This window comes from Myxococcus sp. MxC21-1 (genome assembly GCF_032612255.1).
Lineage (GTDB): Bacteria > Myxococcota > Myxococcia > Myxococcales > Myxococcaceae > Myxococcus > Myxococcus virescens.
The window spans coordinates 1,078,948-1,194,290 of the sequence record NZ_CP123278.1 but is presented as its reverse complement, the minus strand read 5'-3'; the positions used below and the strand labels follow the sequence as shown (position 1 = coordinate 1,194,290).

Here is a 115,343-nt window from a genome sequence, read left to right as displayed (position 1 = left end):
GCTTGATGCCGGCCCCCATCAGCAGCGCGGAGTTGCTCAGGTGGTGGTCACGGCCACCGGAGCTGTTGATGAGCGGCGTGCGGGAGAATTCGGAGAACACCATGATGGTGGTGTGGTCCATGAACTTGCCACCCGCGGGATGGTCGCTCTCACGCAAGTCCTTCACCAGCATGGCCAGGGCGTCGAAGCCGCGCCGCTGGTTGTTGGCCTGCGTGAGCTGGCTTCCGAAGTGGGTGTCCAGGCCGCCCGTGAGGTTGATGGTGACGCACTGGGCGATGCCCTTCTTCAGCGCGGTCGCCACCGTGGCGGCGCGGCCGCGCTCGCCATTCACGTCGGTGGCGCTGGTCAGGTTGTACTTCGTGCGGATGGCCGCCATCTCCGCGCTGTGCGGCTGGTTGGGCCCAACGAGGAAGTCGAACGACTTGTCCAGTCCCTGGGACTGGATGAGCCGCATCTGCTCCTGGCTGTTGGAGTAGGTGGTGCCCACCCCACGCGCGCCATAGGCCGCCTGCTCGCAGTTGACGGGCTGGCCGCGGAAGTCGAGCAACTGCTTCTCGAGTTCGCTGTCCAGCGCGTCGGCGCTGCCCTTCAGCGTCAGAATCAGGTCGTCCCGGCGGCTGACGCGCAGCGCGTTGGCATAGCCACCGTACCGGTCGTTGTACGACTCCACGTTGTAGGAGATGGACGCAATGGGCACGCGCGGCTTCATCTGCCCCACGATTTCAGTCGCCGTGGAGGAGCCACGCGCCGCGCTGCCGATGGGCATCTTCCCGGTGAGGAAGTAGCGGTAGCCCACCTCGTGGCCCAGCGTGTTCATGTTGATGCCGCGCACCACGGTCATCAAATCGTAGTGCCTGGCCAGTTCGGTGCCCACCGCGGGCCCGAAGTCGATGTTCGACCGGCCCACGCCCGGAAGCTCGGCGGGGATGAGCGGCCGGGCCTCGAAGCGGGTGTCGTTGATCTGGTCGTAGCCCGGGAGGATTTTCGTCTCCGAGGCACGGTCCGCGGTGAACTCGGTCGGGTCTCTCGGGTCGAAGGCCAGCAGCTGGTCCCATCCACCGTTGAAGTAGACGAACACGAAGCAGCGGTCCGCCGGCGCCATCTCCGCCGCCTGGGCGAAGGCGCGGAAGGGCAGTCCACCCAGCAGGGCGGAGCCCATGAAGCCAGCGGTGGCCTTGAGGAAGGTACGGCGCCCGTGGGCACAGCCCTGGGAGCAATTCTCGTCGTGGCGGTTCTTCTTCATCGCGGTCACTCCGAGCTTCAGTAGGTGATGAAGCGCGGGTCCGTCAGCATGGCGATACACACCACGGCCAACGTCTCATGGCGCTTGGAAGAGGAGAGGGTCTGCACCCGGCTCGCGGCCTGGGTGAAGAAGGACGCCCACTTCGTGAGCTCTTCGCCCGACAGCGGCGAACCCCAGAAGCGGGTGGACATGTAGACGAGCTGCGCGCGCACCTCCGCGTCGGTCAGCTTCGTCAGGTCATCCCACTTCTCTGGCAGCAGGCGGCCCATGGTGCGGGCCGACGCGTCCGTCATGCGCATCTCCGCGGACGCCTGGCTGATGCACACCTTGCGCGCGCCGTCCTCCAGGAACTTGGCGAACACCAGGTTGGGCTCGATGTTCTCGCTCACCACCAGGGCATAGTCCGCGCGCCCCATGGACGTGGCGCGCGAGTCCAGCTCGCTCCAGCGCTGCCCCACCGCCCCGACGATGGCGGCATCCAGCTGGGCCACGGTGAGCCGGCGCGGGGCGCGGCCCACGCTGCCGTCCTGGTCCTCGGGGTCCGGCAGGGGCGTGAAGTCCCCGGGCTGATGCGGGTTGGCGATGGGCTCGATGACGCCGTCCGCGGACTGCGTGTCATCCTTCGTGCAACCGGAGGCCAGCGCGAGCAGCGCGGCGGTCAAGACGAGGCGGCGCATCAGTCAATCCTCCGGTAGGCGTCGGACGTCACCACGCGCTCGATGAGCGCCTTGAGGCGGTGGCCGTTGCGCGCGAAGTCCTGTGCGAAGGGCACCAGGTACATGCGCTGCTCCTCCGCCGTCATCGGGCGGCCGAGGAACTCGGTCCAGATGCGCCGCACCGTGCAGCGCTCCAGGTCACCCGACTGGAGCATCTTCTGCACCAGCAGCGCGGGACCGGCCTCGATGTTCTGCTCTTCGTCCGCCGTGCGGTACAGGTACGTCTTGAGCATGCCCAGGCTGCTGGCACCATCACCGTCGTAGGCCTGCATGATGTACTGGCTGCACTCGCCACCGCAGTTGGTGTCGTTGTTGAGGGCGCAGTCGCGGCACTTCGGGTCGTAGCGAGGGAACTGGTCGGGCGCGAGGAACTGCGCGGAGCGCTCCGCATAGCGGCCCCAGTGCGCGCCGGTGGGCTCCATGGTGGCGTGGCAGTAGTTGCAGCCGCAGCGCACCGCCAGGTTGTTTTCGCGGTTGCACGCGTCCTCCGGCGCGGGCGACGAAGCCCCCGGCGGCGGCGCGAACGTCTTGCAGAGGAAGGCCTCGTAGAAGTGGTTCACCCGCGCGCGGTGCGTGGGGAAGCGGTAGAGGAAGGACGGCGTGGTGAGCACGCCCGCGTGCCCCTCGTCACGCGTGTACTCCGCCCAAGCCTCCGTGTCGTTGTAGGCCACCACCGGCACGGCGCCCTGCGCGGTGGGCGTCGTCACGTTGAAGACGCCCACGCCCTGCTGGTTGCGGAAGTACTCGGACAAGGTGCCGTTCACGAACGAGCGGCGCGTGGTGAGGATGTTGAAGTAGGGCTCGTCGCGCTGCACCACCGACTCGGCGATGCGCAGCGGCTCCTCGTTGAAGGCGGCCACGCGCAGGCTGTGCACGTCCCGGATGTCCTGCGCGGTGACGGCGGGCGTCTCGCAGCGGCGCATGCCCACGCCGCAGCCGCAGCTGCGGTCGGTGGAGAAGCGGGACGTCTCACAGGACGCCATGTTCCAGGGGTTGTGCGTGCGCTCCTGCGCGTCGATGGCGCACACCTTGACGCTCTCCGGCGTCTTGTCGGTGGCCCAGTAGGGCGCGGCCTTGTTCACGAAGCCCTCGCGCAGGACGCAGCCGCGCTGAACCCCGTAGTTGCCCTTGAGTCCGCTGCGCAGCTCCAGGTCCAGCGTGCAGCGCTTCAGCTCGGTGAGCGCTGGCTTGGAGTCCGGGTTCGGGTGCTTGAACGCCTTGATTTTGGCGCCATCCATCTCCTTCACCGTCAGCGCCCGGGTCGTGGTCTTCGTCGGGTCCGGCTCGCAGATGAAGGCCCCCGCGCTGCTGCCCGAGCCGCGCTGGTCGCAGAAGTAGAGGTACTCGTGCTTCGGGTGGCTGGTGCTCAGGAGGTCCGAGCACTTCGCCGTGCCATCCGGCGTGGTCGGCGCGAGCGGCGTACACGCGTAGTAGTTCGTGTCGTAGTCGTAGCTGACGGCCAGCGGCACGCCCTCGTCGTCGTGGCACTTCGTCCGGGGACGCTCGGTGAGCGGCGCCGCGTGCGCGTCTGGCTGCTCCGCCGTGAGGCACTGGTCCTGCGCGATGTCTGAGTTACAGGTCGCGCCATTCGCGCCGCGCAGCGTCGTGGCGGGATTGCCGGCCACGCCATAAGCGGTGGCAATGCCGTTGCCCGTCACCCGCGAGTTCTGGTTGTTGTTGAGGCTTCCGGAGAGGTTCGAGCGCAGCAACGCGCGGTGGTAGTTGCGGATGCGCGCGTTGAACTCGTCCTTCGTCATCATCGCGCGGATGTCTTCCACGCCGATGGAGCCCTTGGCCTGGGCGGCCTGGTACTCCTCGTAGGTGGGGGGACGGCCGAGCAAGTCCAGCGACAGTTGCCGGAGATGCCGTTCCAGGGGCACCTTCGCGACAACTGGTGAACAGACAGCCTCCTCTTGAGCGGAGGCTGGCAGGGCCAGAAGCAAGGCGGCACCAGCCAGGCAGGCAAGGTAGCGCACACGGAGCACGGGGGACCTCCGGAAGAGGGGGTCGGGGGGACCGTTCTCAGTATGCAGGAATTACAGTTTCAGTATCCAGTAGTACCCAGTGGAATATTTCATCCCACATGCATTCCCTAGTAGTGTCAGCCAGTTAGCAAGGGTTGCAACGAAGCCCGCCGCGCGAGACATAGGGCCCATGTCGAACGCCGCCCCTGCCGCGCTGCCGCCCCGGGTGAGTGACCGGGCCTTCTTCATCTTCACCGCCGTGGTGTCCGCGCTGGCATTGGCGTTCATCGGGTGGATTCTGCTGGTGCGCGGCGGCGGCCCGGTGGAAGGGGTGAACCTGCGCTTCCTCCCGGCGGTGAACGCGGGGCTCAACGCCACGGCCGCGGCGCTGCTCATCGGCGGGTGGGTGGCGATCAAACGAGGCGCGCGGCAGGTCCACCAGTACCTGATGGTCTCCGCCTTCACCGCATCCGCGCTCTTCCTGGTCTGCTACCTGTCCTACCACTTCGTGCATGGCGACACGCGTTACGTGGGGGACTGGCGAGGGCTGTACCTGTGCATCCTGGCCAGCCACGTGCTGCTGTCCATGCCCGTGGTTCCCATGGCGCTGGTGGCCTTCTACTTCACGTGGCGCAAGGACTTCGTGCGGCACCGCAAGGTGACGCGGTGGCTGGCGCCCATCTGGGTCTACGTGTCGGCGACGGGCGTCGTCGTGTACTTCATGCTGCGTGGCAGCGCGCCCGCCGTCCTGTGACGCACTGAAGCAGGGCGACGACGACGCAGTCAGGTGGAGGGGCGGGCTCCCGAACGTACTGCCTCAGGTCGATGTCAGGCGGAGACGGGGGCAGGTGCCTGTTCCTGTCGCAGCCAGTCGGCGAAGGCGTCGAAGGTGACCTGCGCGCCCGTCACCACGCGAGCATCGAAGGTGGCTTCCGTCGCGGCGATGGAGGCGTGGTTGACGGCGTCACCGAAGGCACGCCACCGGGGCCCGACCTCATCTCCGTACGCGCGGAAGAAGGAGAAGTCGCCCAGGGCCACGCCGTCGAAGTGGCGGCGCAGGTGCCGGAGGATGAGCTGGCCGCCCAGCGTGGAGCCTTCCAGCACGTAGAGGCAGCCCAGGGCCTCGGGCACGCCCGCCAGCGAGGGCAGCTCCGCGCAGTGTGGCAACCGTTCGAGCGAGGCATCGTCATGGCCAAGCGCGCGAAGGTCCTCCTTCAGGAGAGGCACCTTCCAACGCGCGTGGACGGACAAGCCAGGAACCGCTTCAAGGCCCAGCCTGGCGAGCCGGGCCTCCAGCGGAACGTAGAAGCCGTGAAGCGCTTCCAGGTGACGTCGGTACGCAGTGGGCGTCAGGTCCGCATCCATCAAACGCACCTGGGCCTCGGTGCGCTCGTGGTGCGGGCGCGTCTCACTCTTCAGTCGCTGCATCAAGGACAAGGTGCTTGCACGATGCCGCTGTCACTGCCCGGTGGGAATTGAGAACTGTGGCCAAGTGTCCACCGCTCTACCCCTCGGTCGCTCTGGACACGGGCTCTCAAGCCTTCGTCAGTGACAGAAGCCGCTGGCCGTGCACGTCCGTCCCAGCCCACACGTCAGGCCAGAGGTGCGGCAGTTGGGCTGGCACGCCCCCGAACCCGTGCCGTCGCTGTAGCAGACGTACCCGGGGCGGCAGTCCCCCTGCCCTGTTCCCACCTGCCGCGTGCAGGTCGCCAGACATGCCTTGAGGCCCGAGGAGGAATCCACGATGTAGCACCGCGAACCCGCCGGACACGCGGAGCTGGTGCAATCCATGGAGCAGTACCCGCCCGGATAGTCCGTCACGCACACGCCCCCAGGACAGTCCACGCTGGAGCCGCACGCACTGCCCACCACCAGCGCCGGGTCATCATCGATGGGCGCCAGGGGAATCAGGTCGAAGCTCACATTCTCGATGCGGTCGCCCGCCCCCAGCTCCAGCGGCTCGAAGGAGTCCACGTTGCGCCAGTAGCCGGTGCGCTCGCCGTCCTCGAAGAAGTTGCCATCCTGGTCGTCGTCGATGGTGGCCAACGCGTAGTACGTTCGCGGCGCCAGGGAGATGCTGTACGCATAGTCCGCCGAGGCGCGCGCGACAGCGATGGCCTCCTTTGCGGCCTGCCACTCCCCTTGCGCGTCCTGCCACACGAACGCAATGAGGGCGTCCAGGTCATGGGCGGCGCCCGCCACGCCAATCTTCACCGCCACCGTCGCCGAGCCCGCCGTCCCCGAGCCCACCAGGTTCAGCGTCACCACGGTGTCCCCTCCGGCCAGCCCGGATGCATCCACCGCCACACTCAACGGGGCCGAGCCGAAGGCGGGCACCCGCACCGTGTTGCCCTGCGGGAATGACACCGCCGAGGCATTGGGCCCACTGACGCTGGCCGACACCGTCAAATCGCCGCCCCGGTTGCCGCCCACGTTGCTGAGAATGAGCTGCTGCGTCCCGCTGCCCCGGAAGAACAGTGTGGACGTCGTCACGTTGAGCTGAGGGTCCAACGTGCCGGGGTCCACGTTGGCGACACGGGCCAGCGCCGCGCGCGCGTTGACGAGCCCCGCGCCGCAGCCTTCCGGGCACTGCGCGTTGGTGAGCGGCGTGGCGGTCTCCTTCAAGATGCGCTCCGCTACCTCGGCCTTCAGGCCCGGCTGCGCCGCCAACATCAGCGCAACCACGCCCGCGACGTGAGGCGCCGCCATGCTGGTGCCCTGCGAGAAGGCATAGGCAGGCTGCCCGTTCTCATCCAGCACCGTGGACAGCACGCCGTCCGGATAGCCGTCACCGTTCAGGTCCTCGCGCATCTCTCCGCCAGACGCCACCACGTCCACGTCCACGCCGAAGTTGGAGAAGCTGCTGCGTTGGCCCGCCAGACTGGTGGAGCCCACACAGATGACGCTCTGCTGGTTGCACGGCGTGCTGTTGCGCGCATCCACATCTTCGTTGCCCGCGGCGACGACGATGATGGCCCCGCGTCCCAAGGCCGCGTCGATGGCGTTCTGGTACAGCTCCTGCGGCGGCGAGCTGCCCCCCAGGCTCAAGTTCACCACCTTCGCGGGATTCGGATTGGGCGGCACGCCCGGCACAGTGCCGCCCGTGGCCCAGGTAATGGCCGCGGCGATGTCGAAGCTGCTCCCGCCCTTCTTCCCCAGCACCCGCACGGGAAGCAACCTGGCGTTCCAGGCCACGCCCGCGACCCCCACCTGGTTGTTCGTGTCCGCGGAGATGGTGCCCGCCACATGCGAGCCGTGCCACGACGAGCCGCCGCTGGGCGTGTCCCCGCCTTCGTCCCGCGGATTGCTGTCCCGGCCGTCTCCGTCACCCGCGTTCTGCGGGTCCGAAATCATGTCGTAACCCGGCAACACATTCGTCAGGTCCGGGTGCGGAACGATGCCGCTGTCGATGACGGCCACAACTACGTCCGTTGCGTCCGGCACCAGGTCCCACGCGGCCGGCAGGTTGAGCGTGGGGTAGTGCCACTGAAGGCTGTAGCCCCGGTCATTCGGCGCCGCCGTCGCCCGCATCCGCTCGTTGCGCACCGCGTACGTCACGCCCGGCACCTGGGCGAGCTGCGCCGCCCATTCCTGCGTCTTCGCGGCCGTCACCGCCTTGCCGTCCAGCGGCTCGTAGCCCACCAGGTGCACGTACTCACTCGCGTAACCCTTGTGCACCGCGCGGAAGCCCGGGCGCCGCACCGCCGCCAGCACGCGCTCCGGTGTCAGGCCCGCTTCCTCGAAGCGGAGGATGACGTCCCCGGGAATCGTGGGGTCCTCGCGGGAGGCCCGCTCGAGCGGCGCCGCGCCCGGCTGCGACGGGATGATGCGAAGCCCCGGCACCGCCTTCGGCGCCACCCGCGGCTCGCGCGAGCGCACCGCGTGCATCTCCCGAAGCGTCTCCTTCAGCTTCTCCAGCTCACCCGCGCGAAACGGCGAGCGCACCGTCTGGGAGGCACCGTCGCCAGCGGACCGTTCACTGCTCCGAAAAGGCGTCAGCGTCCCCTGGATGCGCCCGGTCCTGGAGGACGGCTCCCCCGGGTCTTCGTCGTCGCCTGAACAGGAGGTGGCGGAGAGCAGCAACAGTCCCAGCAACAGCAGGCGACGCATTCAGGCGACCCCTCGGAAGAAACGGAAGGGGCGGCACCCTAGCATCCGCTGCCCGACGGGGCCTCACCACTCAGCTCGCCATTGCCTCGCCGCCGTCTTCCGTGTCCTCTCCAACGTTGCCGTCGGCCGCATCGTCCAGTGCGCCGACATCTCGCGGCACGCCGTCCACGTACGTCACCACGTTGCCCGGCATCGCCGGCACCCGCGGCCCGGGCGTCACCACGCCCGTGAGGTTGAGCGGGTCCACACCCGACAACTGCACCCGCACACCGGACGGAGGCTGACGGCGCACCGAGCGCGCCATGTCCACCGCCTCCGGCAGGGCGAACTGTTCGCCCACGAAGCCCGACACGAAGCGGCCACCGCGCACCTCACCGCGCGCTTCCATGCGGCGGTACACGAAGAGCAGCTCGCGCCACGTGGGCGCCAGTGCCTCGCGCATCACCAGGTCGCGCCAGACGATGCCGTAGCGCTGGAGGAAGAGGCGTGCCAGCGAGTCCAGCACATCGTCTTGCGACTTCGGCTCCGCGGGTGTCAGCAGGCTCCAGCGGCCAGGGCCACCGCGTTGGAGCAGCTTCTGCCGCTTGCGGTGCGCCGGGCTCTGGAGCACGCGCAGGTTCTGCACCGCGTCCGCCGTCACCAGCCCGCGCGCCACCAACTCCCACAGCGCGTCCTCGATTTCGGCGGGCAGGCGCCGCGCGCGCGACACCGGTCCTGGAAGAAGCAGGCGCCGCGCCGCTCCAGCACCGCCACCACGTCCTTGGCGGCCGCGCTCAGGTCCGGCGGCGTCCACACGTCCCCGTCCGCCAGCACCGCGTGAGGCCGCGCCGCGGTGAGCATCCACTCCAGGTCCTCGCGAAGGGTGAAGGTCAACGACGCATTGCGCGTGGGCGACGCTCGCGAGCGCGAGGGCGCGGGCTCCGGCGGCGTCACCGGCGCGCCCCGGCGAGGCCCCGGCGCGGGCTTCGCCTCCTTCGTCGTCAGGCGGCCCCAGGCCACCTCACCGGCGTAGCAGGCCCGCTCCAGCAAGTCTGGCGTGTAGCCGCGCATGCGCGCGGGCAGCAGAAAGCGCTCCCAAGCGGAGGCCGGCGCCTCGTACCCCTGCAGCAGCCGCACCGCCTTGAGCAGGCCGGTGGAGCCGCGCAGCGCGTCCAGTTCCTCCAGGTGGTGCCAGCGGAAGAGGAAGCGCATGAAATCCTGCGCGCTCAGCGGCTCGATTTCCTTGCGCAGCCGCCCCACTGTCAGCCGGTGGATGCGCTGGAGCAGGCGCCGGTCGCACCACTCCAGCGGCGGGCTGACCCCATCCGCCAGTGGGACCTCCAGCGGACTGAAACGGCCGCGCAGCACGTTGCCCTGGGCCTCCAGTTGGTGCATGGCCGCGTTGACGGAGTCCTCGTCCAACACGACGAGCCGGGCCAGCTCCGCCACCGTGGTGGGCCCCAGCATCTCCATGCGTCCGCGCACCACCTGGAGCACGGCGGCGTCCCGCTCCACGGGCCGGTCATGCGCCAGCACCGGCAGCGGCGGCTGCATGGGCGCGTCCGGGAAGAGCACCCGCAGCGCGCTGCCCCGCTCCGCCGACACCAGGAAGCGGCCCGCGGGCAGGTCCATCCACGCCACCCGGCCCTGCTCGAACAGGGGCGTCGCCATGCCGCGCGGCACCTCCGCGGCGGGCAGCAGAATCAGCTGCAACAGCGCATCGTGCAGCTCGTCCTCGTCGCGCATGGGCGGGGCGGCGTCCGCCACCACCGTGGCAATCGCCGTCGCGTCCAGCGCGCCGAAGGCCGTCACGTCCTCGGCGGGCATGGCGCGGCGCAGGGCCACGTTGCGCACGCGGCGCTCCTCGGCGGGCGCATCATCCAGGAAGGTGTAGGGCTGGCTGTGAATCATCGCGTGCGCGAAGAGACTGGGCTCCGGCACGTCGCGCGCCAGCAGGCGGATGCGGCCATCACGCATGCCGCGCAGCACCTCGCGCAGGCCGTCCACGTCCATGGCCTCGCGCAGACAGTCATCCATGGTCTGCTTCACCAGCGGATGGTCCGGCAACTCCAGGTCGCCACCACCGTGGTTGTCCTGGCAGCCCACCTGCTCCGGGAACACCGACGCCAGCAGGTCCTCGCTGCGGGCGCGCTGAAGGTTGGGCGCCACGCGCTTGCCCCCCATCATCCGGTGCAGCGCGAGCGACCGCGTGGCCACCCACCGGAAGCGCGTGCCGAAAATCGGCGCCTGGAGCACCGCCTGCACCAGCACCTCCTCCACGTGGTCCGGGTGGAGGAAGTCGAAAATCTCCGCCAGCGGGAAGGAGTGCTGCTCGCCGAGCGACAGGAGGATGCCGTCCTCCGTCGCCGCCGCCTGGAGCTCGAAGTCGAACGAGCGGCAGAAGCGCTTGCGCAGCGCCAGGCCCCACGCGCGGTTGATGCGGCTGCCGAAGGGCGCGTGGATGATGAGCTGCATGCCGCCCGCCTCGTCGAAGAAGCGCTCGGCCACCACGGTGGTGTGGCTGGGCACCGCGTCGAGCATCTTCTGCCCCGTGCGCAGATAGCCCATCAGCGCGTCCACCGCGGGCGGCGGCATGCGCAGCTCCTTCTGGAGGAACGCCGGCGCATCCTCGCGCTGCGTGAGTTCCTCGCGCAGGCGGCCCACCTGGAGCGACAGCTCGTCCGTGCGGCCCGGCGCCTCGCCGCGCCAGAAGGGCACGTTGGGCGGCGCGCCGCGCGCGTCCTCCACCTGCACCGTGCTGCCCGACACGCGCTGGATGCGCCACGCGGTGCTGCCCAGCAGGAAGATGTCCCCGGGCGAGGACTCCACCGCGAAGTCCTCGTCCAGTGTGCCCACCACCTTGCCCTCGGGCTCGGCGGTGACGTTGAAGGTGAAGGTGTCCGGGATGGCGCCGCCATTGGTGAGCGCGGTGATGCGCACGCCGCGCCGGCCCTTGAGGCGCTGATTCACCCGGTCTCTGTGGAGGTGGATGCCCGCGCGGCCCCGGCGCGCCGCCACGCCTTCGGACAGCAGCTCCAGCACGCCCTGGTACTCCTCCCAGGTGAGGTTCCGGTACGAGTACGCGCGTTGGAAGAGGGTGAAGAGCGCGCGCTCGTCCCACTCCTCGCAGGCGCACGCGGCGACAATCTGCTGCGCCAGCACATCCAGCGGCTTCTCCGGAATCCGCACCGCGTCCAGGTCTCCCTCGCGCACGGCGTTGAGGAGCGCGGTGCACTCCATCAACTCGTCCCGCGTCATCGCGAAGAGGATGCCCTTGGAGATGCCGGCCTTGTGGTGGCCCGCGCGGCCCACGCGCTGGAGCAACACGGAGATGGCGCGCGTGCTGCCCAACTGCACCACCAGGTCCACGTTGCCCACGTCGATGCCCAGCTCCAGCGACGCGGTGGCCACCATGGCCCGCAGCTGCCCGGACTTCAGCTTCTCCTCCGCGGCCAGACGGATTTCGCGCGACATGCTGCCGTGGTGCGCCGCCACGGTGCCTTCGCCCAGGCGCTCACCCAGGTCGTGCGCCACGCGCTCCGCCATCTTCCGCGTATTGACGAAGACGAGCGTCGTGCGGTGCGTCCCCGTCAGCTCCACCAGCCGGTCGTAGACCTGCCCCCACATCTCGTGGCTGGCCAGCGACGACAGCTCCGCGTCTGGAATCTCCAGCGTCAAATCCCACGGGCGCAGGTGACCCACCTCCACCCGCTTGCACTCCCGGTGGGAGGCGCCGGCGAGGAACCCGGCGATGGCATCCAGCGGCTTCTGCGTCGCCGACAGGCCGATGAGCTGGGGCCGCGCGTCCGTGAGCGCCTTGAGCCGCTCCAGCGACAGCGCGAAGTGGCTGCCCCGCTTGTCGCGCGCCAGGGCGTGGATTTCGTCCACGATGACGGTGCGCACCGCGCGCAGCGTGGCGCGCGCCTTCTCCGCCGTGAGGTAGAGGTAGAAGGACTCTGGCGTGGTGATGAGGATGTGCGGCGGACGGCGCACCATCTGGGCGCGCTCGGAGGCCGGGGTGTCTCCGCTGCGCACCTGGACGCGCAGCTCCTGCGGACGGAAGCCCTCCGCGCGGGCCCGGGCGAGCAGCTCCTCCAGCGGCTGGAGCAGGTTCTTCTGCACGTCGTTGCCCAGCGCCTTGAGCGGCGACACGTAGAGCACCTGCGTGCAGTCCGGCAGCGTGCCTTCCAGCGCCAGCCGGAAGAGCGCGTCCAGCGCGGCGAGGAACGCCGTCAGTGTCTTGCCACTGCCCGTGGGCGCGGCGATGAGCACGTCCTGGCCCGCCTGGATGAGCGGCCAGCCCTCGACCTGGGGACGGCTGGGCTCCCCCAACCGCTCCGCGAACCAGCGGCGCACCACCGGATGGAACGGTGCCAGCGCCGGATGCGCCGCGTACTCCGTGGCGAAGTCGAGGCTGATTTGCGGGGCCATGGGCACCTCCGCAGCTAGCCTGAACACAGGTACAGCCCGGCGTCAACGCGACAGAACGTCGTGAGTAGGCCTCCACTGCGGGTGCTCCCCTCACCAGGCGGGGGCCCGGCGGGACGCCAGCCTTGCGTGCGGGCATGACGCTGACGCGTCACGGGAGCAGCGTGACGCGTCATCCACCACCCGGCACAAGCCACCGCACACAGCGGAAGTCCGTGACACGGAGCACGCGCACAGATGCACCGCGCCTCGCCGCCAGGAGGAATGTGCCTTGCACATCGCCCCTCGGAACATGAGGAGCGAAAGCTTGAGCCCCACCCACGAGATTCTCCGGGCCCCCATCGAAACCAGGCGCCCTGAGCCCTGCCGCAACGGGACGCGCGCCGCCGCGCGGAGGGGCGCGCCATGAGCGAAGCCTCCTACGACGTCGCCATCATCGGAGGCGGCCCAGCGGGCGCGGCCATGGCCGTGGCCTTGCGAGACCGGCGCCCTTCTTGTCCGTCGTCATGCTCGAGCGCACGGATTACGACACGCACCGCCCGGGCGAGACCTTGTCACCCGACCTCCGCATTCCCCTGTCCCGGCTCGGTGTCTGGAGCAGCTTCCTGCGCGATGGACACCGGCTTCGCGCGGGACGTCCTCGTGCTGGGGCCGCGCGGAGCCCCGCGTCCAGGACACGCGGATGTCGCCCTGGGGCTCCGCCTGGCACCTGGACCGGGCGCGCTTCGACGAACGGCTCAGCCTGGAGGCAGCCCGGCAAGGCGTCCGCGTCCTTCGCCTGACGACCCTGCTGGACGTCGAGTCCATCGCGAAGGAGGGCTATCGGCTGCACCTCTCCCAACGCAAGACAGGCGCGCTCACGCTGCGGGCGCGCTTCGTCGTGGATGCGACCGGATGGAAAGCCACCTTCGCCATGACCCAGGGCGCGCGGCGCCGCATCCGCGACCGCTGCTTCACCGTTCATGGCGCGTTCCAGCTCCGGCCAGGGGAATCGTTCCCCACGGATGCCCTGGTGGAATCATGTCCGGAAGGCTGGTGGCACTCCGCGCGACTGCCCTCGGACTGTGTCGCCGTCACCCTGGTGGGTGATGGAGATTCCTTGCACGGACTGCGATGGGCGACACCGGAACCGTGGGCGGCCCTGCTCGAACAGGCCCCCGTCACCCGGGCCAGACTGGCGGTCTGCGACTTCACCGGAGAGCCTCTCGTCGCGGCGCCCGTGCTCGTCGGCGAACTCGACCGGATGCACGGTGAGCGCTGGCTCGCCGTGGGCGATGCGGCCTGCACACATGACCCACTGTCCGCCCAGGGTATCTTCAGCGCGCTGGACTCCTCGCTCCTCGCCGCCCAAGCCCTGGAGCAATACCTGCGCGGTGAAGTGGATGCGCTCCGCACCTACGAGGAGACACTTCATCTGCGCTTCGACGAGCACCTGCGCAGGCGAAGCCACACCTACTGCGAGGAGCAACGGTGGCCCGACGCGCCCTTCTGGAAGAACCGGCACGCGGCCTTCCCCGCCATGACACCCGCTGCGGAGCAGCGCTCCGCGCCAGCGGCCACCGGGCTCGCCCCATGAGGCACCGCGCCGTCCCAGCGCCTCTCAGAAAATCCAGAGGCGCTCCTTGGGGAACGCGAGCGTGTAGGCCCCCGGGGCCAACGACTGGCGTGTCGAGGCGCGCAGTGTCTGTCCTTCGACCTGGAACTGGTGCTCCCAGCGTCCTCCCACGTAGATGGAGCTCGCCAGCGCAGCCGGGAGCCGGTTCTCCCCGGGCCCAGACGCCAACTGGAGCTCCTCCACGCGAATGACGCCCGTGGCCGCCTCACTCGAGGCGCCCTCGCCTCGCAGCAGGCCCCACAATGACTGGCTTCCCACCTGGAGCCGCGCCTCGCCGTCGCGCCGCTCCACCACGCGGCCGGACAAGGTGTTGTTCACCCCCATGAAGTCGGCGGCGAACAGGCTCCGGGGCTCCGTGTAGAGCTGCTCCGGCGTCCCGTCCTGCACCATCCGCCCACCGTCCAGCAGCATGATGCGGTCGGCGATGGCCATGGCCTCCACCTGGTCATGGGTAACGAAGAGCGCGGTGAGCCCCAGCCGCTTGATGAGCGCGCGAATCCACACGCGCGCCTCCTCCCGCAGCTTCGCGTCCAGGTTGGACAAGGGCTCATCCAGGAGCACCAGCGGCGGCCCGTAGACGAGCGCCCGCGCCAGCGCCACGCGCTGCTGCTGCCCACCGGAGAGCTGGCTGGGGAACCGGTCGCCATACCCCTCCAGGCCCACACCCTGGAGCACCTCGCGCACGGCCCGCTCCACCTGCTCGCGGGGCTGCTTGCGCAGCCGCAGGCCGTAGGCCACGTTGTCGAACACCGTCTTGTGTGGCCACAGCGCGTAGGACTGGAACACCAGCCCCAGGTCACGCCGCTCTGGCGGCAGGTTCACCTTCGCCGCCGCGTCGAACACCGTGCGCTCACCGATGTGGATGCGCCCTCGCACCGGCGTCTCCAGTCCGGCGACGGAGCGCAGCAGCGTGGACTTGCCGCTGCCGGAGCGGCCCAGCAGCGCCACCACCTCGCCATCTCGGAAGTCGGCGGTGATGCCCTTCAGGATGTCATTCGCGCCGAGCCGGACGTGGAGGTCCTCGACGAACAACCGGGCCATGCGGTGACTTCCTTCCGGACAGGGAGCGCGTCCGGCCGGCATCGTGCGCCAGCTCGCGGAAGGGAGCCAGCGCCAGCGCACCCTCAACGGGTGCTCCAGCGCCTCCACCGGCAACCGAGACACTTGGAGACGGAGCGAGTCCAGCGGGAAGGGCGCGTCGCGGCGACGCTCCCGCCTCAGTGGACGCGACGGGGACCGGTACCGGCAACGGGCGCCCGGCTGGCGGCCTTCGACCAGGTGACTCGGAAGGTGGCCGCCGTACCGTCGAAGGCGATGGGCTTCACCTCCACATGCCCCGCGCCCGCCGACCGCAGCGTCTCCGCCAGGAAGCCCGCCGCGAAGTCCGGCGTGTCCGCCGTGACGTCCTTCATCCACAGCGTGGCGCTGTCCTGCGTGGACTCCTCTACGCGGACCTCATTGAAGTTGTTGCCGGCCCGGACGTTGTACGGCACCCGCTCCAGCGTGCGCCGCGGCCCCAGCTGGGTGACGAGCGACAGGCTGGCCCGGCCCACCGACGTCTGCCGGAAGCCCTGGAGGAAGCGCGCGCCCAGCGCGAAGCTGGCCTCGTGCGGAGGCAGGGCCGGGAAGACATCCTGCGCCGCCACGCGAAGGAAGGCGCGCCACTGCTCCAATGTGTACTGGGGGCGCAGCGGCTCCGACAGGTCGAGCCCCACCGCCTTCAAGCGCTGGCGTCCATCCCGGGTGAGATACGGCCCGAGCGCCCGCACGAAGAGCGCTTCCACGGACTGAGCGAAAATGAGCTTCTCTGACGCCATGCACGGAAGGTGGTAGCGGCAACCCCAAACGGGGAGTCGCGAGGCGCCCCAACCGTCAGCTATTCATCATCGTGGCAGGCGAATGAGGAAGGTCGTGCCCTCCGTCGCACTGGAGGCCACCTGCGCGTCCCCGTCATGCGCCCGGACAATCTGCCGGGTGATGTAGAGGCCCAGCCCCAGGCCGCTGGGCGCGCCCGCGTCACTGGCGGTGCGCCGGCCCCGGCGCCGGCGCCGAAGACATGGGGCAGGTCCTCCGCGGGGATGGGCGTGCCACGGTTGTGGATGCGCAGCACCACCTCGCGCTCGGAGCCCTCGGCGCCCACCCACACGGTGCTCTCCGCCGGGCTGTACTTCAGCGCGTTGGCCACCAGGTTGCCCACGGCCTGCTCCAGGCGGTCGGAGTCCCACTTCCCCAGGCCATCGCCCTTGGACTCCAGTTCCACCACCCGGCCAGGATGGCTGGCGCGCAGCTCGTCCACGGTGCGGCGCACCACCTCGAACACGTCGCACGGCGAGCGCACCACCGGAATGCCGCCGCCCAGCCGCGAGCGCGCGAAGTCCAGCAGCTGGCGAATCATCCGGTCCATGCGCTCGGCGCTGGTGAGGATGCGCTCGGTGAGCATGCCCTGGCGCTCGTCCAGCCCCCCCTTGCGCCGCAGCTGCTGCGCGGACATGGACAGCGCGTTGAGCGGGTTGCGCAGGTCATGCCCCAACATGCCGATGAACTGCTCGCGGAACTCCTCCGCGCTGCGCGACTCCGTGACGTCCCGCAGGGAGGACATCACCGCCAGCACCTCGCCGCCGGCCCCCAGCGCGGGCGACAGGACGTAGTCGAAGTACCGCGGGCCCCGGTCCGAACCCAAGACCATGGTGCCTCGCTGCACCTGCCCCGTGCGAAGGGCCACCCGCACCTGTTCGAGGTACGGCGTCAGCGCCCCATCCGCGGCCTGCATCTCATCCAGTGTCCTGCCCGGGGCATGCACGGCGTGGCTGCCGCGTGAGGCATACAGGGACTGATTGGCCGACAGGACGCGCCCGGTCTCGTCGTAGAGCGCGATGGGGTCCGCCGCGCAGGAGATGGCCAACTCCAGGAGCTGGCGCTGGTGCACCACCTCGCGGGACAGCTCCTTCACCTCGCGCTCGGCCTGACGCAGCCGGAGCAGCGCGTGGACCTGGGCCACCAGCTCCTCCGGGTCCACCGGCGCCACCAGGTAGCCGTCCGCGCCGTGCTCCAGGCCCTGCGCCCGATCGCCCGGCCCCACGGCCTGTGCGGACAGGTGGAGCACCAGGGCACCCTGTGTGCGAGGCGTCTCCTTCAACCTCCGGCACACCTCCAGGCCGCTGATGTCCGGCAGCCGCACGTCCAGGATGACGAGGTCCGTGTCCTCGGTCACCAGGGCAAGCGCATCCATCCCGGAGGCGGCGTCCACGACGCGGAAGCCCGCGAGCCCCAGCACGCGGGAGGTGACATAGCGGCTGGCCGCGTCGTCGTTGACGTTGAGGATGAGCGCGGAAGTGGGAGGCATACGGAGGTGTGCGGACCAGGCTCTTTCGTAGCCGTGCCTCCGCCTGAACGCCAGATGTTACGGGCACCAACAAGAGCGCTGTCGGGGCAGGCAGACAAGCGACTGTCCAGGAACCCAGCAAAAAGCTCATGACGGGTGCCCGACGCGCGGTTTCGCGATAGGGAAGGCCACATGCGCCCTCCCTGTCGCCCTCTTCCCGCGGACGGCCGCTTCCTCCAGGCCGTGGGTCCCACTCCGCTCGTCCCCGTACGTCTCCACGAGGAGGGCCCCACCATCTGGTGCAAGCTGGAGTTCCTCAACCCCAGCGGCTCCACCAAGGACCGCATCGCGCGCTACATGCTGGAGAAGGCGTGGCGCCAGGGGGAGCTGGTCCCCGGCGGCGAGGTCATCGAGGCGTCCAGCGGCTCCACGAGCATCGCCCTGGCGCTGGCTTGCGCCCAGATGGGCCTGCGCTTCACGGCGGTGATGCCGGAGGGCGTCACCGGGGAGCGCATCCTCACCATCCGTGCCTATGGTGGTGACGTGGTGCTGGTGCCGCGCGAAGCCGGTGTACACGGCGCCATCGTGAAGGCGGAGGAGCTGGCGCGTGAGCGCAAGGCCTTCGCGCCGCGTCAGTTCGAGAACCTGGACAACGCCGAGGCCCACCGGGTGTGGACGGGCCAGGAGATTCTGTCGCAAATCCCGGGCGGGCTGGTGCACGGCGTGGTCAGCGGCGTAGGCACGGGCGGCACCGTGGTGGGCCTGTACCAGGCCTTCGCGGAAGCAGGCTGTCCGGTGACGGCCTTCGTGGCGCGCCCCATCGCCGGCCTGGGCTGCGACATCGAATGTTGCAGCTTCAGCCCCCGCGTACCGGGCGTGGTGGATGGCATGTCCCGGCTGTACCGCGAGGCGGACATGCCGGGCCGCGTTGAAATCGACGTGTCGGACGACGTGGCCATGAGCACCGCCAGGGCGCTCATCCGCCGCGGCTTCCCGGTGGGACCGTCGTCCGGCCTCAACTACGTCGCCGCGGTGGAAGCCGCGAAGCGACTGGGCCCGGAGGCGCAGGTGGTGACGGTGTTCCCCGACCGCATGGAGCGCTACTTCTCCACCGAGCTCATCCAGCCCAAGCCCGTGCCAGCACGCGGCGCGGCATGAGTTGAATGGGAATGGCGCGGCGCGTGCGGAGTTGCACGCGCCGTCACGCCGCGCTATCTGCTGGGCAAGCCCACGCTCATGCTCGTCCGAGTCCTGACATTGCTGGTGGTCCTGGGGCTGCCTCCCATCGCGGGGGCGGCCGAGGGGCTGTTCCATCTCTGCCAGGGCACGGTGAAGCTGGACCTGACGTGTGTCTGCTCCCAGGCGAAGCGGACGAAGGCCGCGCCCGACGCTCAGGAAGCGGGCATCCGTGGCAACCACCACGACTGCTGCGGCGAGCTCGCCGTGCAGCTCCCGGCGCCGGAGCCCGTCACCGCGAGCTCACGCCATGCGTGGGCGCTGACACCCCTGGCGGTGCTTCCCCAGGCTGTCCTAGAGGTGCCGCCAGCGCCCGAGTCCCTGCCCACGTCGTGGGTGCGCATCCGGGGCGTGCATCACGCCACCGCGCCACCGCTGTACCTGCAGCACTGCTCCTACCTCATTTGAGACGTCCGGCCCGCATGCGCTGAGGCCTGGCGGGTGGACGTGTGTCCACCGGCCGGATTCCGCCCGCCGCCGGTGACGTCCTTCTCCCGGCGACAGGCTCGTATCCCGTCATCTGGAGCAGGAAGTCATGTCACCCCATGGAACCTGGAGGCGGTCCGCTACGCGGGCCGTGCTCGCCACCGGCGTCGCCGTGTGGCTGGGCCCCGGCGCGGCCGGAGCCAATGAGCAGCGGTATCAATCCCAACTCGAAGCCGTTGCCCGGCAGGCACCGGAGGCACAGGCACCAGAGCCCTTCACGAGCGCCACCGTGCTGGAGCGCGCGGAGCTGGTGCGGCAGGTGCTCGCGCGCAACCCCTCGCTGGAAGCAGCGCGTGAGGCGTGGCGCGCCAGTCTCGAACGCTACCCGCGTGAGACGGCGCTCGAAGACCCGATGCTGACCTATGAAGTCGCGCCGCTGAGCATCACGGGCAGCGTGCCCTTCGGACAGGTCGTGGGGCTGAGCCAACAGCTCCCCTTCCCCGGCAAGCGCGGCCTGCGGGGGGAGATGGCGCTGGCGGAAGCGCAAGCGATGCGCGAGGACCGCGAGGCCCTGCGTCTGCGCCTGGCCCTCATGGCCTCCACGCTCTTCGATGACTTGTTCGTCGTGGAGCGCTCGCTCGACGTCACGGCGGAGCACCTGCGGCTGCTCGGGCAGCTCAAGAAGAGCGCGGAGGCCCAATACGTCACCGGGCGCGCCTCGCAGCAGGATCCGCTCCAGGCGGAGGTGGAGCTGAGCGAGGTGCTGCGCGAACAGGTGATGTTCGAAGCCGAGCGCGAGCGGCTTCGCGCCCAGCTCAACGGCCTGCTGCACCGCGCCCCCAGGCACCGCTGCCGCCACTGCCGGAAGCCATGCCCGCGCATGCCGCGGAGTCCGTGCCCGCCGAACGGCTGCAAGACGAAGCGCTGCGCCTGCGCCCGGAGCTGGAGGGCCTGCGGGCCCGGCTCGGTGGTGGCGAGGCCGCCGTCCGGCTCGCGAAGCGCGACTACTACCCGGATGTCATGGTGATGGGTGAGTACAACTCCATGTGGATGGACACGCCCCACCAGTTCATGGCGGGCGTCACCCTCAACATCCCGCTCGACTTCGGCAAGCGGAAGGCCGCTGTGCGGGAGGCCGAATCCGGCCTGAAGCGCCTGCGCCGGGAGGAAGAGCAGCTCATCTCCGACATCCGCGTCGAGGTGGAACAGGCGCGCTCGCGTGCCGAGGAGGCGCGGCGCGTGGTGGCGCTCTTCCAGGAGCGGCTCATCCCCGCGGCGAAGGACCAGGTGTCCGCCGCCCGCGCGGGCTTCGAGAGCGGCAAGAACAGCTTCCAGGTCCTCATCGAGGCGGAGCGCGGCCTGCGCCGCGTGGAGCTGCGTGAACAGACAGCCCTGGCGGACGTGCAGCGCCGCCGGGCGGAGTTGGACAAGGCCATGGGCCACACCCCGGGACTGCCCCGGAACGGAGAGACGCGATGAGCCCCCGAACCGCCGCCGCATCGCCCCTGGCTGGGAGTGGTCGCCCTCGCCGTACTCGTCGCCGTGGCCTGGAAGCCCCTCGCGGGCTGGTTCTTCGGCTCCACCTCCCACACCGGCACCGCGCCCGCGACGCATGAGGCGCACAGCGGCGCGGGCACGCCGCTGCCCGACGCCGCTTTGGAGTACACGCGCGCGGCCTTCGAGTCCTACGAAGCCACACGGGCCTTGCTCGCGCAGGACACCCTGGAAGGACTCGAGGCCAGGGCGGGAGCGCTGAAGGCCGCGCTCCAGCAGGCCGCCGAGGCCACCCAGGGTCATGGCACGCCGCTGACGGCCTGGCTCCAGCAGGGCGCGGACGGCGCCGCGCAACTCGCCTCGGCGAAGGACGCCGAGGCAGCGCGCCAGCACTTCGCGCGCGTGAGTGAAGCGCTCATCGCCCTGGCGTCCGCCGACCCGCGGCTCCAGGAAGGCTGGCACGTCTTCGAATGCCCCATGGTGGAGGGGGTGAATCAGTGGCTCCAGCGCGAGCCCAAGCTGGAGAACCCGTACATGGGCCGGCGCATGCTGGCGTGTGGCACCGCCAGCGAGTGGCGCTCGGCCGCTCCCGCGGGTGCTCACGGCGAGAGTGAAATCGCGCACTACACCTGCCCCATGCACCCGTCCGTGAAGCAGCACGGCCCGGGCGCGTGCCCCATCTGCGGCATGGACCTGACCCCCGTCAGCCGCGCCGAGCTGGCGAGCGGCATCATCCGGGTGGACGACCTGCGGCGGCAGCGTATCGGCGTGAAGACGGCGAAGGTGGAGCAGGCCTCCATGGACCTGTCCCTGCGCGCGCTCGGCCGCGTCACCTTCGACGAGAAGTCGCTGGTGGACGTCACCCTCAAGCTGGACGGCTACATCCACGAACTGCGCGTCAATGCCACGGGCGAGCCGGTGAAGAAGGGTGACGTCCTCTTCACCCTCTACAGCCCGGAGCTCTACGCCGCGCAGCAGGAGTACCTGCTGGCGCGTCAGAGCCAGAGCGCGGCCAACGCGTCGCTCGTGGGCGCGGCGCGCAAGCGGCTGGAGCTGTGGGGCCTGTCCGCGGCGCAAATCGAGCGCGTCGCCCAGCGAGGCCAGCCGGTGGAGAACATGCCCTTCCTGGCGCCCGCCAGCGGCTACGTGCTGGAGAAGAACGTGGTGGAGGGCGCGGCGGTGAAGGCCGGTGAGCGCCTGTTCCGCATCGCCCCGCTGGCGAAGGTGTGGGTGGAAGCGGACGTGTACGAGCAGGACCTGGCGCGCGTGAAGCCGGGCCATCCGGTGGAAGTCACCCTGCCCTACCTGCCTGGGAAGAAATACGCGGGCAGCGTCGGCTACGTGTACCCGTCCCTGCAAGGCGCCACGCGCACCGGGCGCATCCGCATCGAGCTGCCCAACCCGGAGCTGGAGCTGAAGCCGGACATGTACGCGGACGTCCGCTTCATCCTGCAGGGCGGCGCGCCGCGACTCCAGATTCCCGACTCGGCCGTCATCTACACCGGCCCTCGGCGGCTGGTGTTCGTGGACCTGGGCGAGGGCCGGCTGCGCCCCCAGGAAGTGAAGCTCGGCATCAAGGGCAACGGCACCTACGAGGTGCTGGAGGGGCTGTCGCCCGGCGACGTCGTCGTCACCAGCGGCAACTTCCTCATCGCGGCGGAGAGCCGCATCCGCTCCGCCACGGACGACTTCGGAGGCAGCCATGCAGCCCACTGAGAACGGCGAACAGGGCTTCATCGGCCGCATCATCGGTGCGTGCGCGCGCAACCCGTTCCTCACCATCCTGCTGGTGGGCGGCCTGGCGGCGTGGGCCGTCCACGCGGTTCGCAACACCAAGCTGGACGCCATCCCCGACCTGTCCGACACGCAGGTCATCGTCTTCACCGAATGGATGGGACGTGGGCCGGATCTGGTCGAGGACCAGATCACCTACCCCATCTCCTCCTCCCTGCTGTCGGCGCCGAAGGTGAAGGCCGTCCGTGGCCAGTCCATGTTCGGCATGTCCTTCATCTACGTCATCTTCGAGGACGGCACGGACATGTACTGGGCGCGCAGCCGCGTGCTCGAATACATGGAGACGGCGCGCGGACGCCTGCCCGCGGGTGTGACGCCCATGCTGGGTCCGGACGCCACCGGCGTGGGCTGGGTGTTCCAGTACGCGCTCGTGGACGAGAGCGGCAAGCACTCCCTGGCGGACCTGCGCAGCCTCCAGGACTGGAACGTGCGCTACGCGCTGTCCAGCGTGCCCGGCGTGGCGGAAGTCGCCAGCGTGGGCGGCATCGTCAAGCAGTACCAGGTGCAGGTGGACCCCAACCAACTGCGCGCCTACGGCGTGACGCTGGGCGAGGTGACACGCGCGGTCCGCGAGTCCAACGAGGACGTGGGCGGCCGGGTGATGGAAATCGCGGGCCACGAGCACATCATCCGAGGGCGTGGCTACATCCGCTCCACGCAGGACATCGAGAACATCCCGCTGAAGGTGAGCGGGGACGGAACGCCCGTGCTGGTGCGCAACGTGGGCACGGTGAGCCTGGGGCCGGACATCCGCCGGGGTGTCGCGGAGCTGGACGGCAAGGGCGAGGTGGCCGGCGGCATCGTCGTCATGCGCTACGGGGAGAACGCGCTCACCGTCATCGACGCGGTGAAGGAGCGCCTGGAGGAGGTGCGCGCGGGCCTGCCGGAGGGCGTGGAGCTGGTCGTCACCTATGACCGCTCGGGGCTCATCGAGGAGTCCATCAGCACGCTCAGCCGGGCGCTGGTGGAGGAGATGCTGGTGGTCAGCCTCATCATCTTCCTCTTCCTGATGCACGCGCGCAGCGCGCTGGTCACCATCTTCACGCTGCCCCTGGCGGTGCTGCTCGCCTTCATCCCCATGTACTACCAGGGGCTCACCGCCAACATCATGAGCCTGGGCGGCATCATCGTCGCCATTGGCGCCATGGTGGATGCCTCCATCATCATCGTGGAGAACATCCACAAGAAGCTGGAGGCGTGGGAGGCGGAAGGCCGCCCCGGCGAGCGGCGCGAGGTCATCATCTCCGCGATGCAGGAGGTGGGGCCCTCCATCTTCGGCACGCTGCTGGTGCTCACCGTCGCCTTCCTCCCCGTCTTCACGCTGGAGGCCACCGAAGGCCGGCTCTTCAAGCCGCTGGCGTACACGAAGACGTACTCCATGGGCTTCGCCGCGGTGCTGGCGGTGACGCTCACGCCCGCGCTGGCGGTGCTCTTCATCCGCGGACGCATCCGCCGGGAGGACGAGAACCCCCTCAACCGCTGGCTGGTGGCCCTCTACATGCCGGTGGTGCGCTTCGTGGTGCGGCACGCCAAGGTGGTGGTGGCGCTGTCCGTGGTGGCCATGGCGCTGACGGTGCCAGCCTTCATGCGGCTGGGCCATGAGTTCATGCCGCCGCTCAACGAAGGCGCCATCCTCTACATGCCCACCTCGCCGCCGGGCATGTCCATCACCGAGGCGACGCGCATCCTCCAGTCCATGGACGCGGAGCTGAAGCGCATTCCAGAGGTGGTCAGCGTCTTCGGCAAGGCGGGCCGCGCGGAGACGGCCACGGACCCGGCGCCCCTGTCCATGTTCGAGACGACGGTGGTGCTCAAGCCGAAGTCCGAGTGGCGCAAGGGCCTCACCTGGGAAGCCCTGCTGACGGAGATGGACGAGACGCTCCAGTACCCGGGCATGCCCAACATCTTCTGGATGCCCATCCAGACGCGCACGGAGATGCTGGCCACCGGCATCCGAAGTCCGCTGGGCATCCAGGTGTTTGGCGACGACCTGGACACGCTGGAGCAGGCAGCGGTGGCCATTGAAAAGGCCGTGGCCCAGGTGCCCGGCACGCGCAGCGCGTTCGCGGACCGCTCCACCGGTGGCTTCTACGTGGACATCGAGGTGAAGCGGGAAGAGGCCGCGCGCCTGGGCCTGGGCGTGAAGGACATCAACGAGGTGGTGATGGGCGCCATCGGCGGAGAGAACGTCTCCCAGACGGTGGAGGGCCGCGAGCGCTACCCCATCAACGTGCGCTACGCGCGTGAGTACCGCGACAGCCCCGAGCTGTTGAAGGAAGTGCTGGTCCCCACCCCGGCCGGCGCGCAGGTGCCGCTGGCCCAGGTGGCGGACGTGCGCTTCGTGCAGGGCCCGCCGATGATTCGCAGCGAGGGCGGCAAGCTCGTCACCTACGTCTTCGTCGACACCGCGCGGCCCATCGCGGACTACGTGAAGGACGCGAAGGCGGCGGTGGCGCGCGAGGTGAAGACGCCCACCGGCGTGCGCGTGGAGTGGAGCGGCCAGTTCAAGTACTTCGAGCGCGCCACGGAGAAGCTCAAGGTGGTGATTCCCGTCACCCTGCTGCTGGTGTGCCTGCTGCTGTACTTCAGCACGAAGTCCGTGGTGGAGATGGGCATCGTCCTGCTGGCGGTACCCTTCAGCCTGATTGGCGCGGTGTGGCTGCTGTACCTGCTCGACTACAACATGAGCATCGCCGTGTGGGTGGGGCTCATCGCGCTGGCCGGGCTGGACGCGGAGACGGGCGTGGTGATGCTGCTCTACCTCACCCTGGCCCATCAGAAGGCGGGCCAGGAGGGACGGCTGCGCTCCATGGCCGACCTGACGGAGACCATCGTTGATGGCGCGGCGCGTCGTATCCGTCCCAAGCTGATGACGGTGATGACGGACATGATTGGCCTGCTCCCCGTGCTGTGGAGCACCGGCACGGGCGCGGACGTGATGAAGCGCATCGCCGCGCCGCTGGTGGGCGGACTCGTGACGTCGTTTTTACTCGAGCTGACCGTGTATCCGGCCATCTTCGCCCTCTGGAAGCGGCGCCACCTTCCCCAGGAGCAGCCAGAGGAAGGCACAGGAGAGCCACCCCTGCCCGCTGAAACTCAGACAGCCTGAAAAAGTGCAATCTGGCTGAATCTGGACACTCGAGTTCGCCCCGGGAGTTACGCAACTCCCGGGGACTGGGCGCCGATAATCCGGGCAGATTCACGCAGCCTCTACCCCCTGGAAGCCCTCATGAGCCTTCGCCTGCCCTCGCTCTCCTCCGTGTTCCGCGCCACTCAGGCGCAGGCCCCCCGCACCGCCGCCGCCGCGGCCTCCACGGTCTCCGCGCCGCCCGCGGGCCTGCGCAAGGGCGACTCCGGGCCCAAGGTGAAGCAGTTGCAGGATGCGCTCGTGAAGGTGGGCTACATGACGAAGGCCCAGGTGACGACGGGCCCCGGCACCTTCGGTCCGCAGACGGAAACGGCGGTGAAGAAGTTCCAGGCGGACAACAAGCTGCCCACCACCGGCTTCTACGGTGACCTCACGCACGCGGCGCTGAAGAAGGCGCTGGGCACCAGCGGCCCCACCACGCCCACCACCCCGGGCGGCAAGTTCACCAAGCCCGCGGTCATCAACGCGCCCTCGCCGAACCAGAACTCGCGCGGCGGGACGAAGATCGACACCATCGTCATGCACCACACCGCGACCAACAACGGCGCGGGCGACCTGGCGTGGATGCGCAATCCGCAGAGCAAGGTGTCCGCGCACTACATGGTGGACCGCGACGGGAAGATCTATCAGCTGGTCGGTGACGACAAGCGCGCCTGGCACGCGGGCAAGGGCGAGCTGCACGGCGTGCCCTCGGACATCAACAACCGCTCCATTGGCATCGAAATCGTGAACGACGGCAGCGGAAAGACGCCCTTCACCGAGGCGCAGTACCAGTCGCTCACCCAGCTCACCGGCTACCTGAAGCAGCAGCACAACATTCCGATGAAGAACATCGTGGGCCACGCCGACGTGGCGGTGCCCAAGGGCCGCAAGAACGACCCGGCGCCCAACTTCGATTGGAACCGGCTGCGCAAGGGCATCTCCTGACAGTCGTCTTCCCCTGCGTGCGAGGAGGCTCCCCCAGTGTGAGTCCCTCGCACGCATTGCGTTTGGAAACGTGGTAGAAGGCCGCCAGCGTGCTCCGAATCTGGCTCATCGTCTGCCTGTTCCTGTTCGCCCCGGGCCTGGGGGGTTTGATGCCCACCCTCACTGGCGCGGTGGGCGAGGTCTGCACGCAGAGCTGCCCGGACGATGATGACCAGGGGCAGTGCGCCCCGGACTGCATCGACTGCACCTGCTGTGCCCACGTGCGCACCGTGGCCGCGCATGCCCCGCCGCCTTCCTTCGTGCTGCTCGTGTCGCGGCCCTTGCGCGTCGCCTACGAGAAGGCCGAACCGTTGTCGGCCGACGGGCGTGACATCCTCCACGTCCCCATAGCCCCCCTCGCGTAGGTCGCGTCCGCCGTCTCGTTCGCTCGCGTCCGCCAGGACAGGTGTGCCCGTGTGTCATCGCGGGGCACGCTCCACCTGACGCACGCCTCCCTTTCGCGAGGTCATCGCCGTGCCCCATCCACTCACGGTGGCAGCCTTCGGGCTCGCCGCCGCACTCCTGTTTCCACGTGTCGCCGCGGCCCAGCCGGGCTCCGCCGACGCCGCGCTGTCCCTTGAAGAAACCCTGGCCCTGGCCCGCCAGCGCGCACCCGCGCTGCTGGATGCCGCGGGCCGCGCCGCCGAGGCCCAGGGCCCCGTGGCGGCCGCCGCGTCGCTGCTGAACGACAACCCCACCTTCGAGCTCCAGGCGGGCCCCGCAGTGCCCCTGGCTCGCCGGGAACCCCGCCGAGCGCGGGCTGGACTTGAGCGTGGGCATCAGCCGGCCTTCGAGCTGGGCGGAAAGGGCGGCGCCCGCCGGGCATCCGCGCGCGCCGGTCTGGAGATGGAGACGGCCCTCCAGCGCGACGCCGAGCGCCGGGTGCTGGGCGACGTCGCCGCGCGCTTCCTCCAAGCGCTGCACGCGCGGGAGCGGCTGAGCCTCGCGCGGGAAGCCGAGGCCGCCGCCCGGGAGACCGCGAACTCCGCCCAGCGGCGCTTCGAGGCCGGTGATGTGCCCGTGGTGGACGTCAACGTGGCGCGCGTGTCCCTGGCCCGCCTGCGCGCGGAGGTGGCCACCGCGGAGGGGGACGAGGCCGTCCAACTCCACCAGTTGCGCGCGATGCTGGGCCTTCCGCTCACGCATCCGTTGGCCATCCGCGGTGAGCTGCGAGTGCTCGCGCTCCAGCCTGTCACGGAGGCGAAGACAGACACCGTGGCGGCGCGGCCCGATATCACCGCGCTGGAAGCGGAGCTTGCCCAGGCGGATGCCGACCGCCGCATGGGCCGGGCGAGCGTCTGGCCGGACATCACCGCGGGGTTTCTGTACCAGCGGGAGATTGATGAAACCGCCTACCTCGGCGCCCTGAGCGTGCCGCTGCCGATCTTCGACCGGGGAGACAACGCCCGGGTGACGGGCGATGCCCGCGTGCGCCGGCTCCAATCCCTGCTGGCCGCGGCCCGGGTGGAAGTGGACGTCCAGGTGGAGGCCGCGCGCGTGCAGCACCGCAAGCGACTGGAAGCCGTGACGCTGCTGGAAGCCGACGCCCTGCCGCTGCTCAATGACAACGAGCGTCTCGCTCGCCGCTCCTACGAAGCCGGAGAGATGGGCCTCGCCGAATTCCTCCTCGTTCGCCGCGACACGCTGGAAGCGCGTGCCGCCTACCTCGACAGCCTCCTCCAGGCAGCCCTCGCCCGCATCCAACTGGCCGTGGAAACTGGAGCCCTTCCATGAGGCCCCTCCACGTCGCGGTGGCCGCCCTCCTCCTGCTCACCGCCTGCAAGCGCGAGGCGCCACACGACGAGCAGGAACACGGACATGACGAGCCCTCCGCCCAGGAAGCTGCCCACCACGACGACCATGGCGAGCCCCACGTCCGCATCGCGTCGGAGATGTTGAGAGACTTGCGCATCACCACCGCGCCCGTGGGCGTGCGCCCGGGCGGTGAGAATGTCACCGTCCTGGGAGAGCTCACCTTCAGCGAGGACGCCTACGCGGAGGTGGCCTCCCCCATCGCCGCCCGTGTGAGCGCCGTCTTCGTCACCACCGGTCAGGCGGTGAAGCGAGGCGAAAAGCTCGCGGACCTGCGCAGCCCCGAGCTGGGCAAGGCGCGCGCGGCGCTGCAAGCGGCCCAGGCCCAGGCCCAGGCCGCGCGTCAGGCCGCCGAGCGCAAGCGCACGCTCGCTGACGAGCGCATCATCGCGAGCAAGGACGTGCAAGCCGCCGAAGCAGAGGCCGCCGCCGCCGAGGCCGCTGTCGCCGCCGCGCGCGCGGAGCTGGTGGCCCTGGGCGTGAGCGAAGAAGAGCTGCGCGGCGGCAACGTCCCCCGGGCTTCGTCCTGCGCGCCCCCCTGTCCGGCACCGTCGTCGAACGCACCGCGCGGATGGGGCAGATGGCGGACCCCAACCTGCCGCTGTTCTGCATTGGTGACGTGTCCTCGCTGTGGCTGGTGGTGCACGCCTTCGAGCGTGACGCCGTGCGCATCCAGCGTGGCACGCAGGCCCGCATCACCTTCGCGGCCTTTCCGGGCCAGGAGTTCATGGCGAAGGTGGGCCACGTGGGGCAGCGCGTGGATGCGACATCACGCACCATCCCCGTGAGGCTGGAGCTGGACAACGCCGACGGCCAACTTCGGCCCGGCATGTCCGCGTCGGCCTACATCCCGCTGGGGGACCCGGGAGCGCCCATCACCGCCGTGCCCGCGGCGGCGCTCCAGCGGCTGGAAGGTGGCTGGGTGGCCTTCCTGCCCACGGACGCGCGCGGCGTCTTCGAGCGGCGCGAGGTGGGCCGGGGCCGCACGCTGGGCGGCGACGTGGAGGTCCTCACCGGACTGAAGCCCGGCGAGCAGGTGGTGGTGGAAGGCGCGTTCCTGCTCAAGGCGGAGGCGGAGAAGTTGAGCGGCGGAGGGAGTGACGGCCATGCGCACTGAGGCCCCCGACTCCTGGATGAGCCGCATCCTGCGGGCCTCCTTCGCCCGGCCTGGTCTCACCGTGGTGCTGGCCCTGGCGCTCTCCGCCTTCGGCGCGGTGGCGCTCCAGGGGCTGACGCGCGACGTGTTCCCGGACCTGTCCGCGCCCATCTTCAACGTCATCGTGCAGAACCCGGCGATGGGCGCGCAGGAGCTGGAGACGGCCGTGGCCATCCCCATGGAGGTGGCGCTCGCGGGATTGCCCGAGGTGCGCCGCATCCGCTCCACCTCGCAGCTGGGCGTCACCCAGCTCACGGTGGAGTTCGAGCCAGACGCCGACTACTTCCGCAGCCGGCAGTATGTCGTCGAACGCGTGGCCCAGGCGCAGAGCGAGCTCCCCCCCGGCACGGACGCGCCGCTGGTCTCCAGCCTCACCGGGCGGCTCAACGAGGTGTTCGAGTTCACCCTGGAAGCGGAGCCCGGCGCGGCGGAGTTGATGACGCTGCGGGATCTGGCTGAGTTCGAGGTGAAGAACCGGCTGCTCGCCGTGCCCGGCGTCGCCGGTGTGGAGCGCCTGGGTGGCTACCTGCGCCAGTTCCAGGTGCAGCTCGACCCGGACCAGATGGTGGCGCGCGGCATCACCCTGAACCAGGTGGAGCACGCGCTGGAGGGCGCGAACCTGAACGCCTCGGGCGGCTTCGTGGTGCAGGGCCCCATGGAGTGGACGGTGCGCGCGGTGGGGCGCGCGGAGTCCGTGGAGGACCTGCGCGACACCGTGGTCGCCGTGCGCGACAGCACGCCCGTGCTGCTGGGTGACGTGGCCGACATCCGCGAGGCCCCCGCCGTGCGCCGGGGCATCGCCCACCGGCTGAAGGGCGAGGTGGTGAGCTGCCGGGTCATCAAGCAGTTCGGCGCGGACACACAGCAGGTGACGGCGGGCATCCGCGTCGCCATCCAGGAGTTGAAACAGGGCCTGCCGCCCGGTGTGCAGCTTCGCATCGTGTATGACCAGTCGGTGCTGGTGGACTCCGCGCTGGGCGGCGTCAGCCGGGCCATCCTGCTGGGCGCGGTGCTGGTGGTGCTCGTGCTCTTCCTGCTCCTGGGAGACTGGCGCGCGGCGCTCATCGTCACGCTCACCCTGCCCTTGTCCCTGGCGCTGGCGGGCGTGCTGCTGAAGTTCGCCGGCATCGGCATCAACACGATGACGCTGGGAGGGCTGGCCATCGCCGTGGGCCTGCTGGTGGACGCGGCCATCATCGTCACGGAGAACATCGTCCACCGCCTGCGTGAAGCGAAGGGCACGGCTTCGCGGCGCGACGTGGCGCTGGCGGCGTCCATGGAGATGGCCCGGCCCATCGCCTTCGCCACGCTCATCGTCGTCTCCGTGTTCATCCCCCTGTTCGCCATGACGGGCATCGAGGGGCGCATGTACCAACCGCTCGCCGCGGCCGTGGTGGCCTGCCTGACGGCGTCGCTGGGACTGGCGCTGACGCTGGTGCCAGTGGCGTCCGGGCTCTTCCTTCGCGCGCCCCGCGAAGGGCAGCCCGAGGACGTGTGGGTCATCCGCAAAATCAAGCACGTCTACGCGCCCATGCTGGAGGCGTGCATGCGCCACGCGGGCCTCGTGCGGCTGGTGGCCCTGGCCGTCACCGTGCCCGCGCTGTCACTGGCCTTCGTGGTGGGCAGCGACTTCATGCCGAAGCTGGATGAAGGCGCGCTGCTGCTCCAGACGGTGCTGCCGCCGGAGGCCTCGCTGGAGGAGGTGGACCGGCTCAACCACCTGGTGGAGGACGCGCTGTTGAAGTTCCCCGAGGTGGAGGACGTGGTGCGCCGCACGGGCCGTGCCGAACGCACGGAAGACCCGATGCCGCACACGCTGTCGGACGTGCTCGTCATCCTCAAGCCAGAGCGAGGACGCTCGATGGAGGACCTGGAAGCCGCGATGCGCGAGGCGGTGGGACAGGTCCCTGGCGTGTCGACGCTGTTCACCACGCCCTTGGGCATGCGCATCGATGAAGGGCTTGGCGGCAGCCCCGCGGACCTCTCCGTGCGCATCTTCGGGCCGGAGTTGGAGACGCTGGCCGGACTGGCCGAGCGGGCGCAGGCCATCATGGCGAAGGTGGAAGGCGTGGAGGACCTGCGGGCGGAGAAGCTGACCGGCCTTCCCCAACTCCGCATCACCGTGAACCGCGCCGCGGTGGCGCGCGTGGGCCTGACACCCGGAGACGTCATCCACGCCGTGAAGGTGGGAATGGTGGGCCAGGAGTTCGCCCAGGTGTGGAAGGGCCAGCGCCGCTATGACTTGCTGTTGCGGCTGGCGGACCACCGCCGGGGTGACGCCACCGCCATCCGGGGCCTGCTGGTGGACGGGCATGACGGCACGCGCATCCCGTTGAGCCAACTGGCCACCATCGAGGAGACGTTCGGCGCGGGCAGCATCCGCCGCGAGGCGGGCAGCCGGCGCATCGCCGTGGAGGCCAGCGTCGCGGGCAGGGACTTGGGCAGCACGGCGGCCGAGGTGCGCGAGCGACTGGCGGCGGAGCTGAAGCTGCCCACCGGCTACTTCCTGGACGTGGGCGGCCGGGTGGAGAGCCAGCAGCGCGCCGCGCAGGCGATGACGGTCGCCATCGCGGTGGCCCTGCTCGCGGTGTTCATCCTGCTGTACCTGGCGCTGGGCTCGCTGGCGGAGTCGCTGGTCATCATCGCCACCCTGCCGGACGCCTTCGTCGGCGGCATCCTCGCGCTGCTCATCGCCGGGGAGACGTGGAACGTGTCCAGCCTGGTGGGCCTCATCGGACTGTTTGGCATTGCCGTCCAGAATGGCCTGGTGCTGGTGGCGCAGACGAAGCTGCTCATGCAGCACGGCAAGCCCTTCGAGGAGGCGATTCGCGAGGCGAGCATCGGCCGCGTCCGCCCCAAGCTGATGACGGCTGGCACCGCCATCCTGGGCCTGCTGCCGCTGCTGGTGCTGCCACTGCACGGCACGGAAGTGGAGCGCCCCCTGGCCGTCGTCATGGTGGGCGGGCTCGTCACCTCCACGCTGTTCACCCTGCTGGTGCTGCCCACCTTCTATGCCTTCGTGCACGGGTGGCAGGAGCGGGTGACACAGCGGATGGCCGCCCGGAAGGCGGCTCGGGCACAGACGTCCGTGGCGCCCTGAGACGACGCACCGCCAGGGGAGCCGCCGCCCTGTCCTCGCAGGGCGGCGGCGAACCTGCGACTACTTCGCGTTGGTGACCATGTCGGCGCGCACCTTGCCGACGATGCCTTCCCACTTCCCGTTGGCGCCATGGCCGTGGGATTCGCCGTCGTCGCGGAACTTCACGAAGTGGTTGGTCCACTTGGCACGACCACCCTCACAGGCGGTGGTGCCCGTGGTCAGGTCGTTGCAGAACCAGTCGGACGGGTTGCAGTAGGCCCCGCCCGCGCTGCCCGACACGCCGCCCGTGGAGTGGTACGACACCGCGTCGTCGTCCTGCCCCGGGAGGAGCCCCGAGTACACCTTGCCCTTGGCGCCCGCGAACATATTGAAGCGGATGCCGCGCGTGGTGTTGTGGTTGTACATGGCGCGCGCGGTGGTCGTCACAAGGTCACTGACGATGGGGTCACTCACGGCCCACTCCCCCATGTCCGCCAGTTCGCTGCCTCCAGCAGCACCCGACGCCACGTTCACCCACTTGATGTTCCAGCCCGTCTGCGTCTTCCCATCGGTGTTGCCACACACACCGTTGGCATTCGGTGTCGCGTTCTTCTTGTAGCGCGCCGAGCCGCCATACAGCGCCAGCGCGTAACCAATCTGGAGGTTCCCCGCGCTGTGCACCGCGATGTAGCACCAGTTGTCTCCGGTGCAGTAACAGTCGAGCGCATCCCGGATGCGCTCATTCTGCCCACCAATGCGCTGCCGCCCGTCCCAGTTGACGGCCTTCTTGTTCACCCCGGCCGCCGTGGACGCGGGCCCCCAGGCGGAGAAGTCGGCGTAGTTGCCTGGCTTCGTGCCTCCGGAGTTCTTCCCGTGAATCCACAGGGTGTAGTTGGTGGCCAACGCCTGGGGCGCGAACAGCAGCGCCGCGACTGCCAGCGCCGCGCGAACGGGAAACCGCATGGGGACTCCGGGGGAATTGCGAGGGGGCGCCACGCTAACAGCAGGCAAGTGTTTCAGCCCAGGGCTCCATTCAGATACATGGAGCGGCCCCAGGTATCGTGAGACCCAGTGTCTCCACCGTGTCTCACGACACGCCGCGTCGCAATGGCTCTCAGGTCCGCATCTTCAGTCGTGTTTCATGCACCGCGTCCCCCACGGCGCCAGGCTTCTCGCGCTCGGCGGCGCGCAGCAGGCGGAGGATGCCGGGACCGAGCACGTCGATTTCCGTGGAGGCATAGGCCTCCGTGCCGAAGCGGCGGATGGTCTCCGTCTGCTGCCGGAGGATGCGCGCGTCCTGCCCGAAGATGTGGAGCGCCACGGGCATGAGGAGCGGGAGCGCCGCGCGCACCAACCAGCGGGGCAATGGCAGACGGAACGTCACCACCGCGTACACCAGCGTGTCCCAGTCCGACACGGGCGTCATCGCGGAGGTCACCATGATGTGGCTGGTATCACCGATGCGGTACTCCACCTGGGCGATGGAGGGCATCAGGAAGCGATCGAAGTGCTGCACCACCCCGCCCCCCGGCGCGAGCAGCCGGCCCACGAGCCCGCTGGGACGCGGCTCGCCGATGTACTCGGCCTCCACCTTGTCCGCGCTCCGGCGCACCACCACGTCGATTTCGTTCCGCTTCTCCTCGGTGCGGAACAGCCCACCATGGAGGTACGCGGTGTGGGGCACGTCCAGCGTGTTCTCCAGCGTGGAGTGCAGCGAACCGGGGGCCCGAAGCGTGCGGCGCACGGTGGTGTATTCGCGCGCCTCCAGAAGCGGGAAGCGGTAGGGCTCCGTGGTGGGCTCGACGCCCGGCGTGGAGTAGACCCAGACGAAGCCATCCTGCTCACGCGTGGCATGCGCCGTGGCACAGCGAGCACGCGCGCCGGGCTCGCCCAGGAAGCCAGGGATGGCGCGGCACTGGCCCGCGCCGTCGAAACGCCAGCCGTGGTAGCCGCACTGGAGCTGGCCTTCCTTCACCCGGCCCAGCGACAGCGGCACGTTGCGGTGCGGGCAGCGGTCCACCAGGGCCGCGGGCTTGCCGCCCTCACCTCGGAAGAGCACCAGGGGCGAGCCCTGGAGCGTGCGCGCCAGGGGCTTGTCTCCCAGCTCACTCGAAGCGCAGAGGATGAACCAGGCGTTGGGCAGGTGGACGACGGAGATATGTCCAGCGGGCGTACCGGAGGTGCGCCCCTCCTCGCGAGAGCTCATGGAGCGCACTCTAATCGGCCTCGACGGCGCGTGAAGGGCTCCGCGACAGGGCCGTTCCGGCTTGCCTGGACTCTTCCGGGCGACCCCTCACGCGGGAAGGTCGGCGGCGCGCTGGGCGGCCTCCGGGTTGGGCGTCTGCGACATGACACCGCCGCCCATCCTCCAGCACGAATCCGAGCACTGGGTGCACATGTCCGCGCAGGCCTTCATCACCACGTCCTCGCCCATCTGCGCGCAGGACTCCGCGCAGCGCCCGCAGACTTCCGAGCAGGCGAAGCAGGTGCGGCTATGCAGCTCCGAGCCCCGCAGCATGAAGTTCGCGCTCGTCTGGCAGATTTCCGCGCAGTCCATCAACAAGCGCAGGTGTCTGGCCTCCGCATACTTTCCGCCCATTCCCAGACAATACGTCAGCGTCTCCATGCAGATGCGATGACAGGCCAGGCAGTCCTCGATGCACTGGCGCATGTCGCTGTCGGCGTTCATCGCTTCGGCTACGGCCATGGTGTCCACCTCTCCCAGGGTGCGGTGCTTTCGAGCTCAAGGGTGGGCATCCCAGCGCCGCGCGGGTGGGCCTCGGCGGGCCGCCCGCCCCCAGCCCGAGGGAGAGGGCTCGAAGCGTCTCTGGCTCCAGTGCCATGCCGCACTTGGGACAGGCGCCGGGATGCAACTGACGGACCTCCGGGTCCATGGGGCAGACGTACAGTGTCCCCGGTTCCGGCGCGGTCTCCGCGGGCGAGAGGTAGCGCTCCGGGTCCGCGCGAAACCGCTCCCGGCACCGGGGATTGCAGAAGGCGTGGGTCAACCCGGCGTGCTCCGGGTGACCGCCCTTCGGGGCGTTCGGGTCCACCTTCATGCCGCAGACGGGGTCGATGGCGGGCGCCTCCCCGGCCGGAGAGGGAGGGGGCGTGCGGGAATGCGGCACGTGCGAAGGGTGTTGGGGCCTGGCGCTTCGAGGCTCCTTTCGCCCAGGCCAACGAATCGCCCAGGCCAACGAAGCACCCGGCCGACTCCAACTGGGTGTTTCTCTAGAGGTAATCGCTCCTCCGGCCACGGACATTCATCTTGACCTCCAAGCACATTCCCTCTCGCTCCATGGCTGGCCGTCGAGAGCCCCTGGACGAAGAGCAGAGTGCCCTTCACGACTCATGGGACACGGTGCTGCGCACGGTGGGCCGGGTCGTCCTGGGCACGGTGCTCATCTGGGGGGTGTGCTCGGCGTTGCGGTATGGCGTCCATGCCACCAGTGACACGCTGCTGGCGTTCGCGTCGGGGCGGAGCCTCTGGTGGGCGCCGCTGGTGCTCGCGGGCGTGCTGCTGCTGGGCGGACTGCTGCGAGGACTGCTCAACCGCCGGCCCGGCTGGAGCGACGTGGCCTCGGATGGGGTGAATGTCGCGCTCTTCAACTACCACATCACCTACGAGGACCCGGCGGACGACCCGCGCCCTCGCTACTCACGGCCCGCCATCCGGCTCGCCCTGCGCAAAGCGGTGGCCACGTTGCTCACGCTGGGCACCGGCGCGTCGGGCGGGCTGGAGGGGCCGGTGGTGCTGGTGGGCGAGTCCCTGGGCGCGGGCGTGGCCCGCTTCACCCGTGCCCGCTCCGAGCACACGCTGCGCACCTGCCAACTGGCGGGCATCGCCGCGGCGGTGGGAACGCTGCTCAACGCGCCGTTCGCCGCCGCGCTCTTCGCGCTCGAGGTCGTCTACGGCAACCGCATTGTCTACCGGAAGCTGGCGTACTGCCTGCTGGCGGGAATCATCGCGTACGCGCTCAACAACCGCTTCCTCGGCTTCAAGCCCATCTTCGTGGCGCCGCCGCACCCGCACACGTACACGCTGGGGGAGTACGGCCTCACCGCGCTGGTGGCCGTGGCAGTGTCCGCGCCCGTCGCGCTGCTGTTCGGCCTGACCATGAAGCACACGCGCCAGGTGGTAGAGCGCGTCAGCCCGGTACTGCGCGGTGCCATGGGGGCGCTGTGCACCGTCCTGGTGGCCGGAGGGCTCTACTACGGCGCGGGCATGGACTTCCGGCACGTGCTGGGCATGGGCGAGTACACCATCGCCCAGCTGTTGGCGGATGCCCCGGGGCCGCTGTCGCTGTGGTGGTACCTGCTGCTCATCGTGGGTGGGAAGCTGCTCACCACGGGCTTCACGGTGCAGTCAGGTGGCTCGGCGGGCATGCTCATCCCCAGCATGGTGCTGGGCGGCGTGTCGGGCGCGGCCACGGCGCAGATGCTCGCGTCGGTGACGGGCACGGGGCCGGCGGACGTGACGGTGTTCGTGGTCGTGGGCATCGCCTCCGCGCTGGTCGCGGTGGTCGGTGTGCCACTGGCGGCCATTGCCCTGGTGCTGGAGGTGTTCGGCTCCGCGTATGGCCCGCCCGCCGTCCTCGCCTGCTGCGTCACCTACGTGCTGACGCTGCGGCTGTCCGTCTACAACGAGCAGCGCCGCGAGGAGGCGGTGGCGGTGGAACCTGTCGCGAATGCGTGATCAACGCGTTCATGACGGACGGCTCGCGACCCTGGAAGACGTCCTGGAGCACTACCGCCGTGAGCCCAGCGGTCCTCACGGCACGGTGGACGGGTCCGAGAAGCGCGGGTCCGTCAGGAACTCCGTGTCGGTGAGCGACTCGAGGAACGCCAAGACGTCTTCCTTCTCCTCCGCGGTCAGCGTGAAGCCTCTCACGAAGCCACTCTGCAGCGGACTGGCCTCGCCGCCGCTCACCATCCGCGCGTGTCCTCCCGCGGCGTAGTGGTCCAGCACGTCCGACAGCGTGGCCAGACTGCCGTCATGCATGTACGGCCCGGTGACGGCCACGTTGCGCAGGGACGGCGCGCGGAAGCGGCCCATGTCCTCGGGACGGCCCGTCAGCTCGATGAGGCCCGGGTCCTTCGCCGGGTACGCGCCCTGGCCGTCCTCGTTGTAGAGGCCCGTGTTGTGGAAGGGCAGGATGGGCTCGACCGTCGTCTCGTGCACCGTGGCGTCCTGGAAGTTGAAGCCGGAGTGGCAGTGGTCACACTCCAGCCGCTCCGAGAAGAACAACTCCATGCCCCGCTTCTGCTGCCGCGTCATGGCCTCCACTTCATTGCCATACACATAGCGGTCATACGCGGAGTTGCCGGAGATGAGGGTGCGCTGGAACGACGCCAGCGCCCGCGTCAACGTGGCCACGGACACGGGCTCCGCGGCCTCCGGAAACGCGCGCTGGAACTCCGCCTCCAGCCCCGGGACCGCGCGCAGCCGGCCGAGCAACTCCTCTTCCCTGTCGCCGAAGCCCAATTCCACCGGCTCCTTGCCGAACAAGGGCGCCAACGCCTGCGCCTCCAGCGTCGTGAGCGAGGGATTCGCCCAGGTGAGACTCGTGGCATAGGCGACGTTGGCCAGCCCCTGGGAGTTGCGGCGGTGCGTCTCGCCCGTGCTGCCCTGCGACGTCACCAGGGGCTCGGTGAAGGCTCGCGCCGGGTCATGGCAGGACGCGCAGGACTGCGTCTCGTTCCGTGACAGGCGCACGTCGAAGAAGAGCCTCCGGCCCAGCTGCACCTTCTCCTCCGTCATCGGATTGTCCGCGGGCACTCGCGGCGTGGGAAACCCCGTGGGCAGCTTCCACACGTAGCGCTCCGCCTCGCTGTCCTTGCTGCCACAGCCAGCGCCCAGCCAGGCCAGCACCACCAGCACCCCTGCTCGTCTTCCCACGCGCCACACCATGACGTCCCCCTCCTACTCCGCCTTGATGAATGACTGAGGCCCCGGTGCCATCTCCTGGCTCCGGTGCGTCAGCCCCATCCGGCCGAACATGGGCGCGCAGTCCGGGTCCGCCTGCTGCGACATACACCCCACGGAGGTGTTGGGCACCTCCGCGTTCTCGTCCAGGTTCGAGCCTGAGAAGAGCGCCCCCAAATCCAGCACCACCTTGCCAGACGCCAGGTCGAACGAGTCCAGAGCCACCTCCGGACGGTTGCCGAACGTACATCCCGCGGTGCCGTTCGTCCGGCCCTCCGGCGGCGGTGCACAGTCCGTGCTCCCCAGGTGCATGACGTGCCCTTCGGGAAGTCCCGTCGTCCGGCCCTCGATGCGCGTGAAGAGATAGCCCGAGCGCCAGCTCCAGTAGAGGCTCGTGTCGTTCAGCGGCGAGGGCGCCGTGGACACGTCGAGGTGGTTCTGCGTCTCCGGCACGCCCAGCTTGAAGCACAGGCCGGTGTAGACACCCTCGGGCGCCGTGCCGGTGATGCGCAGGTTCGTCGCCTCCGTGCCGTTGGTGCACAGGCCCGTCTTGTCCGCGAAGTCGAGCAGCGCCGTGCCTTGTGTCTGCCACCGCCCGTCCTGCTCGAGCTTCAGTGGCACCTCAGCGCCCTCGGCCGTGACGAGCCGGACATCGTGAAGGTACACGCGCAGGTCCATGGGCTCGTACGTCGTCCCCGTTGTCCCCACCCCGGTGTAGCTGCGGCCACATGCGAAGGGCTCGCTGCCCACCCGGGCCTCGAAGGGGATGACGACTTCCATACCGTCGCCACAGCCCAGGACGCCCAGCAGCGCGAAGGGAAACAGACGGACGGCACGACGATGAGCGGACACCATGGCGGACTCCCTTGGAATGGAGTCTCCGCGTAACGCAATCCCGACGGGTGGAGAACGTGGCAAGTTGCCACAGGCCGCTGTACTTGCCCCATGGAAGGAAACAGGCGGCCCACCTCAGCCGCCTTGCACGTTGTAGCCCGCCTCGCCGTAAGGCTTGAGCCGGTCCAACCAGAGCGCCTCCAGCACCTTCAGCTCCTCCTCCGGCGCCACCACGGGCTCGTCGGAAGGCTTCAGCACGTCGAGCACCTCGAAGGTGAACTGCTCCGCCCCGTAGCGCTTCCAGTCCTCCAGCAGCGTGGGCAGGCGGTCCATGCCCGTGGACAGCTCGAAGCGGATGCGATTGAGCATGCCCTGGACGTTGGCGCTCGCGCCCACCAACACCTTGCCATTGGCGAGGCAGCGCACGGCGTACACGCCCATGGGAGGCGGTGCTTCCCGGTAGGAACGCTTCAGTTCGGAGCGGCGGGAGCCAGCGGACATGGGAGACCTCGTGTCTGGGGAAGTTGAAGCGTGGGAAGGCGAATGCAGGGCGAAGCGCTGAGCGAGCCGGGCCTGCGCGGCCCCATCCTTCGGCGCCATCCAGTCGCGGCCCATGAGCGACCAGTCCGCGTCCGCGGGGTCGACGCCGAGCGCCTCGACGAGGCTGGCCTCGCAGACGAAGAACTGCTCACGGAACGGAAAGAGGAAGCCGCCCTGCGTCCGCAGGGAGTCAGCGGCCTCCGCATAGGAAGAGAACCAGCGGTTGAGGTGGGAGCCGCCCACGGGGGCGAGCAGGTGCTCGAAGTCGAGCTCACGCACCTGCTTCAGCTCACCCCAGGTGGCGTGCCCCTGCTCACGCGCGATGACGGTCAGCGCATGCTTGCGCTGCACCGTCTCCTTGCGCGCGAGCACCTCGCCCAAGGGCAGTCCCGCGAAGCCGGGCAGGACGCGCAGCCGCTCCGCTGCCCGGGCCGCGCGCGACGCATCCGCCGAGGCCAGCTCCTTGAGCAGGAGCGACGCGCGGACCTTGCATTCGTGGAGGGTGACGACGGTTCGCATGAAAAGTCCCTTGGCGTCGGCCCTCACCCGTTCGTGGGCCGTGGAAGGAACTCATCTGGAACTGTCGAACGGCGGAGAGAAGCGAGGGTGACGTCGTCTTTTCGGGCAGGCGCCCCTCGGCACCTGGGTGGGAGTTAACGAAGCGGACCGTCCCGGTGCAAGCGCTTTCAGACGTCCGTCGAGCCAGGCGCCAAGGCCTCGCCTGCCCGGTGGGATGGCTTGCAAGAGCAGTCCAGGCATCCGTGCGCGGCGCAGCTGCCGCAGCTTCGCTCCAGTTGCTTCTTCAACGCCTGGCGGGCCCGGTGGAGCCGCACGCCCGCGTTGTTCGCGGTGATGCCCGCCTCGCGCGCCATGCCCCGGGCACCGGGCATTCCCGCCAAACCCTGACGTGAATGGAAGATGCCGTGACGGAAGTGAAACCACACGAGGCATTGACAGACACCCGGGTCCACGCTTATTTCGTGCGCAGCATCAAGAGCGGCCGCCGCCTCGCGCGGTGGCCCGACAACCTGGAGTCGGACCTCCAAGGTGTCCAAACGATGCGGTTCGAGGAGCAGGGGCTCCCCGAGCAATCCAAGCGTCCGAAGCCGGAGGGCTCCCTCCCGCTTCGGTGAGAGAGGACCTCCGTGGTTCCATCCACCTGCTCCGCACCCGCACCGTTGACCGCCGCGCCCGTATTGCCCGTGCTTCGCCGCGCGCGCGTCACGCATCGAATGCGCTGGCCCGGCGGCACGCACTAGTCCGCCAGGGCTCCAACTCCAACCCCTTCATTCTTCCCTCCGTGGGCGCTCGCGCGCCGCGTCTGGCTGGCGTGTGTCCGGCACAGGGCGCCGCGTCTGCCCTTCCCTTTCGAATCAGGGCCCGCCGGCCCCCTCGAGGTTCTTCGATGAGCAGCACGTCCCTGCAGGTGATGAAGTTCGGTGGCACGTCCGTGGGCTCGCCCACGCGGCTCCGCCAGGTGGTGGAGCTGATTGGCAAGCACGCGCGGCAAGGCCCGCTGGCAGTGGTCGTCTCCGCGATGGGCGACACCACGGACTGGCTGCTGGACGCGGCCCGCCTCGCCACCGAGGGTGACCTGGAAGGCGCGCTCGCGGTGGCCACGCGCATCGCCGACCTCGCGAAGGCCAACGCCGCGGCGCTGGCGCCCGGACAAGCCACCGCGCTGGCCGAGCGTGCCGACGGGCTCCTCGCGCCGCTGCGTCAGCTGCTCCATGGCGTCTCACTCACGCGAGAGTGCTCCGCCCCCACGAGAGACCGGGTGCTGTCGTTCGGTGAGCTGGTGTCCGCCACGCTGCTGGCGGAGCTGCTCACGGCCCATGGCACGTCCGCCACCTTCCGTGACGCGCGCCAGCTCCTGGTGACGGATGACCGCTTCGGCGCGGCGCGGGTGGACCTGGTTCGGACGCGGGAGCGACTCCAAGCTGCCCGGGAGACGTGGGGCGTCGAGGTGCCCGTGCTCCCTGGCTTCATCGCCGCCACGCCGGATGGACGCACCACCACGCTGGGCCGCAACGGCTCCGACTACACCGCAGCGCTGGTGGCCCAGGGCCTGGGCGCGTCGGAAGTCACGGTGTGGACGGACGTGCTCGGCCTGCACACCGCCGACCCGGAGCTGGTCACGGACGCCTACCCCGTGGCGCACCTCACCCACGGCGAGGGCCTGGAGCTGGCGGCGGTGGGCGCCCGCATGCTGCACCCGCGCACGATGATTCCGCTCATCGAGTCCGGAATCTCCCTGCGCATCCGCAACACCATGGAGCCGGAGCACCCGGGCACGCTCATCGACGCCATCGGTTCGCGCGACGGCCAGCGTCCCGCCTGCATCGCGACGCGCGAGGACCTGGCGCTGCTCGGCATCGAGGTGCGCAAGCTGTCCGACCAGTTCCAACTGGGGGCGCGTGCTGGCCGCGCTGCGAGAAGCGCGCGTCACGGTGTGGATGACCGCGCAGTCCGCCAATGGCCAGTCACTGGCCGTCGTCGTGCCTCGCCCCGACGCGGAGCACGCGCGGGCCGTGCTCGCCGCCGAGCTGGCGCAGGAGCTGTCACGCCGCGAAGTGGAACCGCTGGAGGTCCGCCAGCCGGTGACGCTGCTGACGCTGGTGGCGGAGACCATGGGCCACGGCGTCAACGTGGCCGGGCGCTTCTTCAGCGCGCTGGGCGCGGTGGGCGTCAACGTGCGCGCCAGCGCCCAGGGTGCCAGCTCCCGCTCCCTTTCGTGCGTCGTCGACGCGGCGGACACCGCCGTCGCCGCGCGCACCACGCACGCGGCCTTCAACCTGGCCCATCAGCAGGTGAGCCTCTTCGTCCTCGGCCGAGGCACGGTGGGCGGGCAACTGCTGGCCCAGCTGCGCGCCCAGCAGGCGCTGCTCCGGGACAGGCACGGCATCGCGCTGCGCGTCGTGGGGCTGGCGGACAGCAAGCGCGCGCTCTTCGACGCGGCGGGGCTCACGCTCGACGGCGTGGAGGCGCGGCTCGAAGGCGTGACGCCCGAAGCGCCCCAGGCGCGCACCCTGGTCCCCTTGTTGGACGCGCTCCGGCGGCTGCCCGTCCCCATCCTGGTCGACTGCACCGCCGCGGGCGGGCTGGAGGCGCTCTACACGGAGGCCTTCCAGCGCGGCATCCACGTGGTGGCGGCCAACAAGAAGCCGCTGGCGCTGCCGTGGGAGGCCCGCGAAGCGCTGGTGGACACGGCGCGCCGCAACCACGTCGCGTACCACTACGAGACGACGGTGGCGTCCAGCCTGCCCGTCATCGACACGCTGGCGAACCTGGTGCGCACCGGTGACACCGTTCGCCTCATCACCGCGTCCCTGTCCGGCAGCCTGGGCTTCATCTGCAACGAACTGACGGCCGGCGTGCCCCTGTCCCGGGCCGTCCGTACCGCCCGGGAGCGCGGCTTCACGGAGCCGGACCCTCGCGAGGACCTGAGCGGCACGGACGTCGCGCGCAAGGCGCTCATCCTCGCTCGGGAGCTGGGCCTGCCGCTCTCCCTGTCGGACGTGGCGCTGGAGCCCTTCGTCGCCACGGACGAGTGCGCCAGCGTGGACTCGTTCTTCCAGGTGCTCGCCACGCAGGACACCGCCTACGCGGAGCGTGTGGCCCGCTGCCGCCACGCCGGCACCGTGCTGCGCTACGGCACGCATCGACCCATCGAAGGCGGGCACGGGCAGTCCCGTCGTCCGCGTGGGCCCCGTCGGCGTCGAAGCGGGCCACCCCGCGGCGGACCTCCGCGGCTCCGAGTCCTTCGTCTCCTTCACCACCACCCGCCACAGCGACTTCCCGCTCACCGTCCGGGGCGCGGGCGCGGGCGGCGCCGTCACCGCGTCCGGCGTGCTGGCGGACATCCTCCGCATCTCCCAGACGCTGCGCGGTCGCTGAGCGCGCCACCGAAAGGGTCCTCTCATGAAACTCGCCACCGCTCTCGTCCACGCCGGCGTGCGCCGCGACCCCACCACCGGCGCGGTCGCCGTCCCCATCTACCAATCCGCCACCTTCCAGCACCCCGCGCTCGGGCAGTCCACCGGCTACGACTACTCGCGCACGCGAAACCCCACCCGCTCCGCGCTGGAGGATGCGCTGGCGCACCTGGAGGGGGCAGCCGGGGCCTGGCCTTCAGCTCCGGCATGGCGGCGCTGCACTGTGCCCTCCAGCTCTTCGGCCCGGAGGACCACGTCCTCCTCACCGAGGACCTCTACGGCGGCACCTACCGGCTGGTCGACCGCATCCTCCACGTCCCCTGCACCTTCGTGGACACCTCCCGGCCTGGCGCCGTGCGGGACGCGCTGCGCCCCAACACCCGCGCCATCGTCGTGGAGACGCCCACCAATCCAATGATGCGCACCGCCGACCTCTCCGAACTGGCGGCCATTGCCCGCAAGGCCGGGGTGCTGCTCATCGTCGACAACACCTTCCTCACGCCGTGGCTCCAGCGCCCGCTGGAGCTGGGCGCGGACATCGTCGTGCACAGCGCGACGAAGTACCTGGCCGGACACAACGACGTCGTCGCGGGCGCGCTGGTCGTCAAAGACGCCGCGCTGGGCGAGCGGCTCGCGTACCTCCAGAACGGCATCGGGGCGATTCTTGGTCCGCAGGACGCGTACCTGGTGATTCGCGGCCTGAAGACGCTGGCCCTGCGCATGGAGCGGCATCAGGCCAACGCGCGGGAAGTGGCGGCGTGGCTGCGCGCCCACCCGGGCGTGGAGCGCGTCTTCTATCCCGGCGTGGGCGGGATGCTGTCCTTCACCGTCGCCCACGCGGCCCTGGTGCCCCAGGTGCTCGCGTCCGTGCAGTTGTGTCTCTTCGCCGAATCGCTCGGCGGCGTGGAGACGCTCATCACCTACCCCACCACGCAGACCCACGCTGACATCCCCGCCGAGCGCCGGGAGGCGCTGGGCATCTCCGACCGGCTGCTCCGGCTCTCCGTAGGAATCGAGGACTCCCATGACATCATCGCCGACCTGGCCCACGCGCTTCGCGACCCGTCTGCTGCACACGGGGCATGAGCAGGACCCCGTCACGGGCGCCGCCGCTGTCCCCATCTACCAGGTGTCCATGTTCGACCAGCCGGGTCTGGAGACGCCCGGCGAGTTCGACTACGCGCGCTCCGGCAATCCCACGCGCAAGGCCCTGGAGGGCGTGCTCGCTGCACTGGACGAAGGCCACGCGGCCTTTGCCTTCGGCTCTGGCATGGCCGCCGTGTCCAGCGTGCTGATGCTCTTCAGCGCGGGAGACCACGTCGTGGTGACGGATGACTGTTACGGCGGCACCTACCGGGTGCTCACGCGCGTCTTCAGCCGCTTCGGCCTGCAGGCCACCTTCGTGGACACCAGCGACCCGGACGCCGTGCGCGCAGCCCTCCGTCCCAACACGCGGGCGCTGCTGGTGGAGAGCGTGAGCAATCCCTTCCTCAAGCGCACCGACATCCCCGCGATGGCGCGGGTGGCCCAGGCGCATGGGGCGCTGCTCATCGTGGACAACACGTTCCTGTCCCCGGCCCTCTCGCGTCCGCTGACCGAGGGCGCGGACATCGTCATCCACTCCGCCACCAAGTACCTCGGCGGCCACAGTGACGTCGTCGCCGGGGCGGTGGTGGTGAAGACGCCCGCGCTCGCGCAGGAGCTCGGCTTCCTCCAGAACGCGGTGGGTGCGGTGCTGGGCCCCCAGGACTGCTTCCTCCTCCAGCGGGGCATCAAGACGCTGCAGGTCCGCCTGGAGCGACAGGTGCGCACGGCGGGAGCCCTGGCGAAGTGGCTCACCGAGCGGCCGGAGGTGCGGCGGGTCTTCTATCCCGGCACGGGCGCGGTGGTGTCGTTCCGGCTGGCCCAGGACACGCTGGCGGCGCCCTTCGTGGAATCGCTCCAGCTCCCCCTGCTGGGCGTGTCGCTGGGCGCGGTGGAGAGCATCATCACCGTCCCTGCGCGGCACTCCCACGCCTCCGTCCCCGTCGCCGAGCGGGAGCGCCGAGGCATCACCGACGGACTCATCCGCTTCTCGGTGGGACTGGAGGACCTGGAGGACCTGCAAGAGGACTTCGTGCGGGCATTCACGCAGGCAGACCGCGCGGCGGCATAGGCCGTCAGGTTGACATGGCGCGGCGGCTCCATTACCTGTCTGTGCCGATGCTCGCTGGTTGCGCCATGTTCGGATTCTGTCGCGGAGGCATGTGTTGTCATGCCCCCACGGGTCCGTCCGTTCGCGCGCGCTGAGCCTCCCTCACGAAACGAACCGACGTTCCTCCCGGCCCGGCCCGTTGCCTGCTTCGTCCAGGCACGGGCTGTCCTTCGCGCACCTCGTGCGAGCCCCCGTCCCACCTTCGCAGTCCCCAGGAGCAGTCCATGCGCGGCACCCCGGACACGAATGAGCAGCGGCCCCCTGGGCCCGCGCGAGCCACGCCCAGCCGGAGCGCCACGCCGTGATTGCGTTTCGCGGAGTCAGCAAGGTCTACACGGCGGGCGGGCGGGAGGTCGCGGCGCTGAGGAACGTGTCGCTCCGGGTGGAGGCCGGTGAAATCCACGGCGTGCTGGGACAGAGCGGCGCCGGTAAATCCACGCTCATCCGCTGCGCCAACCTCCTGGAGCGCCCCACCGAGGGCTCCGTCTCCGTCGACGGACAGGACTTGCTGGCCCTCAGTCCGGAGGCACTGCGCAAGGCACGCCAGGGCATCGGGATGATCTTCCAGCACTTCAACCTCTTCGGCTCGAAGACGGTGGCGGCGAATGTCGCGTACCCGCTGGAAGTGGCGGGCGCCTCACGCCAGGCCATCCGCGAGCGCGTGGAGGAGCTGCTGTCGCTCGTGGGACTGTCCGACAAGGCGCAGGCCTACCCCTCGCAGCTCTCCGGCGGACAGAAGCAGCGGGTGGGCATCGCGCGGGCGCTGGCGCCCCGGCCTCGCGTCCTGCTTTCCGACGAGGCCACCTCCGCGCTGGACCCGGAGACGACGCGCTCGGTGCTGGGGCTGCTGCGTGACATCAACCAGAAGCTCGGCGTGACGCTGCTCCTCATCACCCACCAGATGGACGTGGTGAAGGCCATCTGCGACTCGGCGTCGGTGCTGGAGCGGGGGCGGCTCGTGGAGCAGGGCAAGGTGACGGAGCTGCTCGCCCATCCCAGCACCCGGCTGCATCAACTGTGCTTTCCGGCCTTCGCACCGCCGACGGACGCCCCCTCGGGCCTCCGCGTGGCGCTGACGCTCGCGGGCGAGCACGCCCGGCGGCCCCTCCTGGGCACCCTGGCGCGCCAGTTCGACGTGGACGCCCTGCTGGTGGAAGGCGCCATGGAGCGCGTGGGCAACACCCGCGTGGGGAGGCTCCTCGTCGACCTCCAGGGTTCCGCCGATGCCGTGAGCCAGGCACTCGCCTACCTGCGCGAGCAGGGACTGACGCTCGAGGAGGCCGCACATGGATAGCCAGCTTCCGCGCCTGCTGGGCGTGGCCACCGGTGAGACGCTCTACATGACGTCCGTGGCCGCGGCGCTCGTCCTCCTCGCGGGGCTGCCCTTGGGCGTGCTGCTGGTCGTCACGGACCGGGGTGGCCTGTGGGAACGTCCGGCGCTGAACCGGGTGCTGGGCACGCTCGTCAACGTGGGCCGCTCCGTGCCGTTCATCATCCTCATGGTGGCCATCGTCCCGCTCACCCGCCTGCTGGTGGGCACCACCATCGGCACCACCGCCGCCATCGTTCCCCTGGTCGTGGCGGCCATTCCCTTCATGGGCCGCGTCGTCGAGCAGAGCCTCCGCGAAGTGGACGCCGGGCTGGTGGAGGCCGCCATCGCCATGGGCTCCACCCACCGCCGCATCGTCTTCCACGTCCTCATTCCGGAGGCGCTGCCGTCGCTCGTGCGCGGCACCGCGCTCGTCATCATCAGCCTGCTGGGTTACAGCGCCATGGCGGGCGCGGTGGGCGGCGGCGGCCTGGGCGACCTCGCGGTGAAGTACGGCTACATGCGCTTCCGCACCGACGTCATGTTGGGCTGCCTGGTGGTGTTGCTGGTGCTGGTGCAGCTCGTCCAATGGCTGGGTGACGCGCTGGCCTCCCGCTTCGACCACACCGGCGCGCGCTCGTCGCGCTGACGCGCCCTCTCCTCCCCGTTGTCCCTGGAGTCTTCCGACATGAAGTCCCCCTCTCGTTCCCTGCTCACCCCGCTGCTGCTCTCCGTGACGCTGCTGCTCACGGCCTGCCAGAAGCAGGAGGCGTCCTCGGGCGAGTCTTCCGGCATCCGCACGTTGAAGGTCGGCGTCAACCCGGTGCCCCACGGAGACATTCTCCGCGCCGCCGCCGCAGTGGCCCTGCGCGAGGGCGTGCGCGTCGACGTGGTGGAGTTCACCGACTACGTCCAGCCGAACATCGCGCTCTCTGACAAACAGCTCGACGCCAACTACTTCCAGCACGTGCCCTACCTGGAGCGCTTCGCTGGAGACAGGAAGCTCGCGTTGACGAGCGCCGGCCCGGTGCACCTGGAGCCCCTGGCGCTCTACTCCACGAAGTTCCGTCAGCTCGCGGAGCTTCCGGAGGGCGCACAGGTGACGTTGCCCGCCGACCCCAGCAACCTGGCGCGGGCGCTGCGCCTGCTCGAAGCCCAGGGCCTGCTGCGCCTGCGCGAGGACGCGGGCGCCACGGCGACGGTGCGGGACGTGGTGGGCAACCCGCGCAAGCTCGACCTGCGGGAGATTGATGCGGAGCAGCAGCCCCGCACGCTGGAGGACGTGGCCGCCGCCGTCATCAACGGCAACTACTTCCTGGAGGCCCAGAAGCACCTCAAGCTGGACGCGAAGGTGCTGGCCCGCGAGGCCGCGCGGGAGAACCCCTACGCCAACGTGCTCGCCGTGCGACAGGGCGACGAGCAGCGCCCCGAGGTGCGCACGCTGGTGAAGGCGCTCCAGTCCGACGACGTGCGCCGCTACATCGAGTCCACCTACGGCGGCGCGGTGGTGCCCGCCTTCTGACGGATGACACGTCTTCCTTGCGCGCCGTGCCCGGTCCGAGCATGACAGGGGCACGCGCGCGGGGCCCTCCCAGCCTCGCCAGACGAGGGAGCGAGCACATGGCCTTGCGGTTCAAGAACCTCGATGGCAGCGGGCCGCAGCCGTTCAGCAGCATCTTCAAGTGGGCCGTGGCCGACAAGCTCGCCGGCCGCCGCCGCAAGGCCCCGGCCCGCGCCGAGGTCCCCCGCGTGGAGCCCGACCTCGCGCTGCTCGCCACGCCGCCCGCGACGGGAGAAGGCGCGCGGCTGACGTGGCTGGGCCATGCGAGCTGGCTCGTGCAGTTGGACGGACTGTCGCTGCTCATCGACCCGGTGCTGCGCGACGCCATCAGCGGCGTCATCCGGCGCAACGTCCCGCCCGGCGTCCCCCTGGAGAAGCTGCCGCCCATCACCGCCAGCCTCGTCTCCCACAACCACTACGACCACCTGGACCTGCCCACGCTGGAGAAGGTGGGCGCGCCCATCGTCACCGGCCTGGGCCATGCGCCGGTGTTCCGGGGCTCGGGCCTGGGCGTCACGGAGCTGGACTGGTGGCGCTCCACGCAGGTGGGCGCCGTCACGGTGCACTTCGTCCCCTCGCAGCACTGGAGCCGCCGCGGCCTCAACGACGTCAACGAGATGCTCTGGGGCGGCTTCGTCATCGAAGGCTCCAGCGCTCGCGTCTTCCACTCCGGCGACACCGCGTACTTCGAGGGCTTCAAGGAGATTGGCCTGCGCTACCCGAGCATCGACGCCGCGATGCTGCCCATTGGCGCGTATGACCCGGCCTGGTTCATGCGCCGTCAGCACATGAACCCCGAGGAAGCCGTGCAGGCCTTCGAGGACCTGGGCGCCGCGCGCTTCCTGGCCATGCACTGGGGCACCTTCAAGCTCACCGACGAGCCGCTCGACGAGCCGCCCCGCCGCCTGGACGCGGAGTGGACCCGGCGAGGACTGGCGCGTGAGCGCGTCGAAGTGCTGCCGGTAGGTGGAACACTCACCGTGCGCCACGGTTGAAACCCACCAGGGGCTATGTTGTGGGAAGGGCATGCTCCTGCCCACCCTCCTCGCCATGACGCTGCATCAGGCACCGTCGTCCCTCACCACCGTCTCCGAACAGAGCGGCTGGACGCGCACGGGCCGCTACCCGGAAGTGGAGTCCCTCTGCCGCGCCTTCCCCAAGGCGTTCCCCGGCAAGGTCCGCTGCGACACGATTGGCACCACGCCGGAAGGCCGGCCGCTGCTCGCGCTCGTCGCCAGCGCGGATGGCACCCTCACGCCCGCCGCCGCGGCGCGCAAGCAGCGCCCCGTCGTCTTCTTCCAGGGTGGCATCCACTCCGGTGAGATTGACGGCAAGGACGCTGGCTTCTGGCTGCTGCGCGACCTGCTCACCGGGAAGGAGCAGCCCGGCGTCCTCAAGCGCGTCACCGCCGTCTTCGTCCCCGTCTTCAACGTGGACGGCCATGAGCGCTTCGGCCCCAACCACCGTCCCAACCAGAATGGCCCCGAGGAGATGGGCTGGCGCGCCACCGCGCAGAACCTCAACCTCAACCGCGACTACGCCAAGGCGGAGGCCCCTGAGATGGTGGCCCTGCTGAAGTACCTCCACGCGTGGGACCCGCTCGTCTACGCCGACCTGCACGCCACCAACGGCGCCAAGTTCGAGCATGACGTGTCCGTGGGCATCGAGCCGCAGAAGTCCGGACCGGCCGCGCTGCGCGAGCTGGGCGTGAAGCTGCGCGAGGAGCTCTTCACCGAGCTGGAGTCCCAGCAGCACCTGCCCGTGCCCTTCTACCCGTCCTTCATCGAGGACGATGACCCCAGCTCCGGCTTCGCCTACGGCGTGCCGCCGCCGCGCTTCAGCCATGCCTACTGGGCCGCGCACCGCCGCTTCGGCGTGCTGGTGGAGACGCACTCGTGGAAGCCCTATGCGGAGCGCGTGAAGGCCACGCGGAATATCGTGGCCAGCCTGCTGCGGCTGGTGGCCCGTGACGGCGCCGCCCTGCGCGCGGCGGTGAAGACGGCGGACGCGGCGGACGCGGCCGGCAAGACGCGCGAGGTGGTGCTCGCGTGGAAGAACACGGAGCAGAAGCGGACCATCGACTTCCGGGGCTACGCCTATGAGCGGGGCGCCTCCGACGTGTCCGGCCAGACGTGGATTCGCTACGACGACACGAAGCCCCAGGTCTGGAAGGTGCCCTACTTCGAGGAGATTCAGCCCGCGCTCACCGCCTCGCTGCCCGCGGGTGGCTACCTGGTGCCGCCCGCGCACGCCGCCTGGGTGGAAGCGAAGCTGGCCGCGCACGGCCTGCGCTCGCAGCGCCTCTCCAAGCCCGTGGCCAGCGCGGCGGTGGAAAGCTTCCGCGCCACCGAGGCGAAGTGGAGCATCCAGTCCGTGGAGAACCGGCAGACGCTCAATGTGAAGGGCGCGTGGGAGCCGCAGTCACAGGCGCTCCCCGCGGGCACGCTGTACGTGCCGGTGGCGCAGGAGGGCGTGGAGCTGGTGGCGCACCTGTTTGAGCCCATGGGGCCGGACTCGCTGCTGTCCTGGGGCTTCTTCAACGCCCACTTCGAGCAGAAGGAGTACGTGGAGGACTACGTGCTGGAGCCCTTCGCGCGGGAGCTGCTCGCGAAGGACGCTTCGGTGAAGGCGGAGTGGGAAGCGAAGCTGAAGGACCCGGCCTTCGCCAAGGACGCGCGCGCCCGCCTGCGCTTCTTCTATGAGCGCCACCCGGCCCGCGACGTCCAGCTCCGCGTCTACCCCGTGCTGCGCATCCAGGCCGCGCCCCAGGGGCTGGCGGCGGTGAAGCCCGCGAAGCCGTAGACAGTCTGGCCATGAAATGAAGACGCCCCGGAGCCAGCAGGCCCCGGGGCGTTTTTCATTCAGCCCAGCTGGCTCCGGCCTCCTTCTTCAACGAAGGCCGGAGCGCTTCCGCATCATCAGCCGATGATGCCTTCGCAGGCGCAGTAGCTCTGGTTGCAGACCGCGTTCGGACCGCAGCCGCCGCAGTCCGACTTACAGGCACAGGCGCACGTGTTGGGGTCCGCCTGGTACCGGTCACCGCAGTTCAGCGCGGCCGTGTCACACACGCAGCCGCACGCGTTCGAGTCGAACTTGAAGCCCGGCGCGCAGGTGGCCGACTGGACGCACGAGCACGAGCAGGTGTCCGTGTTGCACGTCTCGTAGGTGCCGCACGTGCCGCCGCAGTCCGGCGCGCAGGTGAAGGCGCACACCGCGGGGTCCGTGTTGCACACCGGCCCGGGTCACCGCCGCCGCCGCAGTCCGCCGGGCACTCGCACTGGTCCGTGGTGCGGTTGCACGTCAGCTTGCCTTCGCAGAAGTCCGGGTCGTTCGGGTCGTGGTACGGGTCCGCCGCGCACGGCGCGGGGATGCCGTTCGGGTTCGTCGTGCGGTCCGTCCAGTAGCGGTAGGACAGCGCCGCCTGGGTGGTCCCCGCGTTCTGCGGGCGGCACCCGCCGTAGAAGGACACCGCGCGGCTGATGCCGTCCACGTCGAAGCCGTGAGTGCGGCTGCGTGGCAGGTCTCCCGGCGTGGGGCACTGCGACATGTTCGTCACCGCGTCCATGGCCACCTTCAGCGAGGCGCCGATGGGCGGCTTCTGCGTCCGGTAACCCACCGACGCGATGACGCTATCGATGATGGCGTTGATGGTGGTGGTGATGGCGTTCGAGTCCCGGATGCTGCCGTACACGCCGCCGGTGGCCTGGATGATGTCCAGGTGCCGCGGGTTCCGGGGGTCTTCCTGGGTCTGGCACCAGGTGCTGGTGTCGTTGGTGGCATTCTCGTGCGGGCAGAGGATGCCGTGCACGTCGATGGGCTGGTTCAGCGGGTTGCGGTTCGTCCCCGAGGTGTTGCCCGTGCCCAGGAAGTACTGGGCGTAGGTGTCGACGGAGTCGGCGGACTGGTCCCGCGTGTCCGTCAGGATGACGACCACGACCTTGGCGCCCGTGCGGAAGCGCGTCTCCGCCGTGCCACCGGATGAGCCCAACAGGTTGATGACGGCGCGAGCCGCATCCAGTGGACGCTCCGTGCCGTTTCCGCTCTGCCCCACCCAGCACTGCGAGTTGGACGAACAGGTGGTGGGCTGGGTCCCCGCGGGGATGGTGACGGTGGTGCACTGGCCGTTGCTGCCGCAGGTGCTGTTCTGCGTCAGCCACGCCCGGAACTGGTTGATGTTCTGCGTGAAGCCACGCAGCAGCCCCGAGTTCGAACCACTGCCATAGGTATAGGTGGTGCTCACCATCGCCAGGCGATAATCCAGCGTCGCGTTGGCCAGCTTGGCCGCCACGGCCGAGGCCGCGTTGGCCAGCGACTGCTGCGACGAGGCCATGGAGCCGCTGTCGTCCACCACGAAGAGGAAGTCCACCACCGCCTGCCGCACGGTGAACTTCTCGCACTGCACCGCGTCCGCGTCACCGAACTGCGCCAGCGCCGAGCCACCCGCCGTGTCCGCCGTCGTGAAGAGGCTGCCCGCCTCGTTGTAACGAGACGTCGGGGTGATGGCCATCACCACCACCACGCTCTGGTCGGAGCGGTGCACGTACTGCGCCTGCATGGTGAAGGGCCCGGTGATGCCGGCCGTGCCCGTCAGCTCTCCCGTGCTTCCGGGCACCAGTGAGCGGGTCAGGGTGTTGGTGAACGTCTTCAGGTCCGCGCCACCCGCCAGGGCGTAGCGCGCCGACAGCGCGGCGTAGCCGTCCCAGGTGGTGAAGGTCTGCTGGAAGTCACGCGTGGCGGTGTTGAACGACGCGGAGCGGATGCCCGCCTCGTCGTTCGTGGGGTTGGACGACGAGCCCACGCGGCCGCGCTTGTACGCAATCAGCGTCACCTGCTTGGTGGCATCCCAGCCGATGATGCCCACCGCGTTGTTGCCATCGCGGATGGTGCGCAGGTTGGCGTCCGTGAAGGTGGAGGGCAGCGCCAGCCGCAGGTCCGCGCCGTTCTCTTCCTTGAAGGTGACGGTGCGCAGGTTGGACGTGCGGCAGGCCTGGCCCGCCGGCGTGGTGGCCGCGCCGTCGGAGGAGTCGTTCGGGTTCAGCTCGCCCGCGTCCACGCGCCCGTTCTGGTTGGCGTCCTCCGCGCCGTCCTGGATGCCGTCACCGTCGCTGTCGGGGTTCGTCGGGGACGTGGTGGTGGTCGGGTCCGCGTCGCCCACGTAGCCACAGTTCTGACGCGGCGCCTGCGCCGTCGTCACACCCAGCTCCAGGCCGTCCAGCAGGCCGTCACCGTCCGTGTCGGGGTTGGTCGGGTCCGTCTCGCCCGGGTCCACGCGGCCGTTACCGTTGGTGTCCTCACCGCGGAAGCCATTGCGGCCCGGGCCGTCCTGGAGACCGTCGCAGTCGGTGTCCGCCTGGCGGGGGTCCGTCTCACCGGCGTCCACGCGGCCGTTGCGGTTCTTGTCCTCGACACCGTCCTGGATGCCGTCGCCATCCGTGTCGGCGTTGTTCGGGTCCGTGCCCGTCGCAACCTCCACCGAGTCCGGGATGCCGTCGAAGTCGGCGTCCGGAATCGACGCGGCACAGTCCGCCACGCGCGGGTCCGTCTCGTTGCCGTCCACGATGCCGTTGCGGTTGACGTCCTCGTCACCGTCGCTGCAGGTGTCGCCGTCCGAATCCGGGGCGAGCGGGTTGGTGCCGGTGCGCGACTCCAGGCCGTCATCCAGGCCGTCGCCATCCGTGTCGCGCTTGCGCGGGTCCGTCTCACCGGGGCTCACCACGCCGTTGCGGTTGGCGTCCTCCGCACCGTCCGACAGGCCGTCACCATCCGAGTCGATGGCGTTCGGGTCCGTCTCGCCCGGGTCCCTCCGGCCGTTGCGGTTGAGGTCCTCCAGGCCGTCCGGGATGCCGTCACCGTCCGTGTCCGCCAGCACCGGCGAGGTGCGCGTGGTCGTGTCCTGGTCACCGGGGAAGTTGCAGCGAGGGTCGGGGCTCGAGGTGCGGCCCACCTCCACGCCGTCGCGGATGCCGTCGCCATCCGTGTCACGCAGGCCGGGGTTCGTCTTCGCGCCGCCGGGATAGATGGTCGCGAACTCCTCCGCGTCCGTCAGGCCGTCACAGTCGGAGTCCTTCGTCGAGTTGTCAGGGTCATCGATATCCGTGGGCACCAAACCCGGGTCTGGGTCCGGATCCACTATCACGCCCGCGTCTTCTTCAAGCGGGCCGGCATCCGTACCGCCGTCCCCGTCGCCACCGGGGCCAGCATCGGTGTTCGGTTGTGGATTGGGGTCAGGGTCTTTCCCACCGCCGCAGCCAGTCAGCAACGACGCTGCCAGCAACGCGCAGGTGAAATACCGCATCAGGGAGTTGCGCATCGTCTTTGACTCCAATGACTCCGACTCCAAGTGGGGGGTGAGTCGAAGCAGACTTCCATAATAGAGAACAACGCGGGAGTTTCCGAGTACCTGTTCCCCTGGGGCAACTCGGAGTCGGGGTCTGGATGATCCCAGTCCAGTGACGTGGCTGGATTGTGCCCAGGCTGTTGGTAAACGGGGTTCGCGGGTTGAGAGGGCTCGGCTATCGTCGCACCCGTGCCCGTCTTCGGTCTTGCGGCATTGTGGAATGGCTCGGCTCCCCCGGAGCGCGTGGCGGCCTGGGTGGAAGGGATTGGCGAGGTGCTCACCTCCGCGCAGTCACTCCAGCTCGTGGTGGCCCTGCGCCCCGAGGAAGCAGGCATTGAATTGAAGGTGGAGGCTCCAGGCTATCCACGCTCCGCCGTGGAGCGGCTCGCGGAGGACGCGAAGCGCAGCGGCGGCACGTTCGTGGAGCTGTGGCGTCTGCCCAAGGCGGAGCGAGATGCCTTTCGCGCGGCGGTCTTCGGGGGCGGCACCCCCTTCCGGGGAGACGAATGCTCCGCCGCGGCGCGGGTGCTTCAGCAGCACCTGACCACGCTGCCCGTCAGCAGCGTGCGTCCCGCGGGGCCCACCGTGGGTGGCGCCGCGGCCTCCGTGCCTCAACCGAGCCCGAAGCCCGTGGAGGCGCCCGCTCCCTCCCCAGCAACCAGCCGCACCAGGTGCTCGTCCGCCCGCCGGAGGGGCCTCAGCGTCGCGGTCGCCGCTTCGCCGTGAAGCTGGAAATGGAGTTCCGGACCGAGTTGGACTTCGTGCGTGAGCACGCCCTCAACATCTCCAACGGCGGCCTCTTCGTGCGCACCGCGCACCGGCCCCTGCCCGACAGCGTCGTCACCGTGGACGTGAAGCTGCCCAACGGCGAACGCTTGCAGGGCGACGCGGTGGTGGTCCACGTGGTGGACGACCCGTACACGGGCGGCGTGGGACTGGCGTTCCTCAACGACGACGCCACCTTCTCCCAGACGCTGGACGACTACCTGGCGAGCCTCGCGGGTGGCGTGGGCTGAACGTGATGGAGAACGTGCGGGAAATCTGGCCTCGCGACCATGGCCGCTTCCAGTTGATGTCCCGGCTGGGACGCGGCGGCATGGCGGAGGTGTTTCTCGCGCGGATGCAGCAGGGCCCACATGCCGGAGCGCAGGTGGCCCTCAAGCGCGTGCGTCCCGAGCGACTGCGAGACGCGGAGGCCCACGAGCAGCTCCTGCACGAAGCCGAGCTCGCCCGCTGCCTGCGCCACCCGTACATCGTCGGCTTCGTGGAGTACGGCGAGCTGCCGGACGGTGGCTACCTGGCGCTGGAGCTGGTGGAGGGCCCCGACCTGGGCCGCGTGCTGGCGCGGTGCCGCCGCCGCCGCATCGAGCTGCCCATCGACATCTCCGTGCTCATCGTCCGGCAGGTGCTGGAGGCCCTGTCGCACGCGCACCATGCCGTCAGCACCACGGGCCGCCCCCTGGGCGTGGTGCACTGCGACGTGTCCCCGCACAACGTGCTGCTGTCCCGCACCGGTGAGGTGAAGCTGGCGGACTTCGGCGTGGCGCGCTCCCGCGCGGGCGCGGTGCAGGACACCCGGCGGCTGGGCAAGCAGCACTACCGCTCCCCGGAGCTGCTCGCGGGCGACGTGTCCGTGGCGGTGGACCTGTGGGCGACGGCGGTGCTGCTCTACGAGCTGCTGGCGCTGGAGTCGCCCTTCCCTTCCGGCCCGGAGGAGCAGGTGGAGTCCTCCATCCGCGGCGGCCGGGTGACGCCCGTGCGCATGCGTGTGCCCGGCGTCCCCGACGCGCTGGCGCTGGTGTTGGATCGCGCGCTGGCGCCCGTCCCTTCGCAGCGCTTCGGCTCCGCGGAGCAGTTCGCCCGGGCCCTGGCGCCGCTGAGCGATGACCGCGTGGCCACGCCCCTGGCCGTGGCCGCGGTGGTGCGCGGACTGATGGAGACCTGAGCCCGCCAGGGGTCGCTACGCCACCTCCTGCTGTCCCATGGAAGGAGGCACCATGCCCGGGTCGCCCTCCACCACCAGCCGGCTGCGCCCGCCGCCCTGCTTCACCACGCGCACCTGCACGCCGATGCGCTCCGCCATGCCGCTGACGTGCGAGATGATGCCCACCTGCCGGCCCGTGGCCTGGAGCGCGTCCAGCGTGGCCAGGGCCACCTCCAGCGTCTCCGGGTCCAGCGTGCCAAAGCCCTCGTCGATGAAGAGCGTCTCCACTTGCGTCGTCTCCGACGAAAGGGACGCCAACCCCAACGCGAGCGCCAGGGACACCAGGAAGCTCTCACCGCCGGACAGGCTGGCCACGCTGCGGACCTCGTCGCCCATGTCCCCGTCCACGATTTGGAGGTCCAGGTCGTGTCCGGGCACGCGCATCAGCCGGTAGCGCCGCGCGAGCTCCCGCAGGTGCGCGTTGGCGTGCAGCAGCAAGGCGTCCAGCGTGAGGCTCTGGGCGAAGACCTTGAAGCGCTTGCCATCGTGCGAGCCGATGAGGTCGCCCAACACCTTCCACACCTCCGCCGCGCGGCGGCCCTCCTCCAGGGCCGCGGCCTCGGTGCCGTGCCGCGCCCGCGCCGTGTCGTCCGCCTCCAGGCGCGCGTGCAGCGCGGCCTCGGCATGACGGCGGGCCTCGACCTCCGCGCGCAGCCGCTCGCATTCGGCGCCCGCGTCCTGCTCGGAGAGCGCCGGAGGTCCTGAGTCCTCGTGCCGCGCGCGACGCTCGCTTCGCTCCGCCAGCACGGCGGTCGCCTGGGCGAGCGCCTCGCGCAGGGCCGACAATGCGCGAGCCTCTGCTTCGCGCCAGGCCGCATCGAAGGCCAGCAGCGTCCGCACCGCCTCCAGCGTGGTCCCACGCTCGGCGAGCAGCGTTGTCAGCGCGGCGCCTTCCGACTCACGCAGGGCCAGCGCCTCCGTCCTGGCGCGCACGGCATCCTCGGCACGCGCGGTGGCGACCTGCGCCGCCTGACGCGCCGCCTCGGCGCGCTCACGTGCCTGCTCGAAGGCCGACTCCGTGGCCTCCAGCCGTGCCTGGAGCTCGGCGCGGACCTCCGCCGTGGGACGGCCGTGCAGCAGGGCCGCGCGTGCGCGGGTCAGCTCGCCGCGCTCCTGCTCCTTGCGCACGGCGAAGGCCTGATGTTCCTCGGCGTGGCGGGTGCTCACCTCCACCAATCCCTGCGCCCGGGCGCGATGACGCTGCTCCTCGGCCTCGCGCTCCTCCGCCTTCAGGCGGGCCTCCTCCTTCCCCTTCCACATCACCACCCGCTCTCCACACTTGCGGCGGAAGGTGGCCGGGTCCTCCTCCAGCTTCCGGTCCCAGCCCACGTCCGCGGTGAAGACGGGTGACACCTCCGCGAGCACCTGCCGCAACGTCTGCTCCGCGGTCTCGAGCCGGGCATGGACGTCCTTGAGCACCGACTCCGCGCGCGACAGCGCCTCCTCCGCCCGGCGCAGCGACTCCGCCGCCACCTCGCGCCGGGTGCGCTGCGTCTCCAGCGCCGCGCGGGCCTCTCGCGCGGTGCGGGCCAGTGACTCGTCGGCCTGCTCGTCGGCCTTCAGCGCCGCCAGCCGCTCCGCGACCTCGGCACGCGCCGCGTCGAGCCACGCTCCCGCCTCGGGCGAGCCCCTGCGGCCGGTGGCGACGCGTCAGCGCCTCCGGCTCGCGCCGACGACCGCGCAGCCTCGGCGCCCCCGTCCACACTGGACATTCGAGCGCTGCCATCAGACTCCGGCACGGAGGTGGTACGGGAGGACACTTCCGCGCCCTCTTCCCGAATGGACTCCAGCCACGAGGCACGCCCCTTCCGCCGGCCTCACCGTGCGCCTCCGCGCGGGCCTCCGCGGACTGCCTGCGCGCCTCCGCCTGTCCGGCGCGCGCATTCGCCGCCGCGCGCCGAGCGCTCGCCGCCACCTCCGCCTGGGTGGCCGCGGTCCGCTCCGTCTCCAACGTCTCCACACGCGAAGCGGCTTCCGCGACCAGCCCCTCGAGCGCGGACACCTCGCGCGCGTAGGGGTGCTCTTCCGCGCCACACAACGGGCACGCCTCACCGTCCTTCAGCAAGGCACGGTGGGACGCATAGCCCTGCGTCGCCTGCGCCAGCGACAGCGAGCGCTGCGCCTCCTTGAGCGCGGCTTCCCCTGCGTCCGCCGGGTCTCCGCCGCGCGCGCTTCCACCGTCGCGGCCTCGACCTCCGCCTTCGCCGCCTTCACCTCCGTGCCCGCCTCGCGAGCCTCGGCCTCATCCGCGACGAGCCCCTCGTGAGCCGTCTTCAAGACCCGCACGGCCTCCTGCCGCGCCAACAGGCGTTCACGCTGCGCCCGCCGCTGCGCGCCCGTCTCCGTCCCCACGGCCGCCTCGGCATGCGTCGCCGCGGCCAGGGCCATCTCCTCCGCGCGGACCGCGGCATCCCGCTCCCCCGCCGAAGGCCCACCGTCTCGCGCAGTCCCTCCACCTCACCGAGCAGCCGTCCGGACTCCTCACCCGCCTTGCGCCGCTCGCCCTGCGCCCCCTCGTAGCGTTCCAGCTCGCGATGCCAGCGCGGCCACTCGCTCGTGAGCGCGACCCAGTGCGCCTTCTCCGTCAGCCAGTGCCTCGCGGCCTCCCCTTGTCCCGTGCCTCGGCCTCGCGCACGAGCACGGCATCCAGCTCCGCCTTCGCCTCCGCCAGCGCCGCCTGGGACGTCTCCGCCCGCGCCCGCGCCTCACGCGCCTCCCGGGAGACACCCTCCAGCCGCGCATCCAGTCGCGCCGCCTCCTCCAGCGCGGGACGCGTCGCCACCTCCTGCTCCTGCGCCGCGGCGCGCGCGGTCTCCGCCTCCAGTTGCCCCACCCGCCGCGCCGAGACCTTCGACAGCGCCGCCTCCACCTCCGACGCCCGCGCCACCTGCGCCGCCTCCGCCTCCGCCCACCGGCGCTCCGCGGCCTCCGCCGCCGCCACCGGCCCCCGGAAGGCCTCCGCCTCGCGGACCGCCTCCAGCCGTGCCGCGCGCGGCGCCGCCTCCTCCAGGGCCGTCCTGGCCGCCTGCGCCTTCGCCTCCGCCGCGAGCTCCGCCTCCCGCAGCCCCGCCCGCGCGACATGCCACGCCGCCGCGGCTTGCGCGTCCTTGAGCAGCGCCTCCACCGCCTGACGCGCCCGGGACTCCTCACCGAGCGCCGCCGCCGCCGCCGCGCGCTCCGCCTCTGGCATCAGGGCAATCGCCGCCAATCCCTGCGCCCGCTTCGCCAGCGACTCCTGCTCCGCCTTGTTCTTCTCATGCGCGGCCATGGACAAGCGGCTGTACACCTCCGTGCCCGTCATCCGCTCCAGCAGCTCCGCGCGCTCGCTGGCATCCGCCTTGAGGAAGGCCGCGAACTCGCCCTGCGCCAGCAGCGCCGAGCGACGGAACTGGTCGAACGACAACCCCAGCCGCTCCTGGATGGCGGCCAGCACCTCGCCCTTGGTCCGGCCCGTGAGCTGCCCGGTGACCACGTCCATCAACTGCATTTCCTGGGGCCGGAAGCGCCCCTCGGCGCGGTTGCGCGCGCGCCACACGGACCAGCGCGCCCGGTAGCGCCGCCCGTCCTTGCCCAGGAAGTCCACCTCCGCGTAGCCCTCGCCCGCGCCCCGGCGCAGCATGCCGCGCACGTCGTAGGCGGACAGCCGCGCGTCCTCGTCCTCGTCCGCGCGGCCCACCGGCGCGCCGCCGCGTCCCCCAGCCGGGGCGTGCGGTCGAACAGCGCCAGACACAGGGCATCCAGCAACGTGCTCTTGCCCGCCCCCGTGGCGCCGGTAATCGCAAACAGGCCCAGCCGGTCCAACGGCGGCTGGTCCAGCTCCAGCGCGAAGTCCCCCGCGAAGCTCGTCAGGTTGGAACCGCGAATCGCGAGCACCTTCACGGCGACTCCTCCTGCACGTCGGTCAGCAACGTATGGAAGGCCTCCAGCAGCGCCAGTGCGGGTGGCTCCTCGAAGTCACGGGCGTAACGCGCGCGGAAGACATCCTCGGGCGTGCGTTCCTTCAGGGAGAGGCCCGGCTGCACCTCCGCCAGCGCGCCGCCCGTCCCGGTATAGGCGGGCGTCAGCTTCACCAGCCGCGCCGCCTTCCCCTCCAGCACCTTCTCCACCTTCTGACGCAGCGCGGGCTCCGGCCGGGGCAACGACACGCACACCTCCAGGTAGGGCCGCCGCCACTCCAGCGTGTCCGCGTCGTGCGCCGGCAAGCCCTCCAGTTGCGTCAGCACCGCGTCCAGGGGCGCCGCGTCCCGCGAAGGCACGCGCACCATGTCCGTGGTCCGGGGCACGGGCAGGGATTGCACCTCGCGCAGCGCGTCGCCTTCCAGCTCCACCAGCAGCACCTGATGCCGGTAGCCCGCTTCCGACAGCGACAGGGGCAACGGCGAGCCGCTGTAACGCACCCCTCGCGTCCACCCACCCGCTGGGCCTTGTGCAGATGCCCCAGCGCCGCGTAGGCCACGTCGTCCGGGAACAGGTCCACGGGCAGCGCGTGCTGGTTGCCGCCGAGAATCTTCCGCTCGCTCAACGCAGACAGCTCCGTGCCCGTCATGTAGCAGTGCCCCATGGCCACCAGCGCTTGTCCCGCCTGACGCCTGCGCCGCGCCGCGGCCAGCACCTCCGCGTACACCGCGCGCACCCTCCACCAGCCGGTCGCCCATGTCCCCGGGCACGGGCGGCAGGTCCGAGGACGCAGGTACGGCACCGCCGCCACCCACGCCCCCACCCGTCCCTTCGCGTCGTGCAGCGGCACCAGCAGCCGCTCCTGGTCCATGGCGCCTCGGGCCCGCGGCAGTCCGCCCACCACGTGCACGCCCAGCGCCGCGAACAGCGGGTCCGGCGCGTCCAGCCGCGCCGCGGAGTCGTGGTTGCCGCCAATCACCACCACGTCCAGCCGGGGCATCCGCCGCCGCGCCTTCGCGACGAACTGGTACCAGGCCGCCTGCGCCTCCGCGCTGGGGTTCGCCGTGTCGAAGATGTCCCCGGCCACCAGCAGCGCGTCCACGGACTGCGCTTCCAGGGTCTCCAGCAGCCAGTCCAGGAAGGCCGCGTGCTCCGCATCCCGCGAGACGTCGTACAGCGTGTGTCCCAGGTGCCAGTCCGACGTGTGCAGCAGGCGCATCAGGCGTCCACCCTCCCTCTTTCCCGTGGCGCTCTGGCCAGCGGGCAGCCTCCAACAGAGGGGCTGCTCGCTCCAAGCGGCGGGCGCCTGCTCCCTTACTCCCTCACTCTGACATGCGCGCAAGTTCCTGTAATTCCTGGCCGTTCTGGAGAAGACGCCCCGCCACGTCCCCTCTGGAGGCCCTCACGCACGGAGGGGGTTGGCCAATACGCTCCGAGCGGAGATGCTCGCGGGAATGACCGGGCTACAAATTGGCATCTTCGCCGGCATCCTCGGGGCGGGCGTCGGCGTCTCGAGCATCGTTGGCTACTTCCGCTGGCGCCGCTGGAAGCAGCAAATCCAGGTCTGGCAGGACTTCGCGACCACCCGTGGCTGGTCCTTCATGCCGACGCCCGGCAGGTTCATGTACTCCGCGGGGACCTTGAAGATGGAGGGCAGCTACGCCGGGCGTCCGCTCACCCTGGAGACCGAGTACCGCCACCAGGAGAAGGCGTACCGCATCGCCACCATCATCCGGCACGAGCTCGGCGACGACTTTCCGCGCGAGGTGGTCATCCGGCCCGAGGGGCTGGGCGACAAGTTCCTCAAGCTGTTCGGCGTACAGGACGAGCAAATTGGCGATGCCGGCCTCGACGCCGTGCTGGACCTGAAGAACGTCACCCCTCAGGCCCGCGCCATCCTCCTCAGCGCGGGCATGCGGCGCCCCCTGCTGAACCTGGCCCTCGCCTTCGAGAACTTCTCCATCGAGAACGGCGTCCTGTCGGCGGAGGTGATAAACGAAGTCCCATGCACCTCTGTCGAGTTGTACGGCTTGCTGACGCCCGTGCGTGAGCTGGCCGACGCCGTGCAGGGCACGCGCGGCCATACCCAGTGGCGGTCGGAGGGCACCGGACAGGAAGGCACCCAGTCCTGAGGCTGGAGACCCTGCTGACACGCCGCGGGCCCCGCGCGTGCGGCATCCGAGCATGGTGCTTTGCCGCCACTTCGGGAACGTCACCCTCGAGGACGAGCGGCGTCAGGCGGTGAAGTTCGGCATGCCCGACAGTGTCGAAGCGCTGGAGTCCGTGGTGACTCCAGCGCTTCTGCTCAAGGGTGCCCTGCACGAGGTGGCCGAGCAGGGCCGCGCGCGCAAGAGCGGCCAGGCGCGCTCAGCTGCGACGCGACCGCCGCCGCTGGAGCACGAGCCACGCAAGCGAGCCCCAGGCCAACGGCGCCAGCGGCATTGCGTTGCAGTTGCAGCCGCCCGGCTCGTTGGGAGGAGGAGGCTCGGTTCCGGCGTCCGTCCCCCCATCTGACGGCTGCGACACACAGGGGACATCCCCCACGCACACCGTCGCCTCAGCGGAGCCCTGCTGCCCCGTCGAGTCCACCACGACGAAGCGGACGCGGTGCCAGCCCGGCGTTAGGCGCGTGGTGTCCCAGCGGCTGGGCTCGCCGCCGTAGTAGTAGGGGCTTTCGGTCCGCTCGTCGGTGTAGCGCAGCACGTCGTCCACGTAGAACTCCGCGCGCGTGCAGCCCACGTCGTCCTGGCAGTCGCCGTAGAACTCCGCCGTGGTGCCGGACACATGTTCACCGTCCTCGGGACGCGTGAGGATGGCGGTGGGCGGCGCGTCCGGGCTCACCGTGATGGTGAAGTCCTGCACGGCGTCCGGCGCGGCGCCGTTGCTCACGCGCACGGAGACCTCCACCGTGCCCGTCTCGGTGGGCTCCCAGGTGATGACGCCAGTGGCGGCATCGATGCCCATGCCCGACACCGTGCTCACCAGCGCATACGTGGGCGCGGGACGTGCCGTCGCCTTCACCGCATACCGGTACGGAGTGCCCACCACCGCTCGGGTCACCGGCTCGGAGAGGATGACGGGTGGAATGGGGGTCGTGTCCTGCTCGAAGGCCTCCACCTCACGCGCGTCCACGCCCGGGGCGGCCACGGTGATGATGGCCGTGGCGTCCTCGGTGTCCGCGTCCGGCGCGGCGGCCAGGGTGACGTCCTTGGGCGTGTTCCAGTCGGAGGTGGTGAAGGTCAGCGTCGCCCCGGACTGGACGGTGAGGTCCTCGTCCCCGCGGGTGCGTGCCACGGTCACCGTGACGATGCGCGGGGGCCGCTGTGAGAGCGACACGCCGAAGGTCGCCGTCCCGCCCTCCACGACCGTCACCTGCGACTCGGTCAGCACCAGGCGCGGCGAGTTGTTGTCGATGGTGGTGGCTACCACCGCCACCTCCTGCAGCCCGGCCGCCACCACCATGAAGGTGGCGACATCCGGCGCCGTGTCCTCGTCCACCGCCGCGGTGAGCGTCACCACCTGGGGCACGTTCCAGTTGGACGCCGTGAAGGTGAGCGCCGCGCCGCTGACGATGCTCAGGTCCTCGGAGCCGCCCAGCGCGCGGGAGACCTGCACGGAGACATCGGAGGCCGGCGCTTCGGCCAGGCGCACGGTGAAGGCCGCGCGTCCGCCCTCCTCGACGCGCGGCTGCAGCCCGGACACCACCAGTTTCTGTCCCGGCGTCTCGGGCGTGATGCGCCGCAGGACGCCGCCCGACGCGCCGATGGTGTAGAGCGCGCCGTCCGGGCCCACCGACATGTCCACCTGCGAGGTGAAGCCGGTGGCCCACTCATCCACCGTGGCCACCGAGTTGTCCTCTTCCAGGGTGACTCGCGTCAACTGGCCGGTGTTGAAGTCCCCGAAGAAGAAGTTGTCCTGGTACGCCTCGTCGAACAGGGTCGCGTCGTAGAAGGTGCCACCGGTGATGGAGCCACCGAGCTCCTGCGTCGTGGCCGTTCCCCCGCTGCTCGCCGCATCCGGCAGCGAAGGCTGCGCCACGGTGAAGGTCGTGGGGGAAGGAACGCTGGCCACCAGCAACAGGCCATTGAAGCTCGCATCCTCCACACCGCTGAGCGTGAGCCGCTCACCCTTGCGGAAGCCATGGTTCCCGGCGGTGGTGAAGGTGGCCACCCCGCTGCTGCGTACGGCGCCGCCCGCGGCGAGGCTGCGGGTGTCGGAACCGTTGGTTCTGTACTTGACGACGGGAGTGATGAAGTCGTTGGTGCTGGGTTGGTCGTTCTCGTAGTCGCTGTAGCCGGCATGGCTTCGGCGGGTGACGATGAAGGCCTGCTCGTAGCGGGTGCCCACGCTGTTCACCCACAACTGGCCCGTGGTGGGCTGGAAGGTGAAGGTGAAGGGATTGCGGAGGCCACGCGCCCAGATGTACTCGTTGTTGGGCCCCACGCCATCGTTGAAGGGGTTGTCGCTGGCGGGCGTGCCATCCGGGTTCGCGCGGCTCACCTTGGCCGCCATCGACGTCAGGTCCGCATTCACGCCCGTGCCGTTGCCCAGGTCGCCAATGGCCCAGTAAAGCTTTCCGTCCGGGCCGAAGCCAATGGCGCCGCCGTCATGGTTCGCGCCCCGCGTGGGCAGCCGACTGACGACGACGGTGCGCGCCGTGCCCGTCCCGTCCGCATCCGTGTAGCGGACAATCTGCTGCTCCGACGCGGAGACGGTGACGAAGAAATAGACGTAGCGGTTGACCACGTAGTTCGGGTCGAACGCGATACCGATGAGACCGCACTCACTGTTGGTGTAGACGAAACGCGCCTCCGTCGCGAACACCTGCGTCACCAGCGTGCTGTTCCCTGGCTGCGTTTCAGGCTGGCCATTCTTCAGCGACACCACCCGGATTTCGCCCGTCTTGAGGGTGATGAACAGGCGGCCTGAACCGTCCGGCGCCCATGCCATCCCCGTGGCCTGCGTGAGGGTATTGGAGGTGAAGGGCGTCTCCACGAAGCCGGAGGGCACCGCGGCCCAGGCGGGCGAAGACAGCCCTAACAACCCAAGTAACATCAAAATAGAGCGCATGGATGTTGAGGATAGCGCACTCGCGCTGCCCTCCCCCGCGCAATATGCCCCTCAGCACGCCTGATACGTTCGCGAGGGCTCACCCATCCCGTATTGGATTGTGTCAGTGTTTCCGCCCCCCATTGTTTTGCACCAGGGTGGGCTTGACCGTGGACAGGCGCGGGCGCGGGGACACTCAGCCCGTCTTCGCCAACGTCTGCTCGAACAGCGTGCGAACCTGCGTGGCCAACGCCTGTGAGTCCGGGCCGAAGGACTCCGGCGGCAGCGCGGGAAGCACGCGCACGCGGATGGAGGCGGTGGGACTCATCCAGGGGCCGTCTCCGTCCAGCAGCCCGGGCGTGCCCTCCACCACCACGGGCACCACCGGCACATGCTCCTCCAGCGCGAGCTGGAAGGCGCCCCGCTTGAAGGGCAGCAACTGCCCGCCCTTGGAGTACGTCCCCTCCGGGAAGATGAGCACCGGCATGCCACGACGAAGCCAGCGCCGGCACGGGTCCAGGAGCTGGTTCATGGCGGTGGACGAGCCCCGGACGATGGGCACGTAGGCCAGCAGCGTCATCATCCACCCCACCAGCGGCAGCGAGAACAGCGACGCCTTCGCCACGAACTTGTAGGGATGGAACAGGCCCATGACGGCGAGGATGTCCGCCGCGGACTGGTGGTTGACCACCATCACACAGGGCCCGGGCGGAATGCGCTCACGGCCTTCGATACGCGTGCGCCAGCCTGGGGATGCGTGCAGCCACAGGCCGTAGCACCAACGACAGACCAGTGAATGCAAGAGCCGCCGGTCCCGGTCGAACGGGTATGTGACGACGAGCAGCAGCGCGCCCAGGGTGAACAGCACCGGGGCGGTGAGCAGGAAGACGACCCAGAACCAGAGCGTGACGGCGTACTTCATGGCGAGGCCCCAGGCATACCACCTTCGGGCCCATCCCACGCTCCCCTCCTGACGGCCCCGCATTCCCACGGCCGCGCCCCTCCCATCCAGCCGACCGGCCTGGACGGCGCCATGGAGACCGGCCCTCAAGGGCAGTCCGCCGTTCCTTGCCCGTGGACCTGCCGCTGCCATAAACACGGGAGCGCCCCCATGCGTCCCATCGACCCCGCGCTCCGAGCCGCCCGACTCGCCCACACGTTCGTCCCCTTCAGCCAGCTGCGCACGGCGCGGTTGCTGCTGGAGCTGAACAGTCAGCAGCCGCTCGAGGTCCAGCGCAGGCTGTTTGGCTATGACCTGACATTGAAGGCCCACCGCAGTACGACGCACATGCTGCTGTACCTGCAGGGCGACGACTTCCTGTCGGACCTCCCGCTCATCGCCCCCCATCTGCGGCCGGGCATGGTGGCCTTCGACGTGGGAGCCAACATCGGCTACCTGTCCATGTACCTGCGCAGCCGCATCGGCCCGCTGGGACAGCTCTTCAGCTTCGAGCCCGAGCCGGAGAACTACGCGGAGCTGAACGCCAACTTCCAGAACAACCACCTGCGCAACTGCCAGGCCATCCAGGCGGCGGTGGGCTCGCAGGAAGGCGTCATCACCTTCGCCACGGGTCTCAACGGACACGTTCCCGAAGAGGGCGCGGAGGGCATCACCGTCCCGGTCGTCACCGTGGACGGCTTCGTCCAGAAGCAGGGCCTGTCACGCGTGGACTTCGTGAAGGTCGACGTGGAGGGCTTCGAGCTGGACGTGCTGGACGGCATGAGGGCCACGCTCGAACGTCCGGACAAGCCCATCCTCTACATCGAGGTCCACGGACGGGGTGAGTATGCGCGAGCCGACCCTCGCCGCGTCTGCGAGGTGCTGGAAGGTCACTACCGGAACATCCGCGCCTACGTGTCCCCCGACGACTTCAAGGCGAAGCAGAGCCACCTGCGCCGCCTGTGGGGTCGGGTGTCGCCTTTCGGAGACATTGAACAGGCGTGCCGTGTCGACCTGCGCGAAGTGAAGCAGCACGACACCCAGCGGTACCAGTTGCTCTGCCTGCCTTGAAGGGCGCGGGGCAGGCGCGCTCCGCAACGTGTCGGACCGGCGTCACTGCCCGCACTCTCCCTTGCCCGGTGGTTGCGCGGAAGGCGTAAGGTGCCCGCCGGACCCAACCCGGAGGGAGGCAGCGAATGGACGCGCATCAGGGCCTGCATATCGAGACCCATCCCCGAGAAGGAGACCCGCTGGTTCGCGCCCGGCGGCCCGACCCATGCGCGCTGGTGTTGTTCGGCGCCACCGGAGACCTGGCCCAGCGCAAGCTGTTCCCGGCCCTCTTCGAGTTGGCGCGAGACCACCTGCTGCCGGAGAACTTCGCCGTCGTCGCCTTCAGCCGCTCCGAAGGAGACAGCGAGGCCTTCCGCGAGCATGTGAAGGCGTCCCTGCTGAAGTTCGCCCGCACCCAGCCCCTGGACGAGGCCGTCTGGAAGGACTTCGCCCCGCGCCTGGAGCTCATCTCCGGCGGCTATGACGACCCGAAGTCCTTCGTGCGCCTGCGCGAGGAGCTCGACCGGGTCGCCCAGAAGTTCGGCACCCAGGGCAACCAGTTCTATTACCTGGCCACCCCTGCCTCCACCTTTCCCCAAATCTTCCAGGGCCTGACGGAGTCGGGGTTGCTGAAGCGCCAGGAACAGGCCGACCCGCGCCCGTGGCAGCGGCTCATCATCGAGAAGCCCTTCGGCCACGATTTGGAGAGCGCCCGCGCGCTCAACCGCGAGCTGGCGGCGGTGTTGGACGAGCGGCAGATATTCCGCATCGACCACTACCTGGGCAAGGAGACCGTCCAGAACATCCTCGTCTTCCGCTTCGCCAACGCCATCTTCGAGCCGCTGTGGAACCGGCAGCACATCGACCACGTGGAAATCACCGCGGCGGAGACGCTGGGGGTGGAGGGGCGCGGCGGCTTCTACGACGAGACGGGCGTCATCCGGGACATGGTGCAGAACCACCTGCTCCAGGTGCTCGCGCTGTGCGCAATGGAGCCGCCCGTGTCCTTCGGCGCCGAGGACATCCGCGACGAGAAGAACAAGGTCATCCGCGCGCTGCGCCCGATGGAGGGCCGCGAGGTGTCCCGCGCGGTGGTGGCCGGCCAGTACGAGGGCTACCTTCAGGAGAAGGGCGTGAAGGCCGGCTCGCGCACGCCGACCTACGTCGCCATGAAGATGAACATCGACAACTGGCGCTGGGCGGGCGTGCCCTTCTATCTGCGCGCGGGCAAGAAGCTGAAGCGGCGCGTGACAGAGGTGTCCATCCACTTCAAATCGGTGCCCATCAGCCTCTTCTCCGGGGAAGGCGCCACCTGCCAGCGGCTGCAGCCCAACGTGCTCACGCTGCGCATCCAGCCCCAGGAAGGCATCGCGCTCTCCTTCGAATCCAAGGTGCCCGGCGAGGATGTCAACATCGCGGGCGTCACCATGGACTTCAACTACCAGGAGACCTTCCAGCGGCCGGTCCCCGAGGCCTACGAGCGCCTGCTGCTGGACTGCATGCGCGGCAACGCCACCCTCTACGCGCGACAGGACAGCGTGGAGCAGGCGTGGACCTTCGTGACGCCCATCCTCCAAGCCCTGGAGTCCGGCGAGGGCGGACCGGCGCACGCCTACCCCGGTGGCAGCGCGGGTCCGGATGCCGCGGCCGCGCTGCTGGCCCGGGATGGCCGCCGGTGGACCGGACTATGAGCGCCGCGCTCACGCACGTCGTGCCCACCGAGTCCCTGCCCCGGGAAGCCGCGGTGTGGATGGCGCGCGCGCTCCAGGACACGCTCGCCACCCAGCGCCGCGTCAGCCTGGCCCTGTCGGGCGGCAGCACGCCGGGCCCCGCGTACCGGGCGCTGGCGGCGCAGGTGCTTCCTGGGAGCGCGTGGACGTCTACTTCGTGGACGAGCGCTTCGTTCCGCCCGACCACGCGGACAGCAACTACCGGATGGTGGAGGACACGCTGCTGCGTCCACTTCGGCTGTCGCCGTCGCAGGTGTTCCGCATGGAGGGTGAGCGCGAGGACCGGGACGCCGCCGCGAAGGACTACGCGGCGAAGCTGCCTGCTGCCCTGGACGTGGTGCTGCTGGGCATGGGAGAGGACGGGCACACGGCCAGCCTCTTCCCCGGCCACCCCGCGCTGGAGGAATCCGAGCAGCGCGTCCTGGCGGTGGTGGGGCCCAAGCCGCCGCCCTGGCGGATGACGTTGACGCTGCCGGTATTGCGGTCCGCGCGGCACGTGCTGACCCTCGTATCGGGGGCGGGCAAGCAGGACACGGTGCGCCGGGCGCTGGCGGGGGACCTGAGCCTCCCCGCCGCCCGGGTGACGAATTCGGAGTGGATGCTGGACCCCGCCGCCGCCGGGCGATGAGGGCTCCCAGTCGCGAACCTTCCAGGAGGAACCAACGATGAGTGAGGCAACGGGCGCGCAGTTCGGCGTGGCGGGAATGGGCGTCATGGGGGCGAGCCTCGCCCTCAACATCGCGGACCACGGCTTCCGGGTGGCCGTGTGGGACAGACATGCGGAGCGCATCGATGAGATGCACCGCAAGCACGGACACCCCGAGGTCTGGGGCACCGAGTCGCTGGAGGCCTTCGTTCAGCGGCTGGAGCGCCCGCGCAAGGTGCTGCTGATGGTGACGGCGGGCGCGGCGGTGGACTCCATGCTGGAGCGCCTGCTGCCGCTGATGGCGGAAGGCGACGTCATCATGGACGCCGGCAACTCGTGGTTCCTGGACACGCGCCGCCGCGAGGAGCAGTGCAAGGCCAAGGGCATCCACTTCCTGGGCGTCGGCGTGTCCGGCGGCGAGGAGGGCGCGCGCAACGGCCCCTCCATCATGCCGGGCGGTGCTCCCGCGGCGTACGAGCTGGTGCGTCCGGTGTTCGAAGCCATCGCCGCGATGACGGACCTGGGGCCGTGTGTCACCTATGTGGGGGCGGACGGTGCCGGGCACTTCGTGAAGATGGTGCACAACGGCATCGAGTACGCGGACATGCAGTTGCTCGCGGAGACGTACGACGTGCTGCGCCGCGGGCTCGGGCTGGACGCGGACGCGCTGGCGGACCTGCTGTCCCAGTGGGACCATGGCATCGCCGGCTCGTTCCTGCTGGAGACCACCATCAAGGTGCTGCGCCAGAAGGACCCGGAGACGGGCAAGCCGCTGGTGGACCTGGTGTTGGACAAGGCAGGCCAGAAGGGCACCGGCAAATGGACGGTGCAGGTGGCGCTGGATTTGGGCGTCCCGATTCCCTCCATCGCCGCGTCACTGGACGCGCGCATCCTGTCCTCCATGAAGGACGAACGCGTGGCCGCCGCGCCGAAGCTGAACGGCCCGGTGGGGCAGCTCAGCAAGGAGGAGCGGGCGCAGCTGGCGGCGTGGACACATGACGCGCTCTACGCGGCGCGGGTGGTGACGTATGCGCAGGGCATGCGGCTCATCCAGGCGGCGTCCCAGGAGTATCAGTGGAACATCAACCTGGCGGAGCTGGCGCGCATCTGGCGGGGGGGCTGCATCATCCGCGCGAAGCTGCTCACGCCCCTGCGTGAGGCCTTCCTGCAGCAGCCGACGCTGCCCAACCTGATGGTGTCCGACGGCTTCGCGCCGGTGCTGGAGCGCATGGCCCCCGCGTGGCGGCAGGTGGTGGGCGTCGCCACGCGCGTGGGCATCCCCGTGCCGGTGTTCAGCTCCTCGCTGGCGTACCTGGACAGCTACCGCACCGCGGAGCTGCCGCAGAACCTCACCCAGGCACAGCGTGACGCCTTCGGCGCGCACACGTATCAGCGCAAGGACAGACCGGAAGCGGGCTTCGTCCACACGGAGTGGGGCAAGTAGCAAGGGGCCTGCATGACCCGGGCGCTCAGCCGGACGCCCGGGCCGCGGACACGGCAATTCCTGCTCACTGAATACCCTGGCGCGCGGAACCAGAAACCCTTAGCGCACTGCACCTTTCACAGACATCGAGCATCAGGCATCTTTGAAGCTCTCTTTCCGGAGCCTCGACCATGACGCTGGATGCCGGAGCGGACCTGCTGCACGCGGTACGTGAGTTGGCCCCTGCCCTCTCCGCTCGCAGTGGGGAGATTGAGCAGGCACGGCAGCTCCCCTTGGACCTCATCGCCACGCTGAAGGACATCGGCGTCTACCGGATGCTTGTCCCTCGCAGCCATGGCGGGCTGGAGCTGAATCTTGTCACCGGGCTGGACGTCCTCTCCGAGCTGGCCCGCGCGGACGCCTCCACCGCCTGGACGATGATGATTGCCACGGAGAGCCCCCAACTCTTCGCCCTCCTCCTCCGCGAGGAGTTCGATGCCATCTACGCCGCCGGGCCCAATGCCACCGTGGGCGGCGCCTTCAATGCCCAGGGCAAGGCCGTGCAGGTGGACGGCGGCTACCGCGTCACCGGCCACTGGAACTTCGCCACCGGCTGCCGCCAGAGTGAATGGCTGTTCGGCAACTGCGTCGTCCTTGGCCCAGACGGCAAGCCCCGCCCTGGCCCCGCCGAGGGCATGCCCGAGACGCGCGCCATGCTGCTCCCCGCCAACGAGGTCCGCATCATCGAGCACTGGGACGTGCTCGGCCTGCGCGGCACCGGCAGCCACGACATCGCCATCGACGCCTTCGTCCCCCAGCAACGCACCTTCGACATCTTCACCGGCCAGCCCTCCGTGCCGGGCGCCAACTTCGTGGTGCCGGTGCTGCACTACGCCATGCACATCGGCGCGGTGGCGGTGGGCATCGCCCAGGGCGCGGTGGACGACTTGCTCACCCTGGCCCGCTCGGGCAAGCGCCGGCTGTATGCGCGCACCTCGCTCGTGGACTCCCCTGTGTTCCGCAACCGGCTGGGCCGCGCGGAGACGGGCGCCCGCGCCGCTCACGACGCCCTCCGCCGCATGGGCGAGGTGTTCTGGGATGCCTGCCAGCAGTCCCCGGTGAAGGCCTTCGCCCTCGCGCCGCAGGTGTCCTCCACCTTGACGTGGGCCGTGGAGACAGCCGCCGAGGTCGTGACGGCCTGCTACCACGCGGGCGGCGCCACGTCCGTGCGCGATGGCGCATCGCTCCAGCGCCGTTTCCGCGACATCCACACCCTCACCCAGCACGCGGCCGTGGCGGAGGGCTGGTTCACCCAGGAAGGCAGCGCGCTCCTGGGCTTCCCCGTCCTCTTCGAAGCCTAACGGCGCGCCCGCTACGTCCGCGGGGTGCGCAGCTCCGCGCGGCGAATCTTCCCGCTCACCGTCTTGGGCAGCTCGGTGACGAACTCGATTTCGCGCGGGTACTTGTAGGGCGCCGTCGTCCGCTTCACGTGCTCCTGCAACGCCTGCGCGAGCGCCGGGGATGCCGTATGCCCCGGGGCCAGCACCACGAAGGCCTTCACCCGCTGGCCAATCTTCTCGTCCGGCACGCCGATGACGGCCGACTCCGCCACCGCGTCGTGCTCCAGCAGCGCGGACTCCACCTCGAAGGGCCCCACGCGGTAGCCCGACGTCTTGATGACGTCATCCGCGCGTCCCACGAACCAGAAGTAGCCGTCCGCGTCGCGCACGGCCCGGTCTCCCGTCACGTACCAGTCACCACGCCGGCACGCCGCGTTGGCCGCGTCGTCCCCGAGATAGCCCTGGAACAACCCCACGGGCCGCTCGGGCACCACCCGCACCGCGATGTCCCCCTCCTGCCCGTCCGCCACCTCCTGGCCCTGGTCGTCGATGACGCTCACCGTGAAGCCCGGGGATGGCTTGCCCATGGAGCCCACGCGCGGCGCCATGGGGGGGAACATGCCCACAATCATCACCGTCTCCGTCTGCCCGTAGCCCTCATGGATGTGCAGCCCGGTGGCGTCCTTCCACGTGTCGATGACTTCCGGATTGAGCGGCTCGCCCGCGCTCACCGTGTGCCGCAGCGAGGACAGGTCGAAGTCCTTCAAGTCCTGGAGCACCAGCGCCCGCCACGCGGTGGGCGGCGCGCAGAAGGTGGTGACCTTCTGCGTCTCCAACACCTTCAACAGCTTCGCGGGCTCGAAGCGGCCACGGAAGTCATGGACGACGTTGCACGCGCCCTGGCTCCACGGGCCGAAGAGCTTGCCCCACGCGCACTTGGCCCAGCCGGTGTCGCTGAGCGTCAGGTGCCGGTCCTCCGGCGTCAGGTCCAGCCAGTAGCGGCCGGTAATCACGTGCCCCTGCCCGTAGCTGGCCTGCGTGTGCAGCACCATCTTCGGCATGCCCGTGGTGCCAGACGTGAAGTAGATGAGCAGCGGCGCATCCGCGCGCGTGGGCTCGAAGGCCGCGCCCGCGTCCGCCTCCGCGACGCCGGACACGTAGCGCCCCCACGGCGACGGCGCGCCTTCGCCCACCGACACCCAGGTGCGGACCTTGCCCGCCGTCCCCACCAGGCCGTCGAAGCGCTCCAGGCAGCTCACGTCCGCAATCACCGCCTGGGCCTCCGCCACCTCCAACCGGTAGCGGATGTCCTTCGGCGTGAGCATGGGCGTGCCCGGCATGAAGACGATGCCCGCGCGAATGCAGCCCAGCACCAGGAACCACCACTCCGGCACGCGCGGCATCATGATGAAGACCCGGTCCCCCCGGCGAAGCCCCTGCTCCGTCAGGAAGCGGCCCGCGTGCAGCGAGCGCCGCCGCAAGTCCTCCCACGTGAAGCGTCGCTCCTGCCCGGCTTCGTCGGACCACAGCAGGGCCAGCGCCTCCGGGCGCTCGGCGGCGTGCCGGTCGATGACGTCGGCCGCGAAGTTGAAGTGCTCGGGCCGCTCCCAGCGAAAGTCCCGGCGGGTGGCCTCGTAGTCCTTCATGTTCCGAGGGGGTGACAGGGGCATGGTGGCCGACTCCTGGGCGGAAGAAACCAACCGCCAGAGCCTGCCACGGCACGCCAGGGACGTCCTTCACGAGTCCCGCGTTCGCCCGGTCCCGGACACGCGCCTGCACGAAGCCCACAAAAGCAAGAGGCCGGCCCTGTCACAGGCCGGCCTCCGCGCGACGTCATCCGAAGCGAGCGCTCAGTTGATTTCAGCGCACGGGAAGAGCGTGTTGTACGCACCACACGTGCGAAGCGTGGCCAGCAGCAGGTGCTCGGCGTTGGCCGCGCGGCCGGACGCCTCCTCGCTCCGGGCCCGCTCACGCTCTGCCAGCAGGTTGAGCCACGGGTCCCTGGAGCCGTGGGCGTAACGCTGCAGGGCCTTGAGCGACTCCGCATCCCGGGCGGCCTCGCCCGTGTGGAGCAGCGCGCCGACGTACAGGTCCGTCTCCTGGGAGGCGCGCAGTCGCTCCAGCAGCCCCGGAACCAGCGCCCCCTTCACCAGCCGCGCATAGTCCTCCGCCAGCGGCGCACGCACCTTGAAGTCGCGGGCTGCCACATCCCGGACGTAGTCCTGGAGCACCGTGCCTTCACCCAGCCGATCCAACGCCGAGGCGAACGGCAACAGTGAGGCCACCGCATCCGCCGAAGTGGCCGTACGCACCGCTTCATAGAGGGCCGCTCGCGTCACCGCGGGCTGCTGCCGCACCAGGTACGCCGCATCCGCCGTCTTCTCGGTGAGCTGCGTCCACGTCTCCCGCACCGGCGCTGCCACCGCGCGGCCTCCGCGTCACGCAGCGCACGCATCTCGTCCGCGCGCTTCTCCGCGGCCACCTGCCAGCCCGCCGCCTGGCCCGGCAGCGACGCGACGTCGCGGAACGACGCCTCCGCCTGCTTCAGCAGGCCCAGCCCCCGCAGCGCCAGCCCCCGGTTCCACAGCGCCTGCGCATGCCGCGGCTCCTGGCGCAGCGCGCCGCCGAGCAGATTCAGCGCTTCCTCCCACCGCTGACCGCTGAGGGCCACCACCGCGCGGTCATTGTCCCGGTCCGCCGAGGCCGGTGCCCGCGCCAGGAAGGACTCCGCCTGCTGCCAGTCCCCGCGCAGCGCATAGGCGGCGGCGATGCCCCGGAAGTCCTGCTGCTCCTCCAGCTCCGCCAGGGGACGCAGCGGCAGCGGGTTCGCGGCGCCGGACGTGCCGCGCATCGGCTCGTAGGGCCGGAAGCGGTCCGCCATCGGGTGGCTGAGCCGCGCCTCCAAGGTCCGCACGTCCGCGCCCGCCAGCCACACGTCGGTGGGGGCCTCCGGCTGCGTCTGGAGACGGAACACGCCCACCGCCGCCAACCCCGCCGCCAACGCCACCGGCACCACCGTGCGGGACATCCGCTGCATCCACGGCCGCAGCGGCGTCACCTTCGCGGGCGGCGGCTCGGCGACGCTGGCGCTACCCCCCAGGGCGCGGGAGGCCAGCAGCTCCAATTGAAGCAGCTCCCTCAGCCCCGCCTCGCATTCAGGGCAGCGCCCCAGGTGCTGGCGGAAGACCTCCGCGTCGGGAGCGGACAGCTCTCCGTCCACGAAGAGGTGCAGATTGGTGCATGGCGTCGTCATGAGCTCGTGGCCCCCTGCTCCCGGGCTACCGCCACCTGGGGCAGCAGCAGTTCCTTCAAATCCCTACGGGCCAGGGTGAGCCAACTGCCCACGGTGCCCACGGGAACATTGAAATGCTCGGCGATGGCGTTGTAGCGCTTGCCCTCCGCGTGCAGGCGGTAGGCGTCACGCAGGTGCGGCTTCAGCCGCTCGATGGCCTTCTGGAAGGCGTCGGTGCTCACCAGCGCCCAGTTCTCCTGGGTCTCCTCTGGTGACACCGCCAAATCCTGGACCAGCGCCAGGTGCGGCATCCCCCGGGACTCCGTCCGCTGGCGGCGGCAGTAGTCCAGGAAGCGGTTCGTCATCGTCGTACACAGCCACGCAGCCGCCGCGGAGTCCGTCCGGTCCTTCAGATGCTCGAACTCCGGCATCGCCCGCTCGAAGGTCTCCTGGACGAGGTCCTCCGGCTCCAGGCTGGAGCGGGCACACAACCGGCGGGCCAGCCCCAGAAGGCTGGGCCGATGCTGACGGATGAACGCTTCGAAGCGCCTCCGGTCCCGGTTGAAGAGGTTGGACATGCAGCCCCACTCACATGCGCGCCTGCGCGTTACCCAGTCAAAGACGCGCAGCCGTCCAATCCTTGAGAATAAAAAAGAAGGACCTGGACAGAAAAATGCCCGGGAGGGTGAAAAACCCTGCCCGGGCCTGGAGATCAGCGGACCTGGCTGCCGTTCGGATGCTCCGGCCCGACCAGGGGAGGAACCGCCGGCGACGGCAGCGGGAGCCGCTTGCGCGGGGCGACGCTGGCCGTGTCGCAGTTGACGTAGGTGTTCTTGACATGGGCTTCACCGGATTCGGAATCCAAGCTACCGGCCATATGGGATTCGACGGGCGTCATGAGCGCTCGCACCTCGCGATGGGGATGGTCTGAAAGCTAGACATGGATGATACGGCAACACGTACAGTCCTTATCATGACACGCGCCAACCCCGCGCATCTGACGGGGCAACTCGCGACATGGAATTCACGGAGTTCTGAATGAGCAGGGAAGATTCGCGCCTGGCATTGGAGTGGCACACCTGGCTGGCGGAGAACCTCGCCCTGGGCGTGAGCGCGGAGGACGCGCAGCGGGTGCTCGTGGATGCGGGCGTGGAGGCTTCGCTGGCGCAGCGGGAAATCGCCGCGGCACAGGCGCACCCCTACGTGGTGGCGGCGCGGCGGATTGGCCGGCGCTACGAGTGGCTGGAGGCGCTGGCGGACCTCTACGCGGAGCTGCACCGCCAGTCCGGCGCGGTGACGCTGGAGAAGCGCCGAGGGGTGAGCCCGGAGGAGTTCTTCACCCGCTACTACTTCGGCCACCGGCCGGTGGTGCTGCAAGGCTTCATGGAGGACTGGCCGGCGATGCGCCGCTGGTCGCTCGCGGACTTCCGGGAGCGCTTCGGGGACGTGGAGGTGGAAATCATGTCCGGGCGCGACGCCAACCCGGACCATGCCTCGCAGCCCGACAAACACCGCCAGGTGGTGAAGCTGCGCGACTACGTCCAGCGGATGGAGACGGGCGGCGAGACGAATGACTTCTACATGGTGCCGCGCAACGAGAACTGGAAGCGCGACGGACTGGCCCGGCTGCGCGAGGACATCCGCGCGCCCGCCGGCATCATCGACCCGGAGCTGCGTCCCGACATGACGACGCTGCTGCTGGGACCGCCGGGCACCGTCACCCCGCTCCACCATGACAACATGAACGTGCTGCTGGGCCAGGTGATGGGCCGCAAGCACGTGCGGCTGGTGCCGTCCTTCCAGCGCCACCTCGTCTACCCGCGCCATGGCACCTTCAGCTCCGTGGACGCGGCGAGCCCGGACGCGGCGCGCTTCCCGCTCTACGGCGAGGCCACCGTCCTGGAGGGCGTGGTGGAGCCGGGCGAGCTGCTCTTCCTCCCCGTGGGGTGGTGGCACTGGGTGCGCGCACTGGACGTGAGCGCCACTGTCACGTTCCATCATTTCCAGCTCCCGGGAGGCAACACGCACCTGAGGACTCCGCAGTAGACGGCCGCACCGCGCGGCCGCCCGCGCTCAATATGACTCCACGAGGATGACGTGCCGGGTCCACCCGGCACGGCTGTCCCGCTCCAGCCAGCGCTGACGCTCGTCCCGCAGCGCCACCGCCGGCGCGGCCCCTTCGCGAATGCGGCGCCGGACCCCATCGAAGAAGCGGCCGGCGGCATCCGGGATGTCCACCGTGGAGGCCAGCACCGCCCGCGCGCCCGCGTCGATGAAGGCCGCGGGCAGGCTGAAGGGCTCATGGCTGGTGGTGGTGCTCGCCGCGCGTCCGGCGCTGCACGCCGCCAGGAACACCATGGGCGCCCCCGTGAGCTTCTGCTGCCGCACCACGTCCGCGGTGAGCGCGTAGCGGCCGCTCGTCTCCGGGGACAGCACCACCAGCGACGCATCCGAGAGCGCCGGGTCCATGATGCCGTGGGCGTGGATTTCGATTTCGGTGGCGTCCCGCATGTCCGCCAGCACGCGCGCGGGCGTGGCGTCCGAGCCGGACAGCACCTGCAGCGGCACCGCCTCCGGCTCCTGCGAGGGCAACCACTGCGGCAGCCGCGGCAGTTGGAGCAGCGCGGGCGCATCCACGCTCGAGACGACGAGCCGCCGGGCCGTGGGCGTGGTGCGCGGCTGGGCCGTGCGGCCGAGCCGGAAGCTCCACGGCACCTCCGGCGGCAACAGGTCCGTGCGGCCGAAGACGGGCGGCCAGGCGAGCACGTCCACGCGCTCGCAGCCACGCAACACCTCACGCAGCCGATCCGGCACCAGCCGCGAGGTGTCCGCGCGGATGAATGGCCCCTGCCGGTCCGTCTCGTAGTGGCCCAGCACCTGGCCTTGCGTCCCGCGCGCCACCAGCACCGTGCGCTCGCCATGCACCGCCGCCGCCAGGGCGCAGCGCTGGGGCACGGGCGTGCCGAGCTGCGCGGCCATCAACTCCAGCGCCCGGGTGTACTCGCCCGCCCTGCCCGCGTCCGTGACGAGCGACGAATAGCTCAGCGCCCAGGCCTCGCGCGCCAGTGAATCCCCCGAGGCAACGCCTCCGCCTCGGTGATGGTCTGCCGCAGCAGCGCCAGCCCCCGGGCTCTGTCGGAGTCCAGCAGGAAGCGGCCCTCCACGTAACGGGCATACACCGCGTCGCTGGGCATGGGGTTGCTGTGGTCGGCCCACGTGAGGGCCTGCCGCAGCAACGCCTCGTCCCCAGGCTTCGGCCGGGTGCGTGACAGCTCCGCGAGGTTGACGGCGAACAGCAGGCTCAGCGGCTCGTTCTTGCAGGCGGCGTTCGCGTCCACCTCGCGGCGCGCGTCGTCCATGCGGTTGTCCAGGTAGTACGTGTGGGCCAGGTTCTCCCGGGGCCAGACGCAGTTGACGTGCCCGCGGGCGGACCACTCCTCCACATAGGCACGCGAGCTGGCGAAGTCCCCGCGTGAGCGGGTGATGGCGGCCAGCGCCTCCAGGGCGGTGAACTCCATGTCCCATTCCCGGAGCTGGCGCGCCCAGGCCCAGGCGGCGCGGGCGTGCTGCTCGCCCTCGGTGAGACGCTGGAGGTCGGCGTAGAGGATGCCCAGGCGCAGCTCCAGGTCCACGCAGCGCGCGGACAGGCCGCCCTCGCGGCAGCGCTGGAGCGCGTTGAAGATGCGCTGCTCGGCCTTCCACCACTGGCCCTCGGCCGTCTCGCGGATGGCCTCCTCACGCTCGATGTAGAGGTTGAACCAGGGGTCGTTCTGGCGCTTCGCCCGCTCCACCACCTGCGAGAACATGCGACGTGTGGCCCGCGTGTGCTGGGCCGTGCCCAGGAAGAGGTCGTCCTCTCCCGACGCCAGCACCCGCTCCAGCAGCTTGTCCGGCTGGTTCAGCTTGCCGCGCACCAGCGACGCGTACTCGCGCGACAGCGCGCCGCGGCGCGTGAAGTTCCGGCCGCTCACCCGCTTGACGTAGTCCGCCAGCGTGGAGCCGCCGTGGCCGCGGTCCAGCTCCTGCGCCAGGGGCAGCAGGGCCAGGACGCGCTCCTTCGACGGCGCCGCGCGGACCACTTCATAGAAAGCCTGCCGGACGATGCCCGGGTCCTTGCGGGCCGCCTCCAGCGGGAGCGGTGCCTGAGGGTCATCCACCAGCGCCAGCGTGGCCTCGCGTGCTTCCTTCCACCGGCGGGCGCGCTCCATCGTGGCGTCGCGTTGCTCGCGAGCGTTGGCCTTCGCCTCGCGGCTCCAGCCCGGCTCACCCATCAGCGCCACCTGTTCGAAGGTGTCCGCCGCCTTCATCGTGAGCCCCATCGCCTGGAGCACCAGCGCGCGGTTCCACATGGCCTGCGCATGCTTCGGCTGCGCCTTCAGCACGCCGTCCAGCAACCGCAAGGCCTGCTCATGCGCGCCGCGAGCGAGGTACACCGCGGCCAAATCACTGTCGCGGTCCGGAGAGGCGGGCATGCGCTCCAGGAACGAGGCCGCCTGGTTCCACTCGCCCTGAAGGGCATACGCGGAGGCGATACCGGACAGGTCGCCCGCTTCCTCCAGCCGGGCGAGGTCTCGCAGCGGGATGGGTTCGGGCGCGACGGGGCAGCCGCCCGCCGACATGCGTGGCCGGTAGCGGTCCGCTTCGGGGTGCGTGAGCCGGGCCTCGATGCGTGACGCGGAGCGGCGCTCCGCCCAGAACTGCGCGGATACAGGTGCCCCGCTTCCCTTGGAGGGCGTGCGGGCAAGAAGGACGGTCAACACCAAGACGGGCGTGGCCAGCGCCAGGACCAGGACTTTGTCGTACGCCGGCTTCAACATACTGCCCCCTCGGGCGCCATCCCCCAAGCAGTCGCCCAACTACCGCGTTGTACACCATCCACCGTTCCCCACCGACTTCCAGCGGAGGCTGGGCAACCAGAAACAGACGCCTGGCTCATCGCCACCCGCGGCATTTCTCCCGCTTTTTCCAACCCACCTCCCCGACTGCCCGCCCACGATTCGCCAGGTGGTCAGGCCGTGAACCAGGCGGCCTGACCTGGAGACGGCTTGCGCCGAAAACCTTGAGTGCAGGTCCTCCCCGCATCCCTCCGGAATCACTGTCTCCGCGGAGGAAAAAGCCAGCATGGCGCCAGGGGCCCGCCCGTCAGGCAGCCCTCCGCGTGAGGCGGCGGAGCCACGTCCGCCCGAGGGTTCTACGAGAGGGCACGAGCGGGAAGTAGCACGTCCGCCTGAGTGTCCCACTGCGCCAACCTGGAACGAAAGGACCTCGCTTGACGCAGCTGCTTCGACTCGCCGCCCTGGTGTCTCTGATTCCCTCGTTCGCCTCCGCGGACGTGGCGTGGAAAGGCGACTTCGAGACGGGCAATACCTCGCAGTGGACGCGCAGTCAGAGCGTCTCCAACAGCCGTCTCCAGGTGGTGACGGATGTGGTCCGCGAGGGCCGCTATGCGCTGAAGGCCACGGTGCGCCAGGGCGATGACCCCATCAACGCCAGCGGCAACCGCAATGAACTGCTCTACATCAGCCAGGAAAAGACGGACTCCACCTGGTACTACAAGTGGAGCACCCTCTTCCCCACCCACTACCCGCTCGATGACAGCTGGCAGGTCTTCGCGCAGTGGCACCAGGAGGGCTGCTGCGGCTCACCGCCGCTGGAGTTCTACGTGCGCGGCGAAGCGATGCACATGCGCGTGGGCGGCGCGAAGGGCAAGGTGCTGTGGACGGCCCCGCTCAAGCGCGGTGACTGGAGCGACTTCGTGTTGCAGGTGAAGTGGTCGCCCAACGCGAAGACGGGCTTCGTCCAGCTCTGGCACAACAACGAGGTCGTCGTGCCGAAGACCTACGTCGCGACGCAGTTCGGCAAGGAGATGAACTACCTGAAGCTGGGCCTGTACCGCGATGACGCCATCCGTCCCGAGGCCAGCGTGTATCACGACGGTTTCACCATGGCCTCGACGCTGGAGGAGGTCATGCCGCCGCCGCCGACACCGGAGCCGGCCCCCGAGCCCCCGCGCCGGAGCCCGAGCCCACCCCTCCCGCGCCGGAGCAGCCGGTGAGGACGCGCCGTCCGGGGAGCTCCCCGACGTGCCCATCGCCCGGACGCCCGACACGCAGCCGCAGACCCGCTGGGGCGTCACCCCCGAGGACATCCTCTCCGGGGAGCGTCCGCTGGGCGCCGACGGGGCGCGGGGCTGCAATGCCTCCGGCGGCGGAACGGCGGGCGTGCCCATCACCGCCGCGGTGGGCCTGCTCTCCTTCGCCGCGCTGTTCGCCCGTCGCCGCAAGCCAGCACAGGCTCGCGCCCACGCGAAGCGCTGAGCGGCCTCGGCATCCCGGGGCGTGTCGGTGATACGGCAGGCCCCGCGCGGCAAGGTCGCGCGTCAGGGCTCCTTGAGCAGGGGGAGCCCTGAGGTGACCTTGGCCAGCAACGTCCGCAGCGTGGTGCGCTCCTCTTCACTCAAGGGCGCCATCAGCGCGGCAATCCGCCGGTAGTGGTCCGGCAACACGCTCTCGATGAGTTGCCGGGCCTTGGGCGTGAGGCGCACCGTGTACATGCGGCGGTCCTCCGGATGGTCCTCGCGGGAGATGAGGGCATCCTTCTCCAACGTGTCCAGCAGCCCCGTCATCGTGGCCCGGCTGACGCCAGAGCTCTCCGCGAGGTCCGCGGGCGTGAGCCCACTCACGCGCTCCACGTCGTCGTCCTCGGTGGTGAGCAGTCGGACCAGCACCATGAAGCGCCCCATCGACAGCCCGTGACGGCCCAGGTGCGCCTCATAGGCCCCCGACAAGTCGTGCGAAGCCCGCAGCAACGTGATGCACGTCTCGATGGCGCTGGCGTCGAGCTCGGGGAAGCGCAGCGCCAGGCGCTGGAGCCGCTCGTAGCGCGGCATCGCCGCGGGCGTCGGGGAAGTGGGAGGTCGAGTAGGCACGGCACAGGCCTCGTAAGGCCCCTAATGATTTTAGGCAATCAGAAAGGGCGCGCTCCGCACCGTGGGCTGGCGCCTGCTGGCCCGGGCGTTATGAAGAGGCCGTGCTGGATGTGAAGGACGCGGCCGTGCAGACGGCCCTGCGCCGCGCGTGCGAGGAGGTCGGCTTGCCGGACTCGCTGCGGGGTTGCGTGTATCCCCTCCTTCGCGACCCGGAGGGTGACTGGCCGGGCTGCTGCGGTGGAGGCTGCCACCCGTGTGCCTCCTCCCTGGTGGACGTGGCGATGCGCACGTTGGAGCTGCTCGGCACGCCCCGGCGCGCGCCCGTGGTCGGGTGAGGTGAAGTGAGGCCGGGCAGCGGCATAGGCTGCGGGCATGAGTCCCATTGTCCATGCCGAGCTGGCCTGGCTCGCGGCGCAGGGCCTGAAGGAGCGCAGGGACCGCATCCTCGTCACCTGCACAGGACTGGCACCGGACCTGGATGGGCTCACGCTGCTCGCGGGCGAGGCGTATTATTTCCGCTATCACCACGTCATCTTCCACGGGTACGTGGGTGCCATTGTGACAGCGGTGGCCTGCGCGGCGCTGGCGCGGCAGCGGCTGCGGGTGGCGGCCCTGTCCCTGTTCACCTTTCACCTGCACCTGCTCTGCGACCTCGCGGGCAGCGGCCCGGGCTGGTCCATCTACTACTACTGGCCCACGAGCATGCGGGAGTGGTTCTGGGAGGGGCAGTGGAACCTCGCCTCCTGGCAGAACGCGGTCATCGGGCTGGCCACCACGCTGCTGTGTCTGGCGTGCGCTCTGCGCTTCCGCCGGACCTTCGTGGAGGTGTTCTCCGCCCGGTGGGACACGGAAGTCACGCGCACGCTCCGGCGCCGGTTCCTCCGTGAGGATTTCGTGCGGGAACCATGACGTGATTGTCCATGCGTCCGTCGCCAGCATGGACGCATGCTCATCCTCGGACTCGGGTTGATGGCAGTAGGCGTGCTGGGGGCGTCGCTCGACGCCCCCGTCACGTCAGTCACGGTCTACAGCGACCAGGCGCAGGTGGTTCGCTCCGGCAGCCTCACGGTTTCCGGCTCGCGGCGGGTGACGTTTCCCCGGCTGCCCAAGAACGTGGATACGGACTCCATCCGCGTCGAGGCCGAGGGCGCGGAGGTGTCCCACGTCGACGTGCGCATCGTGAAGGGGGAGGCCTTTTCCCACGACGAAGCCCGGAAGCTCGTCGCGAGATTGGAAGACGTCGACGTCGCGCTCGCGCGCATCGCCGCGGAGCGCAATGTCCATCACATTCAGATTGAAGCGCTCCGGCGTATTCGCCCCACGGTGCCGGGCGATGGCGAGGCGGCACGGGCTCAGACGAGCCCCTCCAACTGGAGCACCGCCGCGGCCTTCCTCGTGGACAACATCGCGCGGCTCGACGCTCGGATGCGAGAGCTGGAGGCACAATCCGAGACGCTCAAGAAGGAACAGCAGCAGCACAAGGAGCGCGCCTCGACGTTGGGCAAGACGTTTGGCGAACCGGGGGTCGAGGTGGGCGCCACGCTCACGGGCAACGGCGCCACGAAGGTGACGTTGACGTACCTCACCACCGGTGCCCGCTGGTATCCCCGATATGAGTTGCAGCTCCAACCCGAGTCGCAACGGATGCAGATGGCCTTTTACGGCCGCGTCAGCCAGGAGACAGGTGAGGACTGGGAGGGCGCGCGGCTCACGCTCAGCACCGCCCTGCCCTCCAATGCCACCGCGATGCCGAAGCTCAGCACCTGGAAGCTGGGCGTCCGGGAGCGCTTCATTCCCACGCCCCATCCCCATCAAGAGTCCATTCGGCCCGCGCAGGCCGCTCCGGACAGCCAGCCCAAGGTCACGGCATCGGCCGACCAAGCACTGCGCGCGCAGTTGCTATTGCTGGCTGGCGCGCAGGCCGGAGAGCAACCCGCGCCCACGCAGCCCCAAGCCCCCGAGCCTCCGCGGGAAAAGGGCCGGGGCACCATCCTGGGCACCGTCACCGACGCGCAGTCCCGAAAGCCGCTTGCAGATGTGGTCGTCATCGCGACGGCCCCCTCGCTCGAGGGGGATTACCTGACAATGACCAACGCCAAGGGTGAGTACCTCATCACCGGGATTCCCGCGGACCTCTACACCTTGCGGTTCGAACGCGAGGCGAACAAGCCCTATGCCCGCAGCCACATCCAACTCCGTCCGGCCCGTACGATCCGCGTCAACGTGGAATTGCTTTCCGATTCCCTGCGCGAAACCATCGGAATCAATGGCCGCGGGCCCATCATCGACGTCGGTTCCACCATGGCGGGCGTCAATATTGACGTGGAGTTCGTCCACAAGGATTCCATCCCGCAGGACGTGGGACTGAGCCCACCGCCAGCCTGGCGGCCCCCCACGTTCGACCCGGAGTCGCCCGTCGCCGTCGCGGGGGGCTACAACCTCACCTTCACCTCGCAGCATCGGGAGACCCTTCTCAGCGGCAAGGGCGAGCGCAGTCTGCCCCTGGTCTCCGAGTCCTGGCCCGTGCAGGTGGAGCGACAGGTGTTCCCCGCGCTCTCGCAGAACGCATACCTCGTCGCGACCCTCAAAGGCCCCGCCCGGACCGTGCTTCCCGGCGGTGACGCGTCGCTCTTCGTGGGGACCGACCCGGCCGGCTCCGCGACGTTGGAGACGCTCGTCCCCGGCGGCACCTTCAACCTGCCGCTGGGCATCGACCGCGAGGTGCGCAGCGCCCGCAATGTGCGGCTCGTCGAGGCGGAGAAGGGCTTCATCTCCAAGGAAGAGGTGGGAACCTACGAAGTCACCATCGAGGTTCCCAATCCCTATCCCTTCCCGCTGGCAGTGAGCGTGATGGACCAACTCCCGCTCAACACCGACGGCAAGGTGGAGGTGGCGCTGGTCCGCGCCGTGCCCTCCGTTCAACCCGACACGGGAACGGGGAAGCTCCAGTGGAACGTGACGGTGCCCCCGTCCAGCAAGTCCACCATCGCCTTCCAATACACCCTGAGCCGCCCCAAGGGCTGGCGTCTGTTCCAGAAGTAGCCCGAGGACCGCCCCATGCCTGCCCTATCCCTGACGCTGTGGGCGCTCGTCGCGTCCGCCAAGGTGTCCACTGTCGTGGTGTACCCGGACCGTGCGCAAGTCACGCGCGAGCAGACCGTAACGTGCCGGGGCCCCACCAGCGCCCTCTTCGAAGCCGTCCCCCTGGCCGCCGCGCCCGACAGTTTGCGTGCCCGCGCCATGGGCGCCACCGTGGAAGGCCTCATCAGCGAAGAGTCCACGCGCGAGGAAGCCCATCGCGAGGAACGCGCCCGCCTGGAAGCCCGCCTGGACGCCATCCTCCGTGAGGAAAAGGCCCACAACGACGCGGTGGCACGCGTGAGCGACCTGAGAACGCTCGCGAATGGCTACACGGATGTCGCCGTGGACCGCATCACCCGGGAACTGACGGCTTCAAAACCCGACCCACGTGCCTGGGCAGCCGCCCTCGATTCGGCATTGGCCGTGCGGCAGCGCGCGATGACCGAGGACCTGGAGGCGAGCGCCAGGCTGCGTGCGCTCGAGAAACGGCGCTCCCAGGTGGAAGTCGAATTGGAGGCGCTCCGGCTCGACGCTGAAAGAAAGGAACGCCGCGTGGAGGTGCGCCTGTCCTGCCCCGAGGGAACGCGGGCCCGCGTGGAGCTGACCTATCTGGTGGGCCAGGTTTCCTGGACACCTTCCTATGAGGCCCGCGCGAACGAGAGCACCCGGACGATGGAATTGACGACGCTGGCCACGGTGCGCCAGGCCACCGGCGAGGATTGGACGGAGGCGAAGCTGGTGCTCTCCACGGCGCAGCCGCAACGGGACGCGACGCTTCCGGCAATCCGGCCCCTGACCGTGTTCGCGGAGGAACGGGCGAAAGAGCGCCGGGTGTTGGTGCGCCGCGACGAGCAGCCACAGCACGCCCACGCGGGAGGTACCGACAACACCGCGCGTTCGAAGGGACTCGAATCCGTACCACAGGGCCTGTCCGTGCAACTGGTGGCGCCGACCCCCGTGAGCATCCCTGGCGATGACAGCGCCGTGCGCGTGCAGGTGGCGCAGACCCGGCTCAAGGCCGCGTTCCACTGGCGCACCATCCCCAAGCTGCATCCCGTCGTCTTCCGCGTGGCCCGCTTGAACAACGCCGCCGCGTTCCCGCTGCTGCCAGGGGATGTGGACCTCTATCGTGGCACGGGCTTCATCGGCCGCCAGTCCCTGGAACACGTGGCTCAAGGTGCCCCCTTCGAGCTGACCTTCGGAGTGGAAGAAGGCCTGCGCGTGGAGCGCCGCGTGGTGGAGGAACTCCAACGCCCCAAGGGCCTGTTCAAGGACACGCAGCGGTTCCGCTACGCCTACCAGTTCACGCTGAACAACCTCCGCGCGCACCCGGAAGTAGTGGAGCTCTCCGAGCACTTCCCCGTGTCCGAACTGGAGGACGTGAAGGTGGAGCTGGAACCCGAGACGACGGCCGGCTACACGCTCCAGTCCAACGACGGTATCGCGACCTGGAAGGTGAAGCTGGCCCCGGGCGAGAAGCGGACCGTGGACTTCGCCTTCCACGTCGACGCCCCCTCCCACTACGAAACGAAGGGGCTCTAGGCAGGGGCGTCGGGGCATCCTGCCCCTCTCCGGGGCAATCTGCCCCGCCCAGGGTGGGACACAGCACACGCGTCCCCGAGTGAGGCACCGCCCCGCATCCGTTGGCACAGTGGATGCTCTGCGTGAGCCCAAGGAAGCACGGCCCGCCCGTCCCGACAGCCGGCGAGGGCCCGTGCGGCAAACGCCGCCTTCCTTGTTGCAGCACTCGCGGTACGTTGTGAGAACCCACCTCCGGTCCGTGCGCTCCCTCCCCCTCGAGGCGCACGGACCGGAGCAGCCTCTTTCGAACCGCCCGTGAGACTCGCCCGCAAGTTCACCCTCGCCCTCGTCCTGCTCGCCATCGCCGTCATGGCGGGCTTGCAGTACGTCCAGGTCCGCCGCGAGCTCGAGCGCTCCGCCTTGGACATGCAGCATGACCACCGGTTGCTCGGCCACACGCTCGCGGGCTCCATCGGCAAGGCGTGGCAGCTCGCCGGGGAGCGCGAGGCGCTCACCCTGCTCCACCAGGCCAACCGATTCCAGGAGCAGGTCCACCTGCGCTGGGTGTGGCTCGATGGCGGCCCCGGCACCCCAGCCCTCACCGGCTTCCCGCCGCGCCTGCTCTCGACCCTGCTCCAGGGCAAGGACGGCTCCATGGTGGACCCCGCCGTGGACCCCGGCCTGCTTCATTCGTACACGCCGGTGCTCATCGGCAACCGGCTGGGCGCCATCGAAATCACCGAGTCGCTGGGCGAACAGCAGAAGTACGTCAACACCGTGGTCATGGGCACCTTCGCCGCCACCGCCGCCATGGCCATCGGCTTCATCGTGGCCGCCATGGCCATGGGCCGCCGGCTGGTGGGCGAGCCGGTGGACCAGCTCGTGTCCCTGGCCCACCGCATCGGCGAGGAGACCTCACCGCCCGCGTGCCGCTCCCGCAGCGCCGCGGCGACGAGCTCACCACCCTGGCCGGCGCCATGAACCGCATGGGCGAGCAACTGGAGGAGACGCGCTCGCGCCTCGCCACGGAGACGGCCGCGCGCCTGTCCGCCGTGGACCACCTGCGTCACGCGGACCGGCTCACCACCGTGGGCAAGCTGGCCTCCGGCGTGGCGCATGAGCTGGGCACTCCGCTCAACGTCGTCATGGGCCGGGCGAAGATGATTTCCTCCGGCGAGGCGGAGGGCGAGGAAGTGGGCGAGTGCGCGCAAATCATCTCGCAGCAGGCCCAGCACATGACGGCCATCATCCGTCAGCTCCTCGACTTCGCGCGGCGGAGGAAGCCGCACCGCGCGCCGGAAGACGTGCTGGGCCTGGTCGAACGCACCCTGTCGCTGCTGCGCTCCATGGCGGCGCGAAACAGCGTCACGCTGGAGACGGACATCCCCGAGGGACTCACGGTGGAGGTGGACGCGGGCCAGGTGCAGCAGGTGCTCACCAACCTGGTGATGAACGGCGTGCAGGCCATGAAGCAGCCGGGCACGGTGCGCGTGCGCGCGGCCCACACCCGGAGCACCCCGCCCCCGGACGTGGGCGGGCCCGAGGCGGACTACGTGCGCCTGGACGTGGAGGACGAGGGCCAGGGAATTCCCGAGGACGTGCTGGCCCATCTCTTCGAGCCCTTCTTCACCACCAAGGACGTGGGAGAGGGCACCGGACTGGGCCTGTCTGTCTCCTATGGGCTCATGCTGGAGCATGGCGGCTGGATTGCCGTGCGCAGCGAGCCCGGACGCGGTAGCTGCTTCTCCATCTACCTGCCAAGGGGTGAAGACACATGCCAGGCCGCGTCCTAGTCGTCGAGGACGAGCGCGAGATGCGCGCGATGTTGGAGAAGGGGCTCACGCGCCGGGGCTTCACGCCCGTGGCGCTCCCGACAGCGGACGAGGCCCTGGTGCGGCTGGCCGCCGAGGACTTCGACGTGGTGCTCACCGACCTGCGCATGCCCGGCATGGACGGGCTGGCGCTGTGCGAGCGCATCGCCCTCAACCGCCCGGACATCCCCGTGGTGGTGGTGACGGCCTTCGGCAGCCTGGAGACGGCGGTGGCCGCCATCCGCGCCGGCGCGTACGACTTCGTCACCAAGCCCATCGACGTGGACGCGCTGGTGCTGGTGCTGGAGCGCGCCGTACAGCACCGCGCCCTGCGTGAAGAGGTGCGCAGGCTGCGCCAGGAGCTGGGCCGGCGCGAGGACAGCGGCACCGTGGTGGGTGAGAGCCCCGCCATGAAGCAGGCCTACGCGCTCATCGACCGCGTGGCGGACCTGGACTCCACGGTGCTGATTACCGGCGAGAGCGGCACCGGCAAGGAGGTGGCAGCCCGGGCCGTCCACACGCGCGGGCGCCGCAAGGACGGGCCCTTCGTCGCCATCAACTGCGCGGCCATGCCAGAGGCCCTGCTGGAGAGCGAGCTGTTCGGCCACGCCAAGGGCGCCTTCACCGACGCCAAGGCCGCCCGCACCGGCCTGTTCGTCCAGGCCAACGGGGCACCCTCTTCCTGGACGAGGTGGGCGAGCTGCCGCTCACCCTCCAGCCCAAGCTGCTGCGCGCCCTGCAGGAGCGCACGGTGCGCCCGGTGGGCGGCGACACGGAGGTGCCCTTCGACGCGCGCATCGTCGCCGCCACCAACCGGGATTTGGAGCTGGCCGTGGAGGAGGACCGCTTCCGCGAGGACCTCTACTACCGGCTCAACGTCATCGGCGTGGAGCTGCCGCCGCTGCGCGCGCGCGGCAACGACGTGCTGGCCCTGTCTCAGCGCTTCATCGAGCAGTTCGCCTCGCGCACCGGGAAGCGGGTGCTGGGCCTGTCCCCCGGGGCGGCCCAGCGGCTGCTCGCCTACGGCTGGCCGGGCAACGTGCGTGAGCTGCAGAACTGCCTGGAGCGCGCGGTGGCGCTCACCTCCTTCGAGGAAATCACCGTGGACGACCTGCCCGAGCGCGTCCGCAACTACAGCCAGCCGCGCGTGGTGCCGGAGACGCAGGACGCCTCGGAGCTGGTGACGCTGGAGCAGTTGGAGCGGCGCTACATCCACCGCGTTCTGGAGGCGGTGGGCGGAAGCCGCACGCTGGCGGCGCGCATCCTCGGGGTGGACCGCAAGACGCTGTACCGCAAGCTGGAGCGCGACGACGACACGCGCAAGGCCTGACGTCAGTCCACCACGTCCAGACGCACCTCGAAGAGGCGGGGCCACAGCTTGCCCGTCATGAAGATGCGGCCCGAGCCCGGCTCCACGGCGATGCCGTTGAGCACCGCCTCGGGGTTGGTCACCTGCCCCGCCACCGCGCGCGTCAGCGCCGACGCGTCGATGACGCCCACCACCGTGCCCGTGGCGGGGTCGATCTCCAGCACGTCCGAGCTGTGCCAGATGTTGGCGTAGATGACGCCGTTGGCGCACTCCAGCTCGTTGATGAGCTCCACGGGCTGGCCGCGCAGCTTCACCTGCACCGCGCCCACCAGGGCGAAGCCGTCGGGCTCGTGGAAGGTGAGCATGGTGCCGCCATCGCTGCGCACCAGCTTCCCGTTCCAGTAGCAGAGGCCCCAGCCCTCCCCCGAATAGCGCGTGGTCCGCTCGCGCTGCGGCGGCATGCCGCTCCAGGTGAAGAGCAGGCCTTCGGTCCAGGTGAGCTGGTACAGGCGCTCTCCGTCGCTGGCCAGGCCCTCCGCGAAGATGTTCCCCAGGCGCTCCATCCACACCGGCTGCGCGCTCTCCAGCGACAGCTGCCGCAGCGTCCCCTGGTGCCCGGTGCTCTCGAAGAGGTGCCCCTGGTGGAACACCAGCCCCTGGGTGAAGGCATTCGTCGCGTGGGGATACTCACGGATGATGTGCGCCACGCGCCGCACGGGTTCCTGCACGCCGCCTCCCGCATCCGGCACCGGCCGGTTCGTGGGGCTGCAATGGCACGCCGCGCCCAGCGCGAGCAAGGACAGCAGCGAGGATGGAATCCGCATGAGACGCCTCGAGTGAAGCGGTTCGTGCGACGCCCACCGCCCCGCGCGAGCCTGGACCCAGGCCCGTCAGGGTGCAAGCACCCGCCCCACCGCGTCCATCGGATTCAACGCCGGGCCCACGACACTGAGCGAACAGTCGGGGCACGCACGCCGTGAAGGCTCAGCGCGGCGGCGGTATCAGCATCTCCACCGCCTCGCACAAATCCTCCATGGCGAAGGGCTTGTTGAGCACGCGCGCCGCGCCGAGCAGCTCCGCTTCCTGGTGGAGCTGCGCATCGCCGAAGGCGGTGATGAGGATGACGGGCGTCGTCCAGCCCTCGCGGCGCAGGCGGGCCAGCACCTCGATGCCCGAGAAGCCGGGCATGCGCACATCGGTGACGATGAGGTCGGGGACCTGCGTCTGCTGCGCGAGCAGTCCGTCCACCAGCGCCTTGACCAGTCCCGGGCCGTCCGGCGCCTCCACGACGTCATACCCGCGCCGGGACAGCGCCCGCCGCAGCAGGCTGCGCATCTCGGGTTGGTCCTCCCCCAGGAGGATGCGCGGAGCGCTGCGGCGCGACACCCACTCACGCGTCGACAGCGGCCACTCCCGCACATCGTCGCTGACCGCCGTGAATTCGTCTGGCCCCATCAATGGCTGCTCCTTGTGGTGTGGTGGGCACACCCGGCACCTGGGCCCCTCCCTCGCTTCGGGACGGGGCGGCGCCGGGCGCCCAACGCATGAGCATCCGCCGTGCCACGCCGTGGCCCCGGAGCGTTGGCCCCTGCCCTCCCGCCCGCCGGCCCGCGAGGGCCCGCTCGCCTCCCACGCCAGGGCCGCCAGGAGCCCCCATCCCTGTCGCCCATATAAGGAGGTGCTCCGCTTCTGGGACAGGCGCGGCACCCCCGGACAGCGCGCTGGCCTGGCGCGGGACGCTCCTGACAGGTTCCACACCCGCTGTATGGCCCGCTGGCGCCCCAGAAACGGGGGCGGGGCACGTTGCCTCGGGGAGAAATGCCCCAAGCCGGGGCAGTTTGCCCCGGGATGATGGGGCACCTGGGGCACGCACGGGCCGTGGCTCCGAGGCATTCCGAGGGCGAGAAGCGTTGGCCCGCCAACTGCAATGCCTCCCAGCATCGGTTCGGGCGCGGGGCTCACGCAAGAAACCCCATGGCGATGACCGCTGCTGACGTCGGGGGACAGTCGGCCGCAGGGCATCACCTTCCACCCCTCCAAGGTGGGACCTTTCTCGCGCAGGCCCCTCGCCTGGACCGGCATTTTCCCTCTCGATTGGAGAACGAACGATGGCCTGCTCGCTCCCCTCCCGCCGCTTCCTCAGTGCGCTGGTCCTTCTTCCCGCCGCCACGCTTGGCGCCTGTGGCCAAGCCATTACCTCCGCGTCCGCGGCGTCTCCCGCTCCCACCGCCCAGGTCGCCGCCGCTGTTCCGGCGCAGGCGGCGCCGCCCATCCAGAAGGCGCTCTTCAATCCGGCCGTGGCCGGAAGCCAGGGCGGCATCACCTCGCTGGCGCCGCTGGTGGACGCGGTGAAGGGCGCGGTGGTCAACGTGGAGGTGCGCGCGCGGCCCCGCAGGTCAGCCGCCATGCAGCGCCTGCCACCCGGTATCGCGGAGCGCTTCGGCCTGCCGCCCGGGTTCGGCGGCGAAGGCAACGGTCCGGCGCGACAGGGCGCGGGCTCCGGCTTCATCATCGACGCCTCCGGCATCGTCCTCACCAACAACCACGTGGTGGAGGACGCCGACCAGGTGCGCGTGAAGCTGGATGACGGGCGTGCCTTCGACGCGGAGGTGATGGGCCGCGACCCGCTCACCGACGTGGCCCTGCTGAAGCTGAAGGGGGCGCCGGGCAACCTGCCGGCGGTGCCGCTGGGGACTCGGACGCGCTGCGCGTGGGCGACGCCGTCATGGCCATTGGCAATCCCTTCGGCCTGGCGTCCAGCGTGAGCGCGGGCATCCTCTCCGCGCGGGCTCGCGACATCCAGGCGGGCCCCTATGACGAATTCCTCCAGACGGACGCCGCCATCAACCCCGGCAACTCCGGCGGGCCGCTCTTCAACATGCGGGGCGAGGTGGTGGGCATGAACACCGCCATCGTCGGCGGCGCCACGGGCATCGGCTTCGCGGTGCCCAGCAAGCTCATCCAGGCGCTGCTCCCGCAGCTCAAGGAGACGGGCGTGGTGCGTCGCGGCTGGCTGGGCCTGGCCGTACAGGACCTCACGCCGGACCTGGCGCGGGCGCTGGGCCTGGAAGCGATGAAGGGCGCGGTGGTGGCGGGCGTCAACCGCGGCAGCCCGGGCGAGCGCGCCGGCCTGCGCGAGGAGGACGTCATCACCTCCGTGAACGGCAAGCCGGTGGACTCCGCGGGCGGGCTGACGCGCGCCGTGGCCCTGCTCCAGCCCGACAGCCGCGTGAAGGTGGACGTGCTGCGCGGTGGCAAGGCGCAGTCGCTGGACGTCACCCTGGGCACGCGGCCCGCGCAGAATGGCGAGCAAGAGGTGCTTCCGCGCAACGCGTCCGCCTCCGCGCCGAGGCGGCTGGGCGTGCAACTGTCGGACACGCGGGACGGCGGCGCGCAGGTGGTCGCCGTGGAGCCGGGCAGCCCCGCCGAGCGCGGGGGACTGGTGCCGGCATGGTGCTGGTCCAGGTGGGCGACCAGAAAATCGCCAGCGCGTCGGACGCCGCCCAGGCACTGACGGCCGCGAAGCCCGGCGCCGCGCTGCTCCTGCGCGTGCGCATGCCGGGTTCGGAGTCCACGCTGCTGCGCGCGGTGGAAGTCCCGGAGCGCTGAACACGGTGGTGGGAAACCCTGGACCCCCGGGATGGTACGTAGACGACCCCGGGGGTTCTGAAACCGGAGGACACCTGACGTAGAGTCCCCTCCGTGCCGCGATGCCAGACATGCGGACGGCGCTGGGAAGGCTCTCATGCGCCGTGCCCGCCAGGACCGCCTCCTCAGGGAGACACGCCCTCGCCGTCCCCTGTGCCCGCTGTTCCGGGCTACCAGGTGGACGGCGTCTTCGCGCGAGGAGGCTTCGGCGTGCTGCTGGGCGCCCAGCGCGAAGCGGACGGCCTGCGCGTGGCCATCAAGGTGGCCCGTGGGAGCAACTGGCTGGGCCGCGCCCAGCTCGCCCGTGAGTCGGAGGCCCTGCGCGTGCTCGGGCCGCCCACGGTGCCCGCGCTCTACGAGGCGGGCGCCCTGACGGGTGGCGCGCGCTTCCTGGCCATGGAGTACGTGCCGCTCCCCACCCTGGCGGACCGGCTGGCTCGCGCCGCGGGACCGCTGCCCCCCGACGAGCTGGCGCCTCGCGCGCTGGCCGTGGTGGACACGGTGGCCCAGGTCCACGCACACGGGCTCGCCCACTGCGACCTCAAGCCGGAGCACCTCTTCGTCGACGAAGCGACGGGCCACGTGCGCGTCTTCGACTTCGGCCTGGTGCGAGGCGCCACCACGGAGAGCGCCTCGCAACCCAGCGATGCCTCCACGCCCAGTGACGCGTCTGGCTTCGCCGGCACCGCGGAGTACATGGCCCCCGAGCAATGTGCGGGCAACGCGGACATCTCCACGCGCACGGACGTGTACGCGCTGGGCGTCCTCCTCTACGAGATGCTCACCGGACGGCCGCCCTTCTTCGGTCCCACCCCGGACGTGCTCCAGGCCCACCTGTCGCTGCGCCCACCGCCCCCGTCCGACTTCGCGCCCGTGCCGCCCGCGGTGGAGGAGGTGGTGCTGCGCTGTCTGGCGAAGGAGCCCGCCCGCCGTCCGGAGAACGCCGCCGCGCTGGGCAGCGCGCTGCGCGAGGCCTTCGAGCACGCCCACCGCGCCACCGAGCCCGCGACGCCCCGGCCCGCGGCGCCGGGCGAGCCGCGCCCCGCCCAGGTGCGCCGCTCCGTCGCCATCCTGTTCCTCACCTCGCGCGCCAACCCCGTGTCGCTCCAGAAGGCCCTGGCCTCCTATGGCGGCCACCGGCCTTCTCCGACGCCCAGCGCGTCGCCGCCGTCTTCGACCCGGACGCGGGGAGAACCCGGTGCGCCGCGCCATGCGCGCCGCGGAAGGACTGGCGGAGCGGGGCCTGTCGCCCAACGGCCTCGTGGACGTGTCCGCCGTCACCGTGCAGCGCCGCCCCACCGGCGCGCCGCGCTACCTGGGCGCCATCCTGTCCCGCGAGGACCGCTATCCCAGCGGGCCCGAGGCCCATGGCCTCCTGCTGTCTCCCGCCGCCGCCGAGGCCGTGCCCGAGGTGCCCTGCATGGAGGTGCCGGAGCTGCGGGGCCTGTTGCGCCCCGCGCCGCCGGGCGCCGCGCCCCGTCCGGACATCACCGTCCTCCAGCTCGGCAGCGAGGTGCTGGTGGGCCGCGAGGCGGAGCTGGCCGAGCTGCTGGAGAGCGCGCGCTCCGCGGTGGGCGGCGCCACGCCCACCATCGTCACCGTCTTGAGTGAGCGAGGCCTGGGCAAGAGCCACCTCGCTGCAACCCTCGCCCGCCGTCTGCAACTGCTGCTGCCCCACGCGCGGGTGTACAGCTCGCGCTCCCGGGAGCCGGTGCAGGGCGACCCCGACGGCACCCTGCGCACGCTGCTGCGGTGCGCCCTCAACGCCTTCGAGCGCGACGACACGGACACCGAGCAGCAGACACGCGCCGCCATCCTCCAGCGCCTGGGCCCCACGCTGGGCACCGAGCTGTGGCCCGGCGTGGCCGCCACGCTGGGTTGGTACACGCCCGGGGTCCGGAGCTCCAGAGCTGGGCCGCCGCGCCCGGTGCGCTTCGCTCGCTGGCCATGCGCGCCGCCGGTGAGCTGCTGGCCGCCAATGCCCGCGAGCGTCCGCTGTGCCTCGTCCTGGACGACGCGCACTTCGCGGAGGAGACGGCGCTGGACGCGCTGGAGTACGCCTGCCTCGCCGAGGCCAGCGTCCCGCTGTGGGTGTGCGTGCTGGCGCGCCCGGGCTTCGAGAAGAGCCGTCCCACCTGGGGCACTCGCGCCGCGAAGCAGGCCACGTTGTCCCTGCCGGTGCTGGCGGCCGACCAGGCGCAGACGCTGTGCCGCCTGCTGCTCAAGCCAGTGGAGAACGTGCCCGCGCAAGCGGTGGAGCGCATCGTCGAGCGCGCGCAATACGTCCCCCTCTATCTGGTGGAGCTGGTGCGCGGCCTCAAGCGCCAGGGCCTGGTGCGCCAGCGCGCGCCGGGAGGAGCTGGTACCTCGTCACCGACGGGCTGGAGAAGGTGCCCGAGCTGCGGCTGGTGGAGTGGCTGGCGGACCGCGAGCTGGGCGCGCTGCCGCCATCGCTGGCCGCGCACGCGCGCCTGTGCGCGATGCTGGGCACGGACTTCACCGCGGCCACTGCCGAAGGCGTGGTGCGCGAGCTGGAGCGCGAAGGCGCCGCGGGCGGCTTCCCCTGGACGCGGGCCACGCCACCAAGCGGCTCCTGGATTCCGGCCTGCTGGTGTCCCACCGCCACGATGGGTTGAGTTTCCGCAACGAGCTGCTGCGCGAGGCGGTGGCCTCCACCCTGCCCGCCGCCGAGCGCGAGCAGGTCCACCACGCCGCCTACCGCTACTTCCTCAGCGCGGCCGGCGCCGGTGAGCGCCAGCGCCTGCCTCGCCTGGCCCTGCACGCGGCCGCCGCCGGGCGCCGCGACGAGGCCGCCGCGCTCTCCATCGACCTGGCCGAGTCCGCCCGGGGCCGCCACGCGTTCCTCGACGCCGAGGCCATGTACACGCGGGCGCTGGAGCTGCTGGAGCCCACCGACGAGCTGCGCTGCCTCACCGCGCTGCGCGGCCGGGGCCTGATGCGCATCCGCATTGGCCGGTATGACGACTCGCTGGCGGACTTCGCCGCGGCCCGCGAGCGTGCCCGCCGGCTGGGCCACACGCGCACGGAAGTGGAGCTGCTGCTGGACGAGGCCATGGCGCTGGACTGGGTGAACGACTACACGCGCAGCGAGGCCCGCGCGCTGGAGGCCCAGCATCTGGCGGCCACCGTGGCCTCGCCCTACGTGCAGGCGCGGCTGCTGCTGGCGCTGGGGCGCGCCCAGTTCCGCAAGGGTGAGTGGCAGGAGGCGCGCATGCCCCTGGAGGCCGCCGCCGAGCGCGCGCGCCGCCTGGGCGACGCGGGCTATGAGACGCAGGTGGTGGCGCAGCTGCTGCTGGCCGTCATCCTTCCCAACCTGGGCGACATCGACGAGACGGAGCACGTGCTCACCGAGGTCATCACCGCCTGCACCGAGCGCGGTGACCACTTCCACCTGGGCAGCGCCATCAACAACCGGCGTAACTTGTGGGTGGCACGCAAGGAGCTGACGCGGGCGCTGAAGGACCAGGAGCGCTTCATGCACCTGGGCCGCGAGCTGGGCATGGTGGGCTGGGAGTACTTCGCCGAGCACAACCTCGGTGAGCTGCACTACCAGGCCGGCGACGCCGACGCCGCGGCGCCCCACATCGCTCGCGCCATTGCGTTGGAGCGACGGCACCCGGAGGTGGCGTCACGCCCGTGGGCCCTGCTGCTCCAGGCGCGGGCCCTGGCCTGGATGGGCCGGCACACCCGTGCCCGCGAGGTGCTGGCCCAGGTGCGGCACGTGATGGCGGAAGGCCCGCCGGGCGTGGAGCTGAGCCCGTCGGAGGAGGTCCTCTTCTCCATGGTGGAGCTGGCCACCCGCGACGCCGCCCCCGAGGCGTGGTGGTCCCTGCGCGAGCGCTCCGCGCAGGTGTCCGTGGAGCAGGAGCCGCTGGAGGTCCTGGAGATGATGGGGCTGGCGGCGCTGCGCCGGGGCGACCGGGAAGAGGCCGCGCGCGTGCTACGCGAGGCCCTGGAGCGCGCGCGGCACGTGCCCAACCTCATGGAGGGCCGCATCCGCCGCTCCCTGGAGAAGGTGCTCGAGTCTTCGTCGGCTACGTGAGGCCGAAGGCCATCAGCGCGGCGATGAGCACGCCCGCCAGCGACTCGCCCGCGATGGCGCCCGCCGCCAGCGTGGACGTGTCCCGGTCCGCCGCCTGGGGCCAGCGCCAACGCGCCGCCGCCAGTCCCAGCGCGCCCAGGCACAGCGTCACCGCGTAGTAGGCCGGCAGGATGAAGCCGATGCCCAGCGCCACCGGCAGTGGCAGCCACCGCGCCGCCCGGCCACGGGACACGAAGGTGAGCAGCGCGCCCACGCCCACGGCCACGCAGGCCGCCAGCGCCGCGTGAGGCGGCAGCCCGTCCAACCCTCGCACCGCCACCTCCGCCACCGCGCGGAACTGGTGGGCGAAGGGCGCGGGCAGCGCCTCCGAGCCCAGGCCATGCGTCCTGGACAGCAGCAGGTACACCGGCACGCCCACCACCGAGCCCGCCAGCACGCCCACGAGCTGCGCGGCGAGTTGGTGGCGCGCGGAGGCCCCCAGCAGGTGCCCCGCCTTGAGCGACCACATGCTGACGCCCGTCTGCGCGGCCGCGCCTGACACCACGGCGCCCGCGGCGACGTTGGGCGCCATGGCCCCCGGCAGCAGCGCGCCGAAGATGACCTGCGTCACCTGCCCCATCTGCGTCACGGGGGACACGTCCACCTGTCCGGCGCCGCGCGCGCACACCGCGCACAGGGGCAGCACCAGCACCAGCGCCAGCAGCATGTACGGCACGCTGAGGCCGAACAGCGCCGAGCCCACCACCACCGCCAGCACACACGCCGCCAGGCCCGCGCCCAGCGCCCAGGACGGCACCGCCGCGCCCCGCCCCAGGCTGCTCACGTCACGCGCCGCGCTCAGGAAGTCGCGCGCCTGCGCGAGCAGCGCCGCCAGGGCCGAGCCCACCATCAACCCCACGCCCGGCCACGTGAGCCAGGCGGAGAGCGTCTCGTAGCGCGTGTCCGCCAGCACACCCGCGCCCGCGAGCCCCGGCGCCAGCACGCCCCACGCCACCGCCGCGCCCGCCAGCATGCTCAGGCCCAGGCGCGGCCCCGTCATCATTCCAATGGCCAGCAGCATGGGGCTCCACCCCACGCCCCACGTCAGCGACGCGGCGGGGAGCCCCGCCAACGTCCCGGGCATCGCCGTCATCCCTGGCAACCACTTGAGCGCATCCCGCGCGGCGGTGATGGCCACCGCCACCGCGCCCGCCCCCGCCAGCAATCGTCCACGACCCGCGCGGACCGTGTCCGCCGTGGACGCGTGCATCGCGGTAATCAGCTCCGCGGTGGCGATGCCGGTGGGAAACGGCAGGGCCTCCTGGGCCACCAGCCGGCGCCTGAGCAGATGCGCGGCGAGCACGCCCAACACCCCCAGCGCCACGCTCCACACCGCCACCCCCAGCCCGGGACGGTGGTGCCCAGCAGCGTCAGCGCTGGCAATGCGCCCAGGAGGCCCGCCGCCGCCGGCATGGCCCCCACGGCCGCCGCCGCCGTCTGCGTGAGGTTGTTCTCCAACGGCGTATAGGGCACGCCGCGCCGGCGGGACACCGAGGCCAGAGCGCTGAAGCCCAGCACCGCGGCGGTGACGGAGCCGCTCTCCCACCAGCCCGTCTTCAGCCCCATGTACACATTGGTGATGGCCAGCAGCCCGCCAATGAGCAGGCCCATGCCCAGCGCGCGTGTCGTCAACTCCAGCGCCGCGGGGCGCTCCGTCACCAGGGACAGGGAGGGCGCGGGCGCGTCCTCCGAAGGGTCCGTTCCAGAGAGGCCACTCACCGGATGGCTCATCGCCCCGCCTCGGCGGAGCGGCCCACGAGTTCGCGCAACTGCATCAGGTCCAGCGGCTTGGCAATCTTGGCGTTGGGCACGTCACGCAGGAAGGACACCGTGCGCGGCGTGAAGGCGCCACCCGTCATGAACACCATGCGTCCAGCCTGCTCCGGGGCGCAGCGGCCCAGCTCGTGGTACAGGTCCATGCCCGTCATCCCGGGCATCATCACGTCACAGAGGATGAGGTCGAAACGGCCGCCGTCGCTCACCAGCCGCAGCGCGGCCTGGGCGCTGTTCGCGGTGGACACCTCGTGGTCCGCGGCCAGCGAGCGCTGGAGCGCCAACGTCACGTTGGGCTCGTCATCCACCACCAGGATGCGCGCGCGCGCGTTGGCCTGCATGGCGGCGGACAGGCGCGGCAGCACCTCCAGCTCGCGCGTGGCGGCGCACAGCACCACGCGGAAGGTGGTGCCCCGGCCCGGCTCGCTCTCCGCCTGGATGGAGCCGCCCATGGATTCGATGATGCCGTGGCAGATGGACAGCCCCAGCCCCGTGCCCACGCCCACCGGCTTGGTGGTGAAGAACGGGTCGAAGATGCGGCCCAGCACCTCCTGGCCCATGCCCATGCCCGTGTCGCGGACCTCCACCACCACCCGGTCCTTCTCTCCGGCGCGGATGACCACGCGAATCTCGTGCTCCACGCCCGGCGTGCCCTCCTCCGGAATCGCCTGCGCCGCGTTGAGCAGCAGGTTGAGGAACACCTGGCACAGCCGCGACTCGCTGGCCTCCACCGGCGCCACCGGCTCGAACTCCGTCACCAGCCGCGCCCGGTGGCGGATGACGTTGTCCGCCATCTTGCACGCCAGCTCCACCGCCCGGCGCACGTCCACCGGCATCAGCCGCGCCTCCTGCTCACCGCGCGCGAAGACCTTCAGGTCGCGGACGATGGTGGCGATGCGCTCGGCGCCTTCCGCTGTCTCACGCACCAGCTGCTGCAACGACGCCACGGGCGCCGCGGGCGCCTGGCTCTCCAGCCGCTCCAGCCCTTCGCGGATGAGGTGCAGGTTGACGAGCATGTAGGCCAGCGGGTTGTTGATTTCGTGCGCCACGCCCGCGCCCAGCGTGCCCACCGACGCCAGCCGGTCCGCCACCACCAGGTGCGCCTGGAGCTGCTTCCGCTCCGTCGTGTCGCGGTGGACCATGATGTTGGCGATGGCGCGCCCCTCGCTGTCGCGCAGCGGCACGACGACGGACTCACACCAGCAGGTGGTGCCGTCGCGGCGCTTGAACTCCAGCTCTCCGGACCAGCGCCCCTGCTTGTCCAGCCCGGTGAGAATCAGGCCGGTGAGCCGGTCGGGCTCATCCGGGTGCAACACGCTGAAGAGCGTCTGGCCCAGCGCTTCCGACTTCTGCCGCCCGAACATGCGCTCGGCGCTGGAGTTCCAGTCGATGATGCCGCCGCCCAGGTCGGTAATCACCACGCCGTCGTAGATGCTCTCGAAGATGAGCGATTGGCGGTGCAGCTCCTGCTCGGCCAGCTTGCGCGCGGTGATGTCCATCACCGTGCCCGTCACCCGCGCCGGCGCGCCCGAGGCGTCACACAGCACGTCACCCTTGCAGGAAATCCACCGCCAGCCGCTCCCCTGCGGCTCGATGCGGTACTCCACGTCCACCTGCGTCTTCTTCTCCAGCGCGGCGCCCAGCACCTCGCTCACGCGCGGCAGGTCCGCTGGGTGCACCACCTCCGACAGCTCCATGGCGCGGCCGGACAGCTTCCCCACGGGAAGCCCCAGCAGCCGGTCCACCTGCTCGCTCCACGTCACCCGGCCGCTCTGCGCGTTCCAGTCCCAGATGCCCACGCGCGCGGCGGTCAACGCCTGGCGAAGCTGCTCCTCCCGCTGCTCCAGGACCTCGCGCTTGGAGAAGCGGAACACGGTGACGGTGCCGATCTGCAGCCGGTCCCCTTCCATCAACTCGGCGGTGCTGACGGGCACGCCGTTGAGCAGCGTGCCGTTGGTGGAGTCCAGATCGGTGACGTGGCAGGCACCGTCGCCCGCGCGAACGATGCGCGCGTGCTTGCGCGACACCCCGTGGTCGTCGATGCGCACGGTGACGTCGGAGCCGCGGCCGATGATGTGCTCGCCCTGGTCCAGGCGGTAGGCTTTGCCGATGGCTGCCGGCGTGGTGGTGCTGATGAGGATGAGGCAGGCTCCCGTGGAGGACGGTGGCGCCAAGGCAAGGCCCGCGCACGTCGTGAGTTCATCCAACGTCGTCATGTCGCAGCCCCCCGACGCTCGCCCGAAGCCCCCGCTCTCCCGCCATCCCCGCGCTCTCTCTCCGTGCGAAGTGTCACGCCCCCTGAATCCCATCAGTGCCAGGGCCCCTCCGTCCAATCCCCCCCGACTCCAGGGCAGCAGACCTTCCGCCAGCGAACACCCCGCGGGACACGCCCACGTCCTCCCCGATGGGTGACCAACGCCCACACGCCGATGCCGCGGCGCGGCGGGAATTCAACCCGGCGTCAGAGCAGACTCCTGGGGGAAAGGTGTAAGGATGAGGCACCCCATGGCGGCGGACTCCGAGAGCACCTTTCGCATCCAGGCCCGAGCGGACCTGCATGCATCCGAGCGGGCCCAGAGCGACCCTTCCCGTGCGCAGCGAGGCCCGGGCACGCTGGCCGGGGAGTACGTCCTCAAGGCGCTGCTCGCCTCGGGCGGGCACGGCAGCGTGTATGAGGCGGAGCACCGCATCCTGGGCCGACGGGCCGCGGTGAAGGTCCTCCACCCGCACCTGGCGGACCAGGGGGAGATGCTCAAGCGCTTCGTGCGCGAGGCGCGCGTGGTGAACCAGATTCGCCACCCCAACATCGTGGACGTGTATGACTTCGGGCTGATGCCGGACGGCAGCCCCTACTACGTCATGGAGCTGCTCACCGGCCGCACGCTCAGTCAGGTGGTGCAGGAGCGCGGGCGGCTGTCGTCGACGCGCGCGCTCGCGTACCTGGAGCCCGTCTGCGGGGCGCTGGAGGCCGCGCACCGTGCGGGCGTCGTCCACCGCGACTTGAAGGCCAGCAACATCCTCGTCGTGGAGGAAGGTGAGCGCCCCGGGTGAAGCTGCTGGACTTCGGCATCGCCAAGCTGCTGCACGCCGAGCCTTCGCAGGAAGGGCTCACCATCGCCGGCCAGCGGCTGGGCACCGCGCACGCCATGGCGCCCGAGCAGTTCCGCGGCGGCCCCATTGGCCCGCACACGGACATCTACGCGCTGGGCGTGCTGCTGCATCAGCTCATCACCGGCCGCTATCCCTTCCAGTGCGAGGACCGGATGGAGCTGGAGCGGCTGCACCTGGAGGCGCCCGCGCCCCGGCCCAGCGCCATCGCCGCGGTGTCCCCGGCGGTGGACGCGGTGGTGCTGCGCTGCCTGGAGAAGGACGGCAGCCGCCGCTTCGGCAGCGTGACGGCCTTCCTCGCCGCGCTCAGCGAAGCGGCCGAGGAGCCCGTCCAGCCCACGCGCCGCACGCGGCTGGCGCTGGCCGTCCACGCCGAGGTCGTCCTCGCCGCCTCTGCCCAGGATGATGACGCCGTGTACGCAGTGCTCGCGGACGTGCTGGATGGGCTCGAGCAGGGCCTGCGCGGCGGCGGCTTCCTGCTGGCGCTCCAGTCCGGTACCTCCCTGCTGGCCGTGCACCCGCTGGACCACGGCGCCCCCAGCGCCGAGCGCACCGAGTACCTGCGCGAGGCGGAGCGCACGCTGCGGGTGCTCCAGGACATGGCGCAGAAGCTGGCGGACCCGGTGAACGCCCGCGTCCACCTCTGTGTCCACCTGGGCCAGGCGGAGACGCGCGGCGACGCCTCGGAGTCGGAAGTCGTGGGAGGCCCCGTCACCGACGTGGGCACCTGGCGCCTGCGCACCGCGGATGGCTTCGCGCTCACACCAGCGGCGTCGCTCGCCCTGGAGTTCGACGAGAGCGACTAGCTGACGGAAAACACGTATCTGTTATCAGCTTGCGAGCAGGTGAGCGTGACGTCGTCGCCCATGACACACACCAGGTGTCTCCGGGCAGACCCCCACCCGAATATTCCCGCCGGGCCATATTTTCTCACGGCTTGAACACCGTCACACTGGCTTCACCCATCAGCGACAGTGTTTGAGTTCGTGGGAGCTGGAACTGATGGCATCCAGGGAGCAGGCAGTTCTCGCTCCCCGAAACGGGGGAAAGCCATGCGTCTCATGCCAGCGTTTCTGTCTGGATTCCGAATCAATCACTGCCTGAAACACCTGCGCCGGCCGCGCATCGCCGGAGGGTTGCTGGGGCTGGCGCTGGGATTCGGAGGCGGGGCATGTGGTCCAGCGGAGCTTGCCGGTGATACGTGGACGCTGCGCGAAGCCCACGGGTCGGCCGAATCAGGCAACGGATTGTCGACCAATGGTTTGTCAACCAATGGCCTTTCGACCAACGGACTGTCCACCCATGGTTTATCAATCAATGGGCTCTCCACGATTGAATTCTCGCACTGGTTCAACCAGGACCCCGCACGCGCCGATGAACTCATGCGTTACATCATCCGGTGCGCGGCGAAGGCGAATCAGCAGCGCAAGTACACCAACCCGGTGACGGGGGTGAAGTACACCTGGGAGGGAGGCCTGGGCCTCGCACCCAACTGGGCCACGGGCGCACCGGCGACAGCCCAGGAAGAAGAAATCGTCTCAGCCTGCCTGGCGGCCCATGCGAACAAGTTCGGGATTTCCGTCGCCATCTCCGTGCTGGGCCGCGACGCGCGGGACAGTGCCCTGCCGTACACGGAGCAGGAGCTGTCGACGTTCAGCGAGCGGGAGGCGTGCTTCTTCGGCAACCTCTTCGACGGCACCGGCGTCTTCGCCGCCACGGACCGCGGCTACCTGCGCGAGGACGAAAGCACCGTGCGCGCCTGCGGCCTGCCCTCGAGCCCCGCCCACGCGGACTGCCTGCCCATCATCCACGCGGGCACCTGCGAGTCGCTCTGCCAACGCGCCGCCACGGCGGCCCTCCCCTTCGGCTGGGAGTCGGGCGAGCCGCCCTATTACGAAACCTGCACGTATAACGGACGGACCTTCCAGCCGCTCACGACGCGTCTGCAGCCACGCGACATCCACCGCTGTGGAGACGGCGTCTGTCAGCTCACGGAACGTTGCGGTGACGGCGTCGTAGCGGGAAGCTGCCAGGCGGACTGCGGCACGTGCCCCTACTGATGCAGCGGGTGCTCGGATGGAACACACTGCCTCCGTCCTGCGGCGCACGCTCTCACCATCCTTCCGTCCCTTGCCCCTGACCGCCATGACAGTGTTGACTACGCGGGTCTGTCGCGACTCGGGGTTTTTCCACGAACAGACACCACACCGCTGGAGCCGGACGTGATGACGCTGCGAGCGAGGGTGATGCTGATGTCGGCGGTGGCACAGCGGCGCGGAACACTGCGGCGCGCCTTCGACACGCTCCAGGGCCCCACCGTGAATGGCGTGCGGCTTCGCGCGCCGCGGTCCTCCACACGGGAGGCGGCGCTGCTGGAGGAGACGGTCCGCGAACGGACCGCGGCGCTGGAGGCGGCCAACGTCAAGCTGTCCCGCAGCCTGGAGCAGCTGCGCGCCACCCAGGCGCAGCTGCTGTTCGCGGATCGGCTGATTGCGCTGGGCCGCATCGCCGCGGGCGTGGGACACGAAATCAACAACCCGCTGGCCTTCATCCTCAGCAACCTGGAGTACATCCACCAGGAGCTGCAGCAGAAGGAGCACCTGTCGGAGCAGGACCGGCAGGAGGTGCTGGAGGCGCTGGCGGAGACGCGCGACGGCGCAGAGCGCATCCGCCTCATCGTCCGGGACCTGCAGACGCTGTCACGCGCGGAGGACGTGGGCACGGGCCCGTCGGACCTGGGCTCGGTGGTGCGCACGGCGGCGAAGATGGCCATGCACGAGCTGCGGCACCGCGCGCGGCTGGTGGTGGAGTGTGAGGGCCTGCCGCCGGTCCAGGGCAACGGCGCGAGGCTGGGCCAGGTGTTCCTCAACCTGCTGCTCAACGCGGCGCAGTCCATCGTCCCCGGCGAGGTGGAGAAGAACGAGGTCCACATCGTCGCCTGCGAGTCGAAGGCCGGACGGGTGGCGGTGGAGGTGCGCGACACCGGCTGCGGCATCTCCCCGGAGCATCGCGAGCGCATCTTCGACCCGTTCTTCACCACCAAGCCCCTGGGCGTGGGCACGGGCCTGGGGCTGGCGGTGTGCCATGGCATCGTGACGTCACTGGGAGGCACCCTGACGGTGGAGAGCGCCCCGGAGCGGGGCAGCATCTTCCGCGTCACGTTGCCCGTGGCCGGCGCCTTCGCCCAGGCGCCTCGCGCTTCGCAGCAAGCGGACGCGGTGGCTTGAGCGACTCCGGCGCCAGGCTCGCGTCGTACGGCGTCATCCCCTGCATCGGCGGCGCGTAGAGGTGCAGGGACACCGCGCCGTGGCGGGACGCATTGTCGATGCGGTGGATGGTGTCCGGAAACTCCACCAGCAGGTCGCCCTCGCTCGCGCCCACGATGACCTCGGGCACCAGCCGGTCCCCCGCCCACGCGAAGCGCGTCTCTCGCAGCATGCCCCGCACCAGCCAGGAGGCTCCCCCGGAGCCGCCATGGTCATGGACGCGGGACGCCTGCCCGGGGAGCCAGGAGACGAGCAGCAGCTCGCACGCCGCCGTCCGGGAAATCGTCTGCCGCGCGTAGCCCGAGGGCTCGAAGCGCACCAGTTTGTCCAGCAGTCCCCAGTCGACCCTGCTGGAGCGCAGCCGTTCCAACAGCCATGCCATGGAGACGATGTCTTCTGTCTGTTCCGGCAATGGCCAGCCGAGCAGCGCCTGGGCCACCGCGCCGTGCTCACGCTGGTCGATGATGGGCTCGCGCATGGTGTTTCCCCCGCGTGTGCGACGGAGTGTGAGCACGGAACAGGCCCCTGCCCAGGGAGGAGGGCCGGGCATCCGGGCCCGGCGCTTGGACACCCGGCCGCCACCAGAGGATGCCAGCGAGCAGGTCAGGACCTACGATGGGTGCGTGCGAGCACTGGGGTGGTGGGATGTGGCCATCGTGGGGGAGGCGCCAGCGGCACGCTGCTGGCCGTGCACCTCCTCAGGAGCGCGCGGGCGCCGCTCCACGTGGCCTTGGTGGAGCGGAGCGGGCGGGCGGGCCTGGGCCTGGCGTATTCGACGACGAGCCCGTGTCACCTGCTGAACGTGCCAGCGGCGCGGATGGGGGCCCTCGCGGACGACCCGGAGCACTTCCTGCGCTGGGTGCGCCGTGAGCTGCCGGACACGGCGCCCGGCGCGTTCGTCTCCCGCCAGCGCTATGGCCGCTACCTGGAGTCAGTGCTGCGCGAGGCGCGCGCCCGGGCCGCGCAGGGCGTGCATCTGGAAGTGGTGACCAGCGACGTCGCCTCGGTCGAGGAGACGGACGACGGCGCGGTGCGCGTCGCGCTGGCGAGCGGAGAACAGCTGGAGGCCCGGACCGTGGTGCTGGCCCTGGGCAATGCGCTGCCCTCCAACCTGCACGTGCCCGACGGGGGGCTGTACGCCAGCCGCCGATATCACCGCTCCCCTTGGGCTCAAGACGCGCTCCGGGGCGTGTCCGCCACCGACGACGTGCTGCTCATCGGCACGGGGCTCACCATGGTGGACACCGTGTTGTCGCTGATGGAGCAGGGACACCAGGGGCACATCCATGCGCTGTCCCGGCACGGCCTGTTGCCCCACGTGCACCAGGAGATACCCCGGGCAGGCGCCGCGACATATGCCTCGCCCGGCCTCCGGGAGGCGCTGCGGGCCCTTCGCCAGGAGGTGCGGCGCGAGCGCGGCGACATGAGCGCGACGGGCACGCACTCCGTCCCCGTGCGCATCCGCCCCATCCTCCACCTCTTGCGCCAGGAGGTGCGGCGCGCGGCGGAGGCGGGCGCGGACTGGCGGACGGTGGTGGACGCGCTGCGGCCCGTGACGATACCGCTGTGGCAGCGGTTGCCGGTAGGCGAGCGGCAGCGCTTCCTCCGGCACCTGCGCTCGTACTGGGACGTGCACCGGCACCGGATGGCGCCCAGCATCGGCGAGATGGTGGAGCGGCTGCGGCGCGAGGGTCGGCTGACGCTCCATGCGGCGCGCGTCCGGGGCTTCGCGCTGGAGGCGTCCGGCGTGGGAGTCCGCGTGCGCCGTCGGGGCCAGGGCGAGGAGGAGACGCTGCACGTCCAGCACGTCATCAACTGCACGGGGCCGGAGGGCGCCATGACGCGCGGCCATCCAGTGCTGGGTGGGCTGGTGGAGGCCGGGCGGGTGCGCCCGGACGTCCTGGGCATGGGACTGGCCACGGACGCTGACGGCGCGCTGCTGGACGCGGGCGGACGCGCGTCTGGACGCCTCTACACCCTGGGCCCGCCGCGCCGGGGCGAGCTGTGGGAGACGACGGCCGTCCCCGAGATTCGAGGACAGGCGCGGGAGCTGGCGTGGCACCTGCTCCAGCGCCTGTCATCCACGCGCGCGCCTTGGCCGGTGATGGAAGCGGCGGGCGCTCCGCTCGACGGGTAGCGCCCGCCGTTACTCGGCGGACACCGCCACGATGCCCAGGCCTTCCACCGTGAGCTGCACCCGGTCCCCGGGCGCAGCAGGTGCGCCGCGGTGGCGGCGCCCGCGAGCACGATGCTCCCCGCCGGCAACACCTGGCCGCGCTGGGCCAGCAGCTCACACAGCTGGATGACGGAGATGACCGGGTCACCCGAGATGGCATCCGAGCGGGCGGATTGAACGGGCTCGCCATTCACCGACAGGGTCATCTCCAGCCGCGTGAGGTCCATCGCGCGCGGAGGATGCTCGGTGGTGCCCAGCACGAACAGCGAGGACGACGCGTTGTCCGCCACCACGTCCGGCAGGGAGAAGTACTTGAAGTCGCGGTAGCGCGAGTCGAGGATTTCCATCGCCGCGAACACGGACTCGCAGGCGTCCAGCACCTCGTCGCGCGTCACCGTGCCGCGAAGCTCACGCGCGGTGCGGAAGGCAATCTCCGGCTCGATTTTGGGGTGGACGCCCTGTGACAACTGAATCACGCCGCCAGCGGGCAGCTGCATCCGGTCCGTGAGTACGCCATACACGGGCGAGTCCAGGTTCATCTGCTTGCGCTTGGCCTCGGAGGTGAGGCCCATCTTCAAGCCCACCACGCGCTCGCCGTGGGACAGGCGCAGCCGGATTCCGGCCTCCTGGATGGCGTAGGCATCCGGCACGCTCAACGCGGGTTGCTCGCGGGTGAGGGGCGCCACCTCGCGACGCTCCAGCCTGGCCGAGTCCAGGAAATGTGCCAGTGCCTCGTGGTCCACGGTCGCGGTCATCCCCGCCCCTCTCTTGGTCGTTCCGGCCACGCCAGGATGGCGCACCGCCCGGATGGTGGCGCGGAGCTTCCGGCACCCGAACGCGGACGCGCAAGTCTCGCGAACGCGGCCCGGCCTGAAGCGGACGCTGGCCTTTCAGCTTGCCGTGCTACATAGCGCAGAGCCCCCGGCCGGGTGGGATTCTCCGAAGGAGCTGTTTTCATGCGATACCCCAGCATCATCGCGGCCCTGCTTTTCACCGCCACCACCGCGAGCGCCCAGGAATACGACGAGCACGCCCACGACGGCTTCTACCTGCGCCTGCAGGTGGGCGGTGGCTATCTCCGAGCCAAGGCGACTGACGTCTCGCCCGACCTCGTGGTGAAGGGCGGCGGCGCCAACATCAACGCGGAGCTCGGCTTCGCGCTCGTCAACAACTTCATTCTCTACGCGAAGTTCTACGGTGCGTCCGCCCCCAACCCGAGCCTCCAGCTGGGGGACCTCACCGTCGAAGGGCAGAACGCGGACTTGAGCGAGAACTTCGGCGCCGTGGGCTTGGGCGTCACCTATTACATCATGCCCGCGAACGTGTATCTGTCCGGCGCGCTCACGTACACGCAGCTCAGCGTCACCGACGACGGCGAGAAGGTGGCCGAGTCGGACATCGGCGGCGGCCTGCACCTGGGCGTGGGCAAGGAGTGGTGGGTGAGCAAGAACTGGGGCCTCGGCATCGGCGCCGAGCTGGCCCTGGGCCGCATCCGGAACGAGTCGAACAGCGATAGCTGGAACGTCACCAACGTGTCGCTCGTCTTCTCCGCGACGTACAACTGAACGGCGCCGCCGCGGAGGCCAGCCTCAGCCCTGCTGGTTGAGGCTGGCCGCGAGCGCGCGCACCGCCACGCGCGGGCTGAAGCGCACGCCCAGGGTCCCCACCCAGTTGAGCAGTCCGTGGATGGAGAGCACCCGGCCGCGCATCATCATCGCGTAGGCATGGGCGGCCACGTCCTCCGCCTTGGCCACGCCCGGCCGCTGGAACAGCCGCGTCTGGCCGTTGCCCGCGCGCTGGGTGAACTCCGTGTGCGTGGCCCCCGGGCAGTGGCACGTCACCGTCACGCCCGTGCCCTTCAGTTCGTGCGCCAGCGCCTCCGACAGGGACACCACGAAGGCCTTGGTCGCGAAGTACGTGGCCATGAACGGGCCGGGCTGGAAGGCCGCGGTGGAGGCGACATTGAGGATGCGCCCGCTGCCCCGCTCCCGCATGGGCCGCGCGAACAGGTGCGACAGCTTCAGGAGGGCGGTGCAGTTGACCTCCACCATCTCCGCCTCGCGCGCCAGGTCCTGCGCCAGGAAGGGACCACACGAGCCGAAGCCCGCGTTGTTCACCAGGAACTCCACCGCCAGCCCCTTCGCGCGCACGGCCTCGAAGAGCTGCTCGGGAGTCTCCGGCCGGCCCAGGTCCGCTGGGAAGACGTGTGCCTTCACACCATGGGCCTGCTCCAGCTTCGCCGCCAGCGCCTCCAGCCGAGGCGCGCTGCGCGCGACCAGGATGACGTCGTGCCCGTCCTTCGCGAACAGGTGTGCGAACTGCTCTCCCAAACCCGCCGAAGCCCCGGTGATGAGCGCCACTTTCCGCGACATGATGTCTCCTCCAGGTGCCGCGTTATAGCCGAGCGGCTCGCGCGTGGCGGTCCCGCCAACATTCATCCACCCCGGCAGGCGGGGCTGACGGGCGGCCTCGTGGCTTCAGGGAACGCCCACCGCTTGCCGCGTCCCGGTGGGGTGGTGAGCTTCCCGTCCACCCAGGGAGGGGCGACCTATGAAGCAAGGCATTCTCACGGGCTTCACCACCGGGCTGCTGACGGCCACCGCGGCCTCCGCATGCCCCACCTGCCGCCCTGACGTGGTGGCCGCCATCCTCGATGAGCACTTCTGGGGCCGGCTGTCCCTCACCGCCCTGCCCTTCCTCATCCTCGTCATCATCCTGGGCGCGCTGTTCTTCGCCACGCGAGAAATCCCTCCCCCCGTGCCGGTGAAGCAGCGCGCGCGGAGACAGGGGCGGGAGCGCTCCCGGTGAGCGCCCGGAATCGCGGCCCGCTCGTGCTCGCGGGACTGCTGCTGGGCGTGGGCCTGGGCGGCTTCGTCGACGGCATCCTCCTGCACCAGATTCTCCAGTGGCACCACATGCTCTCCACGCCGCTGCCGCCCGATAACGTGGTCCGCATCAAGGTGAACATGTTCTGGGATGGTCTCTTCCATGCCCTCACCTGGGTGATGACGCTGGCGGGCGTGTGGACGCTCTGGCGCGCGGGACAGCGCTCCGACGTGCCGTGGTCCACCAAGACCTTCGTGGGCGCCATGCTGGCGGGCTGGGGCTTCTTCAACGTCGTCGAGGGAGTCCTCGACCACCAGCTCTTCGACCTGCACCACGTCAAGCCCGGGCCGAACCAGCTCGCGTGGGATGTGGGCTTCCTCGTCTTCGGAGTCCTGCTCATCGTCGTGGGCTGGGCGTTGGGCCGCGCGGGACGTGAGGACCGGGTCCCCCGGGGCGGACTGCGCGTGCCCCACCCCGCGCACTGACAGCGGCTTCACCACCCGGCGCAGCTGGCGGCCCGGCGCGTTCGCGCAGTGCGGCATTCCTCGTGCCTTCCAGGCGGGCGACCCCGATTCCATGACAGTGGACTGCGGGCGCGCGTGGCGCTGGTGAGGTACGGAGGGGCGGCGTACATTGCGCGCCCTCCCACAGGGCTGGCGGGGTTCACCGTCGCCGGGCCATGGGCAGGCGCTACCGGAGGGCTCGGCCATGGAGAAGGTACTCAACTACATCGGTGGTGAGCTGCTGCCCGCGCGCGGAGGCGGGTGGCTGGACAAGCCCGAGCCCGCGACGGCCGAGACGTATGCCCACGTGCCGGACTCCGATGCGTCCGACGTCCAACACGCGGTGGAGGCCGCCGCGCGGGCCTTCCCCGCCTGGGCCGCCACCCCGGCCACCGAGCGCTCGCGCATGCTGCGCCGTATCGCGGACGGCATCCGGAGCCGCCTGGACGCCTTCGCCCGCGCGGAGTCCATCGACACCGGCAAGCCGCTGTCGGTCGCCTCCACGGTGGACATCCCGCGCAGCATCCTCAACTTCGAGTTCTTCGCGGACGCGGTGACGCAGTTCTCCAGCGAGGCGCACCAGACGGACGACGTGGCCCTCAACTACACCCTGCGCGCGCCGCTGGGCGTGGTGGGCTGCATCTCCCCGTGGAACCTGCCGCTGTACCTGCTGACGTGGAAGATTGCCCCGGCGCTCGCCATGGGGAACTGCGTGGTGGCCAAGCCGTCCGAGGTGACGCCGATGACGGCGTACCTGCTGGCCCAGGTCTGCCGCGACGTGGGCCTGCCGCCGGGCGTGCTCAACCTGGTGCACGGCCTGGGCCCCAAGGTGGGCGCCGCGATGAGCGAGCACCCGGACATCAGCGCCATCTCCTTCACCGGCAGCACCCGCACCGGCGCGGAGATTGCCCGCGTGGCGGCGCCCGCCTTCAAGAAGCTGTCGCTGGAGATGGGCGGCAAGAATCCCAACGTCATCTTCGCGGACTGCGACTTCGATGAAGCGCTGGCCACCACGCTGCGCTCGTCCTTCGCCAACCAGGGGCAAATCTGTCTCTGCGGCCCGCGCATCTTCGTCCAGCGGCCCCTCTACGAGCGCTTCAAGGAGGCGCTGGTCACCCGCACGCGCGCACTCAAGGTGGGAGACCCGCTGGAGGCGGGCACGGACCAGGGCGCGCTGGTGTCGCAGCCTCACTTCGACAAGGTGCTGGGCTACGTGAGCCTGGCGAAGCAGGAGGGTGGCCGCATCCTCACGGGCGGACAGCGCGCCAACGTGCCCGGACGCTGCCGCAACGGCTGGTTCGTGGAGCCCACCCTCATCGAGGGCCTGGACGCGGGGTGCCGCACCAACCAGGAAGAAATCTTCGGCCCGGTGGCCAGCATCACGCCCTTCGACTCGGAGGACGAGGTGCTCGCGTGGGCCAACTCCACCCGGTACGGCCTGGCCGCCAGCGTGTGGACCCAGGACGTGAAGCGCGCGCACCGCTTCGCCTCGCGGCTGCACAGCGGCATCGTCTGGGTGAACACGTGGATGCTGCGCGATTTGCGCACGCCCTTCGGCGGCGTGAAGGACTCCGGTGTGGGACGCGAGGGCGGCTGGGACGCGCTGCGCTTCTTCACCGAGCCGAAGAACGTCTGCATCAAGCTGTGAGCCCCCTAGCCCCCACGTGAGGAGAGCACGCCGTGAGCAGTGACAGCGCACGAGTCGATTCGCAGAAGGCCCCTGAACCGGTGGGCCTGTACCCCCACGCCCGGCGCGTGGGCAACCTCCTGTTCCTGTCCGGCGTGGGCCCGCGCGAGCGCGGCACGAAGAAGATTCCCGGGGTGGAGCTGGACGCGGAGGGCAACGTCGTCTCCTACGACATCGAGGCGCAGTGCCACTCGGTGTTCCGCAACGTCCGCTACATCCTGGAGGACGCGGGCGCGTCCTGGGACCAGCTGGTGGACGTGACGGTGTACCTCACCGACATGAAGAAGGACTTCCCCACCTTCAACCGGCTGTGGGCGGAGTACTTCAAGGACAACCCGCCGTGCCGCACCACGCTCGAAATCAACCGGCTGCCCACGCCGATTGCCATCGAGCTCAAGTGCATCGCCACCATCGGAGGTGAATGAATGGGCCGCCTGACCCCCATCAACTTCAAGAAGTGGATTGATGAGCACCGCCACCTGCTCAAGCCCCCCGTGGGCAACCAGCAGGTGTGGGAGGACCGGGAGTTCATGGTCACCGTCGTCGGCGGGCCCAACGCGCGCACGGACTTCCACATCAACGAGGGCGAGGAGTTCTTCTACCAGCTCGAGGGCACGATGAACCTGCGGGTCATCGACGAGGGCCAGGTGCAGGACATCCCCATCCACGAAGGGGAGATATTCCTGCTGCCGCCCAATGTGCCCCACTCGCCCCAGCGTCCCGCGGGTACGGTGGGCCTGGTGCTGGAGCGCCGCCGCCAGCCGAAGGAGCTGGATGGCTTCATGTGGCTGTGCCCGCAGTGCGGCGAGAAGCTCTACGAAGAGTTCGTGCATGTCACCAACCTGGTGACGCAGCTACCGCCCATCTTCGAGCACTTCTACGGCAACCCCGACAACTGCACCTGCAAGAAGTGCGGGACGAAGGTGGTCAAGGGAGGTCCCGCCCGTTGAAGGTCGACATCCACACGCACCTCCTCCCCGCCCACCTGCCGCGCTTCGCCGAGCGCTACGGCTACGGCGGCTTCATCACCCTGGACCACCACGCGCCCTGCCGCGCGCGCATGCTCCGGGATGACGGCAAGTTCTTCCGCGAAATCGAAAGCAACTGCTGGGACCCGGTGAAGCGCATCGAGGAGTGCGACGCGGCCGGCGTCCACGTCCAGGTGCTGTCCACGATTCCCGTGATGTTC

79 protein-coding genes, 18 pseudogenes and 1 riboswitch (2 of these 98 only partly in view) are annotated in these 115,343 nt (G+C 70.3%); of the genes and pseudogenes, 55 read left to right on the top strand and 42 right to left on the bottom strand.

What is annotated here, in order from left to right:
• The 3 genes in view from QEG98_RS05670 to QEG98_RS05660 are tightly spaced (at most 17 nt apart) and all read right to left on the bottom strand, a layout consistent with a single transcriptional unit that may run on beyond the window.
• Window positions 1-1,243: the 5' portion of a DUF1501 domain-containing protein gene (locus tag QEG98_RS05670; protein WP_316566016.1), read on the bottom strand. It extends 188 nt beyond the left edge of the window; 1,243 of the gene's 1,431 nt are visible here — the first part of the coding sequence; the start codon lies at window positions 1,241-1,243; its stop codon lies off the left edge, out of view.
• Window positions 1,244-1,260: 17 nt separating this feature from the next.
• On the bottom strand, window positions 1,261-1,920 hold the full coding sequence (locus QEG98_RS05665) for a hypothetical protein (RefSeq protein ID WP_201423979.1): 660 nt from the start codon (window positions 1,918-1,920) through the stop codon (window positions 1,261-1,263).
• Complete coding sequence (locus QEG98_RS05660; RefSeq protein ID WP_316566015.1) at window positions 1,920-3,944, bottom strand: DUF1585 domain-containing protein; 2,025 nt, start codon at window positions 3,942-3,944, stop codon at window positions 1,920-1,922. Before QEG98_RS05660 ends, QEG98_RS05665 begins: the two co-directional genes overlap by 1 nt.
• 169 nt (window positions 3,945-4,113) lie before the next feature.
• Between QEG98_RS05660 and QEG98_RS05655 the strand changes: the two genes are divergently transcribed.
• Window positions 4,114-4,677 carry a DUF420 domain-containing protein gene (locus QEG98_RS05655; protein WP_011551121.1) on the top strand — a complete coding sequence of 188 codons (564 nt, stop codon included), beginning with the start codon at window positions 4,114-4,116 and terminating at the stop codon, window positions 4,675-4,677.
• Window positions 4,678-4,751: 74 nt separating this feature from the next.
• Here QEG98_RS05655 and QEG98_RS05650 read toward each other — a convergent pair whose 3' ends face one another.
• The 3 genes and pseudogenes from QEG98_RS05650 to QEG98_RS05640 form a co-directional block, all read right to left on the bottom strand.
• The gene (locus QEG98_RS05650) at window positions 4,752-5,351 is read right to left on the bottom strand and encodes a biliverdin-producing heme oxygenase (protein WP_316567833.1); all 600 of its coding nucleotides are present in this window, start codon (window positions 5,349-5,351) and stop codon (window positions 4,752-4,754) included.
• A 117-nt stretch (window positions 5,352-5,468) separates the two neighbouring features.
• A complete protein-coding gene (locus tag QEG98_RS05645) occupies window positions 5,469-8,033 on the bottom strand; it encodes a S8 family serine peptidase (protein WP_316566014.1) in 2,565 nt (854 codons plus the stop codon).
• 70 nt (window positions 8,034-8,103) lie between these two features.
• Window positions 8,104-12,443: pseudogene (locus QEG98_RS05640) on the bottom strand (DEAD/DEAH box helicase).
• A 679-nt stretch (window positions 12,444-13,122) separates the two neighbouring features.
• Here QEG98_RS05640 and QEG98_RS05635 point away from each other — a divergent pair.
• On the top strand, window positions 13,123-14,016 hold the full coding sequence (locus QEG98_RS05635) for a tryptophan halogenase (RefSeq protein WP_316566013.1): 894 nt from the start codon (window positions 13,123-13,125) through the stop codon (window positions 14,014-14,016).
• Between the two features lie 24 nt (window positions 14,017-14,040).
• Here QEG98_RS05635 and QEG98_RS05630 read toward each other — a convergent pair whose 3' ends face one another.
• The 4 genes and pseudogenes from QEG98_RS05630 to QEG98_RS05620 all read right to left on the bottom strand — a co-directional run.
• Window positions 14,041-15,096, bottom strand: coding sequence for an ABC transporter ATP-binding protein (locus tag QEG98_RS05630; protein WP_316566012.1), 1,056 nt, complete (start codon window positions 15,094-15,096; stop codon window positions 14,041-14,043).
• Between the two features lie 176 nt (window positions 15,097-15,272).
• On the bottom strand, window positions 15,273-15,872 hold the full coding sequence (locus tag QEG98_RS05625; protein WP_316566011.1) for a DUF2378 family protein: 600 nt from the start codon (window positions 15,870-15,872) through the stop codon (window positions 15,273-15,275).
• 66 nt (window positions 15,873-15,938) lie between these two features.
• On the bottom strand, window positions 15,939-16,199 hold the full coding sequence (locus QEG98_RS41690) for an ATP-binding protein (protein ID WP_410478058.1): 261 nt from the start codon (window positions 16,197-16,199) through the stop codon (window positions 15,939-15,941).
• Window positions 16,160-17,398 (bottom strand): annotated as a pseudogene (locus QEG98_RS05620) (response regulator); the annotation flags it as partial. The pseudogene QEG98_RS05620 and the gene QEG98_RS41690, both read right to left, overlap by 40 nt.
• 171 nt (window positions 17,399-17,569) lie before the next feature.
• Between QEG98_RS05620 and QEG98_RS05615 the strand changes: the two are divergent.
• The 11 genes and pseudogenes from QEG98_RS05615 to QEG98_RS05565 all read left to right on the top strand — a co-directional run bounded on the left by QEG98_RS05615 (window position 17,570) and on the right by QEG98_RS05565 (window position 32,509).
• Window positions 17,570-18,535, top strand: coding sequence for a PLP-dependent cysteine synthase family protein (locus QEG98_RS05615; protein WP_140787805.1), 966 nt, complete (start codon window positions 17,570-17,572; stop codon window positions 18,533-18,535).
• Between the two features lie 78 nt (window positions 18,536-18,613).
• Window positions 18,614-19,021, top strand: a complete 408-nt coding sequence (locus QEG98_RS05610) for a hypothetical protein (protein WP_316566009.1) — start codon at window positions 18,614-18,616, stop codon at window positions 19,019-19,021.
• 127 nt (window positions 19,022-19,148) lie between these two features.
• A complete protein-coding gene (locus tag QEG98_RS05605) occupies window positions 19,149-20,066 on the top strand; it encodes a TolC family protein (protein WP_316566008.1) in 918 nt (305 codons plus the stop codon).
• Window positions 19,949-20,518, top strand: coding sequence for a TolC family protein (locus QEG98_RS05600; protein ID WP_316567832.1), 570 nt, complete (start codon window positions 19,949-19,951; stop codon window positions 20,516-20,518). The genes QEG98_RS05605 and QEG98_RS05600 overlap by 118 nt, the downstream gene beginning before the upstream one ends.
• A 63-nt stretch (window positions 20,519-20,581) precedes the next feature.
• Entirely contained in the window at window positions 20,582-22,249 is a 1,668-nt protein-coding gene (locus tag QEG98_RS05595) for an efflux RND transporter periplasmic adaptor subunit (RefSeq protein WP_316566007.1), read from the top strand.
• Window positions 22,236-25,436, top strand: a complete 3,201-nt coding sequence (locus QEG98_RS05590) for a CusA/CzcA family heavy metal efflux RND transporter (protein WP_316566006.1) — start codon at window positions 22,236-22,238, stop codon at window positions 25,434-25,436. Before QEG98_RS05595 ends, QEG98_RS05590 begins: the two co-directional genes overlap by 14 nt.
• Before the next feature lie 120 nt (window positions 25,437-25,556).
• A complete protein-coding gene (locus tag QEG98_RS05585; protein WP_316566005.1) occupies window positions 25,557-26,402 on the top strand; it encodes an N-acetylmuramoyl-L-alanine amidase in 846 nt (281 codons plus the stop codon).
• Window positions 26,403-26,491: 89 nt separating this feature from the next.
• Complete coding sequence (locus tag QEG98_RS05580) at window positions 26,492-26,806, top strand: hypothetical protein (RefSeq protein WP_090485222.1); 315 nt, start codon at window positions 26,492-26,494, stop codon at window positions 26,804-26,806.
• Between the two features lie 109 nt (window positions 26,807-26,915).
• Window positions 26,916-28,175 carry a TolC family protein gene (locus tag QEG98_RS05575; protein WP_316566004.1) on the top strand — a complete coding sequence of 420 codons (1,260 nt, stop codon included), beginning with the start codon at window positions 26,916-26,918 and terminating at the stop codon, window positions 28,173-28,175.
• A pseudogene (locus QEG98_RS05570) lies at window positions 28,172-29,370 on the top strand (efflux RND transporter periplasmic adaptor subunit). The gene QEG98_RS05575 and the pseudogene QEG98_RS05570 overlap by 4 nt, the downstream one beginning before the upstream one ends.
• A complete protein-coding gene (locus QEG98_RS05565) occupies window positions 29,360-32,509 on the top strand; it encodes an efflux RND transporter permease subunit (protein ID WP_316566003.1) in 3,150 nt (1,049 codons plus the stop codon). The pseudogene QEG98_RS05570 and the gene QEG98_RS05565 overlap by 11 nt, the downstream one beginning before the upstream one ends.
• A 60-nt stretch (window positions 32,510-32,569) precedes the next feature.
• On the opposite strand, the gene QEG98_RS05560 is transcribed toward QEG98_RS05565, so the two are convergent.
• From QEG98_RS05560 to QEG98_RS05545, 4 genes and pseudogenes are all read right to left on the bottom strand, one after another.
• Complete coding sequence (locus QEG98_RS05560) at window positions 32,570-33,451, bottom strand: hypothetical protein (RefSeq protein ID WP_316566002.1); 882 nt, start codon at window positions 33,449-33,451, stop codon at window positions 32,570-32,572.
• 151 nt (window positions 33,452-33,602) lie between these two features.
• The gene (locus QEG98_RS05555) at window positions 33,603-34,694 is read right to left on the bottom strand and encodes an aromatic ring-hydroxylating oxygenase subunit alpha (protein ID WP_011551102.1); all 1,092 of its coding nucleotides are present in this window, start codon (window positions 34,692-34,694) and stop codon (window positions 33,603-33,605) included.
• An 87-nt stretch (window positions 34,695-34,781) separates the two neighbouring features.
• Window positions 34,782-35,195 (bottom strand): four-helix bundle copper-binding protein, encoded by a 414-nt coding sequence (locus QEG98_RS05550; RefSeq protein WP_316566001.1) that lies wholly within the window; start codon window positions 35,193-35,195, stop codon window positions 34,782-34,784.
• A 112-nt stretch (window positions 35,196-35,307) separates the two neighbouring features.
• Window positions 35,308-35,751 (bottom strand): annotated as a pseudogene (locus QEG98_RS05545) (heavy metal-binding domain-containing protein); the annotation flags it as partial.
• Between the two features lie 35 nt (window positions 35,752-35,786).
• Between QEG98_RS05545 and QEG98_RS05540 the strand changes: the two are divergent.
• Window positions 35,787-37,184 carry a chloride channel protein gene (locus QEG98_RS05540; RefSeq protein WP_316566000.1) on the top strand — a complete coding sequence of 466 codons (1,398 nt, stop codon included), beginning with the start codon at window positions 35,787-35,789 and terminating at the stop codon, window positions 37,182-37,184.
• Window positions 37,185-37,259: 75 nt separating this feature from the next.
• Here the strand turns inward: QEG98_RS05540 and QEG98_RS05535 are convergent, their stop codons facing one another.
• The 4 genes and pseudogenes from QEG98_RS05535 to QEG98_RS05520 all read right to left on the bottom strand — a co-directional run.
• The gene (locus tag QEG98_RS05535) at window positions 37,260-38,399 is read right to left on the bottom strand and encodes an MbnH family di-heme enzyme (RefSeq protein WP_316565999.1); all 1,140 of its coding nucleotides are present in this window, start codon (window positions 38,397-38,399) and stop codon (window positions 37,260-37,262) included.
• A gap of 12 nt (window positions 38,400-38,411) precedes the next feature.
• A complete protein-coding gene (locus QEG98_RS05530; RefSeq protein ID WP_316565998.1) occupies window positions 38,412-39,269 on the bottom strand; it encodes an MbnP family copper-binding protein in 858 nt (285 codons plus the stop codon).
• Between the two features lie 114 nt (window positions 39,270-39,383).
• Window positions 39,384-40,307, bottom strand: a complete 924-nt coding sequence (locus tag QEG98_RS05525; protein ID WP_316565997.1) for a GIY-YIG nuclease family protein — start codon at window positions 40,305-40,307, stop codon at window positions 39,384-39,386.
• 167 nt (window positions 40,308-40,474) lie between these two features.
• Window positions 40,475-40,657 (bottom strand): annotated as a pseudogene (locus QEG98_RS05520) (RNA polymerase subunit sigma-70); the annotation flags it as partial.
• A gap of 113 nt (window positions 40,658-40,770) precedes the next feature.
• A riboswitch (SAM-I-IV-variant riboswitch) is annotated at window positions 40,771-40,893 on the top strand.
• Window positions 40,894-41,193: 300 nt separating this feature from the next.
• Between QEG98_RS05520 and QEG98_RS05515 the strand changes: the two are divergent.
• The 10 genes and pseudogenes from QEG98_RS05515 to QEG98_RS05465 all read left to right on the top strand — a co-directional run.
• Window positions 41,194-42,045 (top strand): annotated as a pseudogene (locus QEG98_RS05515) (aspartate kinase); the annotation flags it as partial.
• Between the two features lie 199 nt (window positions 42,046-42,244).
• Window positions 42,245-43,381: pseudogene (locus tag QEG98_RS05510) on the top strand (ACT domain-containing protein); the annotation flags it as partial.
• A gap of 19 nt (window positions 43,382-43,400) precedes the next feature.
• Complete coding sequence (locus tag QEG98_RS05505; protein ID WP_316567831.1) at window positions 43,401-43,685, top strand: hypothetical protein; 285 nt, start codon at window positions 43,401-43,403, stop codon at window positions 43,683-43,685.
• Between the two features lie 24 nt (window positions 43,686-43,709).
• A pseudogene (locus QEG98_RS05495) lies at window positions 43,710-44,809 on the top strand (aminotransferase class I/II-fold pyridoxal phosphate-dependent enzyme).
• Entirely contained in the window at window positions 44,748-45,878 is a 1,131-nt protein-coding gene (locus tag QEG98_RS05490; protein WP_316565996.1) for a PLP-dependent aspartate aminotransferase family protein, read from the top strand. Before QEG98_RS05495 ends, QEG98_RS05490 begins: the two are co-directional and overlap by 62 nt.
• A gap of 340 nt (window positions 45,879-46,218) precedes the next feature.
• Complete coding sequence (locus QEG98_RS05485; RefSeq protein ID WP_316565995.1) at window positions 46,219-47,211, top strand: methionine ABC transporter ATP-binding protein; 993 nt, start codon at window positions 46,219-46,221, stop codon at window positions 47,209-47,211.
• Window positions 47,204-47,875, top strand: a complete 672-nt coding sequence (locus QEG98_RS05480) for a methionine ABC transporter permease (RefSeq protein WP_141588278.1) — start codon at window positions 47,204-47,206, stop codon at window positions 47,873-47,875. The genes QEG98_RS05485 and QEG98_RS05480 overlap by 8 nt, the downstream gene beginning before the upstream one ends.
• Window positions 47,876-47,914: 39 nt before the next feature.
• A complete protein-coding gene (locus tag QEG98_RS05475; protein ID WP_316565994.1) occupies window positions 47,915-48,748 on the top strand; it encodes a MetQ/NlpA family ABC transporter substrate-binding protein in 834 nt (277 codons plus the stop codon).
• Between the two features lie 98 nt (window positions 48,749-48,846).
• Window positions 48,847-49,782 (top strand): MBL fold metallo-hydrolase, encoded by a 936-nt coding sequence (locus tag QEG98_RS05470; RefSeq protein ID WP_316565993.1) that lies wholly within the window; start codon window positions 48,847-48,849, stop codon window positions 49,780-49,782.
• Between the two features lie 31 nt (window positions 49,783-49,813).
• Window positions 49,814-51,589, top strand: coding sequence for a M14 family metallopeptidase (locus tag QEG98_RS05465; protein ID WP_316565992.1), 1,776 nt, complete (start codon window positions 49,814-49,816; stop codon window positions 51,587-51,589).
• 116 nt (window positions 51,590-51,705) lie between these two features.
• Here the strand turns inward: QEG98_RS05465 and cglD are convergent.
• Window positions 51,706-55,097: pseudogene (gene cglD, locus QEG98_RS05460) on the bottom strand (adventurous gliding motility lipoprotein CglD).
• A gap of 216 nt (window positions 55,098-55,313) precedes the next feature.
• Here cglD and QEG98_RS05455 point away from each other — a divergent pair.
• Window positions 55,314-56,140, top strand: a pseudogene (locus tag QEG98_RS05455) (TIGR02266 family protein).
• A gap of 5 nt (window positions 56,141-56,145) precedes the next feature.
• Window positions 56,146-57,069: a serine/threonine-protein kinase gene (locus QEG98_RS05450; RefSeq protein ID WP_090485289.1), complete on the top strand. Its 924-nt coding sequence runs from the start codon at window positions 56,146-56,148 to the stop codon at window positions 57,067-57,069.
• A gap of 15 nt (window positions 57,070-57,084) precedes the next feature.
• Here QEG98_RS05450 and QEG98_RS05445 read toward each other — a convergent pair whose 3' ends face one another.
• The 6 genes and pseudogenes from QEG98_RS05445 to QEG98_RS05420 form a co-directional block, all read right to left on the bottom strand.
• Complete coding sequence (locus tag QEG98_RS05445) at window positions 57,085-58,581, bottom strand: SbcC/MukB-like Walker B domain-containing protein (protein ID WP_316565990.1); 1,497 nt, start codon at window positions 58,579-58,581, stop codon at window positions 57,085-57,087.
• A gap of 585 nt (window positions 58,582-59,166) precedes the next feature.
• Window positions 59,167-59,496, bottom strand: a complete 330-nt coding sequence (locus tag QEG98_RS05440; protein WP_316565989.1) for a hypothetical protein — start codon at window positions 59,494-59,496, stop codon at window positions 59,167-59,169.
• 196 nt (window positions 59,497-59,692) lie between these two features.
• Entirely contained in the window at window positions 59,693-60,784 is a 1,092-nt protein-coding gene (locus QEG98_RS05435) for a hypothetical protein (RefSeq protein WP_316568081.1), read from the bottom strand.
• 62 nt (window positions 60,785-60,846) lie between these two features.
• A pseudogene (locus tag QEG98_RS05430) lies at window positions 60,847-60,981 on the bottom strand (hypothetical protein); the annotation flags it as partial.
• Window positions 60,982-60,983: 2 nt separating this feature from the next.
• Entirely contained in the window at window positions 60,984-61,373 is a 390-nt protein-coding gene (locus QEG98_RS05425; protein ID WP_316565988.1) for an exonuclease SbcCD subunit D C-terminal domain-containing protein, read from the bottom strand.
• On the bottom strand, window positions 61,325-62,224 hold the full coding sequence (locus QEG98_RS05420; RefSeq protein WP_316565987.1) for an exonuclease subunit SbcD: 900 nt from the start codon (window positions 62,222-62,224) through the stop codon (window positions 61,325-61,327). The genes QEG98_RS05425 and QEG98_RS05420 overlap by 49 nt, the downstream gene beginning before the upstream one ends.
• A 235-nt stretch (window positions 62,225-62,459) precedes the next feature.
• Between QEG98_RS05420 and QEG98_RS05415 the strand changes: the two genes are divergently transcribed.
• Complete coding sequence (locus QEG98_RS05415; RefSeq protein WP_316565986.1) at window positions 62,460-63,137, top strand: hypothetical protein; 678 nt, start codon at window positions 62,460-62,462, stop codon at window positions 63,135-63,137.
• A gap of 235 nt (window positions 63,138-63,372) precedes the next feature.
• Here QEG98_RS05415 and QEG98_RS05410 read toward each other — a convergent pair whose 3' ends face one another.
• Complete coding sequence (locus tag QEG98_RS05410; RefSeq protein ID WP_316565985.1) at window positions 63,373-66,075, bottom strand: PQQ-dependent sugar dehydrogenase; 2,703 nt, start codon at window positions 66,073-66,075, stop codon at window positions 63,373-63,375.
• Window positions 66,076-66,250: 175 nt separating this feature from the next.
• Window positions 66,251-66,976 (bottom strand): lysophospholipid acyltransferase family protein, encoded by a 726-nt coding sequence (locus QEG98_RS05405; RefSeq protein ID WP_090485303.1) that lies wholly within the window; start codon window positions 66,974-66,976, stop codon window positions 66,251-66,253.
• Between the two features lie 189 nt (window positions 66,977-67,165).
• Between QEG98_RS05405 and QEG98_RS05400 the strand changes: the two genes are divergently transcribed.
• From QEG98_RS05400 to QEG98_RS05380, 5 genes and pseudogenes are all read left to right on the top strand, one after another.
• On the top strand, window positions 67,166-68,065 hold the full coding sequence (locus QEG98_RS05400; RefSeq protein ID WP_316565984.1) for an FkbM family methyltransferase: 900 nt from the start codon (window positions 67,166-67,168) through the stop codon (window positions 68,063-68,065).
• A 125-nt stretch (window positions 68,066-68,190) separates the two neighbouring features.
• Entirely contained in the window at window positions 68,191-69,735 is a 1,545-nt protein-coding gene (zwf, locus tag QEG98_RS05395) for a glucose-6-phosphate dehydrogenase (RefSeq protein WP_090485309.1), read from the top strand.
• Window positions 69,732-70,402 (top strand): annotated as a pseudogene (gene pgl, locus QEG98_RS05390) (6-phosphogluconolactonase). Before zwf ends, pgl begins: the two are co-directional and overlap by 4 nt.
• A gap of 37 nt (window positions 70,403-70,439) precedes the next feature.
• Window positions 70,440-71,864, top strand: coding sequence for an NADP-dependent phosphogluconate dehydrogenase (gene gndA / locus QEG98_RS05385; protein ID WP_316565983.1), 1,425 nt, complete (start codon window positions 70,440-70,442; stop codon window positions 71,862-71,864).
• A gap of 170 nt (window positions 71,865-72,034) precedes the next feature.
• Window positions 72,035-73,204 (top strand): acyl-CoA dehydrogenase family protein, encoded by a 1,170-nt coding sequence (locus tag QEG98_RS05380; RefSeq protein WP_090485318.1) that lies wholly within the window; start codon window positions 72,035-72,037, stop codon window positions 73,202-73,204.
• An 11-nt stretch (window positions 73,205-73,215) separates the two neighbouring features.
• Here QEG98_RS05380 and QEG98_RS05375 read toward each other — a convergent pair whose 3' ends face one another.
• The 5 genes from QEG98_RS05375 to QEG98_RS05355 all read right to left on the bottom strand — a co-directional run bounded on the left by QEG98_RS05375 (window position 73,216) and on the right by QEG98_RS05355 (window position 77,313).
• Entirely contained in the window at window positions 73,216-74,853 is a 1,638-nt protein-coding gene (locus QEG98_RS05375) for an acyl-CoA synthetase (RefSeq protein WP_316565982.1), read from the bottom strand.
• Window positions 74,854-75,033: 180 nt separating this feature from the next.
• Window positions 75,034-75,606 carry a hypothetical protein gene (locus QEG98_RS05370; protein ID WP_316565981.1) on the bottom strand — a complete coding sequence of 191 codons (573 nt, stop codon included), beginning with the start codon at window positions 75,604-75,606 and terminating at the stop codon, window positions 75,034-75,036.
• The gene (locus QEG98_RS05365) at window positions 75,519-76,436 is read right to left on the bottom strand and encodes a zf-HC2 domain-containing protein (RefSeq protein WP_316565980.1); all 918 of its coding nucleotides are present in this window, start codon (window positions 76,434-76,436) and stop codon (window positions 75,519-75,521) included. Before QEG98_RS05365 ends, QEG98_RS05370 begins: the two co-directional genes overlap by 88 nt.
• Window positions 76,433-76,993, bottom strand: coding sequence for an RNA polymerase sigma factor (locus QEG98_RS05360; protein ID WP_090485326.1), 561 nt, complete (start codon window positions 76,991-76,993; stop codon window positions 76,433-76,435). The genes QEG98_RS05365 and QEG98_RS05360 overlap by 4 nt, the downstream gene beginning before the upstream one ends.
• A 134-nt stretch (window positions 76,994-77,127) precedes the next feature.
• On the bottom strand, window positions 77,128-77,313 hold the full coding sequence (locus QEG98_RS05355) for a hypothetical protein (RefSeq protein ID WP_316565979.1): 186 nt from the start codon (window positions 77,311-77,313) through the stop codon (window positions 77,128-77,130).
• A gap of 140 nt (window positions 77,314-77,453) precedes the next feature.
• Between QEG98_RS05355 and QEG98_RS05350 the strand changes: the two genes are divergently transcribed.
• Window positions 77,454-78,461 (top strand): cupin-like domain-containing protein, encoded by a 1,008-nt coding sequence (locus tag QEG98_RS05350; protein WP_090485329.1) that lies wholly within the window; start codon window positions 77,454-77,456, stop codon window positions 78,459-78,461.
• Window positions 78,462-78,488: 27 nt separating this feature from the next.
• Here the strand turns inward: QEG98_RS05350 and QEG98_RS05345 are convergent, their stop codons facing one another.
• Together QEG98_RS05345 and QEG98_RS05340 are read right to left on the bottom strand one after the other, a co-directional pair.
• Window positions 78,489-79,394 (bottom strand): CHAT domain-containing protein, encoded by a 906-nt coding sequence (locus tag QEG98_RS05345; RefSeq protein WP_316565978.1) that lies wholly within the window; start codon window positions 79,392-79,394, stop codon window positions 78,489-78,491.
• Window positions 79,395-79,456: 62 nt separating this feature from the next.
• A complete protein-coding gene (locus QEG98_RS05340; protein ID WP_316565977.1) occupies window positions 79,457-81,232 on the bottom strand; it encodes a hypothetical protein in 1,776 nt (591 codons plus the stop codon).
• A 452-nt stretch (window positions 81,233-81,684) separates the two neighbouring features.
• Between QEG98_RS05340 and QEG98_RS05335 the strand changes: the two genes are divergently transcribed.
• Window positions 81,685-82,470: a polysaccharide lyase gene (locus tag QEG98_RS05335; RefSeq protein ID WP_316565976.1), complete on the top strand. Its 786-nt coding sequence runs from the start codon at window positions 81,685-81,687 to the stop codon at window positions 82,468-82,470.
• Between the two features lie 28 nt (window positions 82,471-82,498).
• Complete coding sequence (locus tag QEG98_RS05330; RefSeq protein WP_316565975.1) at window positions 82,499-82,732, top strand: MYXO-CTERM sorting domain-containing protein; 234 nt, start codon at window positions 82,499-82,501, stop codon at window positions 82,730-82,732.
• Between the two features lie 62 nt (window positions 82,733-82,794).
• Here QEG98_RS05330 and QEG98_RS05325 read toward each other — a convergent pair whose 3' ends face one another.
• Complete coding sequence (locus tag QEG98_RS05325; protein ID WP_141588298.1) at window positions 82,795-83,343, bottom strand: MarR family winged helix-turn-helix transcriptional regulator; 549 nt, start codon at window positions 83,341-83,343, stop codon at window positions 82,795-82,797.
• Between the two features lie 101 nt (window positions 83,344-83,444).
• Here QEG98_RS05325 and QEG98_RS05320 point away from each other — a divergent pair, with 101 nt between their 5' ends.
• The 7 genes and pseudogenes from QEG98_RS05320 to QEG98_RS05295 all read left to right on the top strand — a co-directional run bounded on the left by QEG98_RS05320 (window position 83,445) and on the right by QEG98_RS05295 (window position 91,086).
• A complete protein-coding gene (locus QEG98_RS05320) occupies window positions 83,445-83,678 on the top strand; it encodes a hypothetical protein (protein ID WP_090485340.1) in 234 nt (77 codons plus the stop codon).
• 37 nt (window positions 83,679-83,715) lie between these two features.
• Window positions 83,716-84,252 carry a metal-dependent hydrolase gene (locus QEG98_RS05315; RefSeq protein WP_316565974.1) on the top strand — a complete coding sequence of 179 codons (537 nt, stop codon included), beginning with the start codon at window positions 83,716-83,718 and terminating at the stop codon, window positions 84,250-84,252.
• Window positions 84,253-84,288: 36 nt separating this feature from the next.
• Window positions 84,289-86,385 carry a mucoidy inhibitor MuiA family protein gene (locus tag QEG98_RS05310; protein WP_316565973.1) on the top strand — a complete coding sequence of 699 codons (2,097 nt, stop codon included), beginning with the start codon at window positions 84,289-84,291 and terminating at the stop codon, window positions 86,383-86,385.
• Window positions 86,386-86,400: 15 nt separating this feature from the next.
• The gene (locus tag QEG98_RS05305; RefSeq protein WP_316565972.1) at window positions 86,401-87,966 is read left to right on the top strand and encodes a mucoidy inhibitor MuiA family protein; all 1,566 of its coding nucleotides are present in this window, start codon (window positions 86,401-86,403) and stop codon (window positions 87,964-87,966) included.
• Between the two features lie 294 nt (window positions 87,967-88,260).
• The gene (locus QEG98_RS41685; RefSeq protein ID WP_410477962.1) at window positions 88,261-88,926 is read left to right on the top strand and encodes a hypothetical protein; all 666 of its coding nucleotides are present in this window, start codon (window positions 88,261-88,263) and stop codon (window positions 88,924-88,926) included.
• On the top strand, window positions 88,872-89,738 hold the full coding sequence (locus QEG98_RS41680; RefSeq protein ID WP_410477961.1) for a sensor histidine kinase: 867 nt from the start codon (window positions 88,872-88,874) through the stop codon (window positions 89,736-89,738). The genes QEG98_RS41685 and QEG98_RS41680 overlap by 55 nt, the downstream gene beginning before the upstream one ends.
• Window positions 89,720-91,086 (top strand): annotated as a pseudogene (locus tag QEG98_RS05295) (sigma-54-dependent transcriptional regulator). The gene QEG98_RS41680 and the pseudogene QEG98_RS05295 overlap by 19 nt, the downstream one beginning before the upstream one ends.
• Window positions 91,087-91,088: 2 nt before the next feature.
• Here the strand turns inward: QEG98_RS05295 and QEG98_RS05290 are convergent.
• Window positions 91,089-91,889: a glutaminyl-peptide cyclotransferase gene (locus tag QEG98_RS05290; protein WP_316565971.1), complete on the bottom strand. Its 801-nt coding sequence runs from the start codon at window positions 91,887-91,889 to the stop codon at window positions 91,089-91,091.
• A gap of 160 nt (window positions 91,890-92,049) precedes the next feature.
• Complete coding sequence (locus tag QEG98_RS05285) at window positions 92,050-92,520, bottom strand: response regulator (RefSeq protein ID WP_316565970.1); 471 nt, start codon at window positions 92,518-92,520, stop codon at window positions 92,050-92,052.
• 653 nt (window positions 92,521-93,173) lie between these two features.
• On the opposite strand from QEG98_RS05285, the pseudogene QEG98_RS05280 reads away from it, so the two are divergent.
• Window positions 93,174-94,674, top strand: a pseudogene (locus QEG98_RS05280) (Do family serine endopeptidase).
• Window positions 94,675-94,767: 93 nt separating this feature from the next.
• Window positions 94,768-98,776: pseudogene (locus QEG98_RS05275) on the top strand (serine/threonine-protein kinase PknK).
• On the opposite strand, the pseudogene QEG98_RS05270 reads toward QEG98_RS05275, so the two are convergent.
• Both QEG98_RS05270 and QEG98_RS05265 read right to left on the bottom strand, forming a co-directional pair.
• Window positions 98,769-100,426, bottom strand: a pseudogene (locus QEG98_RS05270) (OPT/YSL family transporter). The pseudogenes QEG98_RS05275 and QEG98_RS05270 overlap by 8 nt on opposite strands.
• A 116-nt stretch (window positions 100,427-100,542) precedes the next feature.
• Window positions 100,543-102,804, bottom strand: coding sequence for a PAS domain S-box protein (locus QEG98_RS05265; protein WP_316565969.1), 2,262 nt, complete (start codon window positions 102,802-102,804; stop codon window positions 100,543-100,545).
• Window positions 102,805-103,093: 289 nt separating this feature from the next.
• Here QEG98_RS05265 and QEG98_RS05260 point away from each other — a divergent pair.
• From QEG98_RS05260 to QEG98_RS05250, 3 genes and pseudogenes are all read left to right on the top strand, one after another.
• Window positions 103,094-104,502: pseudogene (locus QEG98_RS05260) on the top strand (serine/threonine-protein kinase).
• A gap of 246 nt (window positions 104,503-104,748) precedes the next feature.
• A complete protein-coding gene (locus tag QEG98_RS05255) occupies window positions 104,749-105,756 on the top strand; it encodes a hypothetical protein (RefSeq protein WP_410477960.1) in 1,008 nt (335 codons plus the stop codon).
• 165 nt (window positions 105,757-105,921) lie between these two features.
• Window positions 105,922-106,923 (top strand): sensor histidine kinase, encoded by a 1,002-nt coding sequence (locus QEG98_RS05250; RefSeq protein ID WP_090485383.1) that lies wholly within the window; start codon window positions 105,922-105,924, stop codon window positions 106,921-106,923.
• On the opposite strand, the gene QEG98_RS05245 is transcribed toward QEG98_RS05250, so the two are convergent.
• Complete coding sequence (locus QEG98_RS05245; RefSeq protein WP_090485386.1) at window positions 106,853-107,440, bottom strand: cysteine dioxygenase; 588 nt, start codon at window positions 107,438-107,440, stop codon at window positions 106,853-106,855. The genes QEG98_RS05250 and QEG98_RS05245 overlap by 71 nt on opposite strands.
• Before the next feature lie 210 nt (window positions 107,441-107,650).
• On the opposite strand from QEG98_RS05245, the gene QEG98_RS05240 reads away from it, so the two are divergent.
• Window positions 107,651-109,099 (top strand): FAD/NAD(P)-binding protein, encoded by a 1,449-nt coding sequence (locus tag QEG98_RS05240; protein ID WP_316565967.1) that lies wholly within the window; start codon window positions 107,651-107,653, stop codon window positions 109,097-109,099.
• A gap of 125 nt (window positions 109,100-109,224) precedes the next feature.
• On the opposite strand, the pseudogene QEG98_RS05235 reads toward QEG98_RS05240, so the two are convergent.
• Window positions 109,225-109,635: pseudogene (locus QEG98_RS05235) on the bottom strand (2-keto-4-pentenoate hydratase); the annotation flags it as partial.
• Window positions 109,636-110,094: 459 nt separating this feature from the next.
• Between QEG98_RS05235 and QEG98_RS05230 the strand changes: the two are divergent.
• Entirely contained in the window at window positions 110,095-110,703 is a 609-nt protein-coding gene (locus QEG98_RS05230; protein WP_244171381.1) for an outer membrane beta-barrel protein, read from the top strand.
• 24 nt (window positions 110,704-110,727) lie between these two features.
• Here the strand turns inward: QEG98_RS05230 and QEG98_RS05225 are convergent, their stop codons facing one another.
• A complete protein-coding gene (locus tag QEG98_RS05225) occupies window positions 110,728-111,510 on the bottom strand; it encodes an SDR family oxidoreductase (protein ID WP_316565966.1) in 783 nt (260 codons plus the stop codon).
• 178 nt (window positions 111,511-111,688) lie between these two features.
• On the opposite strand from QEG98_RS05225, the gene QEG98_RS05220 reads away from it, so the two are divergent.
• From QEG98_RS05220 to QEG98_RS05195, 6 genes are all read left to right on the top strand, one after another.
• Window positions 111,689-111,946 (top strand): hypothetical protein, encoded by a 258-nt coding sequence (locus QEG98_RS05220; RefSeq protein ID WP_316565965.1) that lies wholly within the window; start codon window positions 111,689-111,691, stop codon window positions 111,944-111,946.
• On the top strand, window positions 111,943-112,449 hold the full coding sequence (locus QEG98_RS05215; protein WP_316565964.1) for a DUF2243 domain-containing protein: 507 nt from the start codon (window positions 111,943-111,945) through the stop codon (window positions 112,447-112,449). The genes QEG98_RS05220 and QEG98_RS05215 overlap by 4 nt, the downstream gene beginning before the upstream one ends.
• Before the next feature lie 223 nt (window positions 112,450-112,672).
• Complete coding sequence (locus QEG98_RS05210; protein WP_090485407.1) at window positions 112,673-114,115, top strand: aldehyde dehydrogenase; 1,443 nt, start codon at window positions 112,673-112,675, stop codon at window positions 114,113-114,115.
• A gap of 32 nt (window positions 114,116-114,147) precedes the next feature.
• The gene (locus QEG98_RS05205; protein ID WP_316565963.1) at window positions 114,148-114,579 is read left to right on the top strand and encodes a RidA family protein; all 432 of its coding nucleotides are present in this window, start codon (window positions 114,148-114,150) and stop codon (window positions 114,577-114,579) included.
• Window positions 114,580-115,104 carry a 3-hydroxyanthranilate 3,4-dioxygenase gene (gene nbaC / locus QEG98_RS05200; RefSeq protein ID WP_011551040.1) on the top strand — a complete coding sequence of 175 codons (525 nt, stop codon included), beginning with the start codon at window positions 114,580-114,582 and terminating at the stop codon, window positions 115,102-115,104. It abuts the gene before it with no gap.
• Window positions 115,101-115,343: the 5' end (the start) of an amidohydrolase family protein gene (locus QEG98_RS05195; RefSeq protein ID WP_316565962.1), read on the top strand. Its footprint extends 774 nt past the window's final position; 243 of the gene's 1,017 nt are visible here — the first part of the coding sequence; its start codon is at window positions 115,101-115,103; the stop codon falls past the right edge of the window. The genes nbaC and QEG98_RS05195 overlap by 4 nt, the downstream gene beginning before the upstream one ends.

Coding starts and splice junctions, on each gene's coding strand:
- QEG98_RS05665 (WP_201423979.1), bottom strand. CDS start 1,920: ATGCGCCGCCTCGTCTTGACCGCCGCGCTGCTCGCGCTGGCCTCCGGT.
- QEG98_RS05450 (WP_090485289.1), top strand. CDS start 56,146: ATGGAGAACGTGCGGGAAATCTGGCCTCGCGACCATGGCCGCTTCCAG.
- QEG98_RS05585 (WP_316566005.1), top strand. CDS start 25,557: ATGAGCCTTCGCCTGCCCTCGCTCTCCTCCGTGTTCCGCGCCACTCAG.
- QEG98_RS05405 (WP_090485303.1), bottom strand. CDS start 66,976: ATGAAGTACGCCGTCACGCTCTGGTTCTGGGTCGTCTTCCTGCTCACC.
- QEG98_RS05550 (WP_316566001.1), bottom strand. CDS start 35,195: ATGGCCGTAGCCGAAGCGATGAACGCCGACAGCGACATGCGCCAGTGC.
- QEG98_RS05605 (WP_316566008.1), top strand. CDS start 19,149: ATGTCACCCCATGGAACCTGGAGGCGGTCCGCTACGCGGGCCGTGCTC.
- QEG98_RS05560 (WP_316566002.1), bottom strand. CDS start 33,451: ATGCGGTTTCCCGTTCGCGCGGCGCTGGCAGTCGCGGCGCTGCTGTTC.
- QEG98_RS05410 (WP_316565985.1), bottom strand. CDS start 66,075: ATGCGCTCTATTTTGATGTTACTTGGGTTGTTAGGGCTGTCTTCGCCC.
- QEG98_RS05540 (WP_316566000.1), top strand. CDS start 35,787: ATGGCTGGCCGTCGAGAGCCCCTGGACGAAGAGCAGAGTGCCCTTCAC.
- QEG98_RS05475 (WP_316565994.1), top strand. CDS start 47,915: ATGAAGTCCCCCTCTCGTTCCCTGCTCACCCCGCTGCTGCTCTCCGTG.
- QEG98_RS05655 (WP_011551121.1), top strand. CDS start 4,114: ATGTCGAACGCCGCCCCTGCCGCGCTGCCGCCCCGGGTGAGTGACCGG.
- QEG98_RS05610 (WP_316566009.1), top strand. CDS start 18,614: ATGCTCGTCCGAGTCCTGACATTGCTGGTGGTCCTGGGGCTGCCTCCC.
- QEG98_RS05210 (WP_090485407.1), top strand. CDS start 112,673: ATGGAGAAGGTACTCAACTACATCGGTGGTGAGCTGCTGCCCGCGCGC.
- gndA (WP_316565983.1), top strand. CDS start 70,440: ATGAGTGAGGCAACGGGCGCGCAGTTCGGCGTGGCGGGAATGGGCGTC.
- QEG98_RS05425 (WP_316565988.1), bottom strand. CDS start 61,373: ATGGTGCGCGTGCCTTCGCGGGACGCGGCGCCCCTGGACGCGGTGCTG.
- QEG98_RS05250 (WP_090485383.1), top strand. CDS start 105,922: ATGACGCTGCGAGCGAGGGTGATGCTGATGTCGGCGGTGGCACAGCGG.
- QEG98_RS05590 (WP_316566006.1), top strand. CDS start 22,236: ATGCAGCCCACTGAGAACGGCGAACAGGGCTTCATCGGCCGCATCATC.
- zwf (WP_090485309.1), top strand. CDS start 68,191: ATGGACGCGCATCAGGGCCTGCATATCGAGACCCATCCCCGAGAAGGA.
- QEG98_RS05625 (WP_316566011.1), bottom strand. CDS start 15,872: ATGGCGTCAGAGAAGCTCATTTTCGCTCAGTCCGTGGAAGCGCTCTTC.
- QEG98_RS05480 (WP_141588278.1), top strand. CDS start 47,204: ATGGATAGCCAGCTTCCGCGCCTGCTGGGCGTGGCCACCGGTGAGACG.
- QEG98_RS05285 (WP_316565970.1), bottom strand. CDS start 92,520: ATGGGGCCAGACGAATTCACGGCGGTCAGCGACGATGTGCGGGAGTGG.
- QEG98_RS05465 (WP_316565992.1), top strand. CDS start 49,814: ATGCTCCTGCCCACCCTCCTCGCCATGACGCTGCATCAGGCACCGTCG.
- QEG98_RS05305 (WP_316565972.1), top strand. CDS start 86,401: ATGCCTGCCCTATCCCTGACGCTGTGGGCGCTCGTCGCGTCCGCCAAG.
- QEG98_RS05470 (WP_316565993.1), top strand. CDS start 48,847: ATGGCCTTGCGGTTCAAGAACCTCGATGGCAGCGGGCCGCAGCCGTTC.
- QEG98_RS05290 (WP_316565971.1), bottom strand. CDS start 91,889: ATGCGGATTCCATCCTCGCTGCTGTCCTTGCTCGCGCTGGGCGCGGCG.
- nbaC (WP_011551040.1), top strand. CDS start 114,580: ATGGGCCGCCTGACCCCCATCAACTTCAAGAAGTGGATTGATGAGCAC.
- QEG98_RS05615 (WP_140787805.1), top strand. CDS start 17,570: ATGCGCCCTCCCTGTCGCCCTCTTCCCGCGGACGGCCGCTTCCTCCAG.
- QEG98_RS05230 (WP_244171381.1), top strand. CDS start 110,095: ATGCGATACCCCAGCATCATCGCGGCCCTGCTTTTCACCGCCACCACC.
- QEG98_RS05440 (WP_316565989.1), bottom strand. CDS start 59,496: ATGGCCCTGGCCGCGGCGACGCATGCCGAGGCGGCCGTGGGGACGGAG.
- QEG98_RS05630 (WP_316566012.1), bottom strand. CDS start 15,096: ATGGCCCGGTTGTTCGTCGAGGACCTCCACGTCCGGCTCGGCGCGAAT.
- QEG98_RS05535 (WP_316565999.1), bottom strand. CDS start 38,399: ATGGTGTGGCGCGTGGGAAGACGAGCAGGGGTGCTGGTGGTGCTGGCC.
- QEG98_RS05340 (WP_316565977.1), bottom strand. CDS start 81,232: ATGTTGAAGCCGGCGTACGACAAAGTCCTGGTCCTGGCGCTGGCCACG.
- QEG98_RS05220 (WP_316565965.1), top strand. CDS start 111,689: ATGAAGCAAGGCATTCTCACGGGCTTCACCACCGGGCTGCTGACGGCC.
- QEG98_RS05375 (WP_316565982.1), bottom strand. CDS start 74,853: ATGCCCCTGTCACCCCCTCGGAACATGAAGGACTACGAGGCCACCCGC.
- QEG98_RS05255 (WP_410477960.1), top strand. CDS start 104,749: ATGCGTCTCATGCCAGCGTTTCTGTCTGGATTCCGAATCAATCACTGC.
- QEG98_RS05415 (WP_316565986.1), top strand. CDS start 62,460: ATGACCGGGCTACAAATTGGCATCTTCGCCGGCATCCTCGGGGCGGGC.
- QEG98_RS05530 (WP_316565998.1), bottom strand. CDS start 39,269: ATGGTGTCCGCTCATCGTCGTGCCGTCCGTCTGTTTCCCTTCGCGCTG.
- QEG98_RS05490 (WP_316565996.1), top strand. CDS start 44,748: ATGACATCATCGCCGACCTGGCCCACGCGCTTCGCGACCCGTCTGCTG.
- QEG98_RS05245 (WP_090485386.1), bottom strand. CDS start 107,440: ATGCGCGAGCCCATCATCGACCAGCGTGAGCACGGCGCGGTGGCCCAG.
- QEG98_RS05225 (WP_316565966.1), bottom strand. CDS start 111,510: ATGTCGCGGAAAGTGGCGCTCATCACCGGGGCTTCGGCGGGTTTGGGA.
- QEG98_RS05350 (WP_090485329.1), top strand. CDS start 77,454: ATGAGCAGGGAAGATTCGCGCCTGGCATTGGAGTGGCACACCTGGCTG.
- QEG98_RS05635 (WP_316566013.1), top strand. CDS start 13,123: ATGTCGCCCTGGGGCTCCGCCTGGCACCTGGACCGGGCGCGCTTCGAC.
- QEG98_RS05355 (WP_316565979.1), bottom strand. CDS start 77,313: ATGACGCCCGTCGAATCCCATATGGCCGGTAGCTTGGATTCCGAATCC.
- QEG98_RS05360 (WP_090485326.1), bottom strand. CDS start 76,993: ATGTCCAACCTCTTCAACCGGGACCGGAGGCGCTTCGAAGCGTTCATC.
- QEG98_RS05420 (WP_316565987.1), bottom strand. CDS start 62,224: ATGCGCCTGCTGCACACGTCGGACTGGCACCTGGGACACACGCTGTAC.
- QEG98_RS05315 (WP_316565974.1), top strand. CDS start 83,716: ATGAGTCCCATTGTCCATGCCGAGCTGGCCTGGCTCGCGGCGCAGGGC.
- QEG98_RS05555 (WP_011551102.1), bottom strand. CDS start 34,694: ATGAGCTCTCGCGAGGAGGGGCGCACCTCCGGTACGCCCGCTGGACAT.
- QEG98_RS05525 (WP_316565997.1), bottom strand. CDS start 40,307: ATGCGAACCGTCGTCACCCTCCACGAATGCAAGGTCCGCGCGTCGCTC.
- QEG98_RS05310 (WP_316565973.1), top strand. CDS start 84,289: ATGCTCATCCTCGGACTCGGGTTGATGGCAGTAGGCGTGCTGGGGGCG.
- QEG98_RS05365 (WP_316565980.1), bottom strand. CDS start 76,436: ATGACGACGCCATGCACCAATCTGCACCTCTTCGTGGACGGAGAGCTG.
- QEG98_RS05265 (WP_316565969.1), bottom strand. CDS start 102,804: ATGACGACGTTGGATGAACTCACGACGTGCGCGGGCCTTGCCTTGGCG.
- QEG98_RS05565 (WP_316566003.1), top strand. CDS start 29,360: ATGCGCACTGAGGCCCCCGACTCCTGGATGAGCCGCATCCTGCGGGCC.
- QEG98_RS05345 (WP_316565978.1), bottom strand. CDS start 79,394: ATGGCCGCGCAGCTCGGCACGCCCGTGCCCCAGCGCTGCGCCCTGGCG.
- QEG98_RS05645 (WP_316566014.1), bottom strand. CDS start 8,033: ATGCGTCGCCTGCTGTTGCTGGGACTGTTGCTGCTCTCCGCCACCTCC.
- QEG98_RS05380 (WP_090485318.1), top strand. CDS start 72,035: ATGACGCTGGATGCCGGAGCGGACCTGCTGCACGCGGTACGTGAGTTG.
- QEG98_RS05650 (WP_316567833.1), bottom strand. CDS start 5,351: ATGCAGCGACTGAAGAGTGAGACGCGCCCGCACCACGAGCGCACCGAG.
- QEG98_RS05400 (WP_316565984.1), top strand. CDS start 67,166: ATGCGTCCCATCGACCCCGCGCTCCGAGCCGCCCGACTCGCCCACACG.